Below are 115,343 nucleotides of genomic sequence, written 5' to 3'. Positions count from 1 at the left end.
TGCCTTAACGGCTAACGCCTTGCAAGACCAAAGCGCACAGCAGATCGCCCTGACGATCATGCAGGGCCGTCCCGGAACAGCCATGCCTGCCTGGAACCGCTTCTTGCAGCCAGCGGAAAGCCTCTGGCTGGCTCATTTTCTTCTCCATGAATCGGATGCAGCACCATGAAAGCACTGATGACTCTGAGCCTGCTTGTCGCTTTAAGCGGCTGTGCCAACCCATTACGCGGCACGAATGACCTGGGGCTGGTTGTAGAGCGTGCGACGGGCAGTGTGGCTGTCGTTGAAACCAGTCATCGCAGCCGCTTGGCACGAATTGAAGGTTTGGGTGATCTGTCCCACGCCCATATCACCTACTCACGTGACGGGCGTTATGGCTATGTCTTTGGACGGGACGGCGGCCTGAGCAAAGTGGACCTGCTTCAACAAGTTCTAGTTCATCGCATCATTCAGTCCGGCAATGCCATAGGTGGCGCCATCTCCCAGGATGGCAAGCTGATTGTGGTGCAAAACTACGAACCGGGTGGTATCAAGGTTTTTGATGCGGACACCCTGGCCCTGATCAGTGAAGTCCCGTCTTACTACGCCCCCAACAAACGTGCCAAAGTGGTTGGTCTGGCGGACTTACCCAATCAGCAATTTGCCTACTCCTTGTTCGAGGCAGGTGAAATCTGGCTGACCGATTTATCCGACCCCTTACGCCCCACAACACGGCGTTTTGCAGCGGGTCGTCAGCCTTACGATGCCATGGTCACCCCGGATGGGAGGTACTACATTGCCGGACTGTTTGGCGAGGATGCCCTGGCCATGCTGGATTTGTGGAATCCTGAAAATGGAGTCCAAAAAATCTTGCAAGGCTATGGTCGGGGAGAGTCTGCCCTGCCCGTCTACAAAATGCCGCATCTACGGGGTTGGTCCTTGGCTGGTCAGGACTTATTTTTACCGGCCATTGGACGCCATGAGGTTCTGGTCGCCAGCACCGTGAACTGGCAAGAGAAAACTCGCATTCCGGTTCATGGACAACCCGTTTTTGTGATGGCTCAGCCCGATGGCCGTCAGGTCTGGGTGAACTTCGCTTTTCCAGACAACGACAAGGTACAGGTGATTGATGTCGCCACCCTGGAAGTGGTTCAAACCTTGGACGTAGGCAAAGCCGTTCTCCACATGGAATTCACCCCTAGGGGTGAGGCTGTCTGGATTTCAGCGCGAGACGACAACAAAGTCAGTGTGTACGACACCCACAATTTCAAGCGTCTGGACAGCCTGGATATTCAGCACCCGAGTGGAGTGTTTTTTACGCATCGGAGTGGTCGCATTGGTTTCTGATCTTTCCCCTTCTGCCTTTCAACTATTGAACGCCTGGCAACATGGCTTCCCCTTGGAACCCCGACCGTTCCGCACGCTGGGACTGCTCTTGGGGCTTAGCGAACAAGCCGTGATGGACTACCTGCAACGCTGGCAAGACCAAGGCATCATCAGCCGTATCGGGCCAGTACTGAACCCTGCCTGTATGAGCAGCACTTTGGTGGGCATGCATGTGCCCGCCAAGGATCTGAACACGGTTGCAGACTGGATCAGTGCCCTGCCCGCCGTGAACCACAACTACGAGCGCGAACACGCCATCAATCTCTGGTTTGTGCTGACCTGTGCGAATGAACAAGAACGGCAGGCGGCCTTGGAGCACATCGCTGAACATACCGGCTTGTTGCCCTTGTCCTTGCCCATGATCCGGGCCTATCACATTGACCTGGGGTTTAGCCTTGTTCCACATACCAAGAGCACCAGCCCCTTGTCGCCAAGCAAGGGGCTGCCCGCATTAGGCAGTACTGAACGCAAACTGCTGGAGTGTTCTTTGCAAGGTTTGAAGATTCAAGCCGACCCCTTCAAGCCTTGGGCAGAGCAAGTACAGATCAGCGAGAAACAAGTGCTGCAACAGCTACGCGGCTTTCTGGAACAAGGCATATTCCGGCGATTTGGCGTGGTCCTGCGCCATCGAAAACTGGGCTACCAAGCCAATGCCATGTGTGTCTGGACGGTAGACAAGCATCGCATTGATGCCCTAGGCGAGGAGCTGGCCAGGCAAGACGACATCACGCTGTGCTATCAGCGTCAGCCCTGCCCGCCACATTGGAATCACAATCTGTTTTGCATGATTCACGGCAAAAACCGTCAGGACGTACTGACAAACCATGCGGAGTTGAATAATCGTTTTGACTTGGGTCAGCTCCCGCAGGAAGTGTTGTTCTCCACTCGCTGCTTCAAACAACGAGGCGCACTGCTTAGCCCGGCTCATCATGACTGATCATCACACCCCACCATTGCATGCGCCGGTTGAACTGGACAAGACCGATCGCCACATTCTGAATCGCCTGCAAGATGGTTTCCCCATCTGCTCCCGCCCCTTTGCACAGTTGGCACCTGATTTTTCCTTGAGCGAGTCTGCCTTGATTGCACGTGTCCAGCACTTGCGGCAATCCGGGATATTGACCCGCTTTGGGCCCCTCTTCCAGATCGAGGCTTTAGGCGGTGCTTACTGCCTGGTCGCTATGGCCGTACCCGAAAAACGCTGGGACAGTACCGTCATAGCCGTCAACCGCCATCCTGAAGTCGCTCACAACTACCGGCGCGCCCATGCCTTGAATATGTGGTTTGTACTGGCTACGGCGACACCGCAAGACATCGAATCCTGCCTGCAGACAATTGAAGCTGAAACCGGCCTACCCGTCTTTGCCTTTCCCAAAGAGCAGGAATACGCCCTAAGCCTGAAACTGGAGCTTTGATATGGTGCATTTGAATCCCGCCTATACCGCACTGATCCATGCCTCGCAGCGGGGTTTGGCGATAGAGCCACAGCCCTACCTAAAACTGGCGCAAGAGTTGGGTGTATCCGAAGCTTATGTCATGAAGCAGTTTCAAACCATGCTGGACCAAGGCTTGATACGGCGCATTGCAGCCATCCCCAATCACTATGCTCTGGGCTACGTGGCCAATGGCATGTGCGTCTGGAATATCACGGACGACAAGCTGGACCTAGTCGGTACATGGCTAGGCTCGCAAGCCGGAGTCAGCCACTGCTATCGTCGTCCGCGTCGTCTACCCCAATGGCCATACAACCTGTTCGCCATGCTGCATGGCAAGGACCATGACACGGTACGTGCCCAGGCACAGAGCATCAGCCTGCAAATATCGCAGCGCTTTCCTGGCGTCCTGCACGATCACGATATTTTGTTTTCCACGGCCATTCTTAAAAAGACCGGCCTGCGTCTACGGAGGCCTTGAGCATGTTCCGGATATCCCGTTTTGTCGCTGCCCTGCACGCTCCTGTTGCGCCGACACGCGCCAGCAAGGCCCCTGTGGTGATCTGGAATCTGATACGTCGTTGCAATCTGCATTGCAGCCACTGCTACTCTGCCTCTACCAACAAGGACTTCCCTGGCGAGCTGAGCTACGAACAAGTCTGCACTGTCATGGATGACCTGCATCAATTCGGTGTACGCGCCCTGATCCTGTCCGGCGGCGAACCTTTGCTACGCCCAGATATTTACGACTTGGGCCGACGTGCGAAAACACTGGGCATGTACGTAGGACTATCGTCCAACGGCACCTTGATAACCGAGCAAAATATTGATCAGATTGCCGACTGCGGCTTTGACTACGTAGGCATCTCCCTGGACGGTTTGCAGGCCCGCCATGACCGAATTCGTGGAGAGGACGGAGCCTACGCGGCCTCCTTGCACGGCTTGAGACTATGCCGTGAAAAACAGTTGAAAGTAGGCCTGCGCTTTACCCTGACTCAAGAAAATGCAGTTGATCTAAATGGCCTGCTGGCTGTGATGGAGCAGGAACAAATCGACCGCTTTTATCTCTCTCATTTGAACTATGCAGGTCGGGGTTTGGGCAACCGCGCCCTGGCCAGTCACCACGCCGTCACCCGGCAGGCTATGGAGCAGCTTTTCACAACCTGCATGACCTATCAAAAAGCCGGCAAACCCAAAGAGTTCACCTCGGGCAACAACGATGCTGACGGTGTTTTCTTTCTGCACTGGGTGCGACGGCATTACCCCGAGCAAGCTCCCAAAATTCTGACTATGTTGTGCCAATGGGGAGGCAATTCCTCCGGCCAAGGAATTGCGAACATCGATAACCGTGGCAATGTTCATCCCGACACCATGTGGTGGCATTACAGCCTTGGAAACGTGTTGCAACGGCCTTTCTCGGAGATTTGGTCCAACGATCAAGATCCCTTGCTGACAGGCCTGCGGCAACGACCCAGGCCTGTACAGGGGCGCTGTGCTGGCTGTGCCTACCTGGATATCTGCAATGGCAATACGCGCACTCGAGCTGAAAAAAGCACAGGAAATGTGTGGGCAGAAGATCCGGGATGCTATCTCAACGATCAGGAAATCACTGTCTGAACGCCCTCCAGGCAATTAACCAGAACCATTTTTACTCAGCCACAGTTCTGGAGCCTCTGCCCTGCCCCCTGACTTCTGAAGCCTCAAATAGTACCCAGCACTCCCAATAAAATCAGGTGAGCTGCTGGGAAAAAGAGTGCGGAATCAAAACACAGCCAGCTTCAAGTGCCAGCCTGGACAGGCCTAAATTGAAGGGCCAAAAAAAGTGAGGCAAGCGATCTTGCCTCACTCAAACTCAACAACAACAACAACAACAACAACAACAACAACAACAACAACAACAACAACAACAACAACAACAACAACAACAACAACAACAACAACAACAACAACAACAACAACACTTCACTTAGTTCTTCATCACACAGTTCACCTAAGCAAGCTGATAGCGCACCTAGGCCAGCTCACAGATCAAGCCTTGCTGCTGCAACAGCTCAACCAAAGGCTGTACATCCCACGATGACTTCCAGGCGATCACGATGCGCTCGCCTGGCACCCAGGACTGGCACAGGGGTGCCCAGAAATCACGATTCAACAAGGTGTCTTGCAAGACCACCCCCGCCTGATCCAAGGCCATCAAACGGGCATCACGACGTGCCTTCTCCAAAATCGCAGGCAAAATCAGTGGCAGGTACAAGACCCAATCTGCCTGGTTCAATTTGCGCAAGGCGCGCAGCGTCAGCAAGTCCACAGCTTCCAAATCAGCGATAGGCAAAATGGTGACCTGAATATGCTGCTGAGGAGTTTCTGTCCTCAAGGCAGCATCAAAGGCTGCCAGCGCTTCCGTAGCCTTGCCTTGCGCCAGGAGATCGGGGATAGGACTATCCAGTACGTAATCAAAGAAATGACGACGGGTATGTACCTCGGGGAAAGCCTGTTTGATATCGGCTCGGCGGCGAGCCAGCAAACCGGCCAAGTCCCCTACCGACTCAGGCAGCTCGCTTTCTATCCACTCCCGAACACGCCGCGCCAGTACAGGAGCTGAACCTGCAGAGGAGACCGCAATCATCAAGGGCGAACGGTCGACCATGGCAGGGACTTGTACGGTAGACAGATGCCCATCGTCGACCACATTACAGGGCAGACGCAAGGCGTCGGCTGCCTGAGCCACGATGCGATTTATCTCGCGCCGTCCAGTTGCTGCAACAACCAGCCAGGCCTCGTGGATATGCTCGGCAACAAAGGAGGTAAACAAGCTGCTTAAAGCACCCGCCTGAGCACTGGCCCTCAACCAGGAGGTTTGCTCCGGTGCGACGACGGTGACTCGCGCGCCAGCACGCAGCAAGAGCCGAACTTTACGCTCCGCAACCGTCCCGCCACCTACGACGACAACCGCCTTACCGGTCAGATTGAAGAACAAGGGAAACACATTCATTGCACGACATCCTTAAGGCGCCAGCAGACACTGGCGCCCGGTTCACACTTACTTCAGGCTGGAAAAGTAGGCAGCCAGTTCATTCACCATTTCCGGGCTGAGAGGCTCGGCCATGGGGCTCATGATGGGATCGTTGCGCTCTCGCGATTTGAACTGCTGTAGCTGCTTGACCAGATACTCCACCTTCTGCCCTGCCAGGTTGGGATACATACCTTCCGTGCTGACACCTTCCAGCCCATGGCAGGACGCGCACAAAGGCAGCATGGACGATGCCTGGGCCGATAGTTGCGACTGCCCATGCGAGCCTTGTAAACCCACTGCTTTGTCCGCTGCCAATGCGACACTGGAACCCAAGAGGCCCACAAGAGCCATACCCATAAAAAGCTTTTTCATGACGTTCCTTTGCTTAGAATTTTTGGGTTTCAGGCTGACCAATGGTGAGCCAACGGGTACGGGCACGCGAGAAAATGCCCGATGGGCTTTCCATCTTGTGTTCAGCTACCAGCTCCAGACTGCGGCTGTCGTAGATCTTCAAGCGATCCCCCCAGTAACCCGAACTGACGTAGAGGTAATCGCCCGTGCGGTTGTAGTTGGGGAAGAAGGCATGACCACCCACCTCCAAAGTCTTCACCACGGACAAGGTGTTTTTATCGATCAGCTGAATCCAGGAAGCGCGCTTGTCCTTGTCGATAATGTCCACCGCCACATACGGGGCATTAGGATGGGCGGCGGGGGATTCGGTGGCTCCGGCAACGGGAATCTGCTTCACCACAGAGAAGTCTTTGACATCCCAGGCAGTAACCACGGAGCCTAACTTGCAGGTGCCCATATTGGTGCCGAAGGCCAGCATGCGGCCGTTCACTTCCGTGACAGCACCCGAGCCTGCGTGGGGCTGACAGCCAGCCGGAATGTCACGTACCACCTTGTCGTCCTTCAGGTCGATGGCCACGTACTTGTTGTCGTCGTAAGAAGCCACCATGGAATAGCGACCATCCGGCGTCAGGAAGGTGTCGTGCAACATGCGGCCGACCTTGGCCAGTTTGGTGACCGGCATATCCGGCTTGTCTGGATCAATAATCCAGATCTGCCCGGCTTGGCGCAGTGTCAATGCAAACTTGTTATTGATACGACTACCAATAATCGGGCCACCGGCGGATTTGATGAAATTGCCGTCCGGGTCCTCGCCCTCCAGAGCGATATATTTCACTGGTTCCAGGGTGTCGGCCTTCAGGATAACCATGCTGTTGGGTACGAAGGAACTCAGTGCCAGCCACTTGCCATCTTTGGATAAGGCAATACCCGTACCAGTCAGCCCCACCTTGGCCTGACGAACAATCTGCAAGGTGTACAAGTCGATTTTGTAGACGTGCCCATCATCACTTTTCAGGTATCCCCAGCGCTCGTGGCTGGGGCTGAATTCCATGATGTGTGGCGCGCCAACCGTGGCAATTTCACCCACCTTCTGGTTGTTCTTGCCATTGATGAAAACAGCACGAGCCTGATTGGAACCATCGCCCCGCCCATAACGCCCACGGGCCATGATGACCATCAAGTCGTAGACGGAATCGATCTCGTAATTGGGTTTGCCGGGCAAGGTGGATTCGTCTACCAGCACTTTCACGCTGGCACGTATCTGATCCATATCCCAAGTGCGTTCCACCACGGGTTCGTTCTTGATCATCTTGGCCAATGCGCGAATATCCTCGTCGGGCAAGCGTCCGACAAAAGGTGGCATCAAGGTATCCGGAATCCCGGTCATGATGGTGCCGCGCAAGGCAATCTCACTTTGAACCAGGCGATCACTGTGCAGGCCCGGAGCGATATACCCTCCCCGGTCGGCTGCGTGACACACCGCACAGTTTTGCTGAAACAAGTTGTCTACCCGAACTTGCTCTTCCGTCGGGGCCGCCAAAGCCGCGCTGACGGTGGTAGACAGGAAGGCCAGGGTCATCATTTTTCTATACATTCCATTACCTCCAACAATTGCCTTGCTAAAGGGCAAGACCAAACAAACTATAACGATTGTTATTTTTTACTGAGAAGGTATGGATACGGATTAAATAATGGGGATGGTTTTTTTATATCGTAATTACGAGATATTAAATACTCTTACCTAGATAAAAACATCCATGACAAGGAGCCAGTTGGCAGATCAAGAAGCCGGATAAATTTATCACGAACGAATATTCATTTTGACCTAACTCAAGTTAAAACTAGAGGCTGCTGCCTATAGTGGCCCGGCCTGGCTCGCCCTTGATGGTTTTGATTATTTTTCCGGTCCCGCCATGTTTTCTTTACCGATTACGCTTTCCCATACTCATAGCCCACCGTATAAACGACAAATTGCACGTCAAATCGAAACCCTGATCTGTTCGGGACGTTTGCAAGAAGGCAATCGCCTGCCTTCAATCAACCGAATGGCGTCTCTGCTGCAGGTTTCCAAAAATACGATCATGGGTGCCTATGACTTGCTGATCGACTCCAATCTGATTCATAGCGAACCTAGCCGGGGATTCTTTGTGGCTACACCTACCCGCAATGGTCGCAGTCGCCTGGCACCGGATTTTGTGCTGGAGACGGCCCACTGTTCACGCAGCCCACGTACCAGCACGGCACAGGCCAGCGGCGTGCATGTGCCTGCTGCCAGCGTGCCCGTTCGTTTTGATTTCAAGATTGGACGCCCCTCGGTCCATGCTTTTCCGCTGCGACAGTTCATTTATTTGTCCAACCAGTTGCTGCGTTACGCAGGCTCTGCCATGGCAGACTATCCACCGCCTGAAGGTCTATGGGGTTTGCGGCTGCAAATTGCGGATTATCTGGCGGCCAGCAAGGGCATATTGGCTGACCCGGAGCACATCATCATCACTGCAGGAACACAGGAGTCCTTAAGTCTGATCGCAGCTCATTTCCTGGACGAAAAAAGCTGTGCGGTGCATGAGTCGCCCGGCTACAACGGCTTCAGACATTTGCTGGCGCGGCACCGTGCACAAAGTATTCCCGTGCCTGTGGACCAGCACGGTTTGCGCACGGATCAATTGCCTGACAAGGCTGTTCAGTTGGCTTTCGTCACGCCCTCCCATCAGTACCCTTTGGGGCACACCTTGACGGTAAGTCGCAGGCAGGAGCTGCTGGCTTGGGCCGGCAGCAGTGGCGCTTTGATTATTGAGGACGATTATGACGGGGACTTCTGTTATGGCCCGGCCCTACCCGCGCCACTGAAGGCCATGAGCCCCGGACAGGTAATTTACCTGGGTTCGTTTTCCAAAACCTTGGGCCCTGGTTTGCGCTTGGGCTATATGGTCTGTCCTCCCCACCTGAGCCAGGATTTTATTGCTCGCAAGGCCTTGCTCAACAACGGGTCACCCTGGCTAACACAAGCCGTGTTGGCACGTTTTTTTGATGAGTATGACTATCCACGGCACCTGCAATACTTGCGCCGCCGTTATCTGGAGCAACGCAATACGCTGTTGCAGGGACTGAAAAAAGTGTGGGGAAATACGGGCGTGGTCAGCGGACACAATGCTGGCATGCATCTGGCTTTTCGCCTGCCACAACAAAGCCCAAATGCCCACCACGTTGCCGCTGCGGCACTGCGCCATGGCATACGGCTCTACCCTTTAGCACAGGCCGCCAGCCAGGAAACAGACAGCACGAATCCACGCCATCTGCTGTTTGGCTATGCGAATCTGGAATGCAGGGAATTGCAGCAAGCAATGCAGCATCTAGCCCTGATACAGCCCAGGCTGAACCATGGCTAGATGTGCGAAGAGCTTAGGACTGGGCCAGCGCCTGATCAAAGTCCGAGGTCAGGTCGATAATCTCTTCGATACCTACGGAGATACGCAGCTGATTGTCGGCAATGCCCATCAGAGCGCGCTGCTCAGGGCCCATCTCGTAGTAGATGGTGTGGGCCACGGGCAGCACCAGACTGCGGTTGTCGCCCAAGTGCGTAGCCAGTACAAAGACCTTCAGGCGATTCAGGAAGTCAAAGATTTCGATGCCCTCTTCCAGCACTACGCTCATCAGGCCACCGAAGCGATTGCCGAACAATTGAGCCGTACGCTCGTGCTGCGGGTGATCTTCCAGGCCGGGATACTGCACGTGCTTGACCTTGGGATGCGCCTTCAAATGGCGCGCCAAGGCCAGGGCGTTGGAACAGATACGCTCCATACGCAAAGGCAAGGTTTCCGAACCGACAGCCAGGCGGTGGGCCACGTCAGACGACAAGGTGCCGCCCATATCGCGCAAGCCCTTTTTCCGAATCTGTACCAAACCCCAATTCTGCGTATTGCCCGTGCGGTAGACCTCGGCAATATTGGGGTAGGTCGTCCAGTCAAACAGGCCGGTATCCGTCACCATGCCACCCAGGGCATTACCGTGACCACCAATGTGTTTGGACAGGGAATTGACCACCAGAGAGGCCTGGAATTCACGGCCGGGCGACAGGTAAGGCGAGGACAAGGTGGCATCGACCACATACAACAGCCCCTCGTCCTGACACCATTGCCCCACCCCTTGCAGATCAGCTACCTGTGTACCGGGATTGGCAATGGTCTCAACAAAGACCATGCGGGTATTGGGCTGCCGTGCGGCTTGCACCTGGGCCAGATCGGTTGCATCCACCAGCGTGGTTTGTACACCCAGGTCGCGCAAAGTCCCCAGCAAGCTATTGGTATTACCGAACAGGAATTTGCTGGCAATCAGGTGATCGCCCTGGCGCAGCAAGGTAAACAAGGTTGCTGTCAGCGCCGCCATACCTGTGGCAAAACTGACGCTGCCTATGCCTTTTTCCATGCGTGTAATCTTGGCTTCCAACGCCGCCGTGGTGGGCGTGCCTTGACGAGAATAGGTAAAGCCGGACTTGCCCTGAAAGACCGCAGCCAGCTCACGCGCATCCTGAAAACCGAACTCGGTCGATGGGTGCAATGGCTGATGGATAGCGCCATGCTGCGTGCCCAAGCGACGGTCAGAGTGCAAGGTAGAGGTAATAAAGCCGTTTTCTTCCATGATCGTTTCCAAGCCCATAATGCGTGTACACACCGTCAGCGCCGATTGGGTTTTGCCCGGCTGACGGCCAATTACCTATTATCTGGTGAAGCGGCGGATGAAACCCGCCGTTTTTTATACAAATAAGTAATTAAGCAAGTAACAAGACTTAAAGGAAATTAAGACTGGCTACGTTGGCGCAAGGTTTCGTACAAGCAAACCGCACTGGCGACGCTAACATTCAGGCTTTCTACTGCGCCCATCATGGGGATGGAAACCAGCTCGTCGCAGGTTTCACGAGTCAGACGGCGCATGCCCTCGCCCTCGGCACCCATTACCCAGGCCATGGGACGGCGGGCATCGACCTGGTGAAAGGTATGCGTGGCCTGGTCGCTGGTGCCAACCAACCAGACATCACGCTCGCGCAGCATACGCATGGTACGGGCCAGGTTCGTTACCGTAATGTAAGGCGTAGACTCTGCACCGCCGCAAGCCACGCGTGATACGGTGGCATTCAGACCCACAGCGCGGTCACGAGGCGCAATTACGGCGTGGGCACCTGCCGCATTGGCGCTACGCAAGCAGGCCCCCAGATTGTGGGGGTCTGTCACTCCATCCAGAATCAACAGAAAAGGAACCTGACCGGCCTCTTCCAGATCGTCCAGCAATTCATTGACATCGACAGCCAGTTCTTGCTCCAGAGCCAATGCCACCACGCCCTGATGGCGCGTGCCTTTGGCCAGACCATCCAGACGCTCGACCGGCACAGCCATGACTTTCAAGCCAGCCTGTTCTACCTGTTCGATAAAAGCCAGCATCCGTTTATCGCGCCGGGTCTGATCCACATAGACCTCGCGCACCGAAGCGGCGCTAAAACGAACTCGGGCAATAACGGCATGAAAACCGGCCAAAACCTGCTGAGGCATAACAATCCTTGGGGGAAATAAGAGCAAATAAAGAAAGCCGGGCAAAAAGCCCGGCTTGGCATTGTACGCCTATCGACGGCGTCCTCTAGGGCTACGCGTGGATTTCGCAGACTTGGCTGCCTTCTCCGCACTGCGCTTTTCATCCCGCTCGGCCTGCTTTTGCGATGCACGCCGTTGGGATGCCGTGGTGCCCTTCAAGGCCAGCGGTTTGGTTGGGGCCGCTTTCTTGATGGGACGCTCGGATGGATCAACCCCTTCAGCTGCCGCCTTCACCGCCTTGTAGCCCACACCCTTGACCAGACGGAACTCGATACGGCGCGCTTCCAGATCAACACGAGCGACCTGGACTTGCACCGCGTCGGTCAGGCGATAACGCAGACCGGTGCGCTCACCACGCAGCTCGTTCGAGGTTTCGTTGTACTGGAAGTAATCCGCACCCAGCTCGGAGACATGGACCAGACCTTCCACATACAAGGTATCCAGCGTCACAAACAGACCGAAGCTGGTCACGCCGCTGATCTTGCCGGAGTATTCCTCCCCCACGTGCTCTTTAACAAACCAGCACTTGAGCCAGGCTTCCACATCTTTGGAAGCCTCATCAGCACGACGCTCGCGCGCCGACAACAAGGCACCCAATTTTTCCCAACGTGCAAAGTCGCGCTTGCTGGCTGGCAAGGCGGCATCGCCCGGATCTTCATCGATAGCCGGAATGTAGCGCTCGCCCTTCAAAATACCCTTGATGACACGGTGCACCAGCAAGTCCGGGTAACGCCTGATCGGCGAGGTGAAGTGCGCGTATTGCGAATAGGCCAGACCGAAGTGACCCGTTTTTTCCGGACTGTAAATAGCCTGCTGCATGGACCGCAAACACATGGTCTGAATGACGGCAAAGTCAGAACGGCCACGAGCCGCAGCCACGACTTTGGCGTAATCCGCAGAAGTAGGCTCATCGCCTCCTTCCAGCGTCAAACCTAAACTGCGCAGATACTCACGCAAGGCTTCCAGCTTGGGCGGCGTCGGGCCTTCGTGTACACGGTACAAACCGTTGCGACGGCTGCGGGCAATAAAGTCTGCAGCACAGGTATTGGCTGCCAACATGCACTCTTCAATCAGCTTGTGCGCATCGTTACGGACCAAGGGTTCGATACGTTCAATACGACCCAAGGGGTTGCACACAATCTTGGTTTCAACCGTATCGAAGTCAATCGCACCACGTGCAGCACGGCGCTCGGCCAGCAGGCGGTACAAGGAGTACAGGTTCTGCACAGGCTCCAGCACGTGCTGAATCTGGGTGGCCGCCGGGCCAGTGGGCTGCTGCAAGGCGCTCCAGATATCGGAATACGTGGTGCGTGCATGTGAATGAATGACCGCTTCATAAAACTGGTAGGCCGACACGGTGCCGGATTTGGCACCATCGGCCAACACGACCATATCGCATACCATGACCAGACGGTCTACCGACGGATTCAGAGAACAAATCCCGTTGGACAGGCTTTCTGGCAGCATGGGGATCACGCGGCGCGGGAAATACACACTGGTGCCACGCTCCAGAGCGTCTTCATCCAGGGCATCGCCAGAGCGCACGTAATGGCTGACGTCGGCAATCGCAACCAGCAAACGCCATGCCCAGCGCGAGCGCTTGCCCGTGCCGATATCAACGCGTTCGCAGTACACCGCGTCATCAAAGTCTCGTGCGTCTTCACCGTCAATCGTGATGAAAGGCACATCGCGCAAATCTACGCGGCCTTTGTATTCCGATGGCTTGACCTTGGCGGGAATGCGCGCAGCCTGCTTGAGCGCCTTCTCGGAAAAATCGACCGGCACTTCAAACTTGCGCACGGCAATTTCAATTTCCATGCCGGGATCGTCAATTTCCCCCAGCACTTCAATCACACGCCCCAAAGGCTGACGATGGCGCTCGGGCTGCTGAGTAATCTCTACCGTCACAACCTGACCGGGCTCGGCCTCGCCCTGGTCTCCGTTGGGAATCAGGATGTCGTGCTTGATACGTTGATCTTCGGGCACCACGATAAACGAGCCACGCTCCCGCAGAAAACGGCCCACCAGCTTGCTGGTGTGGCGCGCAGTAACTTCCACAATCGAGGCATCTGGCTTGCCGCGGTATTCACCGACGATACGCACCATAACGTGGTCGCCGTGCAACACTTTGGCCATTTCTCGTGGCGACAAGAACAGATCGGGCTGCCCATCGTCGCGCTGCAAGAAACCAAAGCCGTCGCGATGGCCCAACACTTTGCCGGCGATAAAACCAGTTTGGTTATTTTTGCGAATTTTGCCTTCGGGGGAAATCAGCAACTGACCATCGCGCTCCATTGCGCGCACACGCCGCTCGAAACCCACCGTAATTTCTTTGCCCAGGCCCAGCTTTTTCGCCAGAGCCTGCATGGTCAGGCCGTCTGCATCTTCGCGCAGCCCCGCCAGGATCACTTCCCGAGTCGGGGTATCCGGGTCGAAGTCAGGCGGCAACTCATAACGGCCCGTTGATTGAATACGGTCCTCAGTACTGTCTTGATGTTTTTTATTCAAAAGGACACTTCCATTATTAATAAAGTATGCCTATAATCCTTTTTCTTTGCTGCTCACGCAGTAAAGTCGTTCAAGGCTTTTGGCACAGCCATAAGCATACAACGATATGCCCAGGTGGCGGAATTGGTAGACGCGCATGGTTCAGGTCCATGTGCCTTCGGGTGTGGAGGTTCGAGTCCTCTTCTGGGCACCAAATTCCAAAAAAGCCGATCATCGCAAGATGGTCGGCTTTTTGCTTTCCAGCCCAGAAAGTCAGGTGCTTGAGCACCTGACGTGGGGGCGAGAAAGGTCGGGCATGCAAGCCCGACCGGGGTCGCGCCCGTGTGACCGAGTCCTCTTCTGGGCACCAAAATTCCGAAAGGCCGCTCATTTCTCAATGGTCGGCCTTTCTTATTTGGTTGCTCCATGAATTTATTATCCTTCAGCATCAATCCGATTACGTCTGACTGTGGCAGAAAACAAGCAGCAATACGACCCCCTTCTTTTGTACACACAGCCATTTCCACACAAAAAATCACCACCGCATGATCGGCTGCTTTCTTTACAGGCCTGTGAATACCCCTTGAAGCAAGCACCTGGGGAGCCAAGGCAACACACTCAAAGCAAAACACCGCCTGCCCTGCTTTGTACAACCATAAAAAAACCGACTGTGTTTCTACAGTCGGTTTTCAGTCTCAGGATGCAGTAGGTTTAACCGCCGCAGCCACCGCAACATGCACCATCTTCACCATGCGCAGGTTTGGCGATTTGATAGCCGGCCCGCTCGACGGCAGCATGCAGATCTTCCAGCGAGACCTGGGTTTCATCAAAACGAACCGACGCCTTTGCGTTTTCGAACGAGGCATCTGCCGCTTGTACGCCTTCAATAGCCGCCAAGGCAATAGCCACTTTATCGGCGCATTCAGGGTGTCGCAAACCCGCCAGTTTCAGCATTCCAACTTGCATTTTTTATCCCTTTAACATGAGGTGAGGCAGTTGATGAAATCGCCACCGCCCATAAAGATATATATTAAATACATCTTATAGATACGGCAAGGTGCCAGGACAAGAACGATGCGCCAGCCTGGAGGCAGACACAAAAAAACCGGCTTGCCCGCTGACCACAGGCAAACCGGTCTGAAAACTGTTTTCTGAACACGCTCCTTAGCTTGTTAGCAGTGCCCGCCCTCCCTTGAACGACCCTGACTTACCTCATACCCAGCTTGCGACTGGCTGCCAGCAAGGCCACGATACTCAACGCCGCGGCCAGAATCAGGTAGTAACTGGGCGCCACCGAGAGCCGGTCAGTGAAATCAGACCCGTGGCAATCACAGGTGCAAAACCACCAAAGACAGTGACGCCGATGTTGTAGCTCAAGGACATGCCTGTAACACGGGTACGCACCGGAAAAACATCAGCCATCAATCCGGCCAAGGGGGCGAAGTACACGGCTTTGAGCAAAGCCATCAAACCTACAACCAGAATCAGCGCCGTTTGGGTCGCCTCGCGGTTCAACCACATGAAAGACGGGAAGATCGCAATCGCATACAGCACGGCAGCGGTGAGCATGATCTTGATCCGACCAACTTTACCTGCGACATAACCTACCAACGGCGTAGCAATAGTCAGAATCAAGCCTGCTGTTAAGGTTGCCAAGAATCCGGCGGATTGTGGAACATGCAATGTGGTCGCCGCATAGGACGGCATATAAGTAATCAGGTAGTTGGAGGCGGTAGACAAGATCAAGGTGCCTAAAGCAATCAACAGCAAAGCCTTTTGTGAACTCAGTACTTCTCGCACTGGCTGACCGCCCGGCTCACTTTCTTTGAAATCCGGAGACTCATCCACCGTTTTGCGGATCCAGTATCCTACCGGCCCCAGCAACAAGCCGAAGAAAAAAGGAACACGCCACCCCCAATCCAGCATCTGCTGTTCGCTTAAGGTAGAAGTCAACACATAACCGAACAAAGAAGCCAGCACGACACCAAAGCCCTGACTGGCAAACTGCAGACTGGCCACAAATGCGCGAGAGCGTTCTGGAGCATGCTCCATCATAAATGCGGTAGAACTGCCAAATTCGCCCCCCGCCGAAAAACCCTGAATAAAACGCGCAATCAAAATACCGATAGGCGCAATGAGCCCGAGCGTTTCATAACCAGGCATGACCGCAATCATGAACGTGCCCAATAACATCAAGAGGATGGACAGGGACAAGGCTTTCTTGCGTCCGTGTCTGTCCGCATAGGAGCCAATAACCGCGGCTCCAATGGGCCGAATCAGAAATGAAATCCCGAATGTGGCAAAAGCCAGAACCAAAGAGACAGTAGGGTCTGAGCTCGGAAAAAAAACACGACCAATGGTCAGTGCAAAGTAGGCATATACAGCAAGATCAAACCACTCCAAGGTATTCCCCACCACGGACGCGGCGACCGGCTTCCAGAACGAACGCGGTAAAGGCCCCACCGCTTTTTTGGTCTGCTCCATCTTTTATCTCCTCCTGCCCCCGGTGTTTCCGAAGGCAATGCGCCGTTACTTCTGAACGGCGTCTGTTTTTTTAAGTGTTCTTGTTCAATTCGCCCAGTTCCCAGAAAACGCTGGTCATGATGTCCAGTCCCTCTTGGATAATGGGAGTCAGCATGTGCTCATTGGGAGCGTGCTGAGAGCAGCCGGGGTAGGAGTGTGGCACCCAGATCGTGGGCAGACCCAGTACATCGGCAAAAATATCGTTGGGTACAGTTCCTGCCAAATTCGGGATCACGGCAATTTTCTGATCCGTCACTTTGCTGATCGCATCCTTGATCAAGGCGATCCACTTATTGCCCAGATCCAGCCTGGTGGCAGGCATGATCTGGCCCATATGAATACGCACCTGCTCGAAGCCACGCGCATCAAGGTGCTGGCGCAAGGTGCTTTCCAAGTCCTCTGTCTGCGTTCCCAGCACAAAACGCAAATTGCAAAAAGCCTGAGCACGAGGCGGGATAGCATTGATTGGTTTTTGCGGATTCCCGGCATCCAGTGCCAGCACTTCCAAGGTGTTCCAGCCGAACAGACGTTCGCCGTAACTAAGGCCCGGTTCGCCCCAATGCGCATTTAAGGCCAGCCCCAAGGTATGCTGACCAATCTCCAAATCTGCAATGGCAGCCAGCACGTCCTCCGGTATGGGGCCTGGCGTCAGTTCGCGACACAACAGCTGTCCTTGAGGCCCCACCAGGCAGGCCAGAGCATTGGCCAGCACCACCGCGGGGTTTTCCATCACCCCGCCCCAATTGCCCGAGTGCAGCCCCCCTTCACGCGAAATCACCTCCAGCGAGAACAACGCAGTGCCACGCGAGCCCAAGAACAAGGTCGGCTGATTGGCGTTCAAGCGCGGGCCGTCCGAGGCCAGAAACAGATCAGCCGACAAGCTCTGTACATGTTGTTCGCAAAACTCGCGCAAACCGATCGAGCCTCGCTCTTCACCCGTCTCAAAGATGGCTTTGAGGTTGAAACCCAAACGCCCATCGCGAGCTTGAATGACCTGTTCCAGCGCGGCCAGATTGATGCTGTGTTGGCCTTTATTGTCCGCCGTCCCCCGGCCGTACCAACGCTCCCCTTCGATCTTCAATTCCCAAGGCGCCAAGCCTTCACGCCATTGATGGTCATGTCCGGGCACCACGTCGCCATGCCCATAGGTCAGAATCGTGGGTAGCTCATCGGATTCATGTCGGTGAGCCAGAAGGATGGGGCCTGCCCCTTTGGGATTGGCCAGGATACGGACCTCAAACCCCAGTTTCACCAAGGAAGGGCCCAGCTCCTGATCCAGGTAGAGCTGCAATTGATCCACTTTCTCCGCAGTCTGGCTGTCACTTTGAATCGCCACACGACGGCGCAAGTCCTGCTCGAAACCGCCCTCCTCAAAATAGGCGCGCACCCTGGACAAGGCTTTACTTTTTCCCATTTTTGTCTCGTTGTCTTATTGATAGGAAAGAGGACTATAGAATTCGTTTTACCTTCTGTATATTTCTATCTTTAGAATAGAATGAACTAATTTTTAGAATTCTTAAGTTAAGTCCTAAACTATCGGTACAGACGGGATTAGCTGAGCAAAATCATGGACTACAAGTACTTTCTGGCGGTGATGGAAACAGGATCACTGGCAGCAGCCAGTGCACGACTGCACATTGCCTCCAGCGCAATCAGCCGGCAAATCACCCTGTTGGAGGAATCCATAGGCGTTACGCTGTTCGAACGCAGACGGCGGGGAATGGTACTGACGGCAGCAGGTCAGGCCCTAGCCGAACATGCCCTGCGTGTGCGATTGGAGGAAGAAGCAATCTTGCAAAGCCTGCGGCAGAACGACTATGCCCAGGCACACTTGATACGAGTGGCGGCCACAGAGGGCCTGTCCCGCTATTTTCTACCCATGGTCATGGCTGAGTTTTCCAACCGAACCCCTTTGGCGCGGTTCGTCTTGAAGGTCAGCTCGCCCGATGACTGTGTGGAAATGGTCAGAAGCGGAGAGGTCGATCTCGGGGTCATTTTCAGCACGGCCCCGGTACCCGACATTGAAGTGAACTACTCCTGCCTTTCACCTATTTTTGCCATCATGCAACCTGAGCACCCCCTGAATGCGGCACGCAGTTTATCCTTGACCCAACTGCAGCCCTACCCCATTGTGATGCCCGGAGAGGAGCTAACTCAAAAGCAGTTGTTTAATCATGTCTGCCAGATGGAGAAGCTGGTCTTCAACGAGGTATTTACCTGCAATTATTCGGGAGTACTGCACGAGTTCGTCCGTCGTACCAACGCGATTGCCTTGGGGGCGTCGATCAGCCATCGCAGCAGCATGGACCACGGTCTGAAAATCGTTCCCATACTGGACCCCCGCCTGGACAGGGATCTACAGGTTTTAAGTATGGCAAAGCGGGCACTACCTCAAAGCGTCAACACTTTTCTGCAAGCCTTGATCCGGGAACTGAAGGAAGTTTGAATAACTCGATGACTGAGCTTTCCTTTAGGTTGGCTGTAACAATGCTCTGCAGCTAGTTGCTCACGCCTCTTTTTGTGAACACACAAAACAAAAAGCCGACCATCTTGCGATGATCGGCTTTTTGAGGAATTTTGGTGCCCAGGAGAGGACTCGAACCTCCACACCCGAAGGCACATGGACCTGAACCATGCGCGTCTACCAATTCCGCCACCTGGGCTCTGACTGCTGGATTTGTTTTTCAACTCGTCTCTGCAAGACAGAAGAGAACTATAACATGGTTTTGAAAGAATGCAAACTATTTCTGCTTTTTTTCATGTCTGACAGAAATAAGCGCAGCCCTTGCACTTCATAAGAATCGCTTTTATGCTTATTGCTATATCAAGAGTTGGGACAACCCATGCCAACCTGTGTACCCGCACAAGGTGGATTCAAGATATGGCCATCTGGCAATCAATGGGATCATCAAGAAACGAACCCGCTGCCAGCGGGTTTTTTTTATGCTTGGTCGTTTCCAGGCAAAGGGTCCTTTAATCCAACTTGCTCACCCGGAAGCCCCTTCCAAGAGCTAAACAGGAGTGTTTCATGTCTGCACCGTTTTGCTACCACCTGACTTTAGAGCAGCACCACTACCGCATTGTCCTGCACCCCGGTTGTTCCCGGCTGGGTGTAGTGTGCGAAGTACATGCTGACAAGGTCGGAGATTACGAGCCGCGCTGGCTGGGTTCCAGTTGTCGCGGTGGCTATTGGGCCCGCTTCCAGCACGATATTGACAGCACCTTGTTGCTGAACATGGATGCCATTGCCCGCCTGATTGACGAACACCGTCTGGCTCATCCCAATACGGTGCTGGATACAGATTTACAACCCGTGTTGAACGTGGGCGGACGCTTGCGCGCCCAGCCCTACCCTCAGCAAAAAGCCGCTTAGTCCAAGCGTGGGGCGTCGTCGCCCTGATCGCCTTGACGCCAGTAGCTGCTGGCCCGAATCGCGCCTTTATCCAGGCCGCGATCTTGCACCCAGTACTCACGCAAGCTTTGAGCGATGGAATATTCTGCTGCGACCCACACATAGCCGGTGCCGCTCAACTCGGGTGCGGCACGCAATGCGTCCAGAATGCCATTCAAACCGGCCAGCGAAGGAATCCAGTTCACCGTGACATGGTCCGGTGCCTCCATCGCACCGACTGTCAGCAGATTACGTGCCAATACGTAAACCTGCACCTTCACATTGGAAGGCAGTTCTTTCACTCGTCGCGCCATGGCAGGCACAGCGGTTTCGTCGCCAATCAGGATTTGCCAATCCAGGTCCTTGCTGACCAGGAAGGAGCCACGCGGGCCGGCCACACCGAGCTTGTCGCCCTCTTTAGCTTGCATGGCCCATTGGCATGCAGGGCCTTCACCGTGGACCACAAAATCAATATCCATCTCCTTTTCCTGCTCGCGGAACTCGCGAGGAGTGTAGTCGCGGATAGGTGGCTTTTCCTGACCGGCGGCAAAGACCATGCCACGCTCGCCCATTTGAGGCAGTCGCAATTCTTTAGTGACAGGGTCCGGGAAAATCAGTTTGACGTGGTCATCAAAGCCAGGGGTATAAAAACCTTCCAGATCCGAGCCTTCCAGGGTGATGCGCACCATATCAGGCCCCAGTTCGCGCCGCTTTTTTACGGTCAGCAAACGCAACTTCAAGGTATGAGCAACTTTCTGCGTTAATTGTTCAGACTGCATTCTTAAGACTCCTTGGGCAAGTTCCGTATGTCAGCGATGGCTTTTTCCAAAATGGCCACCACCTCTGCCTGTCGTTCCAGACTGGCTGTCGATTGTTCAAACATGGCCTGCTTCAGGCTGTGGCGTACCTGGACAAACTCCGGCAACCAACCTGTTTGTTCCTGCGCGGCCTTCAAATCCTCGTCGCTATTGTGTTCGGCCAGCATCTGCCGTATCCACACCAGCTTGCGCCCGCGATAGGTCAGGGACTGCATCAGGTAATCGCACTTTTCTTTTTGCTCTTCCAGATACGTGTGCCCTTCCTTGGTCAGGCTGTACATCTTGCGACGGCCTTCTTCTTCAATCAGCACCCAGCCTTGCGTGGCGCAATACGCCAGGGCGGGATAGACCGCACCAGCGCTGGGTACATAGCTGTTCTGGCTAAGCTGCGCGAAACGGCGTATCAACTGATAACCGTGAGTACTGCCCTCTTTGAGCAGGGCCATCAGCATGAGCTGCATGGCCCGAGCAGAGTATTTTCGGCCTTGGCCCATATCCAGCAGCATCCGCTCGACATCCATTGTGTTGAATTTCATGTCCATACTCTTATGCTATATCACATGACACACTATAATGATAATGAGAATGCCAATCAACTAGAAATAGAAATTAAATTTATTGAGTGAAAAATGCTTGCTTTCCCAAGGAAACTCACTCTATAATTGAACGCTTGAGACGGGCAGCAGCCTTGATCAAAAGCCCAGGTGGCGGAATTGGTAGACGCGCATGGTTCAGGTCCATGTGCCTTCGGGTGTGGAGGTTCGAGTCCTCTCCTGGGCACCACAAATTCCTCAAAAAGCCGATCATCGCAAGATGGTCGGCTTTTTGTTTTTTCCGTCTCTGAAAGCAAGCAGCTTGAACCCCTGTTTGAAGACGAGGAAGTCAGATACGTAGATCCAATCAGTGTTGATATGACCGGGGCTCTCTTCCAGCGGTACGACCTTCCGAAAAATCAAACTCCTTTTGGACTGAAGGCAGACGTATTCAAAACACCTCCCTGACTTACCGAAGAACAATCAGCCATAAAAAAAGCCGAAACAGCATGAGCACTGTCTCGGCTTTTTTGATTCTGGCGGTCTTACAGCAAGCTATTTCGTTGTCCCGCCCTCTTTACCATCACTCCAAGGCGCGATGACGACGCTGCCAGAAAGGCTGCGCCGCGTAGCGTTGCTCCATGCCATACAAAGCATGCTGCGAATTCAGGTGGCGCACCAAACCTAACAAATAGTCCTTTTCGTAAGCACGCGCCGGCTCGGGATTGCCTTTTGTCAGAGCTACAGCAGCCTGTGCCGATTGTGATCCGCTCCACAAGGCCGTTGCCAGGCCATTGGCGGCCAGGGGGTCCATGGCCGCGCCTGCATCACCGGCACGCAAGATGCGGCCTTCCACGAAGTAAGACACGGTGCAGCTAGCGGCAGCGCTGACTTTAGGAGTGTGAGCAGCCATCTGATTATCCAAGCCCAGGCTTTCCATACGCACTCGTGCCGCGTCGGCACAGCCCAGCAAACCGGCCCAGACCGAACCATCTCGACTCAAACCATCGGGCAAAAGATCCGAGTCCGAAAACAAGGCCACCATCAAGCGATGACCCGGCATGGGGGACAGGTACCACCACCCCAACTCGACGGCTTCTACCAGGGAAGCAGCCAAGGGTTCTGCCCCTTCAGACAGGTCAAAGACGTGCCACGCAGCGACCAGTCTATCCAGACGATGGCGCTGGGCGGCCGCACCAGCGGACAAGGCTGCACGACCAGTACAGTCGATTAAAGCAGCGGCTTGCAGGCTAGTACCCTCTGCCAGCCTGGCAATAACACCTTCAGGCTGATGTTCCAGACCCAAGACACGCGTCTGGCGAATACTGACCTTCGCTTCTTTTTGTACACGCTCAAGCAGCGCCTGTTCCAGACGGGCCTTGTCCAGCAGGTAGCCCTGCCCGTCTTCATCCTGGACGGTGCGCAGTCCTGCGCTACCCCATACCGAAAAACGCCCTTGTGAACGCAAGGCCACCGTCTCATCCAGACAGCCTGCCCAGCCCAGGCTGGTCAAGACTACGGCCCCGCGTTCGGACAAGGTCTCACCAAACGAGGGCTGGGGCTCCTGAGGAGCCACCAGCGTTACTTCCTGACCTTGCATACTCAGGCGACGCGCCGCCGCTAAGCCCGCCACACCGGCGCCAACAACAATAATCATGCCTTCATCCTCAGGTTCCCGTCTGCTTTGTCAGCGGGACAATGTCCATGGAACCGCGTTGTACTTCCACATACAGCTCGGGCGGAACTCCCGCCAGCCCGACTGGCCCCGGACGTTTTACCACGACTCCCATACGGGTCCAAACTTTTGCTGTGGCAGCGCGAAAAAGGCCTGCACAGCCTGTTTAATTGTGGAAAAAACGAATCATGTTTTACAAAATGCGCGGCAGGGAAAACAGCATGACCCAGCCTCCCAGGACCAGATACGGACCAAAGTGAATGGCCTGCCCGGCTTGCAAACGCCCACCAAGGCGCAAGACCAGAGCCGCCAGCAAGCCCAATACCGATGCCGCCAGAAGAATTCCCGGCAAGGCGGTGGCCCCCAGCCAAGCGCCCAAAGCAGCCAGCAACTTGAAGTCGCCATAGCCCATGCCTGCACGCCCGGTCAGCAACAAGAACACATGGTTTAACAGCCACAGCAGGCTGTAGCCCAATGCCGCGCCAATCACCGCCAAGGGCAAGCTGCTAAAGGTGTGATCCAGATTGACCAGCAAGCCCAGCCACAGCAAGGGCAAGGTGAGACGATCAGGTAGATAGCCGGTTTCCGCGTCAATCCAGGCCAAGAGAGCAGTACCAGCGATAAACACACAGGCCGCCACTGCTGCAGGCGTCAACTGCCAGCGCCAACCGGCCCACAACATCAGGACCAGGGCCAGACTCTGGCATACCCATCCCCATTGAAGATGAGCACGCGGCGAACGCCCGTCCAACTCAGGCTCCAGCTCTACAGGCAGGCTCCAGGACAGGTGTCGGGCTGGCCAGAAAAAACAGACCGCCAAGATCAGAGCAACTCCCATCCCCGCCCAGGCATTGCCCCACGACGTCCACATCATATTGATCCTTCACCAGATTGATAAACGCGCGCTGGCACAAGCTACGCTGCCCAAATCCTAGCAGAGCCTTGCGCGCTTTTGATGACGTAAGTATTTTTTGCCCCAGGTAGAGAAAGCCGGACGGTGGCATTTTTTTGTTACCCGAATGACAGACAGAGCCCCACAAGGCTAGGCATAATGCGCTTCAACCCTTTGTTTCGCTTACGGATGAATAAGGAAGCGCTATGAACCACTTTGTGCCCCACGCTGCGCGTACGCCTCGCCTGCGCTTTTTGACCGGCGCCTTGCTCCTGGTCTGGATGGGCTCGGCAGCCAGCACCGCCTGGGCCCAGCAGATCGAGTCCATTACCTTATCCAGTGCCGGTATGGCCGAGATCGAGCGACAAATCCCCGTCTCTGACACCGGTACCGCTCAGTTGCGTGTGCCCCTGACCCAGGTCGATGACATTCTGAAAACCCTGATGGCCGTCGATGGCAAGAACCGCATCGACTCCCTGACCTTGTCGGGTCTGGCCCCACTGAAAGAAAGCTTTGACAGCCTGCCCTTCTCGGCCAAAGACCTGCGCTCGCCCGCCACCCTGGCACAAGCGTTGCGCGGCCAGCAAGTCAGCGCCAGCTCGCAAGGCCGCCTGGTACGGGGTGCCGTCCTGGGGGTGCAAGCTACTGCGGCCACCAAGGAACATCCCGCCCAGGCCATCTTGAGCGTGCTGACAGAGCAGGGCCAGATCCAGACCCTGGAATTGGGCCCCGACACCAGCCTGGAAGTACTGGACAAGACCTTGCAACAGCAATTGCAGCAGGCCACCGAAGTGCTGGCCGGTCAAAGCAATCAGCAGTCGCGTGATATTCAACTGGTCTTGAACAAGACCGACACCAAGACAGCCCGCCTGTCCTACCTGATTCCTGCACCGGTATGGAAAAGCTCCTATCGCCTGATGATGCAGGACGGCAAAGCCCGCCTGCAGGCCTGGGCCATTTTTGAGAACACCAGCGGTGAGGACTGGAAAGATGTGAAGGTCACGCTAAGCTCGGGCTCGCCTGTGATGCTGCGCCAGCGTCTGCTGGAGCGTTACTGGAACGAGCGCCCTGAACTGCCGGTGGCTGTAGGCAGCTCCATCGCGCCGCAAGCTGACACCCAGGCTACTGTCAGCGCAAATCACGCCCGCAAAGCAGCAGGTGAGGCCATGCGTGCTCGCATGGCTCCAGCCGCACCCGCTCCCATCATGATGGAAAGCGCCGCCTATGCGGCCGATGGCAACATGGCCAAACAGTGGGCTTCGGGCGGCGCTGGCGCCAGCACCCAGGCACAGGAAGGTCAGACTCAAGTGCGCTTTAGCCTGCCACAAACGCTAAGCGTACCCACCGGCCAGACGGTTTCGGTGCCCTTTATCGACACATCGCTGCAGGCCGAGTCCCTCTCGGTTTACCGCAGCGGCCAAGCTGGCGACTATCCCACAGCCGCCATTTGGGTGAAGAACGAGCAGGCCAATAGCCTGCCGCCCGGCATTATTACCGTCTTTAATGAACAGGACGGTCACGTGGGTGATGCAGAGCTGGCCGGTCTGCCTGCTGGCGAGCAGCGTTTGATCTACTTTGCCCAAGACAGCAAAGTTCAAATCCGCGAAGAGCAAACGGATGAATACCGCCTGAGCAAAACCCGTGTGACTGATGGCGTTGCCCGTTCGGAATGGACGCGCTTGCAGAACTTCCGCTACGAGATCAAGGCTCCGGCCGATGAAGATCGCACGGTGCTGATCCAGTTGCCTCGTCAGGATGGCTGGTCCTTCAAGTCCGACGCCCATGATAGCGATACCGTCCAGGAGCACCGCCTGAAAGTGAAAGTTGCCAAGGGCAAGACGGTCACCGTCACGGCCCAGCTGAGCCTGCAAGACCATATGGAATTGCGCCTGGAAGAAATCGACGAGAACATGCTGCTGCAGTGGCGTGGAAACGGCCAGGACAGCGCGCAACAAGCCAGGATGGACAAGCTGATCGAGCTGCGTCGTCAGCTGAGTCAGGCCCAGCAAGCGCAGAATCAGGCCGTTGAGGCCCTGAACGAAACCGTGGCTGAACAGGAACGCATCCGCGCCAACCTGGCTGCCGTCAGTGCACAAAGCACCTTGGGTCAGCGTTTCAGCGAGCAACTGGCCCAGCAGGAAGACCAGATTGCCAGCCAGCGCAAAGCCGTTAAGGAACAGCGCGACGCTGTACAGAAGGCCCGTCAGGCTTTTGAGAAAGGTCTGGCCGAACTGGCTTGATCCTGGCCTTATGCAGGTGCAGGCAGCTCGGCCTGCACCTGCTCCAGAAACGCGCGTATGGCATGGCCCTGCGCGCGTTCTTTCAAGCAATACACAAACTCGCTCAAATGAGCCGAGACATCACTGAGTGGCACACTGATAATGTCCGGATGCGCAGGCACTTCACGCAAGGGCAGCAAACTGGCCCCCATGCCGCACACCACTCCCCACCCTATCGCCTCCCGGCTCCCTATCTCCAGCAACTGCGTCGGCTCCTGCCCCGCCTGCCGGAACACTTGATAGCATAGCTCCCGTGTCATGGACCCGGGCTCACGCATCAGAATGGGATGGCGGCACAGGTCCACAATACGCACACGCTGCCGGTTAGCCAAAGGATGATCCACTCGCAGCACGGCCACCAAGGGATCAGAAGCCAGCAGCAGACGCACCAGACGCGGATCATCAACCAGCGCCGAGGACGCGATCACATCAAGTTGATAGTCATGCAAGGCACTCAAGACCCGTTGCGAATTATCAATGCTCAAACGCATCTTCACGCCGGGATAAGCCTGATGGAAATTCCGTAATACAGCCATGATGTAATACGGCCCGGTCGCGCCCACTCGCAACATGCCACTTTTCAGATCGCGCAGATCGCGCAAACTGAAATCGATCTGGGCAGCTTGCTGCATCAGTTGCTCGACTTGGGGCAAGAGGCGTTCCCCTTGCTGGCTTAAGTACACCCCCTTGCCTTGCCTATAGAACAGCTCCACGCCATAGCGGGCTTCCAGCTGTCGCAGATGCGAGGTCACGGTGGGCTGGCTGATCCCCAATTGCTGGGCAGCCTTGGTAATGGAGCCACAATGAGCCGTGGCGTGAAAGGACTTCAGTTCCAGAGCCAGCATGCTGCCGCTCTCCTCGGGGAAGAATCAAAGCCCAAATTATCCAATGCTCGTATTACAGAAATTAGTTGTACTGTCATAGTGCCGCCATATCCGACTCCCATACTGACGTTCATGACATTCATGACAAGTCGGAACCCAGGATGAGCGCCAAGCCCGCATTTTTAACCATACAAGGACTGCACAAGCAGTTCGGCTCCTTTACCGCCCTGGACCAGGTCAGCCTGGATATACAAGCCGGTGAACTGGTGTGTTTGCTGGGCCCCTCGGGCTGTGGCAAAACCACTTTGCTGCGATGCATTGCCGGGCTGCAACAAGCCGATCAAGGCATCATCGTGATGGCGGGCCGTGACATTACTCACTTGCCCCCTCAACAGCGTGATTACGGCATCCTGTTTCAGTCCTACGCCCTGTTTCCCAACCTGACCGTAGCCCAGAATATTGCCTACGGCCTGTCGCCCCGCAAGAACCTGGCCACCCAAGTGCGTCAACGCGTCTCCGAGATGCTGGATCTGGTCGGCCTGTCCGGTTCGGAAAACAAGTACCCGGCACAACTGTCGGGCGGTCAGCAGCAGCGTGTAGCCCTGGCTCGTGCACTGGCCCCCTCACCCTCCTTGCTCTTGCTGGACGAACCCATGTCGGCGTTGGATGCCCAGGTGCGCGAGCGTCTGCGTATCGAGCTGCGTGCGCTGCAAAAGCAACTGTCCATCACCACCTTGATGGTGACGCACGATCAGGAAGAAGCCATGGTCATGGCCGACCGTATCGCCGTGATGGAAAAGGGCCGACTGGTGCAATTTGATCGTCCCCAGGCTTTGTACCGAGCCCCCTCTGATCCCTTTGTGGCGGGCTTTATCGGTGAAGCCAACTGGCTGCCCTTTACGCCCTTGCACGATTGCTCGGTGCTGGTCGAGCGCGTTCGTCTGGACTTGGGCCAGGAAGCGCCTACTGCAGCAGGACGTCTTTTCATCCGCCCTGAAAACATTCGGGTACTGGATAACAACAGCCCGGCCACCACGACCAATACCTTTTTGGCCGACATCGTGGACGGCGTGTTTTTAGGCCGTCACTACAAGCTGATTCTGCGCCCCGAAGGCATGGACGGGCTGACTGTCCAGGCCATCGTCAACCCCGAACAAGGGGATCGCTTGCTTGACCCCTTGGCCGCACGTCGCTGCCGCATTCAGCTTCCCAGCGAGGCGCTGCATGCCCACCATTGATTCCACACCACAGCCTGGCGCGGCGTCCCTGCGCTCCACCAGCCTGTATGGCCTGCCCGTTGCTGAAACTAGCGTGAAGAACCATCCCCTGACCCGTCCCGTTTTGCCTGTCTGGATAGGCTCGGCGGCACGACGCGCCTTATTGATTGCCCTGTTTGCCCTGCTGGTCCTGTTCCTGGCCCTGCCCATGCTGTTCATCTTGCTGCGCGCCATTCAAGACGGCGACGGGCAACTGGTGGGTTTGGGTCAGTTCTGGTCGGTGATCAGCGCCCCGGGCTTCATGCCCATGGTGGGCCGCAGCATTCTGGTGGGCGTGACCACCTTGCTGATCGTGATCCCCGTTGCCTACGCGTTCGCCTTTGCCCTGCAACGCTGCTGCATACGCGGTGCCGGACTATTTCGTGCGCTGGGCCTTTTGCCCTTGCTGGCCCCATCGCTGATGCCGGGCCTGTCCCTGATCTACTTGTTTGGTAATCAAGGTTTGCTGCGTAACTGGTTGGGCGGTGAAACGATTTATGGTTTCTGGGGCATTGTGCTGGGCGAAGCCTTCTACACCTTCCCCCACGCCCTGATGATTCTCAGTACCGGTCTGGCCCTGGCCGATGCTCGTCTGTATGACGCTGCCCGCGCCATGGGTGCCAACTCCTGGCGTCGCTTCCTGACGGTAACCCTGCCCGCCAGCCGCTATGCCGTTTTTTCCGCCGCATGCCTGGTCTTTACTCTGACCGTCACTGACTTTGGCGTGCCCAAAGTGGTGGGCGGTTCCTACAACGTGCTGGCCATGGAAGCCTATAAAGCCGTGGTCGGTCAGTTGCAGTTTTCCAAAGGCGCGGCCATTGGCGTGCTGCTGCTGATTCCCGCTGTGCTGACCTTCTTTCTGGACCGTCATCTGCGTGCTCGTGCCAGCGGTCAGGCTCAAGGCTCGCTCAGTGCCTACTCGCCTCTGCCACACCGTCAGCGCGACCGTTACTTCACTCTCGTTCTGGTACTGGTATCCCTGGCCATTCTGAGCATTGTGGGCATGGCGGTCTGGGCGTCCCTGATCAAGTTCTGGCCTTACAACCTGAGCCTGTCCCTGAAGTCCTACGATTTCAACAATATGGACGGTGGCGGCTGGCTGGCCTGGCGCAACAGCCTGACCATGGCCTTGTTTACCGCCATTCTGGGTTCGGCCCTGATCTTTCTGGGCGCCTGGGTGCTGGAGAAACTGCCTGCCCGTGGCCAGTCCGAAAAAGGCTTGTACGGCGTGCTGCAAATGCTGGCGCTGGCCCCCATGGCCATTCCCGGTCTGGTGCTGGGCCTGGGCTACATCTTCTTTTTCAACCACCCCAACAATCCCTTGTCCGGTCTGTACGGCTCCATGAGCTTGCTGGTCCTATGTACGGTGATTCACCTGTACACCAGTGCCCATCTGAACTTTGTGACGGCCCTGAAAGCCATTCCTGGCGAGCTGGAAGCCGCTGCCGCCTCCCTGAAGGCTCCGCGTCTGTCCACCTTGATGGGTGTCACCGTGCCGCTGTGCCTGCCTGCCTTGCTGTCGGTGGCGCGCTACCTGTTCGTCTCGGCCATGACCACCGTGTCTGCCGTCGTGTTTCTGTACAGCCCGCAAACCGTGCTGGCCTCGGTAGCGGTCATGAATATGGACGACGCCGGCTTTATCGGCCCGGCCGCCGCCATGTGCACGGTCATCATGCTCAGCTCCGGCTTTGTCTGCGTCCTGGTTCATGTTCTGAGCCGCGCTTCCTTGCGCCGCAGCCAGGCCTGGCGCTCTCCTACTTCTCTTTCCTCAACCTGATAGGACCGCAATGTCATCCCCAACTTGCGCGAATACATCGCTTGATATGCCAAGTCACCAGACTCCACGCCTTGAAGCCCTGATTTTTGACTGGGCCGGCACACTGGTGGATTTTGGATCCTTTGCTCCCACCCAGATTCTGGTTGAAGCCTTCAAGTGCTTTGATCTGAATTTGAACCTGGACCAGGCCCGCAGCGCGATGGGCATCGGTAAATGGGATCACATCAAGGCCATGCTGGAGTTGCCTGAAGTGCGCGCCCAGTTTGTGGCCCTGCATGAGCGCGAACCCGATGACAGCGATGTAGACCGTATCTACAACACCTTCCTGCCCATGCAGAACGAACGCGTGGGCGAGTTCTCCGCCGCCATTCCCGGTGCCCGCGAAACCTTGTCCTGGGCACGCCGCCAAGGTCTGAAAATCGGCTCCTGCTCCGGCTACCCGCGTCTGGTTCTGGACAACCTGCTGCAACACGCCCACCGCCAACAAGTACTGGTGGACTACCACGTCGCCTTTGACGAAGTCCCGCAAGCACGCCCCTGGCCTGCCATGGCCCTGGAAAACGTCATTCGTCTGGAAATCAAGAATGTCGGTGCCTGCGTGAAGATTGACGACACCCCGGTCGGCATTGAAGAAGGCCGCAATGCCGGTATGTGGACGGTAGGTTTGCTGCTGTCAGGCAATGCCGCCGGACTGACCGAACTGGAATTTCTGGCTCTGGACGAAGAAAGCCGCCAAACCCTGCGTGATCGCGCCGCGGCCACCTTCGCCAATGCCCAACCGCATTACCTGATCGACACCGTTGCCCAACTGCCTGCCGTGGTTGAACAAATCACCGAGCGGATGGCCCAGGGCGAATGCCCTGGCGACTCTCTCTAACCCCACCCCCCTTTTGCTGTCACAAGGACACTTCTCCATGAAAACCATTGTTCTGAGCTCCTTGGCTGCCGCTTTGATGGGCGCCGCTTCCCTGGCTCAAGCCGCTACGACCCTGACCGTCTACACCGCGCTGGAAGCCGATCAGCTCAAGGCTTACCAGGCTGCTTTCGAGAAAAAGAACCCCGATATCAAGATCCAGTGGGTGCGTGACTCCACTGGCATCATTACCGCCAAACTGCTGGCTGAAAAGAACAACCCCAAGGCTGACGCTGTCTGGGGTCTGGCCGGCTCCTCGCTGGGCTTGATGGCCAGCCAGAACATGCTGCAGCCTTACGCCCCGCAGGGTCTGGACAAGATCGACGCCAAAATGCGCGATCAAAACAACCCACCCAGCTGGGTTGGCATGGACGGTTTTGCCGCCGCCCTGTGCGTGAACACCGTTGAGCTGGAAAAGAACAAGCTGCCCATGCCCACATCCTGGGAAGATCTGACCAAGCCCGAGTACGCTGGCAAGATCGTCATGCCAAATCCCGCTTCTTCGGGCACCGGCTTTCTGGACGTGAGCGCCTGGCTGCAACTGTTTGGTGAAGAAAAAGGCTGGACCTTCATGGATGGTCTGCACAAGAACATCGGTGCCTACACCCACTCCGGCTCCAAGCCTTGCAATATGGCTGCCGCTGGCGAATACACGATTGGCGTGTCCTTTGACTACCGTGGCGCTCGTCTGAAAGAAGAAGGCGCTCCGCTGGAACTGGTGTTCCCCAAAGAAGGCCTGGGCTGGGAAATTGAAGCCGCTGCCATCATGAAAGGCACCAAGAACCTGGAAGCCGCGCAGAAACTGGCTGACTTCTCCGCCAGCGAAGAAGCCAACCACTTGTACAAGACCAACTTTGCCGTGCTGGCCATCCCTTCTATCGCCACGGCTAACCCGCACCTGCCAGCAGACCTGAACCAGCGTCTGATTGACAACAACTTCGTCTGGGCCGCTGAAAACCGCGAGCGCATCATCGAAGAGTGGACCAAACGTTACGACGGTAAATCGGAAGCCAAGAAGTAATGAGCACACAACACTACGATGTCATCGTGGTGGGGGGCGGCATCCTGGGCATGGCACATGCCTGGGCGGCTGCCCGCCGCAAGCTTAGCGTGGCTGTGCTCGAGCGCAGCCACCAGGCCCAAGGCGCCACCATACGTAATTTTGGTCAGGTACTGGTGACCGGTCAGGCGCCGGGCATCATGATGGAACTGGCACGCCAAAGCCGAGGTCTGTGGCTGGATCTGGCGGCACAAGCGGGCTTTCATGTGCGCAGCAATGGCTCGCTGGTCCTGGCACGCAATCACCTGGAACTGGAACTGCTGGAAGACTTTGCCCAAGGCCGTGCCAAGGACGAAGGCGTGGCCTGCCAGATGCTCAGCGGCAAGGAACTGGCGACACTCTTTGAAGGCCGTCTGGGGCATCACCACGGCGCGCTGCAAGGTCTGGATGATTTGCAGATCTACTCGCGCGACGCCCTGCCCGCCATTACCAGCAGCCTGCAAGCCATGGGCGTGGATGTGTATACCCAAGCGCATGTGCACTATGCCCAAGAGGGGCAGGTACACAGCAGCGTGGGCAACTTCACCGCCAACAGCATTTTTGTGTGCCCCGGTCACGACTACAGCAGTCTGCATCGCGAACTGCTCGATACCGTCAAACCGTCGGTGACACGTCTGCAAATGCTGAAAGTGCGTGCACAGGACGCAGGCTGGGCATTGGACCGACCTTTGCTGACAGGTTTGTCCTGCCTGCACTATGGTGCCTTTAGCGATCTGCCTTTGGCAGACACACTGCGCGAGCAAGTACAGCAACGTCATGGCGTCCTGCTGGATCAAGGCATTCATTTGCTGATTAGCCCCACCCCGGACGGGGATCTGATTATTGGTGACTCGCACGACTACGGCCAGCAAGCCAGCCCCTTCAACCAGGAAGAAACAGACCAGTACTTGCTGGCTCTGGCAGAAACCGTGCTGGGTTGCCCGGTGCAGGTGCTGCAACGCTGGCAAGGGGTATACGGTGCAAAGGGCCCGGCTCCATTTTCTGTCTTGCAGGCCGATGGCAGTACGCAAGTGACGGTTATGCACACGGGCTTGGGGATGACCACGGGTCTGGCCATTGGTGAACGCAATATCGCCGCTCGCTACGATTGATTGCTGGACATGGGTGCGTAGGCAAGCAGATCAGCCTTGACCTAGGCAGCAAGAGTGCAAAAAACGCGCAGCCCAGGCTGCGCGTTTTTCTTTTCCTGAGGCGTAGGTCTGGATGCCAGAATCCAGGGCTTCAAACCAGGGGAAATCACGGCATTTTCTTAATGGGAATTTCCCATGAGAAACCCAATAGAGTGGAATAAAATACGCCACACGATAGGCCAGAGCGAGCGCTCTTGAGCTGTAGCCATCCATACACCCGGACCGCCAAGTACCTCGTCGCGATTGGCGACGAAGCCCTGGTCTTCCCCCTGACAGGAAAGGATCAATGAAAGACAGCGAAAGCGGCTTGCGTTTTATAGACTGCAATGAAGAGCAGCATGCAGCCGCTATTTTGGCGATCCTGAACGACGCCATCGTGAACTCCACCGCGCTATACGACTATGTGCCACGCCCGCCCGAAGCCATGGTGAGCTGGTTTGCCACCAAACGCGCCAACGGCTTTCCCGTGGTCGGCGTCATTGACGATGCAGGAACCTTGATGGGCTTTGCCAGTTGGGGCACCTTCCGCGCCTTTCCCGCCTACAAATACACCATGGAACACAGTGTCTATGTGCACCCGGAGCACCGCGGCAAAGGGCTGGGCAAGATTCTGATGCAAGAGCTGATCACGCGTGCCCGTCTGGCCAATGTGCATACCCTGGTAGGCTGTATTGATGCCAGCAATGCGGGCAGTATCCATCTGCATCAAAGCCTGGGCTTCACCCATGCGGGCACCTTCAAGGAAGTGGGGTTCAAATTTGGCCGCTGGCTGGATGTCGCCTTTTACTTGCTGACGCTGGATACGCCTGCCGAGCCAGTCGACGGCTGAAGCCCCCCTCCACGCTACGCCTTGGGGCGGCCCGGCGACAAAAAAAACCATCGCAGGCAGCACGCCGCGATGGTTTTTCATCAAACCGTTCGCCCCTGACTCAGGCGCTGGCTTTCGGCTTTTCGTAGCACACGGCAAAGGCGATCAGGCCCAGCACGATGCTGAAAATGCCCACACCGACTGCCACCCCAGCCACTAGACCCAAACCTACTGCAATAAACACGCCGGGAAAGGCGTAGTTTCGCAACCAGGAAGGTTTCTTGGGAACAAGAAATAGCCCTAAAAACAAGAACCAGGGCATCACAATCGTCCAGAACAGACTGTCCATTAGCACGTCACGCATCATTATTCCATTGAAGTAGGAGGGGCTTGGGCGAGAGCCAGACACCCCCGCCGTTCTGGGTGGATTGTAACCGTCCTGAGGCTGGCCTCCCAGTACGGGCGACTGTTATAAGAGAGAATTATTGTTTTACAGCTAAAGGACACGCCATGAGTACGCTTAGCTTGACCAGCGCAGACCAGCACCGTTTCGAAGCCTATGTCGCAGGCGATGAACAGGCCGAACGCGGCTTGATCGTGTTGCAGGAAATTTTTGGTGTCAATCAACACATGCGCAACACCTGCGAACGCTTTGCCGAGCAAGGCTACCGTGTCCTGTCTCCCGCCCTGTTCGACCGGCAAGAGAAAAATGTAGAGCTGGGCTATACCGCCGAGGACGTGCAAGCAGGTCTGGCACTGCGCAACGGCATTGCGCTTGATAAGACCCTGCTGGATATTCAGGCCTGCGTGGACGCCTTGGGTTCGCGCAAGATTGGTATTGTCGGCTATTGCTGGGGTGGCTCCTTGAGCTGGCTGGCCGCCTGCCGCTTGCAAGGCCTGAAAGCCGCCAGTTGCTGGTATGGTTCGCAAATTGCCCAGAACGCCCAGGAACAGCCCAGGATTCCAGTTCAAATGCATTTTGGTGCCCAGGATCACTCCATCCCTGCCAGCGCCATTCAGACCATTAAAGACGCGCAAAAGGATGTGGCCATTTACGTGTACGAACCTGCCGGGCATGGTTTTGGCTGCGATCATCGCCCCGATTTTCACGAAGCGTCCTACAAACTGGCTCAGGAACGTACACTAGCTTTCTTTGCCGACCATCTGCGTTAAGCCCCCATGCTTGAATCCAGCGACGACCTGCTTGCCCTGTTAAATACCACCATGCCTTACGGCAAATACAAAGGTCGCTTGCTGGCCGACCTGCCGGGACATTATCTGAACTGGTTTGCCCGTGAAGGCTTTCCTTCCGGGCGGCTAGGGCAGCTACTGGCCCTGATGCACGAGCTGGATCACAATGGCCTGAAATCCTTGCTGGACCCCTTGCGCCCGCGCAGCCGCTAAGAGGAACAAATACCTTACTGGGGAGCGGGCTGCGACGGTACGTCTCCGTACAGCTTGCTACTATCAAGAATTCCTCTACACCCCATTGTGAAGGACGTCATGACAATCGATCTCTCCGCATTCCCCATCACCGGCAAATGGCCGGCCCAGCACCCCGAACGCCTGCAACTGTATTCCTTGCCCACTCCAAATGGGGTCAAGGTATCCATCATGCTGGAAGAAATTGGCCTGCCTTACGAGCCACATCTGGTCAGCTTTGAGCGCAACGATCAGCTCAGCCCGGAATTTATTTCGCTCAGCAGCAACAACAAGATCCCGGCAATTCTGGACCCCAATGGCCCCGGCAATAAACCGCTGGCCTTGTTCGAGTCCGGTGCCATCCTGATCTACCTGGCAGAAAAAACCGGCCAGTTGCTCTCTGCAGACCCGGCCCAACGCTATGAAACCCTGCAATGGCTGATGTTCCAGATGGGTGGCGTAGGCCCCATGTTTGGTCAGCTGGGCTTCTTCCACAAATTTGCTGGCAAGGACTTTGAAGACAAGCGCCCCCGCGACCGCTATGTCAACGAATCCAAGCGCCTGCTGGGCGTGATCGACAAGCATCTGGATGGCAAGGACTGGATGGTGGGCAACAGCTACTCCATCGCCGATATTGCCCTGTTCCCCTGGATTGCCAACCTGATCGGTTTTTACGGCGCAGGCGAGCTTGTGGAGTACGAGCAGTTCAAGAATGTGGCCCGTGTTCTGGCCCAGTTTCAGGCCCGCCCGGCAGTACAACGCGGCTTGAACATTCCTGCCCGTGATTGATGGATAAGCAGCGCCAATCAATGCTTATAAGCCAATTTGAAATAGCCCTGCTATCAAACTGGTCTTTTTTGTTTCGCTTGACGCCAGTCCGTACAATTGGCCTCCTAAACATTCTGCGCAAGCGGTACTATTCCGTTTGCCCGGCTTGCTCATCAATCAAAAAACCAGTCTGCTCATAGAGCGGATACAGGCAAATCCACCAGCCTGATGAGCAAGCCTTCAAAGCCCTGGATTCTTTCCAGGGCTTTTTTTTGTATGTACGATTGCCCCCCGCTGCTACTCTTGTGGCTCCTTGCCACTTTGCCTGAGCAGAGCTATGAAAACGCACCACTATGAACTGTTGATCAGTTGGACCGGCAACACCGGAAGCGGCACCCGCACCCTTCGCTCCTACTCACGTAACCACGACGTGATGGCAGTTGGCCTGGAGACCATTGCTGCCTCCTCAGACCCTGCCTTTCGAGGCGACCCAGCCCGCTGGAACCCAGAGCAGCTTTTCCTGGCATCGATTGCTCAGTGTCATATGCTTTGGTACCTGGGAATAGCGGCAGAAGCCGGCATTGTGGTCACGGCCTATGAAGACCACCCTACCGGCATCATGATTGAAGAGGCCAACGGGGCTGGGCAATTCGAGAGTGTTACCTTGCGCCCCTTCGTCACGATCACACCGGACAGTGACCTTGCCTTGTCCAAATCGCTTCACGATCGCGTAGGTGAATACTGCTTTATTGCCCGCTCCATCAACACTCCGATTCACCATGAGGTCACGGTCCACGTACAAGGTCAAACACCTCCACCATCGACGTAAAGAGCATTACACCGCAGGTAAAGGGATGAACTGCTCATCGTCCAGTGGGGGCAGGCTGATGCGACCATTGAGCCAATCGTCCTTGGCCTGCTCGATACGGTCCTTGCGCGAGGACACAAAGTTCCACCAGATATGGCGTGGTCCCAGGGGCTCGCCGCCCAGCAGCATCAAATGGCTGTTTTGCTCGGCCAGGATGCGAGGGCTGTCGCCTTTGGCAAAGACCAGCATCTGACCGGCGCAATAGCGTTGAGCGCCTACCTCCAGCGCGCCCGTACAGATATAAATGGCGCGCTCTTCATGGCCGGTTGGCAAGGGGACAGACTGGCCCGCTTGTACTCGTAGTTCCATATAGAACAAGGGTGAGGCCACACTGGCAGGGCTGCACAGGCCCAACGCCGATCCGGCTATCAGGCGACCTTCCAGGCCCGTGTCCTGAATCAAAGGCAGTTGTTCGGCCTCGTAATGCACAAAATCGGGGTTTTGCTCTTCTTTATGTTCCGGCAAAGCCACCCAGGCCTGAATGCCATCCATACGGCCACCTTGGGTACGCATGGGCTCAAAGCGCTCGGAATGGCTGATGCCTGAACCAGCGGTCATCCAGTTCAAGGCGCCGGGCGTAATCTCTTGTTCCACGCCCAGGCTATCACGGTGTGTCATGGCACCTTCAAATAAATAGGTGACGGTAGACAGGCCAATATGCGGGTGTGGCAGCACATCGTTTTCTGTCCCTACAGGTGCCGTCAGCTCTTGTGGCCCCATACGATCAAAGAAGATAAAAGGCCCCACCATACGCCGTTGGCGAAAGGGCAGAACGCGCCCCACTTCAAATGCACCAATGCTGTGTTGACGTTGTGGAATCAGCAGCTCGACCATAGACACCTCTACTGGGAAGTCGCAAAAATACAATCCCGATTACTATACTCTGGTCACTGCTTTATTCGCCCTATCGCGCATGTCCACGCTCTCCCTGTTTGATCCCGTTCCCGGCAAGGTCCTGACTCTGGATACCGGCCTGATCGCCCTTCCGGGGCTGGCCCTGCCCTATGCCGCCAGCTTGGCACAGGCGGTTCAAGAACTGGTGCACAGCGTTCCTTGGCGGCATATGCAGGTTCCCTCAGGGCATCGTATGTCGGCCGCACAAAGCAGTTGTGGCGACCTGGGATGGATATCGGACGAACACGGCTACCGTTACAGCCCCACGGACCCGCAAAGCGGTTTGGCCTGGCCCGCCATGCCTGCCATATTCAAGGAACTATTAACGCACATTGCCCAGGAGTCGGGCCAGGGCCCTTTTCAACCCGATACCTGTCTGATCAATTACTACGACGAGCAGGCGCATATGTCCTTGCATCAGGATAGAAACGAGCGCGACTTGCAGCACCCGATTGTCTCGGTCTCCCTGGGACGTGAGGCCTTGTTTTTATGGGGCGGCGCAAAACGCAGCGACCCGGTGCGTACCCTGCGACTGCGCGATGGTGATGTGCTGGTCTGGTGGGGGCCATCCAGATTGAATTTCCATGGGGTACGCAGACTGGAGGGCCCGGCCCATCCGGTATGGGGCACAGGCCGGGTCAATCTGACATTCAGAAAAGCAGGCTGAACCCCACTAGTTCAGCCCAGTTCGGGCGGAGCAAAGCGACGGTTTTCCAGTACGGGCAAAATGCGACGGGCATAAGCCAAACGCTCCCGATCCAGATCAACCAAAAGCAATGTGGGAGTTTCTGCCGCCTGGGCCACGATCACACCCAAGGGATCCACCACCAGACTTTGGCCAATATTGCGTTCACCACACTCACCGACGGCCACCATATAGGCCGTATTTTCCAAAGCGCGAGCCGTCGTCAGCACACGCCAGTGGTGTTCCTTCAAGGGACCTTTCAGCCAGGCCGACGGCGCCAGCAAGACTTGCGCCCCGTCCACGCACAAGCGTCGGGCCAGCTCAGGAAAGCGCAGGTCGTAGCAAGTCATCAAACCTACTTTGAAACCGGCCACATCAATCAAGGCGGGGATTTCTGTACCTGGCTGTACATAGCGTGATTCTTGTACCGAGAAGGCATCGTACAAATGAAGCTTGTTGTAATGCGCCAGTACCTGGCCATCGCGCAGCACCACCAAGGTGTTCCAAACCTTGCCTTCTCCGGCCGGGGTATGAATGCAGAACACCACAGTTAAATCAGTATCACGGGTGGCAGCGCTCAGTCGGCTGACAAACTCCCCATCCAGGGCTTGTGCGGATTTCAGGACCACTTCAGGGTCGGCCACATTTCTGGCCAGCACACCTTCAGGCAAAACCAGTAACTGCGCGCCGGAGCGCAAGGCTTGTTCGATCAAACCCAGGCAAGCGCTCAGGTTTTCCTGCGAATCTTTGGATACGGCCATCTGGCCCAATGCAACTTTCATGACCACCTCCTTTACGGTGCTGCCTAAGTGATTCTAACGCAGCCGCCCGCCCAGACCAGCCAGCGAACAAGGGAGAAAAACTGAACACCAGATGGTCAAATGTCAAACCATCCCCGTCGTTCAGCCCCAACAGATCAGCGTCATATTTTTCCACTTCCCATCATGTAAAAATTCGGACACAAACTGCAATTAAAAATAAATTTTTATCAGGTCAATACCCTGAATGCGTTTAACCACACTAAACATTCGGGTCATATCAAAGAATATTTCTACTCAGCTAGCAGGTCAATTAAGCGATCAGGCCCTGAAACAAAGTGTCGTGCGCATAGTGACAAACCCAAACATCAACACGATCAATTTGAACGCTCTATTTCGTCCGTACAGTTCAATTCCATTTATCTTCATAAGCGTGAAACTCAATTGAGCTCAGTTCTCAAGATCGGCTTTAATCAGCAGATATATGATAATGAGATATAAATAACTCTTATATTTGCAATACCATAAACATTATGTAAATCGGCAAAATTGATTCTTTTATTAAGCCGGACAAAATCTCATAGACGGCACAAAAAGACGTTCTTAACTCTGGCAAGCATCTCTGCACCCATCCAGAATTTTCGAGGGCAAATCTCCAATCCAAATATGACCGGACATAATTAGAATCGATAAAACGCGATTAAATAAAAATGAATCAAATCTGGATAAAATCGAGCTAAAAATAATGGGCCAAGTGCAAACCAGCACTGGCCCATTCATGAATTATCCTTGCGACGCCACTTCGTCCGACATGCCCGCCTGTCAAGCTGACAAGCCGCTTTGGCATTGGACTTTCAATGCACTAATGATTGAAATCCAAAATAATCAGAATAAAAAAAACCCCCGATTTCTTGCAAAATCAGGGGAAAGCTACCACAGGAAAATGATTGGATACAAAACACCCAATACCGTGATTCTATATAAAAAACTAAAAAAAATCTGCATACGTTGTTTAGGGCTGACGCTATAGCTTGATAAATTAATTTGTGCTAGGACGTAATAAGAATTAAAAACTTAAAAAGATCTTCAATTCCCTACAGTTACATGACCCTATTCCGTCCTTAGAAATCTTGAGCCTTGCCCCATGACTGCGCGACAATAAGGCCTCTTACGGGTTGGACACACTGCCCTTCTTGATTCTCAGGCGTTTATCTTGTCTTCTTCGCACTCTTCCTTATCCCCCCGCCAGGTTTTACTGGCCATTCTGGCCTTGGCTGTGGGCGGTTTTTCCATCGGCACCGGCGAATTTGTCATCATGGGTTTGCTACCCGATGTGGCCCAGGATCTGGGTATCGATATTCCCACCGCAGGCCACTTGATCAGCGCTTACGCTTTAGGCGTGGTGATCGGCGCTCCGGTACTGGCCGTACTGGGCGCACGCTGGCCCTGGCGTCGTCTGTTAATAGCCTTGATGGGCGCTTATGCCGTAGGCAATTTCCTGACCGTGATTGCCCCCAGCTATGAAACCGTATTGATCACCCGCTTTCTGGCCGGCTTTCCGCATGGCACCTACTTTGGTGTTGCCGCCTTGGTAGCCGCTCGTCTGGTGCCCCCGCATCGCCGTGCACAGGCCGTGGCCTACGTCATGCTGGGTCTGACAGTCGCTACCTTACTGGGCGTACCCATTGCTACCACCTTGGGACAATGGCTGAGCTGGCAGGCGGCCTTTACTTTCGTCAGCCTGATCGCCTTGCTGACCATGGGACTGGTACTGCGCTTTGTGCCCTTCATCCCCGCCAATACGCTGGCCAGCCCCTTGCGCGAACTGGGGGCCCTGAAGCGCAAGCAAGTCTGGTTGACGCTGGGCATAGGCGCAATTGGTTTTGGTGGCATGTTCTCGGTGTTCAGCTACGTAAAATCCACCTTGATGGAACTGGCGGGCCTGTCGGTCAGCGCCATCCCTGTCGTGCTGGCCTTGTTTGGCGTTGGCATGGTGCTGGGCAATTTACTGGGCGCCCGTTATGCGGACCGCTACCTGGATCGCAGCATTCGCCTGGTTCTGATCTGGGCTACCGGCGTGCTCTTGCTGTTCATGATCACGGCCCACCATCCAATCCTTGGCCCCTTGAACATCATGCTGATTGGCACCCTGGTGGCCTTGGGCCCCGCTTTGCAGATTCGCCTGATGGACGTGGCAGGTGATGCCCAAACACTGGCGGCTGCGCTGAATCACTCGGCTTTCAATATGGCCAATGCGCTAGGTGCATGGTTGGGTGGTTTGACGATTGCCGCTGGCTGGGGCTGGACTTCGACCGCCTGGGTAGGTGCCTTGCTGGCCTTGGGTGGCCTGGCCTTGCACACCATTTCGCTGCGCATTAAAGAATAGTCAGACCTCAGAACGGGTGACTCGGAGCAGGCAATTTTGTCGTAGGCGACAGAAACTGAACACAGGAATAGCCTTTGCAAAACTGAACTCTAGTAACCCAAAAAACAAAACGGCCTGTAATTGGATGCCCCTAAGGGTATTTCAATTACAGGCCGCTTTCGTTTGGCCCTCTCTCGAAGGTCCGACTACCTGGCTTTCAGCAATTCAGCTCAGGCTTTGCTTGCTGCTGCGGGGCGAGCCGCCAACCAACCGGCGTAGCCCATTCCAAAGCTGACCAGAATGCACAAGCCCAAGGCCCAGCCCCAGCTATTGAACAGGTCATGCAAACCGCCCATGGCGGGAGGCCCAAACGCGGCCAGCAAATAGCCCATGCACTGCGCCATACCCGACAGGGACGCCGCCTGCGAAGTAGACGTAGAACGTACCCCAATCAAGGCCAAGGCAATCAGGAAAACACTGCCACTACCAAAGCCAAACAGCACCGCCCACAGCAAGGACCAGGACGGCAAGACCAGAAAGCCCACAAAGGTCAGGGTCTGCAACAAGGCACCCGCCAAGGCCACCCCACGCTGGTCGTGCACACGGCTCAACACGGGCATCAGCAGCAAGGCCGGTACGGCGGTAGCCAACTGCATCAAACCATGAATCTGGCCCGCATGATCCGGCTCAAAGCCATAGTTCACCAGCATCACAGGCAACCAGCTGGCAATCATGTAGTAAGCCACCGAGTTCAAACCCATGTACAGGGTGATATGCCAGGCCAGGGGTAAACGCCACACCGAAGAACTGGTTGCCGCGCCAGTGGGCGTATTTTGTGCCGCACGTCGATCCGCTCCCAACTGGGTAGCCCATACAACTACGCTAGCCAATGCCATCACACCGACCACCATCAGGGACGACCAGCGCCAGCTTTGGCCTGTCCACTCCGCCATCGGGACCGCCATCGCGGAGTTGAACGCCGCGACCAGACCCATGAACAAAACGTACAGCGACGTCACAAAACTGATACGCATGGGGAAATGGCGTTTCACCAGAGAAGGCAACAGTACATTACCCAAGGCAATCCCGATAGCCAGCAAACCGATACCGGCAAACAGCTCTATCGTGCCGCCCAGGATACGTACCACCACACCTACCGCAATCAGTACGGAAGCAATAAACAAGGAACGGGACAAGCCCACCACCCGCGCCATGGAGGCGGCCAGCAGGGAGATCACCGCAAAAATGAACAAGGGCATGGCGGTCAGCAAGCCAGCCTGCGTGGACGACAGAGACAGATCTGCCTGGATCAGCTCCAGCAAGGGGGCGATACCCGTGATCGGGGCTCGCAGATTGCCGGCAATCAGCAAGACGCCAATCAACACCAGTAAGGGGTGGGAGAGCCAGGAGAGTCGAGAGAGGGACATGAAGTGTAGCCAGTAGGTGAAAACCCTACTCTATCCTGTTTCGATGCCGACGCAAACAGGATATTATGACAACTTATACCTCAAACCAGACAAAGCATGAGTTTTAGCTCCAATCCGCAGGGCGGGCCTATTTTCAGCATCAAGATGGCGATGGGCAGCAATACTGAAAATCCATTGCATACCCATCCCAATGGACAGCTGATCATGACGCAATATGGCTCCGTCACCCTGCAAACCGACCAGGGCTACTGGATGGTGCCGCCGCTGTGCGCCGTCTGGGTGCCGGTGGGTATCCGTCACCGTGCCCGCGCCGACGATCAGGCCCTGATTCATTTCCTGTACATACAGCCCGGCCTGGATGAACTGCCCGATCACTGCAGCACCCTGGACCTGAGCCCCATGGTGCGCGAGATGATCATTCATTTAAGTGATCTGAATCCCCATTACGAGCCGGGCAGCCAGACGCACCGTCTGGCACTGGTGCTGCTGGAAACCTTGAATCAAATGCCCACCCGGCAGCTGCATGTACCGGTGCCCGAGGACAAAGTTTTGCAGACGATTGCGCAACATATGCTGCAACAGCCCGACTCGCGCCCTACAATGGCCGACTGGGCAAAAGAACTGGCCATGAGTGAGCGCACCCTGGCCCGACATATGCTAAAACACACAGGGATGAGCTTCGGGCGCTGGCGGCAACAATTCATGATTATGCTGGCCCTGCAAAAACTGGGTTCGGGAATGTCCGTAAAGAGCACGGCCAGGGAATTGGGTTACACCTCGATCAGTGCCTTTATTACCGTTTTCAAATCTATTTTGGGCGAAACCCCCAGCCGTTACTTGAGCCAAACCCATTCTTCTTAAGTCCCTACTACCCTCACCACACGCATCCATGTCTTCCACACACCTGTCCCGCCCCGGATATCTGCAGCGCTTGTTGAGTTGGTTCCAGATTTCTCACATGTCGGCGGGGCTGATTGCCGTGCTGGTGGGCTACACAAGTTCTGCTGCCATTGTTTTTCAGGCCGCTCAAGCGGCCGGTGCCAACACCGCCGAGCTGGGCTCCTGGATGTGGTCTTTGGGTATTGGTCTGGGCCTGCTGTCGGCAGGTCTGTCGCTGCGCTACAAGATTCCAATTCTGACTGCCTGGTCCACACCTGGCGCAGCGCTGCTGGCCACGGGTCTGGTGGGCCTGCCCATGTCCCAGGCCGTGGGCATTTTCCTGTTTTCGTCCCTGCTGACCACCATTTGCGGTCTTAGCGGCAGCTTTCAGAAGTTGATGCAGTACATGCCGCGCAGCATTGCCGGTGCCATGCTGGGCGGCATCTTGCTGCGCTTTGGCCTGGACCTGTTTGGTGCCATGCAAACCCAATGGCTGCTGTGCCTGAGCATGTTCATTGTGTTTCTGGTGGTGCGCCAATGGTCGCCTCGCTACGCCGTGCCGCTGGCACTGGTGGCCGGTGTCACGATTGCTGCCCTGCAAGGTTTGCTGAAAATGGAAATTCTGAGCTGGACTCCCGCCACGCCGGTGCTGGTCTGGCCCGAGTTTTCCTGGACGGCACTCATTGGTGTGGGCATTCCCTTTTTCATCGTCACCATGAGCTCGCAGAACATTCCGGGCGTGGCTGTATTGAAGGCGCATAACTACGATGCGCCCAACTCCACCGTCATTAGCTGGACCGGGATTGTGGGCCTGATCTTTGGCCCCTTCGGTGGCTACGCCTACAATCTGGCCGCCATTAGCGCCGCCCTGTGCATGACTCCCGAAGTGGATGCGGACCCGCGTCAGCGTTATCGCGCCAGTGTCTGGGCCGGGATTTTCTATTTTGCCGCCGGTATCTTTGGTGCCACCGTGGTCAGCCTGTTTGCCGCCTTCCCAACCGAACTGATTGCGGCCATTGCCGGTCTGGCCTTGCTGGGTACCATAGGCAATAGCATCCACATGGCGCTGGAAGCCCCAGACACCCGTGACGCCGCCCTGGTCACCTTTCTGACCACTGCGTCAGGCATGAGTCTGCTCAATATCGGCAGCGCCTTCTGGGGTCTGGTTTTTGGTATGGCTATGTATCTGATTCAGAAACGAAAAGTATCCTGATCCGGTCATCCCCCCGGCGTCTGTTCAAGACGGCAAACAAGCCTCACATTTGCTTGCTTTGCCGTCTTTTTCATTTGGCACACTAAAGGCGTGACCACTTTTCTTTAACGGAGGTGCTTCATGCCTGCTTTATCTCAAGCCCAACAAAAAGCTGCCGGTGCAGCCTTGTCCGCCAAACGCGGAGAAACTCCGGTAGCCAGTCTGAAAGGGGCATCGCTGGAAATGTACAACACCATGAGTACCAAGGAGCTGGAAGAACTGGCCAGCACCGATACCGCGCGCCGCAACCTGCCTGAACACAAGGAGTAATCAGACAGCCTGAACGCGCACGCCGCTTTGCTCGAAGGCTTGATGCAAACGCTGCGCAAATTCGGCCGCCCCCGCCTGATCCCCATGCAGGCACAAGGTATCAGCAGACAAAGGCACCGTTTTACCCGACAGACTGGTAACGGTGCCTTGCTCTATCATCTGCATCACTTGCTGTACGGACTGATCGGCATTGGTAATCATGGCGCCAGCTTGCTGACGAGGGGTCAGGCTGCCATCGTCCTGATAGCTGCGATCGGCAAACACCTCTTGAGCCACCGTCAAACCCGCATCACGACCGGCCTGCACTTGCACACTGCCTGCCAGCGCATACAGAATCAGGCTGCGATCAATATCGGCCACAGCTTGGGCAATGGCTTTTGCCAAGGCCCCATCACGGGCGGCCATATTGTAAAGAGCACCATGTGCCTTGACGTGATGCAAAGCAGCACCTTGGGTGCGTGCAACGGCAGCCAGGGCTCCCACCTGCACCACCACCATGTCATACACCTGCTCGGGGGTAACCGCCATCACCCGGCGACCAAAACCAGCCAGATCCGGCAGGCCGGGATGTGCGCCCAGCTTCACACCATGCTTTAGGGCCAGGGCCACCGTCTGACGCATGGTGCCCGGATCTCCGGCATGAAAGCCACAGGCGATATTTACCGACGTCACCCACGGAATCACCTGCTCGTCATGGCCCATGCCCCAGGGGCCAAAGCTCTCGCCCATGTCGCAATTCAAATCAATACTCAAGCTCATGGAGTTCCCTCTGATAATCCATCCAACCTGCCTGCGGCCTGGGCAATGCAACGCCGGAACCACAGCAGTTCTGCCGCATTATGCGTGCGCGGATGCCACAGCTGGTAAAAACGCATCAGTGGAAAATGAACCGGACAAGGCAACACGGTAATTGGCAGAATGCGGGCATAGTACTCGGCAAACTGGCGGTTCGTGGTGAACACCATGTCCGTGCGACTCAAAATCCCCGGAACCAGGCCGAAATACGGCACGACCATCTGTACGTGACGGCTGATGCCCTGCTCGGCCAGGCAACCGTCAATAAAGCCGCGCTTGTCCGTCACGTGGGCCGAAGGGGCCAGATGCGGCATGTCCAGATAGTGCTGCAAGGACAGACCACGCTGCGCCAAGGGATGATGGCGGCCCAGCATACAGACCACCTCGTCATCAAACAGACGCGCCAGGTGCAGCTTTTCAGGGGGCTCGAGCCAGTTGCCGATCACCACGTCCAGCTCGCCCTCTTCCAGGGCCTGCACGTAATCCAGATCCGGGTTGATGGTATGGACCACCAGCCGGGCCTGCGGCGCCTGACGACGCACCCGCTCCGCAATATCCGGGATAAAAGCGCCGTCCAGATAATCCGGCGCGCCCAGATTGAAAACGCGGGTAGACTGACTGGGATCCATAGGCTCTGCCGCGGCAGAAATTCGCTCGATAGCTTGCAGAGCTTCCGTGGCATGTGCCAGCAAAAAGGGGCCGCGCTCGGTAGGCACCATTCCCTTTTTACCGCGCAACAAAATCGGATCGCCCGTGATTTCGCGCAAGCGCCGCAAGGCATTGCTAACGGCTGGCTGGGACATACCCAAGCGGATAGCCGTACGCGAGACGCTGTGCTCTTTGAGCAGCGACTGCAATACCCGCAGCAAATGCAGGTCTAGTTGTTCTCGTAATTTTGGCATGGTTTAAATAATACAAGCGCTGGCCCGCCTCGTTGATCGGTGTAGACACTCATACGCCTATATAGTGAACATCATTCCAAGCAAATGTTCGCATCCTAAGCAAATGCTATCTTCGATCCGTAAAAAACCAGTCGAGTGAGATCATGGAGACAAGACCAATTCGTTTTATTTATCGCGGCGAAGTACAGGAAGTGGCTCAGGCCCCGACCACGCGAACCGTTTTACAGTATATCCGTGAGGATCTGCACTGCACCGGCACCAAAGAAGGCTGTGCCGAGGGTGATTGCGGCGCCTGCACGGTCATGATTGGCGAACTGGACCAGAACAATCAACTGCAATTGCGTGCCGTAAACGCCTGTATCCAGCTGCTGCCTACGCTGGACGGCAAGGTGCTCTACACTATTGAGGATCTGCGCCAGGACGATGGCACCCTGCACCCCGTGCAACAAGCCATGGTGGACTGGCACGGTGCCCAGTGCGGCTTTTGTACGCCCGGCTTCATCATGTCGCTGTGGGGCCTGTACATGACGCACTCGCCCGAAGACGGCCCGGTTTCCCGGGAACAGATCGACGATGTGCTCTCGGGCAATCTGTGCCGCTGTACCGGCTACCGCCCCATTATTGATGCGGCCAAGGCCATGCACAGCTATCCGGCTGTCAGCATGGATCGCCAATCCATTGAAGACAAGCTGCGTGCCATTCGTCAGGACGGCATGCTGGCCTATGAATACCAGGGCCAGACCTTCCACGCCCCCCGCACGCTGGACCAGTTGGCCCAGCTGCGCGAGCAATATCCGCAAGCCCGCATTCTGGCTGGCAGCACCGATATCGGCCTATGGGTGACCAAGCAATTCCGCGATTTGCCGCATCTGATCTATATCGGTCAGGTGGCCGAGCTGCGCGAACTGAAAACCACCGAGGACGATCTGTATATCGGTGCAGGCGTGCTGTTGAACGACGCTTTTGACGCCCTGATCAAAGACCACCCCGAATTGACAGAACTGCGCCAACGCTTTGCCTCCTTCCCTATCCGCAACGCCGGTACCCTGGGCGGCAACGTGGCCAACGGCTCGCCCATTGGCGACTCCATGCCCGCCCTGATTGCCATGCGTACCCGTGTGGTGCTGCGCAAAGGCGCAGTCGAGCGCGTGCTGCCTTTGGAAGATCTGTATCTGGCCTACCAGAAAACCGCCATGGAACCGGGCGAGTTCGTGCAAGGCCTGCTGGTCCCACGCAACAAGGGACAATGGCAATTCCGTACCTACAAGCTGTCCAAGCGTTTCGACCAGGACATTTCTGCCGTGTGCGGCGCCTTTGCGGTGGAACTGGATGGCAAGATCGTCAAACAGGCTCGCATCGCCTTTGGTGGTATGGCTGCCACTCCAAAACGTGCCAGCCATGCCGAACAAGTGCTGCAAGGCCAGGAATGGAACGAAGAAAACGTACAAGCTGCCATGCAGGCGCTGCAACAGGACTATCAGGCCCTGAGCGATATGCGTGCCAGCAGCGAATACCGCAATCAAAGTGCGGCCAATTTGCTGTACCGCTTCTTCCTGGAAACCCACCCTGAAAACGCTTTGAGTCCCGCCCAGCTGAATGTCTTTCACCGAGCTCAAGCCAGCCTGGAGACTTTGTGATGAAAATTGACAATATCAACCACCTGAACACCGCCACGGCTCAACGAGTCGGCGTGTCCTTTCTGCACGAGTCGGCAGACCTGCACGTGAGCGGCACGGCCACATATACCGATGATTTGCCTGAATTGCAGGGCACGGCCCATATTGCGCTGGGCCTGTCGGAAAAAGCCCATGCCCGTTTGCTGGACGTGGATCTGGAAGCTGTGCGTCAAGCGCCCGGTGTCATTGCCGTCCTGACGGTTGCCGACATTCCCGCCGCAAATAATTGTGGCCCTATTCTGCATGACGACCCCATTCTGGCCGATGGCGTGGTGCATTACTTTGGCCAGCCCATTTTTGCGGTTATTGCGAAATCCCACGACCAGGCACGCCGTGCCGCGCGCCTGGGCAAGATCACCTACGAAGAGCTGCCTGCCATCTTGACTCCACAAGAAGCCAAGGCCGCGAACGCCGGTGTTCTGCCCCTGATGAGCCTGAAACAAGGCGACGCCAAAAAAGCATTGGAATCGGCTCCACACCGCCTGCAAGGCACCTTCCAGTGCAATGGTCAGGAACAGTTTTACCTGGAAGGCCAGATTTCCTACGCCGTGCCCAAGGAATACGGCGCCGTGCATATCTGGTGCTCCACCCAGCATCCTTCGGAAATGCAGCAGCTGGTTGCCCACTGTCTGGGCGTTGGCGCGCACAAGGTACACGTGGAATGCCGTCGCATGGGCGGTGGTTTCGGTGGCAAGGAATCTCAATCGGCTCTGTACGCCTGCGTGGCCAGTGTGGCTGCCGTCAAGCTGCAGCGCCCGATCAAGCTGCGCCTGGACCGCGACGACGACTTCATGATTACCGGCAAGCGTCACGGTTTCTACTATGAATACGATATTGGTTACGACGACGAAGGCCGCCTGCTGGGTGCCCGTCTGGACATGACCGCCAACTCGGGCTTTTCCGCCGACTTGTCCGGCCCCGTGGCAACCCGCGCCATCTGCCACTTTGACAATGCCTACTACCTGTCTGATGTAGACATGAGCGCGCTGTGCGGTCGCACCAATACCCAATCCAACACAGCCTTCCGAGGCTTTGGTGGCCCGCAAGGGGCCTTGGTGATGGAAGTGGCCCTGGACACCATTGCCCGCCGCCTGGGCAAAGATCCGCTGGATGTACGCCGCATCAACTTCTACGGTAAAAAAGACCGTAATGTGACGCCTTACGACCAGACCGTGGTCGATAACGTCATTCACGAACTGGTGGCCGAGCTGGAGGAAACCAGCGAATACCGTCAGCGCCGTGAACAAATCCGTGAATTCAATGCCAGCAGCCCGGTACTGAAAAAGGGTCTGGCACTGACCCCGGTGAAATTTGGTATTTCCTTTAACGTACCCGCCTTCAACCAGGCTGGTGCTCTGGTCCACGTCTACCGTGACGGCACGGTTTTGGTGAACCACGGTGGCACGGAAATGGGTCAGGGCCTGAACACCAAGGTGGCCCAGGTGGTAGCCCATGAACTGGGCCTGAATCTGGAGCACATCCGGGTCACGGCCACCGATACCACCAAAGTGGCCAATACCTCGGCCACGGCGGCATCCACAGGTACGGACTTGAACGGTAAAGCCGCCCAGGATGCGGCCTACCAGATTCGCCAGCGTCTGACGACGGTAGCTGCCCAGCTCTTCTCGGTGGAAGAGTCCAGCGTGAAATTCGAGCGGGGTCAGGTCCAGATCGGCGGCCAGACCATGCCCTTCTTTCAACTGGTTGAGCACGCCTACCAGGCCCGCGTCCAGCTGTGGTCCGACGGCTTTTACGCCACCCCCGGCCTGCACTGGGACTCCAAAGTCATGAAGGGCAACCCCTTCTACTACTTCTCTTATGGGGCTGCCGTCGCTGAAGTGCTGATCGACACGCTGACCGGGGAATCTCGTCTTCTGCGTGCTGACGTGCTGCACGATGTGGGCAAATCCATCAATCCGGCCCTGGATATTGGCCAGGTTGAAGGCGCCTTTATTCAAGGTATGGGCTGGCTGACAACAGAAGAGCTGGTTTGGAACGCTCAAGGCAAGCTCACCACGCATGCACCGTCGACCTACAAGATCCCGGCCATCAGCGACTGCCCCATGGACTTCCGCGTCAATCTGTTCGATGGCCGCAACGCCATGGATTCGATTCACCGCTCCAAAGCCGTGGGCGAACCGCCTTTGCTGCTACCGTTCTGCGTCTTTAACGCGATCCGTGATGCGGTTGCCAGTGTAGGCAACTACCAGATTGAGCCCGTGCTGAACGCACCTGCGACTGCGGAAGCCGTCATGCGGGCTGTTGCGGCTATTCGCAAAGCGAAATGAGTAGCTGGCCCTCTCTTGCCCTCGCCCGTGTGAAAGCGGGCGAGCGGCTGGTTTTGTGCTCGGTGGCGCTTGCCAAAGGCTCCACCCCGCGCACCACGGGCACGGCCATGCTGTTCAGCCAAACTGAGCAGTGGTTAACCATTGGTGGCGGGCACCTGGAATGGGTAGCGGCAGAACAGGCACGTGTCATGCTCAGTCAGTCCTCCGGACCCGGCTGGAGCATGAGCCGCCTGCCGCTGGGCCCCAGTCTGGGCCAATGTTGCGGCGGGGTCGTTACCTTGCTGTACGAAACCCTGGGTGCCGAGGATCTGGGCTGGCTGGAAGAGCTGGATAGCGCCGTGCGGGCCGGTCAGGCGACCAGCCGCCGTTCACAATTGCTCTCAGACGGCAATAAGCAGGTTGATATACACAGCCCTTCAATTGTGGATGAGTCCCGGCTGGACTACGACGGCTCGCAAGGCGTCTGGATGGAGGAGCTGCCGCCCCCGCCCCTGACTATTTTGCTGTTTGGGGCCGGTCATGTGGGCGAGGCACTGGTGCAGATTCTGGGCACCCTGCCATGCCGGGTTCTGTGGATTGACGAACGCCCTGAACTGTTTCCCGCTCAGGTACCCAGCAATGTCAGCCTGGAAATTACCGACATCCCCGATGCGCTGATCGAACAAGCCCCGACCAATAGCTATTTTCTGGTGATGACGCATAATCACGGCCTCGATCTGGCTCTGTGCCAAAAGATCTTGCGCCGGCCCGATACGGCCTATGTGGGCCTGATCGGCTCCATGACCAAACGTCGTCAATTCGAGCGCCGCTTGCAGCAACGCGGCATGCCCGAATCCCGTATTCAGGAACTGGTCTGCCCCATTGGCGTGCCAGGTATCAAGGGCAAGGCCCCCTCGATTATTGCCGTGGCTGTCGCCGCCGAATTGCTGACCCACGCCTATGAAATGGGCCAGCTCAGTCGCTGATGCGACCTCGACTTCAAGGACACTATGACTACCTCTTTACACTCCGCCTGCGCCTACCGTGCCCAACTGCTGTACTTTGTCGCGGACCCTGCCACATTGGAAGATCCTTCCGAAGCCGTGCGCTATCACAGTGACGGCCTGCTGCTGGTCAACGAACAGGGCCAGATTCAGGCCTGTGGCGACTGGGCCGAACTGTCGCGCAGCCTGCCTGCCGATACAAAGACCGTGGATTTGAGCGGGCAAATCATCATGCCAGGCATGATCGACACCCACCTGCACTTTCCGCAAACCGACATTATTGCCTCTCCCTCCAGCGGCCTGCTGCCCTGGCTGGAAACCTATACCTTCCCAACTGAAGGCCGTTTTGGCGATAGTGAACATGCACGCGAAGTGGCTGGCGTGTTTCTGGACGAACTGCTGCGCAACGGCACGACCACCGCCCTGGTCTATGGCAGTGTGCACCGCCAATCCGTGGATGCCTTCTTTGAAGAAAGCCACGAGCGCAATCTGCGCATGATTGCAGGCAAGGTGATGATGGATCGCAACTGCCCGGACTATCTGCAAGATACCGCCGAGTCAGGCGCACGCGATTCGGAAGACCTCATCAAGCGCTGGCACGGCAAGGGCCGCCAACTGTACGCTCTGACACCCCGTTTTGCGCCCACCTCCACCCCGGAGCAATTGGCCGCCTGTGGTGAACTGGCCCGCGCCTACCCCGATGTGTTTCTGCAAACCCATGTGGCAGAAAACAAGGACGAAATCAAATGGGTAAGCGAGCTGTTCCCCAAGAACCGCAGCTATCTGGACGTGTACGACAGCTTTGGTCTGCTGCGCCCCCGCGCCATCTACGGCCACAGTATCTGGCTGGACGAGCAGGATCGCGCCCGCATGCACGATACCGGCAGTATTGCGGCGCACTGCCCCACATCCAACCTGTTCCTGGCCTCTGGTTTGTTCGATTTCCAGTCCATTCGCCAAAGCAAGGTGCTGCACACCCTGGCCACCGATGTGGGCGGCGGGACGTCGTTCTCCATGCTGCGCACCATGAACGAAGCCCACAAAGTGGCCCGTCTGAACAACTACCATCTGACCGCCGCATCCATGTTCTACATGGCCACCGAAGGGGCCGCGCGGGCACTGGACATGCAGGGTCAAATCGGCACGCTGGCTCCTGGTGCCGAGGCGGACTTTATTGTGATGGACCCCAAGGCCACTCCCTTGATGGCCCGCCGCAGCACCATGCTGAACTCGCTGGAAGAGCAATTGTTCATGCTGGCCCTGCTGGGTGACGATCGCTGCATTCAAGCCAGCTACAGCGCAGGCCGCTGCGTGCATCAGCGCGATCACTAAACACAACTGAAGCCGGGTCCTGGCGGGCAACTCCAATCATTACAACCGCCGCCAGGGACTCTTTTCCGTCTACCCAAAAAAATATCTGCACGCGTTTTTCGATTTAACGCGGATTTTACGGTGCCAACGATACATTGATCCCGTCAGTAGGGAGCCAGCCCCGGCTCCCCCCTCTTCTTGGCGAGATTTGATTATGTCCGGCACATCAACACTGGTGCAACGCAACTCCCTGTTCTACCTGCTGACGCAGGTTGTGGGAGTGACCTTTTTGTTTCTCTGGCTGGCCAGCCTGACCCAGGACTGGTCCCCGCTCAATCCCTTGCTGGCATCCAGCCAGCAACCTGGCCATATGGCCCATGAAATGAAAGAGGCTCAAGGTCTGCTGACCGGCCTGATTGCCGCCGCTGGTTTGTTCCTGGCTGCCTGGAAGCTGCGCCAGCTGCGCGGACAAGAGGCCTTGCCAGGCAAACGCATCCTGTTGCTGGGCACCAGCCTGTTCCTGGCCGTGCCTTTGCTGATGCTGCTTCTGCAGTACTCCGCCGCCTCCCCAAGCCTGGAATCGCTGTATCACCAGATACCCGAGATCAAACCCTTGCTGGAAGTGGGTGCCATCGTCGCCGTGGGCGCTGGCTTGCTACACCTGTACTTTGCCGGTTGGGCCTTGAACCAGGCCCGCCTGCGCTGGGGGGGCCTGCTGGCCGGTTTGATCTGCGCCTTTTTGTTGGGCTTGCTGGAAGCGGATCAAGAGCGTATCAATCTGACTCAAGTGTTTGCCTCACTGGCGCTTGTCTGGCTGCTGGGCAGCATCGCCTTCTACCCCTTGATCGTGAATCCCGAACGCTGGTCAGCCTCCCATGGCGAACGCGCCACGGTTGCAGAGGCCTGGGAACATCTGGCCAGCATTCAGGTACAACGTCGCCGCAGCCTGGGGATGTTTGGTGGCCTGATGGTCGTGATTCTGCCTTTCTTCGCCTCCACATGGGCGGTCGACTCGCTGGTCTTTCAATTCACCCGAATGGCCGGTCTGGGGCTGGTCCTGATTGCCGTCCTGGGCCGCTGCTGGTGCATGTTGTACCTGGGTGGTCATAAAGGCTCCAGCCTGATCAGCCAAGGCCCCTACTCCATCAGCCGCAACCCGCTGTATCTGTTTTCCCTGTGTGCCGTCACCGGCATGGGTGCACTGTCCGGCAGCCTGCTGCTTGGCCCCATACTCGCCTTGTTTGTCTACGCCGTCTTCAACAATGTGATCGACGAAGAACAGGTTCTGCTGCACAAAGTCTTTGGTCAGGATTATCAGGACTACTGCCAGCGCGTGCCCCGCCTGATCCCACGCCTGAGCCTCTGGAACAGCCCGAACGAACTGCAAGTGTCCCTGACAGGATTGGCCCGCACCTTGCGCGATGCCTTGCCCTACTTCCTGATCTGGCCCGTCTTTGCCCTGGCACAGTGGTTGCAAATCAATGGCTGGGTACCCGTACTTCTGCGTCTACCCTGATCGTCCCCAAGTGCAGTAAGCTGCACAAGAACTGTCCCAACCCTGTGGAACAAGCTGTCATGCGTGTCCTGATTGTTGAAAACGATACGACCATTGCCGAAAATCTTTATACCTATCTGGAACTGAAAGGCTTTGCTGTGGATGCCGCCTACGACGGCAATGGTGCACTGACACTGCTGCAAGAACAGGACTTTGATGCGCTGGTGCTGGATCTGGGCCTGCCCGGTCTGGATGGTTTTGGTGTACTCCAGGCCCTGCGCCAGTCCAGTCAAACACCCATCCCGACCTTGGTACTGACAGCCCGCAGCCAGTTGGAGAGCAAGCTCACGGCCTTTGATCTGGGGGCGGACGACTATCTGATCAAACCTTTTGCCCTGGCTGAAGTCGAGGCCCGGCTACGCGCTCTGATGCGTCGTGGCCCACCACAAGTACAGCACGGCTCACTGCATTGGGGCAGTCTGGAATACAACCTGGATACGGCGCTGGTCAGCGTAAACGGTCAGGAACTGCACCTAAGTTTCAAAGCCCGCCAGTTGCTGGAAGCTCTGTTACGCGACCCGCAAGCCATTCTGACACGTCGCTCCCTGGAGAAAACCCTGTGGCCACAGGGTGCACCGTCCCCAGAAGCCTTGCGCAGTCAAATCCATATCTTGCGCCGCGCCTTGTCCGAGGCTGGCGCAGGCACCATTGAAACCTTGCCCGGCATGGGCTGGCGTTTGCAACAGGAGAGCTAAGGGATGGCCATAGCCCCGCGCCGCAGCCGCTTCATGAGCACCCTTACCCAGCGTGTATCCTGGGCCCTGACCCTGATAGCCGCCTTGCTGGTCATCATTATGGGGGGACTGGCCTATGTAGCCTTTGCGCGCATGGAAGACGAGATGGTCAACGCCATGCTGGTCTCTTACGCTCGCAACCCCACTCTTTTACCCGACAGCGCCTACGACCGCAGTGAAGCCCTGGGCGCAGAGCTGGACAGCTATTGGTTTTTGCCGGGCCAAACTCTGGACAATTTGCCCGAATTTGCCCGTGTTTCCGAACCGGGCATTTACGAATTTCATCTGGGTAGTGACACCTGGCACGTGCTGCGCCAGGACAAAGAGCAAGGCCAGCTGTATCTGGTGTATCGCGCCACCCCTCACGAAGACCGAGTACGCGAGTTTGGCCTGATTCTGCTCCTGATCGGTTCGGCCACGATTTTGCTGGTGTTTTTACTCGGGCGTCGAGTAGCCCGCCACGCTGTGGCTCCCATGCTGACCCTGTCCCGCCATCTGGAAAACTGGGCACCCGGCCGCTCCGGCCTGCCCGAACACCAGGATGATGAAGCTGGCCGGCTGATCCGAGCCTTTAATCGCATGCAGGAGCAAGTTGAGGAACTACTGACGCATGAACGCGAGTTCGCCGCCAATCTGGGCCACGAGCTGCGTACAGGGCTGACTGCCATACGCAGCGATTGCGAGCTTTTGCTGCTGCAACTGCCCGAAGGCCCTCAACAACAGCGCCTGCAACGCATGATGGTCCACGCCGATGCCGTCACCGCCAGCCTGGATGCCGCAGAAAGCCTGGCTTACACCGCAGAGCGCCATGTGCGCGAAGTCGAGGTCCACGAGCTGGCTCAACAGACCTGGCAGGCCGTCGCCCTGCTGGATGCGGATAGCCAGCAAGTACGTTGGAGCAATTTGGTGCCTGACCACTTGCACTACACCTTGGACCCCTATGCCCTGTCCATGTTGCTGCGCATCCTGATGCGCAATGCCATCGACCACGCCGCCCCCTGCAAGCTGCAACTGAGCTGGATTGCCCCCTCAGTCCTGGCTTTGCAAGACGACGGCCCCGGCATTGCCAAACAAGATCAAATCCTGATCTTTGAGCGCCACTTCAGCCAGGGCAAACAACTGACGACAGGACTGCGCGAAGAAGGCCACAGAGGCATAGGCCTGGCACTGGCACGCCAACTGGCGTTGGCGCAAGGCTGGAGTTTAAGTGTACAAAGCGGGCCGAATGGCAAAGGCTGTGTATTCAAGCTGGATCTGGATCCGTCCTGATATCCTGAAACGGCAAACTTATCTGCACGAACGGTGTCGCCAAGAGCATCAAAAACTCATTGCGACAGGCAAGACCAAAGACCTAGTAAGCTTTTCTCAACTGCAGCGCCTAACCCTTGAAAAGAGATTTTAAAAGGCTGGGCAATGAGCACAAAAAAAACCCGGTCTTATTCAGACCGGGTTTTTTATCTTGCTCAAGCAGACCTGCTAAAGACTTACTGGCTTTCCAGGAAGCTCTTCAGTTTGTCGGCACGGCTAGGATGACGCAGCTTGCGCAAAGCCTTGGCTTCTATTTGACGAATACGCTCACGCGTGACGTCAAACTGCTTGCCCACCTCTTCCAGAGTCTGGTCAGTGCTCATCTCGATACCAAAACGCATGCGCAGCACTTTGGCTTCGCGTGGCGTCAAGGAATCCAGGACATCTTTCACCACATCGCGCATGGAGCCGTGCAAAGCGGAATCCGATGGCGAAACGGTGTTGTTGTCCTCGATGAAATCGCCCAGGTGGGAATCGTCATCGTCACCGATAGGCGTTTCCATGGAGATAGGCTCTTTGGCGATCTTCAAGATCTTGCGAACCTTGTCTTCGGGCATATCCATCTTCTGGGCCAGGGTTGCGGGATCGGGCTCAACGCCGGTTTCCTGCAGGATCTGACGATTGATACGGTTCATCTTGTTGATCGTCTCGATCATGTGAACCGGAATACGAATCGTGCGGGCCTGGTCAGCGATCGAACGCGTAATGGCCTGACGAATCCACCACGTAGCGTACGTGGAGAATTTGTAGCCACGACGGTATTCGAACTTGTCCACTGCCTTCATCAAACCGATATTGCCTTCCTGAATCAGGTCCAGGAACTGCAAGCCACGGTTGGTGTACTTCTTGGCGATGGAGATCACCAGACGCAAGTTGGCCTCGGTCATTTCGCGCTTGGCTTTACGTGCCTTGGCTTCGCCCGTGGTCATGCGTTTGTTGACTTCTTTCAGGTCCTTCAAAGGCAGCACAACGCTGGTTTGCAGGTCGATCAGCTTTTGCTGAACTTCCTGAATGGCAGGGATGTGGCGCTCCAGAATGGAGCTGTAAGGATGACCTGCTGCCACCTCCTGCACCACCCAATCCAGATTGGTTTCGTTGCCGGGGAAAGCCTTGATGAAGTGTGCACGTGGCATATCAGCACGATCCACACAGATGTTCAGGATTTCGCGCTCGTGCTGACGCACGATGGCAACCTGCTCGCGCATGGTATCGGCCAGCTTTTCCACCATCTTGGCGGTAAAGCGGATGCCCATGAATTCGTTCAGGATGGTTTCCTGGGCTTGCACATAGCCTGCGCTCTTGTAACCTTCGGACTCGAAGGACACGCGCATCTTGTCAAACCATTCGCCAATGATGTCGAATTTCTTGAGCGACTTGTTGCGCAGGTATTCAATCTGCTTGCTGCTCATGCCGCCGGCTGGACCTTCGTCTTCGTCGTCAGCGGTTACACCGGAACCGGCGTATTCTTCGCCATCATCGTCCACCAGACCGTCAACCACTTCGTCGATCTGCATGACGCCTTCGCGTACACGCTGAACGTAGGCCAGGATCTCGTTAACCGTGGTTGGGCAGGCGGCAATCGCCATCACCATGTGCTTCAAGCCATCTTCGATGCGCTTGGCGATTTCAATTTCGCCTTCGCGGGTCAGCAGTTCCACCGAACCCATTTCGCGCATGTACATACGCACAGGGTCAGTCGTGCGACCGAAGTCAGAGTCCACCGTGGTCAGAGCAGCTTCAGCTTCGTCCTCGACGTCGTCGTCGCTGGATGCCATGGGCGCGTTATCGCTCATGAGCAAGGTGTCAGCGTCGGGAGCCTGGTCGTAAACCGAGATACCCATGTCACTGAAGGTGCCGATAATGCCATCAATGGCTTCGACATCCACCAGATCATCGGGCAGGTGATCGTTGATTTCACTGTAGGTCAGGTAACCGCGGTCCTTACCCAGCTTGATCAGGGCTTTGAGGCGATTGCGACGGGCTTCCTGTTCTTCAGGGCTCAGTTGGCCACGGACACCGAATACATCTTTTTCGGCTTTAGCGCGCTTGGCACCACGCTTGGCCACCGGCTTGAGATCAGGAATGACCTCTTCTTCGCCCATTTCGTCGTCATCGACAAAGTCGATACCGTCGTTATTGGCATTCTTTGCAGGACGTCCACGGCGACCGCCGGTAGCGGCTTTAGCCGCTGTTTTCTTGGCAGCCGCTTTTTTGGCTACCGTTTTTTTAGCAGCCGCCTTTTTAGCTGCCTTTTTGGCAGGCGCTGCGCCTGGCTCTCCACTTTCGTGAAGCTCATCGAGCTCTACCGAGCTTGATGCCCCTGATTTTGCTGTCGCGGCCAAAGTTTTCTTAGCAGACCGAGAGACCGTCGTCGAGGTTTTACCAGTCGTTTGAGTCATATTTTCTTCCATAGACGCCATTTACCCCTGTGGCACTAAATATGTAGCCACCGAGTCGTACAGGCAAGAGCCTGATAATGAGCGTGTTCACAACCGGCTTGCTCCTGGGCGTGTTGCGCGAGCGAACCCTAAGTCATTTAATCCCTGGCTCATGGGCTCAAGGCATAAGGTGGTTCACAATCCGCTAACCCGCCGCATTTGCTCGCGTACCAGTTTTAACCCCCTGGCCGGCCACAAACACAACACATAACCCAATATTTTACTTCACTTGCCGAGTATAAGCAGCATTCAACAAAGCAATACGGCGTGTCAATTCTTGATAACGCTGACGCTGTTCGGGCTCTTGCAAACCCGTGGCCACCAATGCCGACTGCTCTGCCTTGATCGCATCCAGTTCGATGCGATGCAGCGCATCACGCCATTCACCCTGCGGGTCAGGCAATTCTTCTTCGCCCAAGAGCTCCGTGGCCAGCGCTTCGAGTACAGGGGCCAGGTCGGACTCGGGGTCCACGGCCTCCAGCAACGCACCTGCGTGACGCGCCGAGCTGATATTGCTTAAGGCAATCAGCTCTTGCACTAAACGTAAATGGGGACTTTGCGCCAAAATTTCAAGTTGTTGATCGCCCAGCTCGCCCACCAGAGTCGGATGCCCAATAAGCAAGCGCAGCAATCGCTTGGCCATGGGCGTCACCGCACGGCTGCCACCCACGACAGCGCGCTCGGTCCGTTGACGGTTGTTCTTGCCCTTGCCACGAGCAGTCACTGGCCGCTCCTGATACTGGGGTTGAGGCTGCCAATCAGAGTCGTCCTGCCAGCCATCCATAGGCAGACTGTCAGCAAACGAACCATCAAAACCGTCCTCAAACAGCTCCATGCCATCTGAAGATGGTGCTGGCTGCGCCGGAACCGGTGGTCTGGCTACCAGACCATCCTGAGCAGGCGGCGTATCCACAGCAGGCCGACGAACCGGCTCTACGGTACTCAGGCGCTGCGCCAGCTCGTCCGGCGTCAGCAGCACCATGCGGGCAAATTCGTGCTGAATCTGCACTTTCAAGGTACTGTCAGCCAGTTCCAGCAGCAAAGGCAAGGCCTCGTGCACGCAAGCCGCGCGGCCTTCGGCCTCGTCCATGCGATGGCGGGCTGCCAGCTCGTCCAGGAAGAAGCGCGACAAAGCTGCTGCTTCCTGGGCCTGCTCGCGAAACGCGGCAGCGCCGTGCTCACGAACAAAAGAATCGGGGTCGTGGTTATCCGCCAGGAACATGAAGCGGATGGACACATCGTCACGTACCAGCGGCAAGCAGGTATTCAAAGCACGCCAGGCGGCCTTGCGCCCTGCCCCGTCACCATCAAAGCAAAACACCAGCCTGTCGCTGGCGCGCATCAATTTGGTGATGTGGTATTCGGTTGTCGCGGTGCCCAAGGTCGCTACGGCATTGTGCAAGCCATGTTGCGACAGCGCCACCACGTCCATATAACCTTCAACAATCAGGACAAAGCCTTCTTTGCGTATGCCCTGACGTCCTTCCCACAAGCCGTACAGCTCGTGTCCTTTGGAAAACAGCGTGGTTTCCGGCGAATTCAGGTACTTGGGTTCACCTTTTTCGATCAGACGGCCACCAAAGCCAATGATATGGCCCTTGGTACTGCGGATCGGAAACATGATGCGCGAACGGAAACGGTCGTAGCGACGACCATCTTCGGACTCGATCACCAGGCCGGACTCAACCAGCTGCTTGTCTTCGTACTGCGGAAATACAGCCGATAAGCCGCGTCGCTCCGTACCTGTCCAGCCCAAACCGAAACGGGCAGCCGTCTCCCCATCCAGGCCACGACGTTTTAGATAGTCGATAGCAATGGGTGACTGTTTTAGCTGACGTAGGTAGTGCCCCTGTGCCGTTTCAAGAATATGATGCTGACGCGACAACTCGTCTTTACGACGCGCATCGGCAGCACGTTGGCGTGGGGTGCGATCTGCTTCGGGCACAGTCATTCCGACGGAACCAGCTAAGCTGCGTACCGCCTCGGGGAATGAAGCCCCGGTATGTTCCATCAGGAACGAGATAGCCGATCCGTGAGCGCCACAACCGAAGCAATGGTAAAACTGCTTGGTGGGACTGACTGTAAATGAAGGGGATTTTTCGTTGTGAAAAGGGCACAGGCCAAGCAAGTTGGCCCCGCCTTTACGCAACTGCACGTACCGCCCGACGACATCTACGACATCGACACGGGCGAGCAGTTCCTGAACAAAAGATTCAGGGATCAATACAAGCGTGGAGGCAGTTGCTGGCTGCGGATGCGTTTGTAGTGACGCTTCACGGCGGCAGCGTGCTTGCGCTTGCGCTCAGCCGTTGGCTTTTCGTAGAATTCGCGCGAACGCAGCTCGGTCAACAGACCGGTTTTTTCAATAGTGCGTTTGAAGCGGCGCAGAGCAACTTCAAAGGGTTCGTTTTCTTTCAGGCGAACAATGGACATGTAATCCCTGACCTTTGTAAAAAGAGTTAGCGTAACAGATAGCCCAATATGGTAGCACGATTGCTGGCATACACCAAGCAAGGCGCAATTAGGCTATCCACCAATTATCTGAATGCCAGCGATCAAGCCTGGCCGGTACCCTTACGGATCCAGGCGTCCAGCTGATGAGGGCGAATGCTATCGTAGTCCTCAAAAGGCTGATGAATCCAGGGATTTGTGGGCAACTTGGACACGTAGTAGTCCGGGTCGACCTGGGCGTGGCCTTTCCACCACAAAACGGCGGTTTTCAGCTCGGTGATCGCGGGAAACTGTGCACGCAGGTGATCACGTACACGCATAAAAGTCTTGCCCGTATCGACCATATCATCGACCAGCAGCACATTCCCATCCAGGGTGCCACGGGTAATGGTGATGTATTGCGCAATATCCAGATCACCCTGTTCGGTACCGGCGGCTTCGCGATAGCTGCTGGTGGCCAAAATACCCAGGGGTACATCATAGATGCGCGAAATAACGTCTCCCACTCTCATGCCGCCTCGGGCCAGGCAAACAATTTTGTCGAATTTCCAGCCTGATTCGTGAATACTCAGGGCCAATTGTTCAATCAGGCGATTGTATTGTTCCCAGGAAACCCATTCATCAGTATCGCTATTTGGGGGCAGACTCATATGTATTCCAGATATAAATGCACTAGCTGCGCTTTGGTACCTGCAAAACAAGAGTCTGGTAGGCCAACGCAGCGTCCAGAACGACAAAGCGGCCCTTCAGGCCGCTCTGTACGCACCGTACAACGGTGCAAGGCATTATACCGCGATAAATCGCTTATTTGGTAAACGGATCGCGCAATACGATGGTTTCGTTGCGATCTGGCCCTGTGGAAACCATGTCGATAGGTACATCGCACAGTTCAGCAATGCGTTCCAGGTAACGACGAGCGTTGATAGGCAACTTGTCGTAGTCAGTCACGCCCACGGTGGACTCGGTCCAGCCGGGCATTTCTTCCAGAACGGGCTCGGCTTCGGCAACCGCGTGTGCGCCGTAGGGCAGGACGTCCAGGAATTCGCCCTTGTAGCGGTAACCCACACCAATCTTGATTTGCTCAACGCCGTCCAGCACGTCCAGCTTGGTAATGCACAGACCGGAAATACCGTTAATCATGACCGAACGCTTCATGGCCGCCGCATCAAACCAGCCGCAACGACGTGGACGACCGGTAACGGAACCGAATTCCTTGCCAACCGTAGCCAGACGCATGCCGGTGTCATCCAGCAACTCGGTCGGGAATGGACCCGAACCCACGCGAGTGGTGTAGGACTTGGCGATACCGAGCACGTAGCTCAATTCCTGAGGACCCACACCCGAACCTGCGGAAGCGGCACCGGACAAGCAGTTGCTGCTGGTCACGAAGGGGTATGTACCGTGGTCAATATCCAACAATGCACCCTGGGCACCTTCAAACAGGAGTTTCTGCCCTGCTTTCTTGGCCTGGTACAGGTTGTTGGATACATCAGCGACCATAGGAGCCAGCTGTTCAGCGTGCTTCATGGCCAGGTCGCGAACCTGTTCAGCGGAAACAGCTTCAGCGCCCAGGTACTGGGTCAGCACGAAGTTGTGGTAATCCAGCGCTTCGGACAATTTTTCGTCAAAGATTTCGGGATCGTACAGGTCCTGAACACGCAGGGCACGGCGTGCCACCTTGTCTTCGTAGGCAGGGCCGATACCGCGACCGGTCGTACCGATCTTGCCGTCGCCTTTACGCTTTTCACGAGCCTGGTCCACGGCGATGTGGTAGGGCAAAATCAGCGGGCAAGCGGGCGAGATCTGCAGGCGCGAACGCACGTCCAGACCGGCAGCTTCCAGCTCGGCGATTTCAGTCAAGAGGGCCTCAGGCGACAGCACCACGCCATTGCCAATGTAGCAAGTGACGTGCTCGTGCATGATGCCCGACGGAATCAAGCGCAGAATGGTCTTCTTGCCATTAATCCACAATGTATGGCCAGCGTTATGCCCACCCTGGAAACGAACCACGCCATGCGCGGACTCGGCCAGCCAGTCGACGATCTTGCCTTTGCCTTCGTCACCCCACTGGGTGCCAATCACCACAAGGTTTTTGCTCATGTCTAGTATCAGAATAAAGGAGGCCGGCACGGTGCCGGACCAATAACAATCACCAACGCTACAAGCCGCCTGGCTTACAGCGCCCTAACTTGCCACTGACCGTCCAGCGAGACCAGCTCGCGATCGATCACGAATTCATCCAGATTCAGCTCCTGACCGGGCAGCATCTGAATCACAATTTCACCGTTTTGACGCAGCTGCTTGACCGCTGCAGTCAGGGCCGCATCACTCCCCCAGGGAGCGCGTACTGCACGGGCTGCCTGAGCCGGTGCCAAGCCAGCCGAGAGCTTGCGCAAATCCAGGCTGAAGCCGGTTGCAGGACGAGCACGACCATACATGCGGCCAATACCGTCAAAGCGTCCGCCCTTGACCAAGGCATCGTGCCATCCTTCGGCGTAAACCGAAAAGATCAGGCCCGAATGGTAGGCATAACCGCTGCCGATGTCGGCCAGGTCCACCGTAATTTCGTGGCCAGGCAAAGCATCAATGAAGCTGCGCAGGCTACCCAGAGCTTCGCGCACTTCCGGTTCGTCCGGCAGAACACTGCGGGCACGCTCCAGTACGCTGCCATCGCCATACAGCGAGGTCAAAGCCAGCAGATAGCGGGTGGTTTCAGGCAGACAGCCCGACTCACGACCCAGGGCGCGCAGGCCCGACACATCTTTGGCGTTCAGAAGCTCACACACTTCTGCCACGCGGGTTTTCAAAATAGGATCGCGCTCGATCAGGAAGCGTCCCAGATCGGGGTAGTTCAAGTCCAGGCGAGGATGATGCACCCCTGCCCGACCCACGCTTTCCAGCGCCAGTTGCACCACTTCCAGATCGGACTCAATACCGGCATGGCCGAAAATTTCCGCGCCAATCTGCAACAATTCACGGTCCGACAACAAACCAGCCGGACGGGCATGCAAGACCGAACCACAGTAGCAAAGCCGAGTGACGCCTTCGCGGTTAAGCAAGTGAGCGTCGATACGTGCCACCTGGGGGGTCATGTCGGCGCGTACGCCCATGGTGCGACCCGAGATTTGATCGACGACTTTGCTGGTACGCAGATTCAGATCTGTGCCAGAAACCGCTTGCAGGGATTCCAGATACTCCACCAGAGGTGGAGCTACCAGTTCGAACCCGTAAGTACGATACAAGTCTAGCAAATCGCGGCGCAGTTCTTCGATGCGGCGCGCCTCTGCAGGCAAGATATCAGCCAGGCTCTCTGGCAACAACCAATTGGACATACTCGTGCCTCGGACTACTTATAAACGAAAGTTCCAGCCAAACAAAAAGCGACTTGGGGCCTGTAAGCCGCCCAAGTCGCATGCGAAGTGGTGTTAGTAACTTACACGCTAGTATAAACGATCAGGGCCGCGGGTGGAACACCCAGCGGCCCTAAGTTCTCTAGCGGGGATCAGTTCGCAGGTGCTGCGGGTGATCCTTGCTTGCCCCAATACTTGAAGAAATCAGAGTCAGGGCTGATGACCAGTGTGTCGGTCTGTTTGCTGAAAGCACTGCGGTAGGCTTCCAGGCTGCGGTAGAAACGATAGAACTCGGGGTTCTTGCCATAACTATCGGAGTAAATGGCAGCGGCTTCACCATCACCCTGACCACGGATGGCCTGAGCTTGGGCATACGCGTCGGCCAGCAACTCTTCACGCTGACGTTCGGCCTCGGCACGGATACGCTCACTTTCAGCCGCACCAGTTGCACGCAAACGGTTGGCTTCTTGTGTACGCTCGGCTTCCATACGACGGTATACCGATTCCGAAATCTCGGGAGCGAAGTCAATACGACGCAAACGCACGTCAATCACTTCCACACCCAAAGGACGGGCACGGGCCTCAACGGCCGTCAGCACTTCACGCATGATGGCATCACGCTCGGTGGAAACCACTTCTTTCACCGTGCGCACGTTCACCGAAGCGTTCAGGGCGTCACGAATCTGGGCTTGCAAACGCTCGACAGCACCACGATCCGTTGCGCCAAAGGTCACGTAAAACAGGCGTGGATCGGAAATGCGCCATTTGACGTACGAGTCGATCAGCAGGTTTTTCTTTTCAGCCGTCTGAATACGCTCAGGGTCCTTGGTTTCAATCGTCTGCAGACGCTTGTCCAGGAACACCACGTTTTCAAACGGTGGCGGCAGCTTGAAATACAAACCGGGAGTCGTGATGGTGCCACGCACCTCACCCAGGGCAAAAACCAGAGCCGCATCGCGCTCACGCACGATGAAAACGGAAGACAGCAGCAGACCGACAATTACCGCCAGGGCCACCAGAGCAGGAAATAAACGTTGCATCAAGCTCTCCTAGCGTGCGTATGGGGAATAAGGACTGACCAAAGAGCCCAGCGAGGTATCCAGACCGGCTGGATTGGCTGGCGCAGGCGCTTTGGGTGCCGCAGCGGGAGCTGGACGGCTGACCTGTCCTTGCGAAGCGGCCGAAGCGACAGGAGCGGACGGCTCCATATCCGTACGGCTACCCACCTGACGCACGATCTTGTCCAAAGGCAGATAGATCATGTTGTTATCACTACGGGTATCAACCAGTACCTTGCTGGTGCTCTCCAGGATTTCCTGAATTGTGGACAGGTACAGACGATCCCGCGTTACACCCGGAGCCTTCACGTACTCGGCCTCGACGCTACCAAAACGGGCAGTATCACCCTTGGCATCACCGATCACACGAGCCTTGTAACCCTCAGACTCCTGCATCATGCGAGCCACTTGACCAGCGGCTTCGGGCAACACCTTGTTGGCATAGGCCTGACCTTCGTTGATCTGACGCTCGCGGTCCTGACCGGCCTTGACGGCATCGTCAAAGGCGGCCTGAACCTGCTCGGGCGGCTGCACGTTCTGGATAGCTACGGTGCTGATCTGAATGCCGGTACGGTAGCGGTCCAGAATGGACTGGGCCAGCTGCTGCACGTCCGATGCAATCTGGGTACGGCCGGAGTACAGCACGGAGTCCATGGGCTGCTTGCCCACGACTTCACGCATGGCGGTTTCAGCCGCCTGACGTACCGACTCGTCCGGATTATTGGTGTTGAACAGGTAGTCCGGTGCGCCTGTAGGCAGCAAACGGTACTGAACCACATACTGCATGTCGACGATGTTCTCGTCGGTTGTCAGCATCAACGATTCAGGCAGGACTTTATTGCGTGCACTGCCGCGGTAGCCCACTTCAAAGGTACGCAACTGCGAAATATTCACAGTCTGGTGATCTTCGATGGGAGCGGGCCAACGCCACTGCAAACCGGGATTCAGAGTTTTCGTGTACGCGCCAAAACGGGTAACCACGGCAACCTGACCTTCCTGCACGATGGTAAAGCCACTGGCCATCCACAGACCGACCGCGACCACACCGCCGATGATCAGCAGCTTGGGCGAGCCTTTGGGGATGGATGGGCCATTACCGCTACCCGGAGGCATGCCACCGGGAGGGGAGCGACGTCCCTTTTTGCCGAATAAAGATCCCAAGCGACTGTTGAAGTCACGCCATACCTCGTCGAGGTCAGGCGGGCCATCTTGTTTCTCGGGGCGGCGAGGTGGCTCGGAACCGTTTTTGCCACTGTCTCGTCCCCAACCGGGATCATTGAGATTGAATATTTTATTGTTCAGACGCATTGTTTTCCGCGAAATGACCTGATTCGACGATTGCTGTACGCAAGCCATCCAATCCGATGCGCTCTAAAGCGCTAACAAAGACTCGGGCAATAGTACCATGTTCATCCCGCTCTACCCGTGGCTCATAGCCGGCTTGGTCAATTTTGTTATAGACCAGAATGCGAGGTATTTCATGGGCCCCGATGTCCTCCAGAACCTTATGAACTTCAGCGATTTGTTCATCGCGTTGAGGGTTGGCCGCATCGACCACATGCAGCAATACGTCTGCATGGACGGTCTCTTCCAAAGTGGCCCGGAAAGCGGCAATCAAGGTCGGTGGCAATTCACGAATGAAGCCCACCGTATCCGAAATTACGACCTGCCCTGCCCCTTCAATCCAGATACGACGCGTGGTGGTATCCAAGGTAGCAAATAACTGGTCAGCTGCGTAGGCGTCCGCACGGGTCAAGGCGTTAAATAGCGTGGATTTTCCCGTGTTGGTGTAGCCCACCAGAGACACCGACAAGGTGCCGCTACGAGAACGGGCACGACGTTGGGTGCTGCGCTGGCGTTGCACCTTGGCCAGACGCTCACGCAAGGTACGGACTTTGTCGCCAATCATCCGGCGGTCCATTTCCAGCTGCGATTCACCTGGACCACGCATACCGATACCACCCTTTTGGCGCTCCAAGTGCGTCCACATCCGGGTCAATCGGGAAGTCAGGTGTTGCAGCTGGGCCAGTTCCACCTGCAATTTACCTTCGTGACTTTGCGCACGCAGGGCAAAAATATCCAGAATCAGGGCCACCCGGTCAACCACACGCAGCTCCAGCTTGCGCTCCAGATTACGCTGCTGGGCCGGGCTCAAGGCATGATCAAACAGCACGACTTCGGCGCCAGTTGCCTTGGCCAGGGCGACCGCCTCTTCCAGCTTGCCCGTACCGATGTAGTAGGCAGAATCTGGACGGGACCGACGCACGACCATCAATTCCATAATCTGGGCGCCCGCCCCTTCAGCCAGCATGACGAATTCTTCAGCATGGGCCTTGTAGTCCAGCTCGCCCATATCCACACTAATTACCAGTGCCTTCAACGTTTGCTCCAGAAACAAAGACCCGCCCGCGGGCACCGCGAGACGGGTCTTTCAGAGTACAAAGAACTGGGTGAGGATTTATTCAGCCTGCTCATCCGCAGCCAAAGTAACGGGGCGTGCAGGAACGACGGTAGAGATCGCGTGCTTATACACCATTTGAGTGACTGTATTGCGCAGCAGTACGACATACTGATCGAAGGACTCGATCTGACCTTGCAGCTTGATGCCGTTTACCAGGTAGATCGACACAGGGATATGCTCCTTGCGCAGCGCGTTCAAAAACGGGTCTTGTAGAATTTGCCCTTTATTGCTCATTGGTGAGGCTCCGGTTATGTTGTTTTTCCAGAAATGGAAGCGAATCCCACTACTTTACCGGGTTTTCCCTGAATTCGCACGTTCCAAACTGGAGATTTTTATCTAATAGGTGTATATCAGGCGCCTTGCCCTAAAATCTGCCGCAAACTGTTGCACAGTCGGGCACATTGCTCGGGCGATCCTACCGTAATACGTAAATACTGCTCAATGCGTGGCTGACGGAAATGGCGAACCAAAATCCCCTGTTCACGCAAGGCCTGCTGAATACCAGCTGCCGAATGCTTAGGGTGAGTTGCCATCAAAAAGTTCGCTTTCGAAGGCAAAATCTCGAAACCCAGCTGCTCCAGATCAGCGCGCAACTGCTCGCGTGCATCAATCACAGCCTGGCATTGGCGGGCAAAATACTCCGTATCCTTCAAGGAAGCCACGGCACCCACCTGGGCAATCGTGTCCATGGGGTAGGAGTTGAAACTGTCTTTCACCCGCTCCAGAGCCTGGATGATATCGGCGCTGGCCAGGGCATAACCCACACGCAAGCCAGCCAGAGCGCGCGACTTGGACATGGTCTGGATGACCACCAGATTGTCGTATTTTTCCAGCAAACCAACCGAAGATGTACCGCCGAAATCGACGTACGCCTCGTCCACCACCACAGTGGTGTCCGGGTTGGCAGCCAGAATGGCTTCAATATCCGTCAAGGACAAAGGAATGCCAGTAGGCGCATTGGGGTTGGCAAAAATGATGCCGGCAGGTGGCAGACTGCGCTTGCGCACATAGTCCTGCACATTCAGCGTGAAGTCCTCGCGCAGCGGCACGATATCAGCAGGCACACCGAAGTACGAACAGTAAGTGGTGTAGAAGCTGTAAGTGATATCGGGCAGCAGGACCGGGCGCACGCCACGCAGGAACAAGGCGCTGAACACATGGGCCAGCACTTCGTCCGAGCCATTGCCCAAAAAGACGTTGTTAGCTTTCACGCCGTGGTTGTGCGCCACGGCGTCACGCAATTCCTGCGCGCTGTAGGAGGGGTAAAGACGCAAATCATCGGTCGCCGCCTGGCGGATCGCTTCCAGCGCTTTGGGCGACGGACCGAAAGGATGTTCGTTTGTGTTCAGCTTCAAGAGGTTATCCAGCTTGACCTGCTCACCCGGTACATAGGGTGAAAGCCCCGCTACATGATCACTCCACAAACGGCTCATTACGCGTCCTTCAGATAAGGGTTTTTAGATGATTTGAATTCGATGCGCAAAGGCGTGCCTTCCAGCTTGAAGGCCTCGCGAAAACGCGTCTCCAGATAACGGCGGTAACTGTCCGAAATGGCATCCAGGGCGTTGCCGTGAATCACCACGATCGGCGGGTTCATGCCACCTTGGTGAGCATACCGCAACTTGGGACGGAAAATGCCCTTGCGCGGTGGCTGTTGCTGTTCCACCGCTTCTTGCATGACGCGAGTGAGCTTGGGCGTGGACAGCTTGGAGAAGGCAGCCGCATGCGCGGCATTGACCGACTTGAGCAAGGGATTGATCCCCTGCCCTTTCAGCGCCGACAAGGTGTGCATCTTGGCAAAGTTCAGGAAGCGCAATTTGCGATCGAACTCGCGCTTGATCCACTCGCGCTGGTACTCGTCCAGGCCATCCCACTTGTTGATGCCCACCACCAGTGCACGACCGGTTTCTACCACGAAGCCCGCAATGCTGGCGTCCTGGTCGGAAATTTCGGTGTGAGCGTCAATCATCAACAAGACCACGTTACACGCTTCAATCGCCTGCAAGGTCTTGATAACGGAGAACTTTTCAACCGCCTCAAACACCTTGCCGCGCTTGCGCAAACCGGCCGTGTCGATCAGGGTGTATTCCACCCCATTGCGCTCGAACTCGATTTCAATGGCATCACGCGTCGTACCGGGCTGGTCAAACGCAATCACGCGATCCTCACCCACCAGGGTATTGATCAGGGTGGATTTGCCCACGTTGGGGCGGCCCACAATCGCCAGCTTGATACGGTGCTGAAACTCATCGTCATCCTGGCCATCCTCTTCAGGCTCAGGATTGGGCACTTGCTCCAGTGCCAGGTTGATCAGCTCCTCCACGCCATCGCCGTGGGAAGCGGAGATCAGGTAAGGCTGACCCAGGCCCAGTTCGTGGAATTCCACGCCACCGGCCTCGTAACGCATGCCTTCGGCCTTGTTGACGGCCAGCAGCACTTTCTGCCCCAGCTTGCGCAGCAACTGCGCAATTTCCAGATCCAGTGCGTTGACGCCCTCACGGGCATCGACCAGAAAGACGACCACGTCAGCTTCGGCAATCGCCTGCTGGGTCTGACGAGCCATCTCCAGCAACATGCCGGTTTTGGCCACAGGCTCGAAACCACCCGTATCGACCACGATATAGGGGCGGCTGCCAACCCGGCCTTCGCCGTAATGACGGTCGCGGGTCAGACCAGGGAAGTTCGCCACCAGAGCCGCGCGCGAGCGCGTCAGGCGGTTGAACAAAGTGGACTTGCCGACGTTGGCCCGACCGACCAAAGCCACTACGGGCTTAAAAGAAACGCTTTTCAATTGATTCCAACCAAGACCAAATTACCATTGCCGGTCTGGACCAGGACCCCACGCGGGGTTCCGATCAAAGGCGACACAATGGCACCACCGCCGACACTGACCCGGCCCAACAAGGTGCCGTCCAGTCGCGATAGAAAGTGAACATAGCCTTCCATGTCACCGGCGGCGAGCGCCTGGGGCATGACGGCCAAAGGAGCCAGACCACGGTTACGCAAAGCATTCTGCTTCCAGATGGTTTGCCCGTCTGTCATGGCAAACGCTTCAATCTGGTCGCGGCTATTGGCGGCATACAACATATGGTTGTCCGCTGCGATACCGGTACCGGCCGAAAATTCCCTATCCCACACCAGTCGTCCACCTTGGGAGACGTCAAAGCAGGCAACACGACCTTGGTAGGTTGCACCGCACAGCAGGGGATCGACGACCTGGGGAGCACCCACGACGTCATTAATGCGCTCCAGGTCCGTCGCGCCGCGGGAGACAGAAATACTGCCTTCCCACACCAGATGACCTTGAGCTGCGTCAATGGCCATCAAACGGCCGTTGGGCATTCCTGCCAACAACAAACCATCAATAATGCGCATTTGCATGCTGGTTTTCAGCGACAAGGCGGGGCCAGGACGCTGCAGACTCCAGCGCAGATCACCTGTGCTGGCATCAAATGCCTGCAAGCGGTAGTCGCTGGTACGCACCACAACCACACCAGCACCCACAGCAGGCGGCACATTCACAGCGCTGCTGCTACGACTGCGCCACAACTCCTTGCCCGAGTCGTCAAACGCAATGACGTTGCCGTCCACCGAAGCGACCGCAGTCACCACACCGTCCGAACCGGCACCGGCGGTCAACTTCTTGCCAGCATTGGCCGACCACTGAACGCGACCCGTATCCAGATCCACCTTGCTGACCTGACCCGAGACCGTTGCGGCGTAGACCGAGGAGCCACTGACTTGCGGTGCAAAGCCGGAGTCTGCGCCGCTACCAATCGAGGTACTCCAGCTGACCTTGGCGGCCACACCAGGGGTGTATTCCGTCAGAGGCGTAGGCTCGAAACGAGGATCCTTGCTGGAGAACATGGAGCAACCGGCCAAAGCGGTCAGGCTCAGGGCCAACGCGCTCAAGCGCAGGACACGCATGGCAGAGGATGGCGATTTGCGAATAGTAGGAAGAGACATGAATTAAGCTCCTGCCAGGGCATCAAGTTTGATCTGTACCAACTGCGAAATAGGGTCTTGCTTGAGCAACTCCACGGCCTGCGTCCAGGCTTCGCGTGCTGCATCGTTCTGCCCTTGAGCGGCCAGAATATCGCCTTTGCGATCCGCAAACAGACCGGCAAAGCTGGCAGGAGGATTTGTCAGCTGAGCCAGGGCATCATCGTAATTCTTCTGTTCCAGCAAGATACCAGCCAGACGCAAACGCGCCAGCGGAGTCAGCGCCGGGTCGTGATTGGTTTTAACCATCCACTCCAATTGCTCACGAGCAGGCGTCAGATTGCCGCGTTGCTGCAAAGCCTGGGCAGCCAGCAAGACACCGCGGGAGGTGTAGCCCGACTTGGGGAAATCGTTACGCAAGGTCGTGCTGGCAGCCAGCACGCGGGCATCGGCCTCTTCGCCGGTCTGGGCAGCCGCACTTTCCAGCGCCTCAAAGTAACCCATGGCCTGACCGGCCTGATGCCCCTGGTACCACTGCCAACCGCGCCAGCCGGCCACCGCCGCCAAGGCAGCAAAAGCCAGCACGATGCACAAGGTGCCCCAGCGGTCCCACCATGCTCGCATGGCATCTAGTTTTTCCTGTTCTTCAAGATCGTAGGCCATGCTCAAATCCTTGCTGACAAAACACTGGCGAGTTCAGAAAATTCAACAGACTGTTGCTGCTCGGCGCCATCCGCAGCACGCAACCATTTCACACTGGCCTGTTCTTTTTGGAGCTCGTCGTCACCCAAAATAACGGCGGCCTGCGCACCACTGGCATCAGCCCGTTTGAACTGGGACTTGAAGCCGCTGGAGCCTGCATGGACTATCACCTGCAAACCGGCATCACGCAATTGCTCGGCCAACAGCGAGGCCTTGCGCTGGGCTGCCTCACCCTGGTGAACCATATACACCTGACATTCAGGAATGGCGGGCTGCTCGCCATCTTGCGAGCACAGGTCCAGCAAGCGCTCCACACCAATAGCAAAACCCACGGCGGGCGAAGGCTTGCCACCCATCAATTCGATCAGGCCGTCGTAACGGCCACCGCCGCACACCGTCCCTTGAGCACCCAGGCGATCCGTTACCCACTCGAACACGGTCAGATTGTAATAATCCAGACCACGCACCAAGCGCGGGTTCAATGTGTAGGCAATACCGGCATCATCCAGACGATCGCAGACGCCCTGGAAGTGAGCACGAGACTCTTCACCCAGAAAGTCGAACAAACGTGGGGCCGCATTGGCCATTTCCTGCATGGCCGGATTTTTGGTATCCAGCACGCGCAAGGGGTTGGTATACATGCGACGCTGGGCTTCTTCGTCCAGCACATCCTTGTGCGCTTCCAGGTGCTCGATCAAGGCCGCACGGTGGGCGGCACGCTCTTCAGCCTGACCCAGGGAGTTCAGTTCCAGACGGATGTCCGTCAGACCCAGCTTCTTCCACAAACGGGCCAGCATGACGATCAGCTCGGCATCAACGTCTGGCCCTGGCAGACCCAACGCTTCCACGTCGATCTGGTGGAACTGACGGTAGCGGCCACGCTGCGGGCGCTCGTGACGGAACACCGGCCCCATCGCATAAACGCGATGAGGGCGATCGTACAAGAGATTATGTTCGATAGTGGCGCGCACCATGCCCGCCGTAAATTCGGGACGCATGGTGAGCTTGTCGCCGTTGAGCGAATCGGTAAAGGAATACATTTCCTTTTCGACAATGTCGGTGACTTCGCCAATACCACGAGCAAACAGCTGGGTATGTTCCAGCACGGGGGTACGCATATTGCGATAGCCATAGCTGGCCAACCATTCCCGCACCAGAGCCTCCAGGGCTTCCCACTGTGCGCTTTCACCCGGTAAGGTGTCTTTCATGCCCGTCAGGGCGCGGAGCTTTTGAAACTGCTGCGTCATAATTCTAATGGTTTGCTCGCCATAGACTGACAAGCGTGTTGATCAAACCGTTGATGTTTTGCCGTAGCGGCGCTCAACGTAATTCTGGACAATGGTCTGAAATTCCTGAGCGATAGTATCACCCTTCAGGGTCACCACCCGCTCGCCATCCACATAGACGGGTGCCGAAGGAACTTCCCCGGTTCCCGGCAAGCTGATGCCAATATCGGCGTGGCGGCTTTCCCCCGGACCATTGACCACACAGCCCATCACCGCGACGTTCATGGTTTCCACGCCGGGATACAGATCCTTCCAGACGGGCATCTGGTCACGCAAATAGCTTTGAATATCGTTGGCCAGCTCCTGGAACACCGTACTGCTGGTGCGACCACAACCCGGACACGCCACCACCATAGGGGTGAAAGCACGCAAACCCATGGTCTGCAAGATCTCCTGAGCCACCACCACTTCACGAGCACGATCGCCACCGGGTTCAGGAGTCAGGGAAATACGAATGGTGTCACCAATGCCTTGCTGCAACAAGACAGCCAAGGCGGCGGTGGAAGCCACAATCCCCTTGCTGCCCATCCCCGCTTCGGTCAGACCCAGGTGCAAGGCGTAGTCACAACGTGCCGACAAATCCTGGTAGACGGTGATCAGGTCCTGCACGTGGCTGACCTTGCAGGACAGAACGATACGATTGCCCGACAGCCCCAGTTCCTCGGCACGCTGGGCGTTGCTGATGGCAGAGATAACCAGAGCATCGCGCATCACCGCCTGAGCCGTCCAGGGATGAGCACGCTCGTTATTTTCATCCATCATGCGGGCCATCAGCTCGTGATCCAGGCTGCCCCAGTTCACGCCAATTCGCACGGCCTTGTCGTAACGGCACGCGATTTCAATCATCTTGGCGAAATTATCGTCCCGGCGCTTGCCACCGCCCATATTGCCCGGATTGATCCGGTACTTGGACAGGGCCTGAGCACACTCGGGGTAATCTGCCAGCAATTTATGGCCGTTGTAATGGAAGTCCCCCACCAAGGGGACATTTACGCCCATGCGGTCCAGCTGCTCGCGAATGGCGGGCACTTCACGGGCCGCTTCGGGGGTATTGACCGTAATACGCACCATTTCAGAACCGGCACGCGCCAGTTCCTTGACCTGGATAGCCGTTGCAATAGCATCGACGGTATCCGTATTGGTCATGGACTGCACCACGACCGGGGCCGAGCCACCTAATTTCACAACATGATCGCCCCAGCGCACATCAACTGCGCGGGTTACCCGTTTGGGTTGGGCGCCCACCGGCAGAGGTTGGCAAGCAGAGGAAGTTTCGGGACCCTGCGTCATTTCTTCAAGTCCTTGAGCCAATCGAACACCAGCCACTCTTCGGGAACCCAGCCCCGATCAATGGCGTAAAAACCGGCTACCAGCAGCAAAACAATAATGATAAGAATCCAGATCCAGCCAAACCCGCCGCGCGAGTCGGCATACAGGCTCAAGTCCGCACTGGACAAGCCCGCACCCGAATGATTGCGCGGTACGGGCTTGGGCGCAGCGGTATCACTGACCTGAGCTTCCAGCATGACCAGCACGGCTGATACGTCAGCCTCCAGAAAGCGCGCGTAATTACGCACCATGCCCCGCAAAGGCTGCCCACCGGGCAACTGGTCCCACTCCTGAGCTTCCAGGGCCTCTAGCTGGCGAACCGAAAACTTCAGGCGGGTGGAGGCTTCGTTCAGCGTACAGGATCGCGCCAGGCGCAACTCACGCAATGTCGGGCCTACACCTGAGCCCGCTTCCGGAGCCGATTGGTTGGAGGGGACCAGAGTCTCGCTCATGCACGTTCCTGTTTGATTTGAATGACAGCACGATCAGGCAAACGTTGTTCGATACGGGTGCGATCACGGATATCGCCCGCCAACTGTCCACAAGCGGCAGCAATATCATCGCCGCGCGTCTTGCGCACTGTGGTTACCACCCCACCATCCATCAGCCGTTGGGCAAACTGTTTGACCCGTGCAGCTGAAGAGCGTTTCAGACCGGACTGCGGAAAAGGATTGAAAGGAATCAAATTAAATTTACAGCGCACAATGCGTGCGATATCCAACAGTTCCTGCGCATGCTGGTCGGTATCGTTGATGCCGTCCAGCATGATGTATTCAAACGTGATGAAGTCACGCGGGGCGTGCTCCAGATAGCGATTACAGGCATCCAGAAGCTCGGCCAGCGGATACTTCTTGTTCAGTGGCACCAGGCGATCGCGCAACGCATCATTGGGCGCGTGCAGCGATACGGCCAGTGCGACCGGGCAATCTTTGGCCAGACGATCCATCATGGGCACCACCCCGGAGGTGGAGACCGTCACGCGGCGGCGCGACAGACCGTAGGCATTATCGTCCAGCATCAGGCGCAAGGCACCAAGCACCTGATCGTAATTGAGCAGGGGTTCGCCCATGCCCATCATGACCACATTGCTGATGACACGCGTGCTGGTTTGCTCGGCATCGCCAATACGGGCGGTTTCCGGCGCATTCAGCAAAGCACGGCGAGCAAACCACAACTGACCAATGATTTCAGAGGTCGTCAGGTTGCGGTTGAAGCCTTGATAGCCCGTGGAACAGAATGGACAGGCCACCGTGCAGCCAGCCTGGCTGGAAATACACAGGGTGCCCCGGTCGTCCTCGGGAATGAAAACCGCTTCGACGGCGTTATTGCTGCCTACATCAAACAGCCATTTACGAGTGCCGTCGGTAGAAATATGTTCGTGCGACATGCTGGGCGCGGTGACAACGCAATTAGCGGTCAGCTGCTCGCGGAACTCGCGCGCCAGATCCGTCATCTGCCCAAAATCGTCTTGTTGACGCTGGTGTATCCAGCGCTGCAATTGGCGCGCGCGGAAAGGCTTGCCACCCCATTGGGCGACCAGTTCAACAAGTTGCTCCGGGCCCAGGCCCAGAAGGTTAGTAGGTTCGAGCGATGACATAAAAAAATAATACCTTCACGCGTTCTGGCTATTACTTTCTTGCAGGAGTGCAAAAAAGCCCCTTTTTGCGGATTTGCCCGGCAAACCGATTCCGGTGAGCCGGGCAAGTCTTGCTCAGAGTGCCGCCAGTACTGCGCGGTTTAACGAATTAACGGCTGTAAACGTTGCACTCTGGGAAGAAGAAAGCGATTTCGACAGCAGCGGTTTCAGGAGCGTCGGAACCGTGAACAGCGTTAGCGTCGATGCTTTCAGCGAAGTCAGCACGGATGGTGCCGGCGTCTGCTTTCTTGGGGTCGGTGGCGCCCATCAGTTCGCGGTTCTTGGCAATGGCGCCTTCGCCTTCCAGAACTTGTACGAATACAGGACCGGAAACCATGAAGTCGACCAGATCCTTGAAGAAAGGACGCTCGGCGTGCACGCCGTAGAAGCGCTCGGCTTCGCCACGGGACAGGTGAACCAGGCGACCAGCGATCACTTTCAGGCCAGCGCCTTCAAAGCGGGAAATAATCTGACCGATCACGTTTTTAGCAACAGCGTCGGGCTTGATAATGGACAGAGTGCGTTCAATAGCCATGTGAAAATCCAAATAAGAACAATATAGTGTAGTCTTTGCTGCGTAAAGCAAAATGCAGATCCGACGGTTCGCGCTAAATTTTTTAATGAAAACAAGCACTTTCATCAGATTTACGGCAACCCGGCATTTTACCACGCCAAAGACGCACGGCCACATCTTAAAATAGTGCATCTTAAATTCGTTTTTTACCCAGGATTAGTCCCGCCCTATCTGGCACTGAACGTGCAATAAGGGGCAGGCAGACCGCATCACCATGACCAACTCATCCGCTACGACCTCCGACGAGCAATTATCCAAGAGCTTTGAACCCCAGGAAATCGAAACGCGCTGGTACGCGCGCTGGGAGCAAGCCGACCTTTTCAAGGGTGGCCAACATGTCCAGCCCTTGGGTGATCATCAGTCCGAACCCTTTGTGATCCAGTCCCCACCACCAAACGTCACCGGGACTTTGCACATGGGCCACGCCTTTAATCAGACCATCATGGATGGCCTGACGCGCTACCACCGCATGAAAGGCGACGATACGGTCTATATTCCCGGTACCGACCACGCCGGGATTGCGACCCAGATCATCGTGGAACGCCAGCTTGATGCCCAGAACATCAGCCGCCACGACCTGGGCCGCGAGAAATTCCTGGAAAAAGTCTGGGAGTGGAAAGAGAAGTCGGGCAATACCATTACCGGCCAGTTCCGCCGCCTGGGCGCGTCCTGTGACTGGAGCCGCGAATACTTCACCATGGACGACAATCTGTCCCGTGGCGTGCTGGAAACTTTTGTCCGTCTGTACGAGCAAGGCCTGATTTACCGCGGCAAGCGCCTGGTGAACTGGGACCCCGTGCTGGGCACCGCCGTGTCTGATCTGGAAGTGGTCAGCGAGGAAGAAGACGGCCATCTGTGGGAAATCAGCTACCCGCTGACTACCCCCCAAGGCGGCCTGACCCACCTGACGGTGGCCACCACCCGTCCGGAAACCATGCTGGGCGACGTTGCCCTGATGGTGCATCCTGAAGACGAGCGCTATATCGGCCTGATCGGTCAAACCGTTACCCTGCCCCTGGTTGGCCGCTCCATCCCGATCATTGCAGACGACTACGTAGACCCGGCCTTTGGTACCGGCGTGGTGAAGGTTACTCCTGCCCACGACTTCAATGACTACGCCGTTGGCCAGCGCCACGGCCTGGAAATGATCAGCATCCTGACGCTGGATGCCCATATTGCCGACACCGCTCCCGAAGCCTACCAAGGCCTGGAGCGCTTTGCTGCACGCAAGCAAATCGTGGCCGACCTGGAAGCCCAGGGCCTGCTCAAGGCCATCAAGCCACACAAGCTGATGGTGCCACGCGGCGACCGTACCAATACGGTTATCGAACCCATGCTGACTGACCAGTGGTTTGTCGCCATGAGCAAGCCTGCGCCAGAAGACTCCCTGCACCCCGGCAAGAGCATCACCCAGGTTGCCCTGGATGTGGTGGCCGATGGCCGTGTACGCTTCTACCCCGACAACTGGTCCAACACCTACAACCAATGGCTGAACAATATTCAGGACTGGTGTATTTCCCGTCAGCTGTGGTGGGGTCACCAGATCCCCGCCTGGTACGCCGAAGACGGCAGCCTGTTTGTCGCCCGCTCCGAAGAAGACGCTCTGGAACAAGCCCGCGCTGCTGGCGTGACCGGCCCACTGCGCCGCGACGAGGACGTGCTGGACACCTGGTTCTCCTCCGCCCTGGTGCCCTTCACCGATCTGGGCTGGCCTGAAGAAACCCCGGATCTGGCCCGTTACCTGCCCTCCAGCGTGCTGGTAACTGGCTTCGATATTATTTTCTTCTGGGTAGCCCGCATGGTCATGATGAGCATGCACCTGACTGGCCGCGTTCCGTTCAACACCGTCTACGTTCACGGACTGGTGTGCGATATGGAAGGCAAGAAGATGAGCAAATCCAAGGGCAACACGATTGACCCGGTGGACTTGATCGACGGTATCGACCTGGAAAGCCTGATACACAAGCGCACCTTTGGCTTGATGAATCCCAAGCAGGCTCAAAGCATTAGCAAGCGCACCAAGAAGGACTATCCCGATGGCATCCCCGCCTTCGGTACGGACGCGCTGCGCTTTACCATGGCCGCTTACGCCACCTTGGGTCGCAACATCAACTTCGACATGAAGCGCTGTGAAGGCTATCGCAACTTCTGCAACAAGCTGTGGAACGCCACCCGCTTTGTGCTGATGAACACCGAAGGCCATGAACTGCACACCGACGCTGCTGCCGAACTGAGCTTTGCAGACCGCTGGATCATCAGCCTGCTGCAAGGCCTGGAGCAGGACGCCGAACGCGGTTTTGCCGACTACCGTTTCGACAACGTCGCTAACGCCATCTACCACTTTGTCTGGGACGAGTACTGCGACTGGTACCTGGAACTGGCCAAGACCCAGATCCAGAACGGCACGCCCGAGCAGCAACTGGGCACCCGTCGCACGCTGATCCGTGTACTGGAAGTAGTACTGCGCGTGGCACACCCCATCATCCCGTTCATTACGGAAGAGCTGTGGCAGAAAGTCTCGGTGGTAGCTGGCAAACGCGCTGCCAATGAAACCACCAGCATTTCGGTCCAGCCCTACCCTATCGCCAATCCGGCCGCCATTGATGAACAGGCCATGGCACAGGTTGCAGAACTGAAAGCCCAAGTGGATGCGATTCGCGCCTTGCGCGGCGAGATGAACCTCTCGCCCGCTCAGCGCGTGCCACTGGTTGCCCAAGGTGATGCTGCAATCCTGAGCGCCAATAGCCCCTATCTGGCCAGCTTGTGCAAACTGGAAAGCGTGGAGATTGTGGACCAACTGCCCACCGACGCCGGCGCCCCAGTACAAGTGGTCGACACCACTCAGCTGATGCTGCACGTAGAGATTGACGTGGAAGCGGAGCGTATCCGCCTGTCCAAGGAAATCGAACGTCTGCAAGGTGAGATCAACAAGGCCGAAGCCAAACTGGGCAACGCCAGCTTTGTAGAACGTGCGCCCGCCGCCGTGGTTGAACAGGAGCGCCTGCGCGTGGCTCAATTCGGTGAGACACTGGCCAAGGTGAAACAGCAGTTTGATCGTCTGGGCTAATTGCCTGAATCAGGTCTCGGTGACGAGAGAAGGCCCTGCACTAGTGCAGGGCCTTTTTGCATCTATGGTCCTTCGATCCCGCTGCACTATTCCGATTACTCGCAACACACCCTCCCTGTTCATACGAAACAGAAGAACACAGGAGCATCACACCAGCGCAGACCGGTCGCGCACAGAAGCTATCCCGCACTGAGACAACAAGAAAAAGCGAAGCCATCCTGAGCGCATCACCTCTTGTGATGTATTTTCCGGGCTATCCGCAAAAACGCCTGAGCAGCAGGAGAAAGCCGCTCGAAATTCAGAGCCGCCAGAGCAATTTCACGAGGCCTACACGGCTCCAGGCTGCGATAAATCACCCCTTCTGGCGGCTCCGGCAAGGCCAGCCTGCCCGCAATGGTCACAGCCACTCCTTGCGCGACAAAGCCCAACATGGAGGACAACTGCTCGAAACGGAACAAGGTCCTGGGGACCGCCCCTGCCGCCGCCAGAAACCGATCTACATGCGGGCCAGAGCCTGCCGCAGTCCGAATAAACGGCAAGTCATGAAAGTCACTGGCAGAAACACGGGCGCAAACGGCCAAATGATGCTCTGCCGGCAGCACGGCCACCAGCTCATCCTGGGCCAAGGGCAAGCAGTCAAAGCGATCATCCGGCAAGATCACAAAGCCCAGCTCCACACGCCGCTCCAGCAGCCACTGCGCCACTTCACTATCAACACCCTCATCAATCTGCACCTCCACTTCGGGATGCGTCTGCCTGTAGCAAGCCAATAAATGTGGCAGCAAATGCAAGGACGAGGAAGCCCCAAAAGAAGCAATACGCAAGGTGCCACGGGCAATTCCCTGCTCGTAGCAGGCCTCCTGATGCAAGGCCTCTTTCTGCTGCAGGATGTCGTTGGCACGTTGCAGCAATTTCGCCCCTACTTCCGTCAACTCCACTGAGGTCGGGCCACGAGAAAACAGGCAAACACCCAAATCAGTCTCCAGCTGCTTGAGCGCATGACTGACCGCACTTTGCGTAATCCCCAAGGCACTGGCTGCCCGAGAGAAGCTGCCTATCCTGGCCAGCACGGAAAAGATTTCAAGTTGGGTGAAGGTCATGAGCGTTTACTCATTCGACTATGAAGCAATAAAAGTAAATAGTACCCCTGCTGAAATCTTCTCCATAGTGGCTTGAATGAAATCTCCCAACTACTCCGTACACCTAAGTCTGATTGGCATGGCCGCTCTGTGGGGGGCCTCCTGGCCCTGGGGCCGAGTCGTGGCGCAAGCCATGCCGCCTTTGGCGGCAGCCAGTCTGCGCTTCCTGATTGCCAGCGTCGCACTGCTGCTTTGGATGAACTGGAGCGGCCGACTGAAAGCCCTATGCACACTTGACTCCCGAGAATGGCTAGGTCTGCTTAACGCGTCGGCTTTTGGAGTGTTTGGCTATTCAATTTTCTTTCTTCTGGCCCTGAAACTGGTGCCAGCAGGCAAGGCCAGCATGGTCGTTGCCCTGAACCCGGTCCTGATCCTAATACTGGCTTCTTTGTTGTTTCGCGAGCCAGTCAACAAAAAGATGAGCCTGGGAGTAATCCTGGCCGTATCAGGGGCTCTCTATGCCCTGAGTGCCGGCTCTATTAGCAGCCTCATGCCGGGCCAGAGTGGAATAGGCGAATGGCTATTACTGGGCTGTGCACTGTGCTGGGTCAGCTACACCTTGATTGGCCGCACCGTACTGACCACCGTAGATTCTCTGACCGCCACCAGCATGACCACATTGATTGGCGCAGTGCTGCTGTCCATCAGCAGCTTGGGGGTGGAGGGTCTTTCGGTCTGGGGCAGCCTGATCCATGCGCCAAGCCAAGCCTGGTACAGCGTGTTGGCCTTGGGCCTTGGCTCAACAGCTCTGGCCTTCGCCTGGTATATGCACGGCGTGAAAAGCCTGGGCGCAACATCCGCAGGCGCCTATCTGGCCCTGGTACCACTGTTTGGCGTTTTACTGTCCAGCCTGTGGCTTAAGGAGGCCCTGAACCCTTCCTTGATCGGCGGAGGTTTGCTGGCGATTAGCGGGATGGCCCTGATGAGCTGGGGACGGCAGACACTGAATGCCAAGGGCGATGCCCCTGCAGAAAATTCGGAACTGCAACTTGGTCAGTACGACTAACAAAGTGACCCAGATACAAAACGGCCCGCATAAAAACGGGCCGTTAAGGTTTGGCGAACTCTTTAAACAAGGCTATTCGCCCAAGGAAGCCAAAGATGCCAAAAAGCGCTCGTCTGCCTTGCTAAGTTCGCCACGCTGACGGGCCTGCTCAATCAACTCGGGCCGCCGCAAGGCTGTCAAACGCAGGGATTGCTCACGTCGCCATGCCTGAATACGGCCATGATGACCAGACATCAAGACTTCGGGCACAGCCTGATCACGATATACCTCGGGTCGCGTGTAATGAGGACTATCCAGCAAGCCGCTATTGTCAGCATGGAAAGAGTCCTGGCGAGCCGAATCAGCATCATTCAGCACACCGGGCAAGAGCCGAATCACGCTATCAATAATCGCCAGTGATGCTATTTCACCGCCAGACAGCACAAAGTCACCCAAAGACAGTTCCTGGGTGATACGCGCATCAATAAAACGTTGATCTATCCCTTCATAGCGACCACACACCAGAACCGCGCCAGGGCCCTGAGCCAGCTCCTGAGCCACTGTCTGATCAAAGCGTCGCCCTGTAGGGCTCAGCAAAATCACTTCCGGGCTATCACCACGATCAGCCAAAGCCTGATCCAGGGCGTCATTCAGAGGATCAGCCAGCATTACCATGCCTGGGCCACCGCCGTAAGGACGATCGTCTACAGTACGGTGCACATCGGTGGTGTAGTCGCGCGGGTTCCAGGTCCGCATCTGCCAGATACCCTGCTTGTGCGCACGGCCGGTGACACCAGCCTCGCTGACCACATCAAACATGTCCGGGAACAGGGTCAGGGCATCAAATCGCATGAGGACTCGGCAAGAGAAAAAAGCGGATACGCTTTACAAGACTCGACCAGTCAGGCCAGAGCCATGCAGGTGCGCAGGATTGAAACGATCAAATCGCCCAGTGGCTGTGCAGTTCGCGGGCGGACATATCCACCGTATGCACAATGGCTTGCACAAAGGGAACCAGCTCTTCCAGCGGCTTGCCCTGTTCGTCCTTTGCAGGCGTAAAGACGCCTTCAGCATCCCAGGAGCCACGATGCACAACCAAAATGGAGTGCGCGCCGTTATCCAGCACTTCCACCACCTCGCCCAGGCTTTCAGCCTGGCCGTCCTGCTCGCCAAAGAAGCGGCAGCCGATCAGATCGACCCAATAAAATTCGTCTTCGTCCGCTTTGGGGAAAGCGGCACGGGATACCCAAACGGTATGCCCCTTGAGAGCTTGAGCCAGCTCTCGATTATCCAGACCCTCAAACTGCGCCACGATGGTTGCACCATGCTGCTTTGCGGTTTGTATCTGTCTGGGTGACACAGACGCAAAAACGCCCGCCTGAGATTCAGGCCGGGGCGTTTTTAACCACCATGTCTTTGCATTCAGCAGCGCCTTGGTTTGCATGGAATGCGGCTGGATCTTGACCCAACCACGCACACCATAAGCGGAAACAATACGACCGAGCTCAACAAGGTCAGCAGGAATCGCAGATTGCTTCACACTAAACGCTACTAAAAAAACAGGTGAATCAACTTAGGCAGCCGAAGCAACCTTAGCCGAGTATTCTTTCAACAGGCGAGCCACAGCAGGCGAAACCTGAGCACCGTTGTCGGTGAAGTGCTTAACGCGGTCCATTTGCAGACGCAGGTTTTCATGACCTTCGCCAGCAACGGGGTTGTAGAAACCCAGACGTTCGATGAAGCGACCATCACGGCGTTGGCTCGCCTCGGCGGCTACTACGTTGTAAAAAGGACGCTTTTTGGAGCCACCACGGGCCAAGCGAATTACCACCATTGATAATCCCTTTATTGTGTAAGGTAAACAAAAAATTCTAGCACTATTCTGGCAAGCATGCCAAAAGTAACACGCTAAGATAGCAGATTCAGTGCTAGATACGCAACAGACAAAGCAGTATTCTACCGCCGTCGGCTCAACGACGGCGTAAAAAATGCAGAGTTTTTTCGGCTTGCTGGTCTTGAGCCAACAATTCGTTGCCAGTTTGGCGACAAAAAGCCTGAAAATCTTGAATGGCGTGCTGATCGGTCGTGATGACCTGCAACACTTGCCCGGATTCCAGCTGTGCCAAGGCTTTCTTGGCACGCAAGATAGGCAAGGGGCATTTCAGCCCACTTGCATCAACCTGCAGATCGCTGTTGGGCAATGCGCCGGTCTCGGACATCGTCATTACGCACCCAATTTACTTTGAACCCAGGCCTGCACCGAGGCATTGGCCTGCGGCAGAACGCTGGCATCGGTACCGCCGCCCATGGCCATGTCAGGACGACCACCGCCCTTCCCGCCCATTTGCGAGGCCACAAAGCCCACCAGATCACCCGCCTTGACCTTGGAGGTCAGGTCAGGCGTCACGCCAGCCACCAGGCTGACTTTGCCGTCTGCCACGATAGACAGCAGGATCACGGCAGACTGCAGCTTGTTCTTCAACTGATCCGCCATTTCGCGCAAGGCTTTGGCTTCCACGCCTTGCAACGTGGCAACCAGCAAGCGGCTGCTGTCATTCAACGGGACAGCCTGAGCCAGCAGATCCTGGCCTGCCGAAGCAGCCAGCTTGGATTGCATTTGTTCGCGCTCGCGCTCCAGATCCTTGATCTGACCTTGCAAGGCGCTGATACGGGCAACCAGACCCTCCGGCTGCGTACGCAGACTGGCAGAAGCGTCGTTCAACAAGCGTTCCTGCGCTTGTACCCAATGCAGGCTGTTGGTGCCGGTGATGGCCTCGACACGGCGCACGCCAGCGGCTACACCGCCTTCCGAGACAATCTTGAACAGGCCAATATCGCCCGTACGTTGAACGTGAGTACCGCCGCACAGCTCGCGCGAGAAGCCGATATCCAGTACGCGCACTTCATCGCCGTACTTTTCGCCAAACAAAGCCATGGCACCACCGCTAACAGCGTCATCAAAGGACATCAGCTGAGCTTGCACGGCCTGGTTAGCCAGAACCTGCTCATTCACAATGGCTTCGACCTGAGCGATTTGCTCGGCCGTCATGGCGGCATCGTGAGCAAAGTCAAAACGGGTCTTTTCGGCGTCCACCAGGGAACCACGTTGCTGCACGTGTCCGCCCAGCACCTGGCGCAAGGCCTTGTGCATCAAGTGCGTGGCCGAGTGATTACGGATCACGCGCTCACGACGCTCGGTATCCACCTGGGCTTGAACAGTCTGGCCCACTGTCAGCGTGCCTGCGTTCAGCACCCCTTGGTGGCCGAAAACCTGATTGGAAATCTTTTGAGTATCTTGCACTTCAAAGGACAGGCCCTTGGCATCGCTCAAGATACCGGCATCCCCCACCTGACCACCGGATTCGGCGTAGAAAGGGGTGGCATCCAGAACCACCACCGCTTGCTGGCCTTGGGCCACGGACTGCACAGAGGTGCCATCCACATACAAGGCGGTAACCGTGCCGCTGCCTTCCAGGGTGGTGTAACCATCAAAGCGGGTTTGCACGCCGGAGTAGCTCAGGCCTTCGGCTGTTTTGAACTTGCCCGAAGCGCGTGCCATCTGACGCTGGTTTTCCATGGCAACTTCAAAACCGTCCAGATCGACCTCAATGCCACGTTCGCGGCAGATGTCGGCAGTCAAGTCCACAGGGAAACCGTAGGTGTCATACAAGGTGAACAGCGTCTGGCCATCCAGCTTGGCGTTCTCTGGCAAGTTGGCCAAAGCGCCTTCCAGAATACGCATGCCGTTTTCCAGCGTTTCGCTGAAACGCTCTTCTTCCTGGCGCAGCACTTGTTCGATACGCTCGCGCTGGCTAATCAGCTCGGGGTAGGCCTCGCCCATGGTCAGACCCAGGTCCTGTACCAAACGGTAGAAGAACAAGCCCTTCTGACCCAGTTTGTGACCGTGACGCAAGGCACGGCGAATAATACGGCGCAGCACATAGCCACGGCCTTCATTGCTGGGGATCACCCCGTCAATAATCAGAAAGCTGCAAGCACGGATGTGGTCAGCAATCACCTTGAGCGAGTTATTGCTCAAGTCGCTGGTCTTGGTTTCGCGTGCGGCGGCCTGAATCAGAGACTGGAACAGGTCGATTTCGTAGTTGGAATGCACGTGCTGCAGCACAGCCGAAATACGCTCCAGGCCCATGCCGGTGTCCACACAAGGCTTGGGCAGCGGCGTCATGGTGCCGTCGGCGGAACGCTCGAACTGCATGAACACCAGATTCCATACTTCGATATAGCGGTCGCCGTCTTCTTCAGGCGATCCGGGAGGGCCACCCCAAACGTCAGCGCCGTGATCGTAGAAGATTTCCGAACAAGGACCACAGGGGCCGGTATCGGCCATCTGCCAGAAGTTGTCCGAGTTGTAGCGTACGCCACCCTTATCGCCGATGCGGATGATGCGCTCTTTGGGCACACCAATTTCCGAAGCCCAGATATCGTAGGCCTCATCGTCTTCTTGATAGACGGTGACCCAGAGTTTCTCTGCAGGCAGCTTGTAAACCGTCGTCAGCAGCTCCCAGGCATAGCGAATGGCGTCTTGCTTGAAGTAGTCGCCAAAGCTGAAGTTGCCCAGCATTTCAAAAAAGGTGTGGTGGCGGGCGGTGTAGCCCACGTTTTCCAGGTCATTATGCTTGCCACCGGCACGAACACAGCGCTGAGAGCTGGTGGCACGGTTGTAGGGTCGGGTTTCCTTGCCCGTGAACACATCTTTGAACTGCACCATCCCTGCGTTAGTGAACAGCAAGGTAGGGTCATTGCCTGGTACCAGCGAAGCCGAGGAGACGATGTGATGTCCCTTGGATTCAAAAAAAGAAAGAAACTTCTGACGAATTTCTGAGGTTTTCATTACATGCAACGCGATGGAAAATTTAACTGCCTATTATAAGACGATCAGCCTTGCAGCCCATGCGCGCGCTGCGCTGGCACAACACCTGCCGCCCCGGCAAAGCAGTGAGAAGCCAGGACGCCACACTCCCTGTACGAGCGGCTGCGTAAGCGTCAAATAGTACTGTTTTCAGCGGGCAGAAACAACAATTCCGACCCTGGCGAGTCGGAATGTGAAGGCACCCTGCTCATATTCAGGATGTCGTCCTGACGGGCCAGGAGGCATGAACCCAGGCCCTGCCTCGATCAGGCCTTGGGCTGATAGGGATGATGCTCGGCCCAATGACGGGCAATATCCACACGACGGCAAACCCAGACACGCTCGTGCGATTGCACGTAATCCAGGAAGCGCTGCAAGGCACGGAAGCGGCCAGGACGGCCAATCAGACGGCAATGCAAACCGATGGACAACATCTTGGGGGCTTCTTCACCTTCTTCGTAGAGCACGTCAAACGCGTCTTTCAGGTAGGAGAAGAAATGGTCGCCGGTGTTAAAGCCCTGAGGAGCCGCAAAGCGCATGTCATTGCTATCCAGGGTGTAAGGCACGATCAATTGCGGCTTGACCGTATTGTCACTGAGTTGAACCTCGGTCCAGAACGGCAGATCATCACCATAGTAATCGGAGCTGTACAGAAACTGGCCTTCTTCTGCCACCAGACGCAAGGTGTTGGGGCTGTCACGGCCGGTGTACCAGCCTTCGGGATGGTGGCCCAGCAAGTCCGTCAGCACTTTCACGCACTGGCGCATATGCTCGCGCTCCACCTCTTCGGACACGTTCTGGTAGTGAATCCAGCGGTAGCCATGGCAAGCAATTTCGTGACCCAGGCGCACGAATTCCTGTGCCAGCTCGGGGTGACGCTCCAACGCCATACCCACACCGAAAATGGTCATGGGCAAACCGCGTTTCTCAAACTCTTTCAGAATCCGCCAGACACCGGCACGCGAGCCGTATTCGTAAATGGATTCCATGGACAGGTGGCGGTCCGGGTAAGCCGCCGCACCAATGATTTCGGACAGAAACTGTTCAGAGCCCGGATCACCGTGCAAAACGCAGTTCTCGCCGCCTTCTTCATAGTTCAAGACAAACTGCACCGCAATGCGCGCCCGATCAGGCCATTGTGCATGAGGCACGTTTTTACCGTAACCAACCAGGTCACGAGGGTACTTACTCAAGGACATACCGTCTCCGTTTAGCGTTTTACGCTGAGGGCCAGCCAAGGATCAGCAGCACTGCCATCACCCGCTTCGCTCATGCGATGTTCACAATCACTTAAGTGATGATGCATAGCCAGATGCGCGCCGTCGGCGTCGCCCTGACTAAGCTTGTCCAAAATCTCTTTGTGCTCGTAAAACGAGCAAGCCTGTTCGCCCGGTGTGTCGTGATAGGCAATGATGAGCGTGGTGCGGGCGCACAAGGTATGCATCAGCTCGGTCAACTCATCGTTGCCAGCGCAGCGCGCCAGCATCACGTGAAACGCGTTGGACAGGCGCAACCAGCTGATGCGGTCGCCGTGTTCAAAAGCGTGCTGTTCACGTTCCACCATTTCATACAGGCCAGCCAGACGCTCCGGCAGATCCGGGTAGCTGATCAATTTTTTCAGAATCAGCGCTTCCAGGTCTCGTCGCAGTTCAAACACATCCCGTGTCTGCTTGGCCGTCGGCTTCCAGATAAAAGCGCCACGATTGGGCTCGATAACCACAATCTTGTCGTGTTCGAGGGCAGCCAGCGCCGCACGAACGGTCGCCCGCGAGCACTCGAAAATCGTGCACAGCGTGGCTTCCGTCAGTTTGGTTCCAGGCAAAAGACGACGGTCAACGACCGCATCAAAGATCTGGCTATAAACACGCCCGACCTCGCTATCTGCCATGCCTCCCTCTAGCAGCGAGGAGGCGCTGGGCGCTTGGGATTCACTGCTCATCCCCTCTTGCCGCCGTATCTGAAGCATAGAATTTCTCGTTATTGACTATTGACAATTATTCGGTACCCCGACAAAATCGTCAACATAAATTGTCGACAATCTGATTCCTCAAACAGAGCGACAGTTTCGGGGCCTCAACCCAGCGCACTGATCCTTGCACCGTTGGCCCCCGGCCGGTTCTCAAAACTGGGCTCGCTGGACCTTTTTTGATCACCATAAACCGGAGACATTTATGGGAAAGCTATCAACCCATGTCCTTGACACGACTCAAGGACGCCCAGCCAGCGGCGTGCGCGTCGATCTTTATTCCATCGAAAACGATCAACGCACTCTGATCAAAACCACTCACACCAATAGCGACGGTCGCTGTGATGAGCCCCTGCTGCAAGGCGAGGCCATGCACACGGGCGTTTTTGAACTGGTGTTCCATGCAGGTGACTACTTTGCCGCCAGCGGTGTGGCTCTGCCCGAGCCACGCTTTGTGGATCAGGTCGGCATTCGCTTTGGTATCGCTGATGCCAATGCCAATTACCACGTACCTCTGGTCGTGACCCCCTGGTCCTGGTCTACCTATCGCGGCAGCTGATCGCGTATCCAAGTCGACTTTTCGCTTCTATACGAAACCACTCTGATACGAGATCTTTATGTACGCTTACCTACTTGAGTACGGCAACCTGCTGTTGCGCTGGTTGCACGTGATTGCGGCTGTCGCCTGGATCGGCGAGTCCATCTACTTTGTGATGCTGGACAATGGCCTGAAACCGCCCAAAGGCGAAGAAAGCAAGAAACGCGGTGTGTTTGGCGAGATGTGGGCTGTCCACGGCGGCGGCTTCTATCACAACCAGAAATACCTGACCAACCCGGCTGAACTGCCTGATGACCTGCACTGGTCTTTCTGGAAGTCCTACACCACCTGGTTGTCCGGCTTCTTCCTGTTCGCCCTGCTCTACCTGACCAAGCCCGAGTTCTATCTGGTCAACCCCAACAGTCCCTGGGAATGGGCGGCCCAAATGACAGGCACTCAGGCCAACGTCATGGCCATTGCCTTCCTGGTACTGGGCTGGGTGGTCTATAACGGCCTGTGCCGCCTGATCAGCCCCAACATGAACCGCGACGGCCTGCTAAGCGTGGCAGTAGCCATCATGATGGTGGTCGTGGCTTACCTGAGCGCCCACATCTTCTCGGGTCGTGCTGCGTTCTTGCTGACGGGTGCTGTCATGGCCACCAGCATGTCGGCCAACGTGTTCTTCTGGATCATTCCCGGTCAGCGCCGCATGGTCAAGGCACTGAAAGCCGGTCAGGCGCCCAACCCTCTGGATGGCAAGCGCGGCAAACAGCGTTCGGTACACAATACCTACTTCACGCTGCCTGTCCTGCTGCTGATGCTGAGCAACCACTACTCGTTCACGTATAACAACCCCAATGCGTGGATCATCATGGTGCTGTTCATCTTTGCCGGTGCCCTGATCCGTCAATACTTCGTGCTGATGCACGCTGGCATCAAAAAGCCTGCCTACCCGGCTGCCGGTGTTGTGCTGCTGCTGATCGTGGGTTACCTGGCGGCTCCTGCCAGCTTGAAGGGTGAAGTTGCCAGTGCACCTGAAGCTGCCAACGGTGCGGAAACAATCAGTGTTGCCCGTGTCCAGGAAATCATGGACGCACGATGTGTTCAGTGTCACGCGGTCAAGCCCAATGCCGACTTCGGCTTTACGGCTGCCCCTGCCGGCATGTTGCTCGATACCATCGACAACACGGTACTGCACGCCGAACAGGTCAAGACCGTGGTGCACTCCAAGTACATGCCCTTGGGCAATATGACGCAAATGACCGACGAAGAGCGTGCCGCCATTGCCGCTTGGAGCGGTACCCGCGACTAATGCAGAACAAGGCTCAAGCCTGACGAGCGACAAGCTCCGTAGTAACTTCCAACCCCGATATGATGAAAATCATGTCGGGGTTTTTTCTTGCTTCGGGTCTATGAAGCCGCCTGTCTGGTCTGCTGCTGCACGAACCCACGGCCTTGCTGACTCAAGAACAATCAGGCGTGAAACCTGGAAAGCAGTAGGCCTGGACTCCTGCGAATCGCAGAAGTCCTGTCACACTTAACCCTGCCTGGAAGGCAAACATAGTTTGATGGATTGCAGTTCAGGTTGCGGTTGCGGTTGCGGTTGCGGTTGCGGTTGCGGTTGCGGTTGCGGTTGCGCAGCTTGAGCCTGGGTTTGCCTGATTTCAAGCTCAATACAGCGACTACTCAAAGACAAGAGGCGCATGGACCTATCTCGCTCACGCCCTATCGGCCAAAGCTGTCCTTGCTGAAACAGGAGCAGACGCTGCTCATGCTGCACTTCGGCTAGCAACTGGGTGTCTTTTCCATAGATCGCTTTCAACTTCAATGCAGGGGTGGGCTTACTGGATTTGATCTTGGCCACATCAGGCTGACTCGCCCCCTCTTGCTCCTGTGGTGTCCTCAAGCAGGACGACATGTTCTGCCGCGCCTGTTCGGCTTCCAGCAACAGCATCTCCCTTACTATCGTCGCCATGGTTTCCATCGCCCAAGCCGGTGCACTAAACATCAGCGTCAGACCAAACAGAATGCTCAAAAGGGGTCTGCATGTAATCGGCCAGATCCTGATCAGCCAGATCCCGCTGCGCAGATTCATAAACATAGCCTTCCAGCTCCACGATAAAAGCGCTGCCCAGCAGCGAGGGGTAGGACCGCGAGTTCAATGACAAGCTCATACGCTCCCAGTGCAGTTCAGGAAGCTGGGCCGCCAGTAAATACACCGAACGCAGGGGTGATTGACTGAGCCAGGAGCGGCGCCACACGCCTGCCCTTGTTTGCTCATTTTCGTCGGAGGATTCACCCCACTGAGCGGGGCTCAATGACAAGCGCATAAAAGCAGGCTGCACGGCCGCCAGCTTGGCATGCAAACCTGGAGATGCCGCAGTTGGCATTCGCGTCTGATCTTTCGTTTCCAAGAGCTGAGGAATCCATGTCTGATACCCGCGCCGGATACTCAAAGCCCCCTGCCCCAAGCCGGTGAACTCCAGCACATTCGGCTCACGAATCTGGCTATTCATGGCCGCACTAAAACTTTGCACATCCTCAAACCCGTAATGTGCCCTGCACTCCCACAAGCCGGCCTGACGGCGACAATCCACCTGCTGCAATTGCCAGTCTGCCCCCTGGGCAGGAAGCTCCTCAATCAAGCCCAACACAGATTGAATACTCGTCAAACCATGCTCTTCCTGTGATGGACTTTGCTCCCAATCAGACGCCATGGCAGCCAAGCGAGCCCGAAGATCAAGGGAGAACACGCTTCCAAGCGTAGCCAACACCAGCAAAGAAAGAACCGCCAGACGAAGCGGGATCTTTTCACACCCACCAACACGCCTGACAGGCTGGCGCAGCATACGGCCCTGCGGTCTTCTGCCCTGTTCCAGACAGACCCATAAATCAGCAGGTTGCCGCAGTTCACGTATAGAGGGATAACGCGCCTGCATGGCCCGCCGCAAGGTCTGCACTTGCCCGATCTGAGCCAGGAGGCAATCGCTACCTTCCATCACCTGACCATGTTCAAGCACCAGAAACCACAAACGGCCAGGAGCCACCGTCCATAAAAGAAAAACTGCGTCCTGAGGGTGGTGGGCAGCCATACAGGCAGCCGCAGAATAGGCCTGAACTCGCGTTAGTCTGGCTCTTGAAGGCCCATTCTGGGCCAAGCGCAAGACAGATTGGGTCCTCCGGCTGTTCAGCCAACAACTTGGAACCCAAGCCATTGCCTGCCCTGCCATTTGCCCTGCTCGTTGTCCTGCTACATCCTCATCAGTCTTTTCCTGTACTTGTTGTAGTTCTTCTATTTGCCTTTCCGTTTGCTTACGTACCTGTTCTCTCAGCCCCGCTTTCACTCCCATCAAGCAAGTCCAATACGATCTCTTCATCCGACGATTTTGAGTCCGCCGCATACCGTCCCCGGCATCCACCCACTGCAACCCAAACCAGTACTCCCGCTCAGGCAAGACAGAACTCATTTCACACCCCGACCAATTAAGTTCCCTGCCCCTGACCCGTCCACTTGTCGCAATCCAGACGGCTGCTCCAAAGCCAGAGAACTCTCATCGCGATACAGCTCAATACGACCTGCCTGATACCGCCACTTCAGGCCATATACCGCTGCAATCTGATCCAACAAGGCTGACAAACGCAGTTGTTCAAAAATCAGACCTCCCTGCCGATTCGATTCCGCCCCCTCCTGCCCAACAGTTCGTGACGGGAAGTGCGTTAAAGGCAAACGAGCCTGCGGGCTAATGAAAACGCTCAGATCAGACAATAAAGACAAACGACGCGCCAGCTCATCCAGATCGGGCAAAGGCGCTTCCAAAGAAAAACTGAAGGTTTGTCTGGAGCGCAATGCCGCTGGCAAGGCAGCCGGTTTTCGTAAAGGCACGGCCGCCCCCAGCAACCAGGGCTTGTCGACAGACTGAGCATGGGCCACGGAGGATGGACTGTTGCCATCCAACACCACGGCATCATCCAGCCATGCCTGATCAACATGCTGCCCTGCTGTTTGCAAGCTGCAAGCCGCAATCAGTGGCAAAAGCAAGAGACAGAGATAATTCATGACTGTCCCTCGGGCGAAGCGCTGGGATCGCAGGCTTGCGGCCAAGCCAGAATCCTGAGCACCTGATTTGAGTAAAAACAGGCCTGCAAAGGATGAGCATTCAGTTGGGCAGCCGCCAACAACTGAGCCACAGCAGTCTCAAAGTCCCCCTCAAAGCGAGCCGCCGCCTTGATAGGGAAATCAACCTCCAAAGTCCAATGCTCAGGTGCAAAAACCCATTGCGCTTGCTTAGCCCATCGGACTAATGCCTGCCTCAAGGTTCTATCCTTGATTCGCAGTTCAAAAACAGGCTCTGCAATGGACTGTGCATCCACACCAGGAGCTGAGACTGGCAGCAACTCTGAACGGGCTTGAAAGGCTTGTGTCTGCAACACGTTCCCGAGAGCAGCCTCGCCCTCCTTCACTTGAGCCGCCATCCGATCTGGCGCAGGCTTTCCAGAAAACAGACCACTTTGCTCGGGAGAGCGGATATCGGAACGACTTGATGGGAAATGGCTTGGTAAAGAATCACCACGCTGGGAGAGACTGGCCCGGGCTTGCAGCTGATCCTTCTGTTGGCTACGGTCCTGTGGCAAGGCATCCGATGCCTCTACGTCAAATGCTGCAGCACCCTCAGCATGGGCACTCTTGCGCCCTAAACTAGCCTGCGCCTGTGCTCGTCCGGCCCGAAATATCAACTCCGTCCACAAGCCTTCAATCACTTGAAACTGCCCCAAGGGCTTCAAAGACAGCAGCGTTTCCTGTCCATTCCTGCGCCCCAACACCGCTGGCAGCATCTGCTCCGGTGCAAAATGCAGCCAGATACGCCTGCCGTTATCAAACACCTGCATAGGGCCGACTTGAGGGTCGCCAGACAAGCGCCAATCGAAGTTAAAGACGCGTGTTCCCGGATCAGCCAACAGGCCATCAGGCCCCTGACTGGTCTGACAGGCAGACAACCCCAGGCCACACATCAGCAAGACGCAGAAACGGACAAGAAAACGCATTGCGAGCACCCAAAGAAAAAACCCCATGTCCCGTCAAGGGCATGGGGTTTATCTTCAAGGATGCTCGCTCAAGCCGCCAGATCGGCTTGTACGCACAGATAAATCAGCGTCCTTTCTGAGCCACCAGTCGGTTGGCTTCCGTGGCGGCGGTACGCAAGGCCGTCATGGCAGGTTGCTGACCGTCCAGCGCGCTTTCCAGGCTCTGGTTGAACACGGCGCGAATCTGGCGGTAGTTCCGGAAGTTGCCCTTGGCTGTACCCGATGTACCGCTGCTGTAGGCGCCCACCAGGTGCATCCAGTCGCCCTTGTCCTTGTAGTAGTCGCTACCCGTGGCATTAAAGGCTTCGCGGCTGACGGGCAAAAAGCCTGTTTTCTGATACCAGCGAGCGGCGTTCTCTGGCTGAGCCAACCAGCTGATGAAGCGGGCCGAAGCCTGGTTCTGTTCAGCGTTATGGCCCTTCACCGCCCACAGCGCCGAGCCGGTCACAAAAGGCTTGCCGGGGGTTTGGGTGACTTCAGGGTAGTAAGGCAGACCAGTCACAGCGTACTTCAGGCCGCGCGTGTCGCTGTACTCACCGATATGGCCGGAGTTGGAGAACATGACTGCACATTCACCCTTGGCAAAACGCTGGGGCGACTCGGGCAAGGTGCCGGGTTTGACCATCAGCTCGGATTTCACCCAACTGATCATCATGGACAAGTGACGGATATACATCACGTCAAAATCAAAGCCCACTTTGCCTTTAACCTTGGGTCCGGGTGCCAGACCGTAAATCTGGTTATTAACCGCTGCCAGGTTCTCCAGGTTGATGGAGACAGACTGGTCGGAGGTCAAAGGACAACGGCGCGAGCCTTTATTGGCCAGATCAACCAGTTGAGCTTGCAAGTCCAGCCAGACACGGCTGGGCACGGGAGGCTCGATCTTGGCTTTATCAAACGCTTCCAGGTTGTAGTACATGACCGGAATTTCGGCCATGTAGGGGAAGCCTTGCAATTGGCCACGGCCATTGCGCACAAAGGAATTCGAGGCCAGGAACCAGGACACATTGTCCATTTTTTCCCGAGCCAGCAAGGTGTGCATGGGCATGATGTAGGAGCGGTCGGCGACCTCGTCCAGGCCGGACATCTCGCCTAACTGCACCAGATTGGGCAAATCCTTGCCCGCTTGCATGACCTGCTCCAAAGAGGCTTCTGTGTCATGCGCCTTGACCGACACCTTGACGTCGCTCTGGCTACGATTGAAATCCCGAACCAAGCGTTCGAACTCGTCCTGATTGTGCGAGTTCAAAGCGGTCCAGACCTGAATATCAACGGCTGCCAGGGCGGTCGACCCGAACAGCAAAGCGGCTGAGCCACCCGCTGCCATCGCCAAAGCCATAACACCACGTTTCAACAGTAATCCGCGTAGATTTTTCATACATCCTTCAAGATAAAAAAGGAAATTCAGGTTCGGGTTTGTGCCCCATGACCAGGTCCGCCAAGGCTCGGCCAGAGCCTATGCCCATGGTCCACCCCAAGGTGCCATGCCCGGTATTCAGGTACAGGTTGGGAATGGAGGATCGGCCTATCAGTGGGACATTTGATGCTGTGGCAGGACGCAGTCCTGACCAGAAATGAACATTATCAAAATCCAATGCGCTTGGGAACAGATCAGCCACATGCGTTAACAAAGCCTGACAGCGGGCGGGGTTCAAGCTACGCGTATAGCCCGACAATTCGGCCGTTCCAGCAACCCGCAGGCTATCGCCCAGGCGGGAAAAAACCAGTTTGTGATCTTTATCTGTCAGGCTGACAGTAGGCGCGCCCTCGGGGACCAGCACCGGGAAGGTGGCCGAATAGCCTTTGGCCGGATAAACGGGGCAGGAAATTCCCAGCGGCTGCAGGACGGTAGGGCTGAAACTACCCATGGCCACCACGAAGGCGTCTGCCTGTATGGAGTCGTACGCACCATCCGCGCCTATGACCTCGACCCCCACCACTCGGCCCTTGGCCGTCAGCAAACGGGTGATTTGAGTAGAAAAGCGAAATTCCACTCCGGCTCGCCTGGCCATGGCCGCCAAACCGCAGGTGAATTGATTGGCATCGCCCGACTCATCATCTTTGGTGTAGTCGCCACCCACGATCTGGCCGCGCGCCGATGCCAGGGCAGGCTCCAGCTGCACCAGTTCGTCCACGCTCATGATGCGGCGGTCCACTCCCATATCTCGCATGACATCGGCCATTTGCTGGGAGTCGTCCAGGCTTTGGGCATCCCGGTAAAACGTAATGATGCCTTTTTCCTGATGGCGATAATCAAAATCCAGGCTGGGACGCAATTGCTTGAGCGTGCTGCGGCTGTATTCCGCCATGGCCACCAGCGCGCGCACATTGGGCGTAACCCGCCCCGGCAGGCACTCTCGCAAGAAAGACAGGCACCAGCGCCACTGGCGCAGGTCCAGACGCGGACGGAACAACAAGGGAGCATCGTCCTGCAACAACCATTTCAGCAGTTTGAGCGGCATTTTCGGGTTGGCCCAGGGCTCGGCATACGAGACCGAGATTTGCCCGCCATTGGCACGCGAGGTTTCCTGCGCGGGACCGGTTCCCCGATCCACGACCACCACCTCACAACCTTGCTGGCTGAGCCACCAGGCAGTTGATACCCCAATAATGCCGCTGCCCAGAACTGCTACTTTCATGTGTACTGTCCGCTTGTTGAGCTATTGATCAAGACGCTTACTTGACGTCTGCCAGCGACGTAAAGGCATCTGCAAAATAATTGTCCGGATTCAGTTGAGCCTGCTCCACAAAGTCCTTGCGAGCTGCTTCAACCATACCCGGCGCGCCACAGGCGTACACCTGCCAGGCCGACAAATCCGGCAAATCAGCCAGTACCGCCTGGTGCACAAAGCCCGTACGACCTGTCCAGCCATCTTCAGGCTGAGCGTCGGAAATCACCGGAATGAAACGCAAGTTAGGCAGTTCGCTGGCCCATTTCTCGGCCAGTTCGGACTGGTACAGATCCTTGGGTCGACGCCCGCCCCAATACAAAGCCACTTCGCGCTGGCTGCCGGTTTGAATCAGACGCTCGATCAAGGCCTTGATCGGAGCAAAACCCGTACCGCTGGCCAGGAACACCATAGGTGCAGCGCTGTCTTCACGCAGGAAGAAAGAACCCAAAGGCGCTTCCACACGCAGAATTTCGCGCTCTTTCATGGCGGTAGCACCAGCACCAAAGACGTGATCGGTAAACACGCCACCGGGCATGTGACGGATATGCAATTCAACCTGATTGTCTTCCCGTGGCGGTGTCGCCATGGAATAACTACGACGGCTGCCATCTTTCAGGATGAATTCCAGGTACTGACCCGGGTAGTAACGGAATGGCTCGGACGATGGCATTTGCAAACGCACCACCATCACATCATCACGTACTTTTTCCAGACCCACCACGCGCGACGGCATTTTACGAATCTGGATATCAGTCGCCATGCGAATTTCGTGCGATTCGATCAACATGTCGCTGCTGGGCTTGGCCTGACAGAACAGGGTGTAACCTGCAGCGCGGTCCTCTTCGCTCAGCAATTGCTCGGGCGCACGGCCTGCATCGTATTCGCCTTCAATGACCTTGCCACGGCAAGACGAACAGGTGCCATTGCGGCAGCTGTAGGGCAAGACAATACCGGCATTGAGCGCGCCATCCAGCACAGACTGTCCGGGCTGTACGTCAAAACTGTGCCCGCTGGGCTGAACCGTGACTTTGAAACTCATATCCAACACTCAAAAAGAAATCTATCAGGCGGAGGGCCAGCCTCCGGCGGCTATACAAATTCAGGACTCTTCAGGCCGATGCAGCACAGGGTCGTTCATTTTAAGCGACAGGGCCTTGCCTTTGCCTGCCCGCTTGCCCAGATAATTGGCCAGCATGTCCAGATCCATCACAATGGTCGACAGACGCTTGCGGTTCACTCCACTGACGGCCAGACCCGCCTCACCAAAGGCAACCCATTGACTGAGCGTATCGCCCTCGTTCAGTTTGATCAGCACCGTGCCACGCCCCCCTTTGGACAGCACTTTCAACTCCTTGATGTCCACCACCAGGAAACGTCCCTGCTCGCTGAGCAGGCCCACGTACTGATCATCCGGGCGCAAGGCCAAGGGCTTGAGCAGCTTTTTGCCATCCTCGACGGTGACAAACTGCTTGCCCGCTTTCTGCCGTGTATTCATATCGCCCTGAGAAGCCACAAAACCGTAGCCGTCGCAGGCAGCCAGCAAGTAGTTCTGGTCCAAAGGCGCCCCCAGAATATGCTCAATGGGCGCACTGGGGCTGACTTCAATCATGGAGGTAATGGGCTGACCATCGCCACGCGCTGAAGGCAAACTGGAGACCGGAACAGTATAGACCCGGCCATCGGTGCCGATGGCGACCAGGTCCGTGGTACTGCGACACTCCAGCGCATCGCGCAAGCCATCGCCGGTCTTGAAGCTGAATTGCGAGGCGTCATGGCCATGGCCCTGGCGTGAACGCAGCCAGCCTTTGCGCGACACAATCACGGTAACCGGCTCGTCAACCACCTTGGTTTCCAGCACAGCGCGCTCGGCCGCTTCAATCAGGGTACGACGGTCATCACCATAGGTTTTAACGTCTGCTTCAATCTCACGAATCATTAGACGCTTCAAGGCTTTGGGGTCGTCCAGCAGCTTTTGCAAAGACTCCTGCTCGTCCAGACGCTCTTTCAGCTCTTTCTCGATCTTGAAGCCCTCCAGACGCGCCAACTGACGCAAGCGCATTTCCAGAATATCGTCAGCCTGACGCTCGCTCAGATCAAAGCGCTCCATCAGGGCTGCACGCGGCTCGTCGGATTCGCGGATAGTTTGGATGACTTCATCCACATTCAGGTACACCACCATGCGCCCTTGCAGCACATGAATACGGTCGGTGACCTTATCCAGACGGTAGCGAGTACGACGCTCCATCGTGTGACGGCGGAATTCCAGCCAGTTCAGCAAGACCTGGCGCAAGGAACGCTGACCGGGACGGCCATCCGTATCAATACACACCAGGTTGATGGAAACGTTGCGCTCCAGGCTGGTCTGCGCCAGCAAGGTGGTCACGAACTCGTCCCGATCAATGGCGCGGGATTTGGGTTCAAAGACCAGGCGAACCGCAGCCTGCTTGCCCGACTCGTCACGCACGGCATCAAGCATGTTCAGCATCAAGGCTTTGGTTTGCTGCTGCTCGGTGCTCAGCGATTTCTTGCCAGCCTTGACCTTGGGATTGGTGCGCTCTTCAATCTCTTCCAGAATCTGCTGGGAGGAGCTGCCGGGCGGCAATTCTGTGACGACCAATTGCCATTGGCCACGGGCCATTTCCTCGAATACCCAACGGGCACGAGCCTTGATGGAACCACGGCCTTGGGCGTACACCGCCGCAATATCGTCTGCGGCGGAAATAATCTGACCACCACCCGCAAAGTCCGGGCCGGGAACGATCTCGTGTATGTCCTGATCGCTCAAATTCGGGTTGCGCAACAGGCTGACGCAGGCTTGGGCGACTTCACGCAGGTTGTGGGAAGGTATCTCTGTCGCCATCCCGACGGCAATCCCCGATGCGCCGTTAAGCAGCATGATGGGCAGGCGTGCAGGCAAAGTCACCGGCTCTTTCTGGCTGCCATCGTAGTTGGGGATGAAGTCCACTGTGCCTTCGTCCAGCTCGTCCAGCAGCAGACGCGAGAACGGTGTCAGACGTGCTTCCGTGTAACGCATGGCGGCGGCATTGTCACCGTCGCGCGAGCCAAAGTTACCCTGCCCGTCTACCAGCGGATAACGCAGCACAAAATCCTGTGCCATACGCACCATGGCGTCATAGGCGGCCTGGTCACCGTGCGGGTGATATTTACCCAGCACATCCCCCACCACACGGGCCGATTTCACAGGCTTGGCCGTCGGACCCAGACCCATGGCATCCATCGCGTACAAAATGCGGCGCTGCACCGGTTTCTGGCCATCGGTCAGATCGGGCAAGGCACGTCCACGTACCACTGAAACGGCGTAATCCAGATAAGCCTGTTCCGCGTAAGTCGCCAGCGTGATGCTATCGTCCGAACCCGCCGGTTCAAAATCCAATTGATTGCTATCCATAAATAACTCTTAAGTCGGGCTCAGACGTCCAGATCGGCCAAATTGCCTTTTTCTTCCAACCAGGCTCGGCGGGCCGAGGCCTCACCCTTGCCCATCAGCATGGTGAACATGGCTTGTGTATCGCTCAGGCCATCCTCCCCCCAATGCACAGGCAGCAAACGGCGGGTGTCCGGATTCATGGTGGTATCCCACAGCTGCTCCGCACTCATTTCACCCAGACCTTTAAAACGGCTGATGCTCCAGGATTCATTGCGTATGCCTTCGTTGCGCAGTTTTTCCAGAATGGCGTCCAGCTCCCCCTGATCCAGACAGTAGATCTTGCGGGCCGGGCGTTTGCCAGCGGCAGGCACGTCTACACGGAACAAGGGGGGACGCGCCACATACACGTGGCCCGCCTCGATCAGTTTGGGGAAATGACGGAAGAACAGCGTCAACAACAGCACCTGAATGTGCGAGCCGTCCACGTCCGCATCAGACAGGATACAGATACGGCCATAACGCAAACCGGACAGATCCGGCTCGGACTGGGCGTCGTGCGGGTCCACGCCGATCGCCACGGAAATATCGTGAATTTCCTGGTTAGCGAACAAGCGGTCCTTATCGACCTCCCAAGCGTTCAGAACCTTGCCGCGCAGGGGCAAGATAGCCTGAAATTCCTTGTCACGGCCCATCTTGGCCGAACCGCCAGCCGAGTCACCCTCGACCAGAAACAGTTCCGAACTTTCCAGATCGTGCGACTCGCAATCCGTCAGCTTGCCGGGCAACACGGCCACGCCCGAGCTCTTGCGTTTCTCCACCTTCTGCGCCGAACGGGTACGGGCCTGAGCCTGACGCACCGCCACTTCAGCCAATTTGCGACCCTGATCCACATTGGCATGCAGATGCAGTTCCAGCGCATTGCGCACATAGCCACTGACCAGACGCACGGCGTCACGGCTATTGAGCTTTTCCTTGATCTGCCCTTGAAACTGCGGGTCCAGCACTTTGGCCGAGAGCACGAAGCTGGCCCGGGCAAATACGTCCTCGGCCTGCAGCTTGACGCCTTTGGGAATCAGGCTATGCAGTTCGGCAAAACTGCGCACGGCTTGATACAAGCCATCGCGCAAGCCCGATTCATGTGTTCCCCCAGCTGGGGTTGGGATCAGATTGACATAGGACTCACGCACAATATTGGAGTCCAGCGCCCAGGCCACCACCCAGTGCGCACCTTCGCCGGCGGAGAAATTATCGTCATCTTGCGGGGCGTACTGGCGGCCCTCAAAGAGAGGAACCAGCAGCTCCACCCCTTCCATTTCCTCCTGCAGGTAGCCGCGCAAACCGTCCTCGTAGCGCCACTGCTGGCGCTGGCCGGTTTTTTGCTGCACCAGTTCCACCGTCACGCCTTCCAGCAGGACGGCCTTGCTATGCAGGATATGAGTCAGTTGGGCCAGGGGAATCTGGGCGGAATCAAAATATTTGGCATCGGGCCAGACCCGCACACGGGTACCCGTCTTGCGCTTGGCCACCGTGCCCGTTTGGGTCAGGGGCTGCTCCAGCTCCCCGTCGGCAAACACAATCTCGTTGGCCTGGCCATCGCGCCAGACCAGCACTTCCAGGCGACGAGACAAGGCGTTGGTCACCGACACACCCACCCCGTGCAAACCGCCGGAAAAGGCGTAGGCACCGCCATTGAGCTTGTCGAACTTGCCCCCGGCATGCAGTCGCGTGAACACCAGTTCCACCACCGGCGCATTTTCTTCAGGGTGCAAGCCAACAGGAATACCGCGCCCGTCATCCTCAACCTGTATGCCGCCGTCCTCCAGCAAGGTGACAGTCAGTGTGCGGGCAAAACCAGCCAGGGCTTCGTCGGCCGCGTTATCGATGACCTCCTGCACAATATGCAGGGGATTATCCGTGCGGGTATACATGGCCGGGCGCTGACGGACCGGTTCCAGCCCTTTGAGCACCCGTATAGAAGATTCGTCGTAACGTGTAGTAGACAACTTGATTCCCGGTAGATCGTACAGAAAAACGCTATTTTACGAGTGGTTAGGCGCCAGTGGGGAAACGCTTTATTGGCGCGCGTTGCGCAGCGAATGCACATTATCAACCAGACCCAATGGTATCCTGTCAAAAATTGGCAACAAGACCGTCGCAATTGGCCGTAGAATACATTGTGCTCAGGTCACGCCACACGTATAGTTTTTCGTTATTCTCACTTTTTTTGTATCTAGCCATGAGCGACTCCATTAAACACATCACGGACGCCTCCTTTGAGTCTGACGTCCTTAACGCCGACCTTCCCGTTCTGGTCGATTACTGGGCTGCCTGGTGCGGTCCTTGTAAAATGATTGCCCCTTTGCTTGATGAGGCAGCCGAACTGTACCAAGGTCGTGTTATCATCGCTAAGCTCAACGTCGATGAAAATCCCGACACCCCAGCTCAATATGGTGTTCGCGGTATTCCAACGCTCATGCTGTTTAAAGACGGCAAAGTGGCCGAAACTAAAGTCGGTGCACTTTCCAAGTCCCAACTTAGCGCGTTTCTCGACAGCTCCCTGTAATCTCTGATTAACCGCACGCAGGCCCTTCGCTGGCCTGCGGTCTGCTGCTGAAAGCCCTTCCCCACTCCCATGCACCTGAACGAATTAAAAGCTCTGCACGTCTCGCAGCTGCTAGAAATGGCTGCCACTCTGGAAATCGACAACGCGAACCGCTTGCGCAAGCAAGAGCTGATGTTCGCCATCATGAAAAAGCACGCCAAAAAGGGCGAGCAGATTTTCGGCGACGGGGTGCTTGAAGTCCTGCCTGATGGTTTTGGCTTTCTGCGTTCGCCAGAAACCTCTTACCTGGCCAGCACAGACGATATCTATATCTCCCCTTCGCAGATACGTCGTTTCAATCTGCACACGGGTGACTCCATTGAAGGTGAAGTGCGCACCCCTAAAGACGGCGAGCGCTACTTTGCCCTGGTAAAAGTTGATAAGGTTAACGGCATGCAACCCGAGGCCATCAAACATCGCATCATGTTTGAGAACCTGACGCCGCTGCACCCGGACCAGCCCATGCGCCTGGAGCGCGACATCAAAAGCGAAGAGAACATCACAGGCCGTATCCTGGATATCTTCTCGCCTATCGGTAAAGGCCAGCGCGCCCTGATCGTGGCCAGCCCCAAATCCGGTAAAACCGTGATGATGCAGCACATGGCTCACGCCATCACGACCAATTACCCCGAGGCCATCATGATCGTCCTGCTAGTGGACGAGCGCCCCGAGGAAGTAACCGAAATGCAGCGCACCGTGCGCGGCGAAGTGGTGGCCTCCACCTTTGACGAACCCGCCACACGTCACGTGCAAGTGGCCGAGATGGTCATTGAAAAGGCCAAACGCCTGGTTGAATTGAAAAAAGACGTGGTGATCCTGCTGGACTCCATTACCCGTCTGGCACGCGCCTACAACACCGTGGTCCCTGCTTCGGGCAAGGTTTTGACCGGTGGTGTGGACGCCAACGCCCTGCAGCGCCCCAAACGCTTTTTTGGCGCTGCCCGTAATCTGGAAGAAGGTGGCTCCTTGACCATCATCGGTACAGCCCTGATTGAAACCGGCAGCCGCATGGACGAAGTCATCTATGAAGAATTTAAAGGTACCGGCAACTCCGAAATCCATCTGGAGCGCCGTCTGGCCGAGAAACGTATTTACCCAGCCATCAACCTGAACAAATCAGGCACACGTCGTGAAGAGTTGCTGATCAAGCCCGACCTTCTACAAAAGGTCTGGGTTCTGCGCAAGTTCATCCATGGGATGGATGAAATTGAAGCCATGGAGTTTATCCTGGACAAAATCCGGGCCACAAAGACCAACTCCGAATTCTTCGACATGATGAAGAAGTAAATCGAACATCCTGCGCAAGCCTCTCTATACGAGAGGCTTGCTTGCGATGGGCGTATGATCGGGTGCATTCCCGTGCATCCATTCTTTCAATCTGCTGAGTTCTACTCGAAATCTCAGTATTGCAAACAGAGTTCGCTTGCAATGAAATCTATCTCTCTAGAACAGTTCCTAGCCAGAGTGCAGTCCCGCGACCCCAACCAGCCTGAATTCATGCAGGCCGTTCGGGAAGTCATGACCAGCTTGTGGCCCTTCATCGAGAAAAACCCCCAGTACGCCGATCATGGTCTGCTCGAGCGTCTGGTCGAACCCGAACGTGCTATCCAGTTTCGTATTTCCTGGGTAGATGATCGTGGCCAGGTTCAGGTCAATCGCGGCTTCCGTATTCAACACAGCAATGCCATCGGTCCTTTCAAGGGCGGCATGCGTTTTCACCCCTCGGTGAACCTGTCCATTTTGAAGTTTCTGGCATTTGAACAGACCTTCAAGAATGCCTTGACCACTCTGCCCATGGGCGGCGGCAAAGGCGGCTCGGACTTTGATCCCAAAGGCAAGTCGGATGGCGAAGTGATGCGCTTTTGCCAGGCCCTGATCGTTGAGCTGTACCGTCACTTGGGCCCCGATACCGACGTTCCTGCTGGTGATATCGGCGTGGGCGCGCGTGAAGTGGGCTTTATGGCCGGCATGATGAAAAAACTCTCCAACAGCGCAGCCAGTGTGTTCACCGGCAAGGATTTGTGCTTTGGCGGCAGTTTGATTCGTCCTGAGGCCACTGGTTATGGCACCGTATATTTCGTACAGGAAATGTTGGCACGTAAAGGGCTGTCCTTGGACGGCATGACAGTGTCCGTTTCCGGCTCGGGCAATGTGGCTCAGTACGCCATTGAAAAATGCCTGGATCTGGGTGCCAAAGTCGTTACCGTTTCCGACTCGCAAGGTTGCGTGGTGGACATGGACGGCTTTACACGTGAAAAACTGGCTTCCCTGATGCACGTTAAAAATGTACAGCGTGGCAGTCTGGTCGATTACGCCCAGCAACATCACCTGCTGTACGAACAAGGCAAACGTCCTTGGCATATCCCTGTGGATGTCGCCCTGCCTTGCGCCACCCAGAACGAACTGGACGGCAAGGATGCTGAAATCCTGATCAAGAACGGTGTACGTTGCGTTGCCGAAGGTGCCAATATGCCCAGCACGCTGGATGCAGTCGATGCCTTTATCCACGCCAAGATCCTGTATGCCCCAGGCAAAGCCAGCAATGCGGGCGGTGTTGCCGTATCCGGTCTGGAAATGAGCCAAAACGCCCAGCGCTTGAGCTGGACACGCGAACAAGTTGACGCAAAGCTGCACTCCATCATGCGTGACATCCACGAAAATTGTGTGAACTATGGTCAAGAAAGCAACTTCATCAACTACGTTAACGGCGCCAATATTGCCGGCTTTGTCAAAGTCGCCAATGCCATGCGTCATCAAGGCGTTTATTAAGTTTTGCGCCTTGCTCAGTAGTCAAAAAAACCGCCCACAAGGCGGTTTTTTTATGCTGCAAATCCCAAGCTTCAATACAGGCATCCAAGCACACTTTCTTAACGTGCCCCTCGCCTTCCCCACACCAGCTACGGCGAAGCTTTTTGATCCACAGCCGCTGCAATTGCCTTGCCAATCGTTGCGATGGCCGCATTGCGCTCTTCCATGGAGGCCTTTGTTTCCGTGATGTAGACGGCAGCCACCAGCGGCGCACGCTCAGGGGGCCACATCACCGCCACAACACCGCGAGTGCCGTAAGCCGCTGCCCCAGTCCGGTCTGCCACGGTCCAGCTCTCAGGAACACCGGCCCGCAGCAAAGGCCCACCCACTTCGTTATGCGTCATCCAGTCAATCAGCCGATCTCGGTCTGGGGCTTTCAGCGCATCGCCCAGCACCAGACTCTGCAAGGTATGCACCATGGCTTGCGGGCTAGTGGTGTCACGCGGGTCACCTGGCCTGGCCTCATTCAAGCTGGGTTCGTTGCGATCCAGGCGTGTCACCATGTCGCCTACACTGCGTAGAAAGGACGTGATCGCTTCGGGCCCGCCCAGCATCTCCAGAACCCCATTGGCCGCAGTATTGTCGCTGTTGCGCATCGTGATCGCACACAATTGCGACGCTGGCACATACTGCCCTATCAGGTTTTCTGTCGTCGGTGCGTAAGATTGAATGGCCTCTTCCTTGACCAGCCAGGCGGTCTTCATGGCACCCGGCCCTCGGGCCAACAACGCCGCGCAGATCAAGGCCTTGCTGGTACTGGCCATAGGGAAGCGTTCATCGGCACGGTATTGCCACAACTGCCCATCTGTCGTATCCAGTACAGCCAGTCCGACACGGGCCTGCAAGGATTGTTCGACCGCTTGTGCGGCCTGAGCCACAGGATGCGTTTGCGCTCCAAGCGCATGGAAAGGCAGGCTCGCCACGAGCAAGGTCGCTGCCAGTTGTTTCAGTCTCTGTGCGCTCATCGGCCTATCCTTTGCATAAGGGTTAAAACACGGAAAAGCCTGGCTGCGACCCTGACAACAAGCGAGGCGAATCGTTTGGGTGAGGCGCTTGCCATCAAGGCTCGATCCGAGGCTGTTTCTCTTGTTTCGCGCTACCAACAGCAGGGACCGCCAACTCTTTGAGCTGGGGATCATCCATCTTGCCTGTTACCGCATACGTGACAGACAGGTGACTGCTCATCGGAATCTGCATCAGCCACTGTGTCAGCAAGGCCCCAACTCCCACCATCGGGTTGACAGTAAAGTACGCTGCAATCGCCGCACCGCTCATATCCAGATTCGGGTCTACCACCGCAATCAAATCCAGCGTCTCATCCCGGATATCAATCCAGCCTTTCAGGCTGATCGCCCCTGCCGGCCCCTTGATCTGATAATTATCCAGCTCCAGCTTGCCCTGCGACAGATTCATGCGCCCGGTCAGGCTATCGAACGCAAAGCCTTGTTTCACCGCCCCAAACAAATCCAGATCCAGACGGCTCAAGCGCGAGATGGACTGCAAGCTAAGCAGCTCCAGCAGTTTGGCCGAGCGCGACTTCAGGCTGATAAAGCGCCCTTTGCGCAAATCCACATTGAACTGGCCACGGATGTTGCGCTTGTCAAAAGACCAGGGGAAGTCGCTCCAGAACAAGGCCGCCTGTACCGTGCCGTCACCATCCTTGATGGACTCGGTCAGCAAGCCACTGACATCCACAAACTGTCCCAAATTGCTTACCCGGCTGTTTGCCACCAACTCCAGGCCACGCTGCGACCCACTCAATGCCAAAGAGCCGTAACCATTCAGCTGCATACCCTGGGCATTCAGAGAAATGTTTTCCAACGTCCACTTTTGTCCCTTTCCAGCGGGCTTGCCCTTGGCTTCCAGCTTGCCAAAGCGAACACCCTGAATCTGCAAATCATCCACCTTGAACGAGATCGCGGGCAAACGCAGGTCGTCATTCATGGGCAAGTCGGCGTCGGGCCAAGCCCAATCAGGCCTGCCACTGTCAATGTACAGATGGGAGAAGTTGGCATTGAACATGCCGGTGTAGCGGCCATCTTGATGCTGCGCCTGCAAACGCCCTTCGGCCTGCTTGGCCTTCATGCTTAGAAACAGTCTGCCAGCGGCATCTTCCGTGCTTTCCATTTCCAGCTGGTCCAGCAGTTGCCCTCTGAAAAACGCCTGATCCGCTTTCAGACGCACCCGCTCCAGCAAAGGCAGCAAGGGGCGGGCCGAAGGGGGCAAAGGACTGCCATCCAGATTCTGGCCAAACTCCCCCACCACCATTTCCCAGGCATCCAGGTCCATACGGTCATAGCGACTATGTAATTCAAAACCGCGTTGGGGCCAGTTCACCAATCCCGGTGTTCCCATGCTGCCACTTTGAAAGTAGCTGCCATCACGGGAACCTTGAGCATGCAGCAGGTTCAGCAAAAAGCTCTGTCTGTCCTCCAGGCTGATTTGCAGCCGATCCATCTTGGCGGCGGAATCGCTACTCCAATCCGCCTTCAGTTTGGCCGCACGCTCGGCAGGCTTGTGGAAAGGTTCAGGCAAATTCAGTGCCAAACCTGTCAGGTTCGACTCGGCCCCAAACGAAAAAGATCCCTTGGCGTCCAGCTTCATCAACACGCTATAAGGTGTCTGACCCTGCAAACGCTGCAAGCCCTTCAATTCCAGGTATTGCTCCAGACCTTTGGCTGTCAGCACACCATTCAGGCGTAAACCGGGTTTGCCGGGCTCCAGCACACCACTGATCCGGGTATCACCGCCCAGCATCTTGCCCGTCAAGGTTTGGGCACTGACGCCTTTTTCACTAAAGGTCAGCTCGCCTTTCAACGCTGTAAACGAAGGGGCTTCAGGCATGTACTGAAACTCGCCATTGTTCATCTGGATTTGGCCCTGTACCTGGGCATCATCAGCATTATCCAAAGGAATCTGCAACTTGACCGGTACGGTCCAATCCCCTTTGACACGGCTGTCGGCCAGCAAGCCATCTAGCAAGGCATTCAAGGGGGATTGATGCACCAGGGCCAGATAACTGGTCGCCGGTGCCTGGGACAGACCTTCCAGCTTCAGAAAGCTGTTTTGCTCCAAGGAGGTAATGTGAGTCTGAATATCGCGCAGCACGATATCCTGCTGCTTGGCAATCGGCATGCGCGCCTGCTGAGCCACAATATCCAGATTGTCGTTATGCATGCGTATGCTGCCCTGCACGCCTTCCAGACGCGGCCAGGCCAACCGCTTGGGACGGGCGGGCTGGTAATCCACAATTCCCTGATCCAAAGCCCCCGCCACTTCAAAGCTGCCATCCTCCGGACTCAAGCCATACGGGAAGGTATCCAGGCCGCCTTGCAGACGGATTGTCCCGTCTCGTACCGCCCCCTGCACCAGTCCGGCCTGCATCCATTCACGCGCCAGAGGATTGACCGTCAAAGGCAGGTAATTCACCAAAGCCGCCAGATTCAGGTGCTTGAACTGCCCCTGCCAGTCAGCCACACCGGCCTCGAACGTGGCATCCTCGCGCCAGCTACCTGTTAACTGTGCATCCAGATCAGGATTACGCAAAGCCAGATTCATTTTGCTGACGCTCAGTCTGGCCTGCTCATCCCGGTGGACGGTGCCTTGAGCATTGAGCTGATCCACAGCCAAATACTGGGCAAACAAATCCGGCACACGCAGACCAAAACTGTTCATCGACAAGGCCCACTGCACATCGCCACTTTGCTTGCCTTGGGCCAGCGCCTGCATATCATTCAGCCCCCCCGCCAGTTCCAGATTGGCTTGCTGCAGTTGCAGGCGATCATCGCTATCGGTAAGCACGGCCACATCACGCAACTGGGCGGCAAGCTGCATCTGTACGGTCTGGGCCGCTTTAGGCTGAGTGGCTTGAGCGCGCACATCGACCCAGCCCTTGTCCAGGGCCACAGGCACATCCAGCCACGGGCGCAGCGCAGGAGCATCCACCCCTTTAGCCTGAACCGTCAGTTCCCAGGGCAGGTCCATCACATCCACACTCTCGGGCAGACGACGCTTGCCCTGCACACGCAAGGCCAAAGCCAGGGACTCGCCCAAATTGGCGGGCAAGGCTGTCGCCAGATTGACCTCGTGCCAGCCCTGCCTGTAACCGATCTGCAATTCAATCGACGGCAGACTCAAGACAGGCGCGCCACGCAGATCATCCTGCCATTGCAAGGACGTACCTTGAATGCGAATGCCGCGCTGCTCCAGCAACCAGCGAACCGGTCCTTGCCAGGCTTCGGGTTCGGACGGGGCATTGTCATCATTCAGATCCAGCACCTGCCCCATTACCAGAATCTGACCCTGGGGGTCGCGCCGCACCGGGATCGTCAAACCTTGCACATCCAGCTGGCGCAATTGCAGCGAGCCGCTGAACAAGGACTTCCAGCTGATATCGGCTTGCAGTTTGGGCAGCTGCAACATGGGCTCCTGCCCAGGTTCTGCCAGCGACAGGTTTGTCACGGAAAGATGGGGATTCCAGCCCTTCCAGTCGCCTTTTAATTCTTGGATCTGGACTTGCAGGCCGGTTTGCTCACTGATTTTCTGCACCAGATAGGGACGCAGATTATCCAGTTGCGGCACGAGCAAGTAACGTAGCCCGACAAGGCCTAGCATCAGCGCAAAATAGAGCACTAGCGCCAGTCGCACAAGCCCTCGAACTACCATGCAATCAATTCCCGAGTATAGTTAGATGCGGTCATTTCCGGCCTAGTCAGACAAGTCATTTCACTTGTCGTTCCCCCTTATCCGAAAAGCCTCTTATCGTATGAGCCAGTCCATTATATTGAAGCCCGTGATGCAATGGTCCGGCCCCTTGCGTCGAAAAGTAAACGCTCAGCCACAATTTGGAGCGTGGCTGGAAGAGCAAGCCCAACACCCTGTCACCCCCGCATTGATTACGCAATGGTATAGGACTTTGCTGCCCGAGCCCGATAATGATCGTCTGGCACAAGTGCGCCAGGCCTTGCGCCAACTGCGCGAACGGGTCTTTCTGGTGCTGATGATCCGCGATATCAATGGCTTGGCTCCACTGGAAGAAGTCATGCAGGCCATGAGCAGCCTGGCTGATCTGGCCGTGGCACAAGCCTATGAAACCGTGGCCCGGCAACTGGCTGACGTACACGGTATTCCTAAAAACTCGGAAACCGGCCTGCCCCAAGAGATGATTATTTTGGGTATGGGCAAGCTGGGCGGGGGAGAATTAAACGTTTCCTCGGACATTGACCTGATCATGCTCTACGACGAGGACGGCGAAACCGATGGTCGCCGCCCCCTGAGCTATCACGAGTTTTACGGCAAAGTAACCCAGCGCATGATGCCCGTGTTGTCCGATACGGATGCCTTCGGCCAGGTGTTTCGCACCGACTTGCGTCTGCGTCCGGACGGTGATTCGGGGCCGCTGGCCTGGAGCATGCAGGCCCTGGAAAACTATCTGGTCAATCAAGGCCGGGAGTGGGAACGCTATGCCTGGATCAAGGCGCGCCCCATCAAGGCCCAGGCCTTTGAAGGCAGCCGTAGCGCTGGCGATATACATCACTTCGAAGCGCTGCGTACCCCTTTTGTGTACCGCAAATATTTTGACTTTGATGCCCTGTCCGCCCTGCGCGGCCTGCGCGAGCGCATCCGTCAGGACTGGACACGCCGCGCCCTGAACCGCAATGGCGTGGAGACCTGGCACAACATCAAGCTGGGGGATGGCGGGATTCGAGAAATTGAATTTGTAGTCCAGCTCAATCAACTGATACGTGGTGGACGACAGCCTTCCCTGCAAACAACCAGCCTGCACAAGGCTCTGCGCGGTCAATGCGCAGCCGGTCTGCTGGACCAGGAGGTCTGCGACAAGCTACTGGCCGCCTATACCTTCTTGCGACGTGTCGAACACCGTCTGCAGTATCGCGAAGACGAACAAACCCATTTGCTGCCCCAGGACGAGGAGCTGCGCACCGAGCTGGCCGCCACCTTGGGCCTGAGCCTGGCCGATTTCGACGAGCAGCTAGGCCAGCACAGAAAGTTTGTGTCGCATACCTTCCGCAATGCCTTCCGTCTAGCGGGTATGGGGGAAGAAGCCAGTGCCGAGCCTCCTGTAGCGGCAGCCCCCACCCTCGAAGTCAACAGCGCCGAGCAAGATCAGGCTTTGCGGGAACGCATCGAACAATTGCGTCAGGCACTTTTGAACAGCCATCGCCTGCGCAGCCTGCCCAATGCCAGCCTGGATCGCGTACAACGCTTGATCCCCTTGGCTGAGGACTACGCCTACCGCTCCGAAAACCCGGAAATGACAGCGACACGGCTCTTCAACCTGATCGAGCTGATCGCCCAACGCAGTGCTTATCTGGCTTTGCTGGCTGAATACCCCGATACGCTGGCCCGCGTCGCCCGTATTGTCTCAGCCAGCCCTTGGGCCGCCCAGTATCTGGCTCAATACCCGCTCCTGCTGGACAGCCTGATCGAATGGCATTCGCTAATGGAAATTCCGGACTTTGCGGCCCTGTCCGAGCAAATGTGCCGCGACCTGGACGCCTGCCGTCTGCCCGATGGCCAGGCCGATGTCGAACAGCAAATGAACATGATGCGCGACTGGCAGCACCAGATCACCTTCCAATTACTGGCTCAGGACCTGGAAGGCGTGCTGACGGTGGAGGCCTTGGCCGACCAGCTCTCGGCCCTGGCCGACATGATGCTGGCCGAGACGCTGGAGCGTACCTGGCCTCTGACGCGCCCCCGCAGCCTGGGCCCTGAACACGACACCCCGCCCCGCTTTGCCGTCATCGCCTACGGCAAGCTGGGCGGCAAGGAAATTGGCTACGCCTCGGACCTGGATCTGGTGTTTCTCTATGACGACCCCAGCCAGGACAATGTGGAGCGCTACATCAAACTGGCTCGCCGCATGACCAGTTGGTTGTCGGCCATGACCTCCTCCGGTCGTCTCTACGATATTGACCTGCGTTTGCGCCCGGATGGCGATGCCGGTTTACTGGCCGTCAGTGTGGATGCCTTCGAGCAGTATCAAACCCGTAGCGCCTGGTCCTGGGAGCATCAAGCCATTACCCGTGCCCGTTTTGTGACCGGGGATGCCCAGATCAAGGAACGCTTCGATGAAATCCGCCGCTCCATCTTGTTGATGGAACGTGACCGTCGCAAACTGCGCGCAGACATTCTGGACATGCGAGACAAGATCAGTGCCGGGCACCCCAACCGCAGCGAGCTGTTTGATTTGAAGCACGACCGTGGCGGCATGGTGGATGTGGAGTTCATCACCCAATATCTGGTGCTGTGCCATAGCCGAGAGCATCCCAAGCTGCTGGAGAACCTGGGCAACATCGCCTTGCTGGGCATTGCCGCGCAAGCGGGCCTGATTGCGGTTGACCATGCTCAGGAAGTTGCCGATGCCTACCGTGCCCTGCGCCGTCGTCAGCACGCATTACGTCTGGAAGGGGCGGAAAAAGCCCGTGTCCCGCAGACCGAACTAACTCAGGAACGGCAGGCCGTGACGCGACTATGGGACGAGGTCCTGGGGTACTAAGGCAACAGATTGATTTCACTAAACTTTGCCAAGAATCTACAATAGTCGCATTGATTTATTGTGCGACCGACTCGGGACGCCTTTTTTCTCGGATTCAGATTCATGTCCACTCAGCTCAATCGTCCAGTTTTAACCATGCCGGAAAAGCGCGAGAAATTGCTGCTGCACTCCTGCTGCGCCCCCTGTTCGGGCGAGGTGATGGAGGCCTTGCACGCCTCGGGGATTGAATA

The 115,343-nt window shown here is 56.5% G+C and carries 99 protein-coding genes, 3 tRNA genes and 1 riboswitch (2 of these 103 cut by a window edge); of the genes, 43 read left to right on the top strand and 59 right to left on the bottom strand.

The genetic code is table 11. The features are described 5' to 3' along the window. The 6 genes in view from ACU6HM_RS03145 to nirJ are tightly spaced (at most 2 nt apart) and all read left to right on the top strand, a layout consistent with a single transcriptional unit that may run on beyond the window. On the top strand, nucleotides 1–169 hold the 3' portion of the coding sequence (locus ACU6HM_RS03145; RefSeq protein WP_035272739.1) for a c-type cytochrome. It extends 155 nt beyond the left edge of the window; the window shows 169 of its 324 coding nt (coding positions 156–324); the start codon falls outside the window, past its left edge; its stop codon occupies nucleotides 167–169. Then, entirely contained in the window at nucleotides 166–1,326 is a 1,161-nt protein-coding gene (locus tag ACU6HM_RS03140) for a cytochrome D1 domain-containing protein (RefSeq protein ID WP_009461551.1), read from the top strand. Before ACU6HM_RS03145 ends, ACU6HM_RS03140 begins: the two co-directional genes overlap by 4 nt. Further along, entirely contained in the window at nucleotides 1,283–2,302 is a 1,020-nt protein-coding gene (ahbB, locus tag ACU6HM_RS03135; RefSeq protein WP_446763336.1) for a siroheme decarboxylase subunit beta, read from the top strand. Before ACU6HM_RS03140 ends, ahbB (ACU6HM_RS03135) begins: the two co-directional genes overlap by 44 nt. Next, nucleotides 2,295–2,780 carry an Lrp/AsnC family transcriptional regulator gene (locus ACU6HM_RS03130; RefSeq protein ID WP_254499051.1) on the top strand — a complete coding sequence of 162 codons (486 nt, stop codon included), beginning with the start codon at nucleotides 2,295–2,297 and terminating at the stop codon, nucleotides 2,778–2,780. The genes ahbB (ACU6HM_RS03135) and ACU6HM_RS03130 overlap by 8 nt, the downstream gene beginning before the upstream one ends. 1 nt (nucleotide 2,781) lies before the next feature. Then, nucleotides 2,782–3,279 carry a siroheme decarboxylase subunit beta gene (gene ahbB, locus ACU6HM_RS03125; RefSeq protein WP_009461545.1) on the top strand — a complete coding sequence of 166 codons (498 nt, stop codon included), beginning with the start codon at nucleotides 2,782–2,784 and terminating at the stop codon, nucleotides 3,277–3,279. A 2-nt stretch (nucleotides 3,280–3,281) separates the two neighbouring features. Next, nucleotides 3,282–4,415: a heme d1 biosynthesis radical SAM protein NirJ gene (nirJ, locus tag ACU6HM_RS03120; RefSeq protein ID WP_009461543.1), complete on the top strand. Its 1,134-nt coding sequence runs from the start codon at nucleotides 3,282–3,284 to the stop codon at nucleotides 4,413–4,415. Nucleotides 4,416–4,809: 394 nt separating this feature from the next. Here the strand turns inward: nirJ and ACU6HM_RS03115 are convergent, their stop codons facing one another. The 3 genes from ACU6HM_RS03115 to ACU6HM_RS03105 are packed head-to-tail and all read right to left on the bottom strand — an operon-like array spanning nucleotide 4,810 to nucleotide 7,756. After that, nucleotides 4,810–5,790 (bottom strand): precorrin-2 dehydrogenase/sirohydrochlorin ferrochelatase family protein, encoded by a 981-nt coding sequence (locus ACU6HM_RS03115; RefSeq protein ID WP_009461227.1) that lies wholly within the window; start codon nucleotides 5,788–5,790, stop codon nucleotides 4,810–4,812. 48 nt (nucleotides 5,791–5,838) lie between these two features. After that, nucleotides 5,839–6,183: a c-type cytochrome gene (locus tag ACU6HM_RS03110; RefSeq protein WP_009461228.1), complete on the bottom strand. Its 345-nt coding sequence runs from the start codon at nucleotides 6,181–6,183 to the stop codon at nucleotides 5,839–5,841. 13 nt (nucleotides 6,184–6,196) lie between these two features. After that, nucleotides 6,197–7,756 carry a nitrite reductase gene (locus ACU6HM_RS03105; RefSeq protein WP_235484215.1) on the bottom strand — a complete coding sequence of 520 codons (1,560 nt, stop codon included), beginning with the start codon at nucleotides 7,754–7,756 and terminating at the stop codon, nucleotides 6,197–6,199. Between the two features lie 319 nt (nucleotides 7,757–8,075). On the opposite strand from ACU6HM_RS03105, the gene pdxR reads away from it, so the two are divergent. After that, nucleotides 8,076–9,548 (top strand): MocR-like pyridoxine biosynthesis transcription factor PdxR, encoded by a 1,473-nt coding sequence (pdxR, locus tag ACU6HM_RS03100; protein ID WP_446763335.1) that lies wholly within the window; start codon nucleotides 8,076–8,078, stop codon nucleotides 9,546–9,548. A 13-nt stretch (nucleotides 9,549–9,561) separates the two neighbouring features. Here pdxR and ACU6HM_RS03095 read toward each other — a convergent pair whose 3' ends face one another. From ACU6HM_RS03095 to rnr, 3 genes are all read right to left on the bottom strand, one after another. Next, nucleotides 9,562–10,797 (bottom strand): cystathionine gamma-synthase family protein, encoded by a 1,236-nt coding sequence (locus tag ACU6HM_RS03095; RefSeq protein WP_446763334.1) that lies wholly within the window; start codon nucleotides 10,795–10,797, stop codon nucleotides 9,562–9,564. A 158-nt stretch (nucleotides 10,798–10,955) separates the two neighbouring features. Further along, nucleotides 10,956–11,702, bottom strand: a complete 747-nt coding sequence (gene rlmB, locus ACU6HM_RS03090) for a 23S rRNA (guanosine(2251)-2'-O)-methyltransferase RlmB (RefSeq protein ID WP_035272375.1) — start codon at nucleotides 11,700–11,702, stop codon at nucleotides 10,956–10,958. Nucleotides 11,703–11,771: 69 nt separating this feature from the next. After that, nucleotides 11,772–14,249 (bottom strand): ribonuclease R, encoded by a 2,478-nt coding sequence (rnr, locus tag ACU6HM_RS03085; protein ID WP_446763333.1) that lies wholly within the window; start codon nucleotides 14,247–14,249, stop codon nucleotides 11,772–11,774. A 108-nt stretch (nucleotides 14,250–14,357) separates the two neighbouring features. Between rnr and ACU6HM_RS03080 the strand changes: the two genes are divergently transcribed. After that, a tRNA-Leu gene (locus ACU6HM_RS03080) sits at nucleotides 14,358–14,442 on the top strand. A 497-nt stretch (nucleotides 14,443–14,939) separates the two neighbouring features. On the opposite strand, the gene ACU6HM_RS03075 is transcribed toward ACU6HM_RS03080, so the two are convergent. The 3 genes from ACU6HM_RS03075 to ACU6HM_RS03065 form a co-directional block, all read right to left on the bottom strand. After that, nucleotides 14,940–15,194: a heavy-metal-associated domain-containing protein gene (locus tag ACU6HM_RS03075; protein WP_031231948.1), complete on the bottom strand. Its 255-nt coding sequence runs from the start codon at nucleotides 15,192–15,194 to the stop codon at nucleotides 14,940–14,942. Nucleotides 15,195–15,500: 306 nt separating this feature from the next. After that, a complete protein-coding gene (locus ACU6HM_RS03070) occupies nucleotides 15,501–16,712 on the bottom strand; it encodes an MFS transporter (RefSeq protein ID WP_446763332.1) in 1,212 nt (403 codons plus the stop codon). Between the two features lie 70 nt (nucleotides 16,713–16,782). Beyond that, nucleotides 16,783–18,165 carry a M20 family metallopeptidase gene (locus tag ACU6HM_RS03065; protein WP_446763331.1) on the bottom strand — a complete coding sequence of 461 codons (1,383 nt, stop codon included), beginning with the start codon at nucleotides 18,163–18,165 and terminating at the stop codon, nucleotides 16,783–16,785. A 153-nt stretch (nucleotides 18,166–18,318) separates the two neighbouring features. On the opposite strand from ACU6HM_RS03065, the gene ACU6HM_RS03060 reads away from it, so the two are divergent. Next, nucleotides 18,319–19,197, top strand: a complete 879-nt coding sequence (locus ACU6HM_RS03060) for a LysR family transcriptional regulator (protein WP_009458923.1) — start codon at nucleotides 18,319–18,321, stop codon at nucleotides 19,195–19,197. Between the two features lie 132 nt (nucleotides 19,198–19,329). On the opposite strand, the gene ACU6HM_RS03055 is transcribed toward ACU6HM_RS03060, so the two are convergent. Continuing rightward, a tRNA-Leu gene (locus ACU6HM_RS03055) sits at nucleotides 19,330–19,414 on the bottom strand. 153 nt (nucleotides 19,415–19,567) lie between these two features. Beyond that, nucleotides 19,568–19,661, top strand: a riboswitch (SAM-I-IV-variant riboswitch). Nucleotides 19,662–19,779: 118 nt separating this feature from the next. Here ACU6HM_RS03055 and ACU6HM_RS03050 point away from each other — a divergent pair. Next, entirely contained in the window at nucleotides 19,780–20,124 is a 345-nt protein-coding gene (locus ACU6HM_RS03050; RefSeq protein WP_446763330.1) for a hypothetical protein, read from the top strand. On the opposite strand, the gene ACU6HM_RS03045 is transcribed toward ACU6HM_RS03050, so the two are convergent. Both ACU6HM_RS03045 and ACU6HM_RS03040 read right to left on the bottom strand, forming a co-directional pair. Beyond that, the gene (locus ACU6HM_RS03045; protein WP_446763329.1) at nucleotides 20,121–20,921 is read right to left on the bottom strand and encodes a siderophore-interacting protein; all 801 of its coding nucleotides are present in this window, start codon (nucleotides 20,919–20,921) and stop codon (nucleotides 20,121–20,123) included. The two genes, ACU6HM_RS03050 and ACU6HM_RS03045, sit on opposite strands and share 4 nt — an antisense overlap. Nucleotides 20,922–20,923: 2 nt before the next feature. Continuing rightward, on the bottom strand, nucleotides 20,924–21,496 hold the full coding sequence (locus ACU6HM_RS03040) for a PadR family transcriptional regulator (protein WP_022983141.1): 573 nt from the start codon (nucleotides 21,494–21,496) through the stop codon (nucleotides 20,924–20,926). Nucleotides 21,497–21,658: 162 nt separating this feature from the next. On the opposite strand from ACU6HM_RS03040, the gene ACU6HM_RS03035 reads away from it, so the two are divergent. Then, nucleotides 21,659–21,743: transfer RNA gene (locus tag ACU6HM_RS03035), tRNA-Leu, on the top strand. A 333-nt stretch (nucleotides 21,744–22,076) separates the two neighbouring features. On the opposite strand, the gene ACU6HM_RS03030 is transcribed toward ACU6HM_RS03035, so the two are convergent. Then, nucleotides 22,077–23,150 (bottom strand): NAD(P)/FAD-dependent oxidoreductase, encoded by a 1,074-nt coding sequence (locus tag ACU6HM_RS03030; RefSeq protein ID WP_446763328.1) that lies wholly within the window; start codon nucleotides 23,148–23,150, stop codon nucleotides 22,077–22,079. 211 nt (nucleotides 23,151–23,361) lie between these two features. Then, nucleotides 23,362–24,042, bottom strand: a complete 681-nt coding sequence (locus ACU6HM_RS03025; RefSeq protein ID WP_446763327.1) for a prepilin peptidase — start codon at nucleotides 24,040–24,042, stop codon at nucleotides 23,362–23,364. 224 nt (nucleotides 24,043–24,266) lie between these two features. On the opposite strand from ACU6HM_RS03025, the gene ACU6HM_RS03020 reads away from it, so the two are divergent. After that, nucleotides 24,267–26,300: a DUF4139 domain-containing protein gene (locus ACU6HM_RS03020; protein WP_446763326.1), complete on the top strand. Its 2,034-nt coding sequence runs from the start codon at nucleotides 24,267–24,269 to the stop codon at nucleotides 26,298–26,300. Nucleotides 26,301–26,308: 8 nt separating this feature from the next. On the opposite strand, the gene ACU6HM_RS03015 is transcribed toward ACU6HM_RS03020, so the two are convergent. Then, the gene (locus ACU6HM_RS03015) at nucleotides 26,309–27,184 is read right to left on the bottom strand and encodes a LysR substrate-binding domain-containing protein (protein ID WP_009458907.1); all 876 of its coding nucleotides are present in this window, start codon (nucleotides 27,182–27,184) and stop codon (nucleotides 26,309–26,311) included. A gap of 140 nt (nucleotides 27,185–27,324) precedes the next feature. Between ACU6HM_RS03015 and ACU6HM_RS03010 the strand changes: the two genes are divergently transcribed. From ACU6HM_RS03010 to ACU6HM_RS02985, 6 genes are all read left to right on the top strand, one after another. After that, nucleotides 27,325–28,401, top strand: coding sequence for a putative 2-aminoethylphosphonate ABC transporter ATP-binding protein (locus tag ACU6HM_RS03010; protein ID WP_009458905.1), 1,077 nt, complete (start codon nucleotides 27,325–27,327; stop codon nucleotides 28,399–28,401). Then, on the top strand, nucleotides 28,388–30,196 hold the full coding sequence (locus tag ACU6HM_RS03005; protein ID WP_446763325.1) for a putative 2-aminoethylphosphonate ABC transporter permease subunit: 1,809 nt from the start codon (nucleotides 28,388–28,390) through the stop codon (nucleotides 30,194–30,196). The genes ACU6HM_RS03010 and ACU6HM_RS03005 overlap by 14 nt, the downstream gene beginning before the upstream one ends. A 46-nt stretch (nucleotides 30,197–30,242) precedes the next feature. Then, nucleotides 30,243–31,073 (top strand): phosphonoacetaldehyde hydrolase, encoded by an 831-nt coding sequence (phnX, locus tag ACU6HM_RS03000; protein ID WP_009458900.1) that lies wholly within the window; start codon nucleotides 30,243–30,245, stop codon nucleotides 31,071–31,073. Nucleotides 31,074–31,110: 37 nt separating this feature from the next. Further along, entirely contained in the window at nucleotides 31,111–32,130 is a 1,020-nt protein-coding gene (locus ACU6HM_RS02995; RefSeq protein WP_035272329.1) for a putative 2-aminoethylphosphonate ABC transporter substrate-binding protein, read from the top strand. After that, a complete protein-coding gene (locus tag ACU6HM_RS02990; protein WP_021446490.1) occupies nucleotides 32,130–33,260 on the top strand; it encodes a TIGR03364 family FAD-dependent oxidoreductase in 1,131 nt (376 codons plus the stop codon). The genes ACU6HM_RS02995 and ACU6HM_RS02990 overlap by 1 nt, the downstream gene beginning before the upstream one ends. A 325-nt stretch (nucleotides 33,261–33,585) precedes the next feature. Further along, nucleotides 33,586–34,128: a GNAT family N-acetyltransferase gene (locus ACU6HM_RS02985; RefSeq protein WP_060185230.1), complete on the top strand. Its 543-nt coding sequence runs from the start codon at nucleotides 33,586–33,588 to the stop codon at nucleotides 34,126–34,128. Between the two features lie 100 nt (nucleotides 34,129–34,228). On the opposite strand, the gene ACU6HM_RS02980 is transcribed toward ACU6HM_RS02985, so the two are convergent. After that, nucleotides 34,229–34,471: a hypothetical protein gene (locus ACU6HM_RS02980; RefSeq protein WP_223254053.1), complete on the bottom strand. Its 243-nt coding sequence runs from the start codon at nucleotides 34,469–34,471 to the stop codon at nucleotides 34,229–34,231. A 146-nt stretch (nucleotides 34,472–34,617) separates the two neighbouring features. Here ACU6HM_RS02980 and ACU6HM_RS02975 point away from each other — a divergent pair, with 146 nt between their 5' ends. The 4 genes from ACU6HM_RS02975 (at nucleotide 34,618) to ACU6HM_RS02960 (ending at nucleotide 37,126) form a co-directional block, all read left to right on the top strand. After that, entirely contained in the window at nucleotides 34,618–35,280 is a 663-nt protein-coding gene (locus ACU6HM_RS02975; RefSeq protein ID WP_446763324.1) for a dienelactone hydrolase family protein, read from the top strand. A gap of 6 nt (nucleotides 35,281–35,286) precedes the next feature. Beyond that, nucleotides 35,287–35,511, top strand: coding sequence for a DUF3820 family protein (locus ACU6HM_RS02970; RefSeq protein ID WP_003799391.1), 225 nt, complete (start codon nucleotides 35,287–35,289; stop codon nucleotides 35,509–35,511). A 99-nt stretch (nucleotides 35,512–35,610) separates the two neighbouring features. Next, nucleotides 35,611–36,318, top strand: coding sequence for a glutathione binding-like protein (locus ACU6HM_RS02965; RefSeq protein WP_009458889.1), 708 nt, complete (start codon nucleotides 35,611–35,613; stop codon nucleotides 36,316–36,318). Between the two features lie 316 nt (nucleotides 36,319–36,634). Further along, nucleotides 36,635–37,126, top strand: a complete 492-nt coding sequence (locus ACU6HM_RS02960; protein ID WP_247966698.1) for an OsmC family protein — start codon at nucleotides 36,635–36,637, stop codon at nucleotides 37,124–37,126. Nucleotides 37,127–37,132: 6 nt separating this feature from the next. On the opposite strand, the gene ACU6HM_RS02955 is transcribed toward ACU6HM_RS02960, so the two are convergent. Continuing rightward, complete coding sequence (locus ACU6HM_RS02955; RefSeq protein ID WP_060185233.1) at nucleotides 37,133–37,999, bottom strand: pirin family protein; 867 nt, start codon at nucleotides 37,997–37,999, stop codon at nucleotides 37,133–37,135. A gap of 79 nt (nucleotides 38,000–38,078) precedes the next feature. Here ACU6HM_RS02955 and ACU6HM_RS02950 point away from each other — a divergent pair, with 79 nt between their 5' ends. Beyond that, nucleotides 38,079–38,726, top strand: a complete 648-nt coding sequence (locus ACU6HM_RS02950; protein ID WP_446763323.1) for an alpha-ketoglutarate-dependent dioxygenase AlkB — start codon at nucleotides 38,079–38,081, stop codon at nucleotides 38,724–38,726. An 11-nt stretch (nucleotides 38,727–38,737) separates the two neighbouring features. On the opposite strand, the gene ACU6HM_RS02945 is transcribed toward ACU6HM_RS02950, so the two are convergent. Then, complete coding sequence (locus tag ACU6HM_RS02945; protein ID WP_026483468.1) at nucleotides 38,738–39,526, bottom strand: deaminated glutathione amidase; 789 nt, start codon at nucleotides 39,524–39,526, stop codon at nucleotides 38,738–38,740. 1,189 nt (nucleotides 39,527–40,715) lie between these two features. On the opposite strand from ACU6HM_RS02945, the gene ACU6HM_RS02940 reads away from it, so the two are divergent. Then, nucleotides 40,716–41,888: an MFS transporter gene (locus ACU6HM_RS02940; RefSeq protein ID WP_009458878.1), complete on the top strand. Its 1,173-nt coding sequence runs from the start codon at nucleotides 40,716–40,718 to the stop codon at nucleotides 41,886–41,888. A gap of 209 nt (nucleotides 41,889–42,097) precedes the next feature. Here ACU6HM_RS02940 and ACU6HM_RS02935 read toward each other — a convergent pair whose 3' ends face one another. Beyond that, on the bottom strand, nucleotides 42,098–43,294 hold the full coding sequence (locus ACU6HM_RS02935; RefSeq protein ID WP_031231938.1) for an MFS transporter: 1,197 nt from the start codon (nucleotides 43,292–43,294) through the stop codon (nucleotides 42,098–42,100). Between the two features lie 96 nt (nucleotides 43,295–43,390). Between ACU6HM_RS02935 and ACU6HM_RS02930 the strand changes: the two genes are divergently transcribed. The 3 genes from ACU6HM_RS02930 (at nucleotide 43,391) to ACU6HM_RS02920 (ending at nucleotide 45,695) form a co-directional block, all read left to right on the top strand. After that, nucleotides 43,391–44,155, top strand: coding sequence for an AraC family transcriptional regulator (locus ACU6HM_RS02930; protein WP_009458871.1), 765 nt, complete (start codon nucleotides 43,391–43,393; stop codon nucleotides 44,153–44,155). A 28-nt stretch (nucleotides 44,156–44,183) separates the two neighbouring features. Further along, on the top strand, nucleotides 44,184–45,386 hold the full coding sequence (locus tag ACU6HM_RS02925; RefSeq protein ID WP_051359096.1) for a benzoate/H(+) symporter BenE family transporter: 1,203 nt from the start codon (nucleotides 44,184–44,186) through the stop codon (nucleotides 45,384–45,386). Nucleotides 45,387–45,506: 120 nt separating this feature from the next. After that, nucleotides 45,507–45,695, top strand: a complete 189-nt coding sequence (locus ACU6HM_RS02920; protein WP_009458869.1) for a DUF3008 family protein — start codon at nucleotides 45,507–45,509, stop codon at nucleotides 45,693–45,695. Here ACU6HM_RS02920 and ACU6HM_RS02915 read toward each other — a convergent pair whose 3' ends face one another. Then, on the bottom strand, nucleotides 45,696–46,454 hold the full coding sequence (locus ACU6HM_RS02915; RefSeq protein ID WP_250755838.1) for a LamB/YcsF family protein: 759 nt from the start codon (nucleotides 46,452–46,454) through the stop codon (nucleotides 45,696–45,698). It lies immediately after the preceding gene. Further along, nucleotides 46,451–47,392: a LysR family transcriptional regulator gene (locus tag ACU6HM_RS02910; protein ID WP_021446486.1), complete on the bottom strand. Its 942-nt coding sequence runs from the start codon at nucleotides 47,390–47,392 to the stop codon at nucleotides 46,451–46,453. Before ACU6HM_RS02910 ends, ACU6HM_RS02915 begins: the two co-directional genes overlap by 4 nt. A 143-nt stretch (nucleotides 47,393–47,535) precedes the next feature. On the opposite strand from ACU6HM_RS02910, the gene xdhA reads away from it, so the two are divergent. The 7 genes from xdhA (at nucleotide 47,536) to ACU6HM_RS02875 (ending at nucleotide 57,208) form a co-directional block, all read left to right on the top strand. Then, nucleotides 47,536–49,029, top strand: coding sequence for a xanthine dehydrogenase small subunit (gene xdhA / locus ACU6HM_RS02905; protein ID WP_446763322.1), 1,494 nt, complete (start codon nucleotides 47,536–47,538; stop codon nucleotides 49,027–49,029). Next, entirely contained in the window at nucleotides 49,029–51,356 is a 2,328-nt protein-coding gene (gene xdhB, locus ACU6HM_RS02900; RefSeq protein WP_446763321.1) for a xanthine dehydrogenase molybdopterin binding subunit, read from the top strand. Before xdhA ends, xdhB begins: the two co-directional genes overlap by 1 nt. Then, nucleotides 51,353–52,321: a xanthine dehydrogenase accessory protein XdhC gene (gene xdhC, locus ACU6HM_RS02895; RefSeq protein ID WP_324575768.1), complete on the top strand. Its 969-nt coding sequence runs from the start codon at nucleotides 51,353–51,355 to the stop codon at nucleotides 52,319–52,321. The genes xdhB and xdhC overlap by 4 nt, the downstream gene beginning before the upstream one ends. Nucleotides 52,322–52,345: 24 nt before the next feature. Then, entirely contained in the window at nucleotides 52,346–53,671 is a 1,326-nt protein-coding gene (gene guaD, locus ACU6HM_RS02890; protein WP_324575766.1) for a guanine deaminase, read from the top strand. A gap of 193 nt (nucleotides 53,672–53,864) precedes the next feature. After that, a complete protein-coding gene (locus ACU6HM_RS02885) occupies nucleotides 53,865–55,166 on the top strand; it encodes a methyltransferase family protein (protein WP_009455852.1) in 1,302 nt (433 codons plus the stop codon). Between the two features lie 59 nt (nucleotides 55,167–55,225). Further along, a complete protein-coding gene (locus ACU6HM_RS02880) occupies nucleotides 55,226–55,900 on the top strand; it encodes a response regulator transcription factor (protein ID WP_009455854.1) in 675 nt (224 codons plus the stop codon). Nucleotides 55,901–55,933: 33 nt separating this feature from the next. After that, the gene (locus ACU6HM_RS02875; protein ID WP_031231909.1) at nucleotides 55,934–57,208 is read left to right on the top strand and encodes a sensor histidine kinase; all 1,275 of its coding nucleotides are present in this window, start codon (nucleotides 55,934–55,936) and stop codon (nucleotides 57,206–57,208) included. A 215-nt stretch (nucleotides 57,209–57,423) separates the two neighbouring features. On the opposite strand, the gene rpoD is transcribed toward ACU6HM_RS02875, so the two are convergent. The 19 genes from rpoD to ndk all read right to left on the bottom strand — a co-directional run bounded on the left by rpoD (nucleotide 57,424) and on the right by ndk (nucleotide 78,435). Next, nucleotides 57,424–59,646 (bottom strand): RNA polymerase sigma factor RpoD, encoded by a 2,223-nt coding sequence (gene rpoD / locus ACU6HM_RS02870; RefSeq protein WP_021446482.1) that lies wholly within the window; start codon nucleotides 59,644–59,646, stop codon nucleotides 57,424–57,426. Between the two features lie 259 nt (nucleotides 59,647–59,905). Continuing rightward, nucleotides 59,906–61,909, bottom strand: a complete 2,004-nt coding sequence (dnaG, locus tag ACU6HM_RS02865) for a DNA primase (RefSeq protein WP_009455860.1) — start codon at nucleotides 61,907–61,909, stop codon at nucleotides 59,906–59,908. Next, on the bottom strand, nucleotides 61,906–62,118 hold the full coding sequence (gene rpsU, locus ACU6HM_RS02860) for a 30S ribosomal protein S21 (protein ID WP_003799344.1): 213 nt from the start codon (nucleotides 62,116–62,118) through the stop codon (nucleotides 61,906–61,908). Before rpsU ends, dnaG begins: the two co-directional genes overlap by 4 nt. A 122-nt stretch (nucleotides 62,119–62,240) precedes the next feature. Then, nucleotides 62,241–62,786 carry a phosphoribosyltransferase gene (locus tag ACU6HM_RS02855; RefSeq protein WP_021446480.1) on the bottom strand — a complete coding sequence of 182 codons (546 nt, stop codon included), beginning with the start codon at nucleotides 62,784–62,786 and terminating at the stop codon, nucleotides 62,241–62,243. 154 nt (nucleotides 62,787–62,940) lie between these two features. Next, the gene (locus ACU6HM_RS02850) at nucleotides 62,941–64,236 is read right to left on the bottom strand and encodes an adenylosuccinate synthase (RefSeq protein WP_009455867.1); all 1,296 of its coding nucleotides are present in this window, start codon (nucleotides 64,234–64,236) and stop codon (nucleotides 62,941–62,943) included. Between the two features lie 74 nt (nucleotides 64,237–64,310). Then, on the bottom strand, nucleotides 64,311–65,468 hold the full coding sequence (locus tag ACU6HM_RS02845; protein ID WP_009455869.1) for an ATP phosphoribosyltransferase regulatory subunit: 1,158 nt from the start codon (nucleotides 65,466–65,468) through the stop codon (nucleotides 64,311–64,313). A 170-nt stretch (nucleotides 65,469–65,638) separates the two neighbouring features. Continuing rightward, nucleotides 65,639–66,526, bottom strand: a complete 888-nt coding sequence (gene hflC, locus ACU6HM_RS02840) for a protease modulator HflC (RefSeq protein ID WP_021446479.1) — start codon at nucleotides 66,524–66,526, stop codon at nucleotides 65,639–65,641. Between the two features lie 9 nt (nucleotides 66,527–66,535). Continuing rightward, nucleotides 66,536–67,852 (bottom strand): FtsH protease activity modulator HflK, encoded by a 1,317-nt coding sequence (gene hflK, locus ACU6HM_RS02835; protein ID WP_250755845.1) that lies wholly within the window; start codon nucleotides 67,850–67,852, stop codon nucleotides 66,536–66,538. Then, nucleotides 67,836–68,924, bottom strand: coding sequence for a GTPase HflX (gene hflX / locus ACU6HM_RS02830; protein ID WP_009455872.1), 1,089 nt, complete (start codon nucleotides 68,922–68,924; stop codon nucleotides 67,836–67,838). The genes hflK and hflX overlap by 17 nt, the downstream gene beginning before the upstream one ends. Nucleotides 68,925–69,002: 78 nt before the next feature. After that, nucleotides 69,003–69,239, bottom strand: coding sequence for an RNA chaperone Hfq (gene hfq, locus ACU6HM_RS02825; RefSeq protein WP_003799329.1), 237 nt, complete (start codon nucleotides 69,237–69,239; stop codon nucleotides 69,003–69,005). A 116-nt stretch (nucleotides 69,240–69,355) separates the two neighbouring features. Beyond that, nucleotides 69,356–70,438, bottom strand: a complete 1,083-nt coding sequence (hisC, locus tag ACU6HM_RS02820) for a histidinol-phosphate transaminase (protein ID WP_009455874.1) — start codon at nucleotides 70,436–70,438, stop codon at nucleotides 69,356–69,358. Beyond that, nucleotides 70,438–71,796, bottom strand: a complete 1,359-nt coding sequence (gene der / locus ACU6HM_RS02815) for a ribosome biogenesis GTPase Der (RefSeq protein ID WP_009455876.1) — start codon at nucleotides 71,794–71,796, stop codon at nucleotides 70,438–70,440. Before der ends, hisC begins: the two co-directional genes overlap by 1 nt. Further along, a complete protein-coding gene (bamB, locus tag ACU6HM_RS02810) occupies nucleotides 71,793–72,971 on the bottom strand; it encodes an outer membrane protein assembly factor BamB (protein WP_446763320.1) in 1,179 nt (392 codons plus the stop codon). Before bamB ends, der begins: the two co-directional genes overlap by 4 nt. A 3-nt stretch (nucleotides 72,972–72,974) precedes the next feature. Next, nucleotides 72,975–73,610, bottom strand: coding sequence for a YfgM family protein (locus ACU6HM_RS02805; protein ID WP_009455880.1), 636 nt, complete (start codon nucleotides 73,608–73,610; stop codon nucleotides 72,975–72,977). A gap of 2 nt (nucleotides 73,611–73,612) precedes the next feature. After that, complete coding sequence (hisS, locus tag ACU6HM_RS02800; RefSeq protein ID WP_060185243.1) at nucleotides 73,613–74,896, bottom strand: histidine--tRNA ligase; 1,284 nt, start codon at nucleotides 74,894–74,896, stop codon at nucleotides 73,613–73,615. Nucleotides 74,897–74,938: 42 nt separating this feature from the next. Next, on the bottom strand, nucleotides 74,939–76,225 hold the full coding sequence (ispG, locus tag ACU6HM_RS02795) for a flavodoxin-dependent (E)-4-hydroxy-3-methylbut-2-enyl-diphosphate synthase (protein WP_026483489.1): 1,287 nt from the start codon (nucleotides 76,223–76,225) through the stop codon (nucleotides 74,939–74,941). Beyond that, nucleotides 76,222–76,716: a helix-turn-helix domain-containing protein gene (locus tag ACU6HM_RS02790; protein ID WP_009455883.1), complete on the bottom strand. Its 495-nt coding sequence runs from the start codon at nucleotides 76,714–76,716 to the stop codon at nucleotides 76,222–76,224. The genes ispG and ACU6HM_RS02790 overlap by 4 nt, the downstream gene beginning before the upstream one ends. Beyond that, nucleotides 76,713–77,861, bottom strand: a complete 1,149-nt coding sequence (gene rlmN, locus ACU6HM_RS02785; RefSeq protein WP_009455884.1) for a 23S rRNA (adenine(2503)-C(2))-methyltransferase RlmN — start codon at nucleotides 77,859–77,861, stop codon at nucleotides 76,713–76,715. The genes ACU6HM_RS02790 and rlmN overlap by 4 nt, the downstream gene beginning before the upstream one ends. Nucleotides 77,862–78,009: 148 nt before the next feature. Next, complete coding sequence (ndk, locus tag ACU6HM_RS02780; RefSeq protein ID WP_009455885.1) at nucleotides 78,010–78,435, bottom strand: nucleoside-diphosphate kinase; 426 nt, start codon at nucleotides 78,433–78,435, stop codon at nucleotides 78,010–78,012. A 253-nt stretch (nucleotides 78,436–78,688) separates the two neighbouring features. Between ndk and ACU6HM_RS02775 the strand changes: the two genes are divergently transcribed. Continuing rightward, nucleotides 78,689–81,541, top strand: a complete 2,853-nt coding sequence (locus ACU6HM_RS02775; protein WP_446763319.1) for a valine--tRNA ligase — start codon at nucleotides 78,689–78,691, stop codon at nucleotides 81,539–81,541. Nucleotides 81,542–81,768: 227 nt separating this feature from the next. On the opposite strand, the gene ACU6HM_RS02770 is transcribed toward ACU6HM_RS02775, so the two are convergent. Next, the gene (locus ACU6HM_RS02770) at nucleotides 81,769–82,641 is read right to left on the bottom strand and encodes a LysR family transcriptional regulator (protein WP_254499035.1); all 873 of its coding nucleotides are present in this window, start codon (nucleotides 82,639–82,641) and stop codon (nucleotides 81,769–81,771) included. Nucleotides 82,642–82,717: 76 nt separating this feature from the next. Between ACU6HM_RS02770 and ACU6HM_RS02765 the strand changes: the two genes are divergently transcribed. Further along, nucleotides 82,718–83,686 carry a DMT family transporter gene (locus ACU6HM_RS02765; protein ID WP_446763318.1) on the top strand — a complete coding sequence of 323 codons (969 nt, stop codon included), beginning with the start codon at nucleotides 82,718–82,720 and terminating at the stop codon, nucleotides 83,684–83,686. A 72-nt stretch (nucleotides 83,687–83,758) separates the two neighbouring features. Here ACU6HM_RS02765 and trmD read toward each other — a convergent pair whose 3' ends face one another. The 7 genes from trmD to ACU6HM_RS02730 form a co-directional block, all read right to left on the bottom strand. Further along, on the bottom strand, nucleotides 83,759–84,517 hold the full coding sequence (gene trmD, locus ACU6HM_RS02760) for a tRNA (guanosine(37)-N1)-methyltransferase TrmD (protein WP_203145685.1): 759 nt from the start codon (nucleotides 84,515–84,517) through the stop codon (nucleotides 83,759–83,761). 88 nt (nucleotides 84,518–84,605) lie between these two features. Next, the gene (rimM, locus tag ACU6HM_RS02755; RefSeq protein ID WP_035272255.1) at nucleotides 84,606–85,205 is read right to left on the bottom strand and encodes a ribosome maturation factor RimM; all 600 of its coding nucleotides are present in this window, start codon (nucleotides 85,203–85,205) and stop codon (nucleotides 84,606–84,608) included. Nucleotides 85,206–85,238: 33 nt separating this feature from the next. Then, the gene (gene rpsP / locus ACU6HM_RS02750; protein ID WP_009455906.1) at nucleotides 85,239–85,499 is read right to left on the bottom strand and encodes a 30S ribosomal protein S16; all 261 of its coding nucleotides are present in this window, start codon (nucleotides 85,497–85,499) and stop codon (nucleotides 85,239–85,241) included. Between the two features lie 136 nt (nucleotides 85,500–85,635). Further along, complete coding sequence (locus tag ACU6HM_RS02745) at nucleotides 85,636–85,890, bottom strand: sulfurtransferase TusA family protein (RefSeq protein ID WP_009455909.1); 255 nt, start codon at nucleotides 85,888–85,890, stop codon at nucleotides 85,636–85,638. Continuing rightward, nucleotides 85,890–88,517 carry an alanine--tRNA ligase gene (alaS, locus tag ACU6HM_RS02740; RefSeq protein ID WP_035272252.1) on the bottom strand — a complete coding sequence of 876 codons (2,628 nt, stop codon included), beginning with the start codon at nucleotides 88,515–88,517 and terminating at the stop codon, nucleotides 85,890–85,892. The genes ACU6HM_RS02745 and alaS overlap by 1 nt, the downstream gene beginning before the upstream one ends. A gap of 284 nt (nucleotides 88,518–88,801) precedes the next feature. Then, nucleotides 88,802–89,734: an allantoinase PuuE gene (gene puuE, locus ACU6HM_RS02735; protein ID WP_021446474.1), complete on the bottom strand. Its 933-nt coding sequence runs from the start codon at nucleotides 89,732–89,734 to the stop codon at nucleotides 88,802–88,804. An 11-nt stretch (nucleotides 89,735–89,745) separates the two neighbouring features. Further along, nucleotides 89,746–90,474: a GntR family transcriptional regulator gene (locus tag ACU6HM_RS02730; RefSeq protein WP_035272249.1), complete on the bottom strand. Its 729-nt coding sequence runs from the start codon at nucleotides 90,472–90,474 to the stop codon at nucleotides 89,746–89,748. 232 nt (nucleotides 90,475–90,706) lie between these two features. Here ACU6HM_RS02730 and uraH point away from each other — a divergent pair, with 232 nt between their 5' ends. Both uraH and ACU6HM_RS02720 read left to right on the top strand, forming a co-directional pair. Next, nucleotides 90,707–91,060: a hydroxyisourate hydrolase gene (gene uraH / locus ACU6HM_RS02725; protein WP_009455919.1), complete on the top strand. Its 354-nt coding sequence runs from the start codon at nucleotides 90,707–90,709 to the stop codon at nucleotides 91,058–91,060. Nucleotides 91,061–91,118: 58 nt separating this feature from the next. After that, nucleotides 91,119–92,351, top strand: a complete 1,233-nt coding sequence (locus ACU6HM_RS02720; protein ID WP_009455921.1) for a urate hydroxylase PuuD — start codon at nucleotides 91,119–91,121, stop codon at nucleotides 92,349–92,351. Between the two features lie 225 nt (nucleotides 92,352–92,576). On the opposite strand, the gene ACU6HM_RS02715 is transcribed toward ACU6HM_RS02720, so the two are convergent. From ACU6HM_RS02715 to ACU6HM_RS02675, 9 genes are all read right to left on the bottom strand, one after another. Then, complete coding sequence (locus tag ACU6HM_RS02715) at nucleotides 92,577–93,074, bottom strand: hypothetical protein (RefSeq protein ID WP_446763317.1); 498 nt, start codon at nucleotides 93,072–93,074, stop codon at nucleotides 92,577–92,579. Then, on the bottom strand, nucleotides 93,040–94,131 hold the full coding sequence (locus ACU6HM_RS02710; protein ID WP_446763316.1) for a hypothetical protein: 1,092 nt from the start codon (nucleotides 94,129–94,131) through the stop codon (nucleotides 93,040–93,042). Before ACU6HM_RS02710 ends, ACU6HM_RS02715 begins: the two co-directional genes overlap by 35 nt. Nucleotides 94,132–94,502: 371 nt before the next feature. Then, a complete protein-coding gene (locus ACU6HM_RS02705; RefSeq protein ID WP_446763315.1) occupies nucleotides 94,503–95,096 on the bottom strand; it encodes a hypothetical protein in 594 nt (197 codons plus the stop codon). Next, nucleotides 95,093–96,082 (bottom strand): TcpQ domain-containing protein, encoded by a 990-nt coding sequence (locus tag ACU6HM_RS02700; protein ID WP_446763314.1) that lies wholly within the window; start codon nucleotides 96,080–96,082, stop codon nucleotides 95,093–95,095. Before ACU6HM_RS02700 ends, ACU6HM_RS02705 begins: the two co-directional genes overlap by 4 nt. A gap of 103 nt (nucleotides 96,083–96,185) precedes the next feature. Further along, nucleotides 96,186–97,499: an extracellular solute-binding protein gene (locus ACU6HM_RS02695; protein ID WP_009455926.1), complete on the bottom strand. Its 1,314-nt coding sequence runs from the start codon at nucleotides 97,497–97,499 to the stop codon at nucleotides 96,186–96,188. Between the two features lie 7 nt (nucleotides 97,500–97,506). Further along, on the bottom strand, nucleotides 97,507–98,760 hold the full coding sequence (locus ACU6HM_RS02690; RefSeq protein ID WP_226348393.1) for a D-amino acid dehydrogenase: 1,254 nt from the start codon (nucleotides 98,758–98,760) through the stop codon (nucleotides 97,507–97,509). Between the two features lie 37 nt (nucleotides 98,761–98,797). Then, entirely contained in the window at nucleotides 98,798–99,832 is a 1,035-nt protein-coding gene (locus ACU6HM_RS02685) for a CDP-6-deoxy-delta-3,4-glucoseen reductase (protein WP_009455928.1), read from the bottom strand. A gap of 60 nt (nucleotides 99,833–99,892) precedes the next feature. Then, on the bottom strand, nucleotides 99,893–102,202 hold the full coding sequence (parC, locus tag ACU6HM_RS02680; RefSeq protein WP_446763313.1) for a DNA topoisomerase IV subunit A: 2,310 nt from the start codon (nucleotides 102,200–102,202) through the stop codon (nucleotides 99,893–99,895). Between the two features lie 20 nt (nucleotides 102,203–102,222). Then, the gene (locus ACU6HM_RS02675) at nucleotides 102,223–104,184 is read right to left on the bottom strand and encodes a DNA topoisomerase IV subunit B (protein ID WP_031231877.1); all 1,962 of its coding nucleotides are present in this window, start codon (nucleotides 104,182–104,184) and stop codon (nucleotides 102,223–102,225) included. Nucleotides 104,185–104,417: 233 nt separating this feature from the next. Here ACU6HM_RS02675 and trxA point away from each other — a divergent pair, with 233 nt between their 5' ends. From trxA to gdhA, 3 genes are all read left to right on the top strand, one after another. Beyond that, nucleotides 104,418–104,744 (top strand): thioredoxin TrxA, encoded by a 327-nt coding sequence (gene trxA, locus ACU6HM_RS02670; RefSeq protein WP_009455930.1) that lies wholly within the window; start codon nucleotides 104,418–104,420, stop codon nucleotides 104,742–104,744. A 69-nt stretch (nucleotides 104,745–104,813) separates the two neighbouring features. Beyond that, a complete protein-coding gene (gene rho / locus ACU6HM_RS02665) occupies nucleotides 104,814–106,070 on the top strand; it encodes a transcription termination factor Rho (RefSeq protein WP_009455931.1) in 1,257 nt (418 codons plus the stop codon). A 141-nt stretch (nucleotides 106,071–106,211) separates the two neighbouring features. Next, nucleotides 106,212–107,552, top strand: a complete 1,341-nt coding sequence (gene gdhA, locus ACU6HM_RS02660; RefSeq protein WP_009455932.1) for an NADP-specific glutamate dehydrogenase — start codon at nucleotides 106,212–106,214, stop codon at nucleotides 107,550–107,552. Nucleotides 107,553–107,680: 128 nt separating this feature from the next. Here gdhA and bla read toward each other — a convergent pair whose 3' ends face one another. Continuing rightward, a complete protein-coding gene (gene bla / locus ACU6HM_RS02655) occupies nucleotides 107,681–108,556 on the bottom strand; it encodes a class A beta-lactamase (RefSeq protein WP_009455933.1) in 876 nt (291 codons plus the stop codon). Between the two features lie 94 nt (nucleotides 108,557–108,650). After that, nucleotides 108,651–112,238, bottom strand: a complete 3,588-nt coding sequence (locus ACU6HM_RS02650; RefSeq protein WP_446763312.1) for a YhdP family protein — start codon at nucleotides 112,236–112,238, stop codon at nucleotides 108,651–108,653. A 118-nt stretch (nucleotides 112,239–112,356) separates the two neighbouring features. Here ACU6HM_RS02650 and glnE point away from each other — a divergent pair, with 118 nt between their 5' ends. After that, nucleotides 112,357–115,113 (top strand): bifunctional [glutamate--ammonia ligase]-adenylyl-L-tyrosine phosphorylase/[glutamate--ammonia-ligase] adenylyltransferase, encoded by a 2,757-nt coding sequence (glnE, locus tag ACU6HM_RS02645; RefSeq protein WP_446763311.1) that lies wholly within the window; start codon nucleotides 112,357–112,359, stop codon nucleotides 115,111–115,113. Nucleotides 115,114–115,215: 102 nt separating this feature from the next. Continuing rightward, nucleotides 115,216–115,343 carry the beginning of an epoxyqueuosine reductase QueH gene (locus tag ACU6HM_RS02640; RefSeq protein ID WP_009455936.1) on the top strand. Its footprint extends 571 nt past the window's final position, so only the first 128 of its 699 coding nucleotides appear in the window; its start codon is at nucleotides 115,216–115,218; its stop codon lies off the right edge, out of view.

It is taken from the genome of Alcaligenes sp. RM2 (genome assembly GCF_052931795.1).
This window is presented reverse-complemented; position numbering and strand designations above follow the sequence as displayed.

Bases quoted from the DNA above. Each gene is read 5' to 3' on its own strand.
- hisS (WP_060185243.1), bottom strand. From the start codon at position 74,896: ATGACGCAGCAGTTTCAAAAGCTCCGCGCCCTGACGGGCATGAAAGAC.
- ACU6HM_RS03030 (WP_446763328.1), bottom strand. From the start codon at position 23,150: ATGATTATTGTTGTTGGCGCCGGTGTGGCGGGCTTAGCGGCGGCGCGT.
- rlmN (WP_009455884.1), bottom strand. From the start codon at position 77,861: ATGTCATCGCTCGAACCTACTAACCTTCTGGGCCTGGGCCCGGAGCAA.
- ACU6HM_RS03015 (WP_009458907.1), bottom strand. From the start codon at position 27,184: ATGCTGGCTCTGGAACTGAAGTCCTTTCACGCCACGGCTCATTGTGGC.
- alaS (WP_035272252.1), bottom strand. From the start codon at position 88,517: ATGAAAACCTCAGAAATTCGTCAGAAGTTTCTTTCTTTTTTTGAATCC.
- ACU6HM_RS03140 (WP_009461551.1), top strand. From the start codon at position 166: ATGAAAGCACTGATGACTCTGAGCCTGCTTGTCGCTTTAAGCGGCTGT.
- pdxR (WP_446763335.1), top strand. From the start codon at position 8,076: ATGTTTTCTTTACCGATTACGCTTTCCCATACTCATAGCCCACCGTAT.
- ACU6HM_RS03005 (WP_446763325.1), top strand. From the start codon at position 28,388: ATGCCCACCATTGATTCCACACCACAGCCTGGCGCGGCGTCCCTGCGC.
- ACU6HM_RS02985 (WP_060185230.1), top strand. From the start codon at position 33,586: ATGAAAGACAGCGAAAGCGGCTTGCGTTTTATAGACTGCAATGAAGAG.
- ACU6HM_RS02700 (WP_446763314.1), bottom strand. From the start codon at position 96,082: ATGCGTTTTCTTGTCCGTTTCTGCGTCTTGCTGATGTGTGGCCTGGGG.
- ACU6HM_RS02765 (WP_446763318.1), top strand. From the start codon at position 82,718: ATGAAATCTCCCAACTACTCCGTACACCTAAGTCTGATTGGCATGGCC.
- ACU6HM_RS03130 (WP_254499051.1), top strand. From the start codon at position 2,295: ATGACTGATCATCACACCCCACCATTGCATGCGCCGGTTGAACTGGAC.
- ACU6HM_RS03020 (WP_446763326.1), top strand. From the start codon at position 24,267: ATGAACCACTTTGTGCCCCACGCTGCGCGTACGCCTCGCCTGCGCTTT.
- ACU6HM_RS03025 (WP_446763327.1), bottom strand. From the start codon at position 24,042: ATGATGTGGACGTCGTGGGGCAATGCCTGGGCGGGGATGGGAGTTGCT.
- ACU6HM_RS02970 (WP_003799391.1), top strand. From the start codon at position 35,287: ATGCTTGAATCCAGCGACGACCTGCTTGCCCTGTTAAATACCACCATG.
- xdhB (WP_446763321.1), top strand. From the start codon at position 49,029: ATGAAAATTGACAATATCAACCACCTGAACACCGCCACGGCTCAACGA.
- rho (WP_009455931.1), top strand. From the start codon at position 104,814: ATGCACCTGAACGAATTAAAAGCTCTGCACGTCTCGCAGCTGCTAGAA.
- nirJ (WP_009461543.1), top strand. From the start codon at position 3,282: ATGTTCCGGATATCCCGTTTTGTCGCTGCCCTGCACGCTCCTGTTGCG.
- ACU6HM_RS02845 (WP_009455869.1), bottom strand. From the start codon at position 65,468: ATGTCCAATTGGTTGTTGCCAGAGAGCCTGGCTGATATCTTGCCTGCA.
- ACU6HM_RS03040 (WP_022983141.1), bottom strand. From the start codon at position 21,496: ATGAAATTCAACACAATGGATGTCGAGCGGATGCTGCTGGATATGGGC.
- ACU6HM_RS03105 (WP_235484215.1), bottom strand. From the start codon at position 7,756: ATGTATAGAAAAATGATGACCCTGGCCTTCCTGTCTACCACCGTCAGC.
- phnX (WP_009458900.1), top strand. From the start codon at position 30,243: ATGCCAAGTCACCAGACTCCACGCCTTGAAGCCCTGATTTTTGACTGG.
- xdhA (WP_446763322.1), top strand. From the start codon at position 47,536: ATGGAGACAAGACCAATTCGTTTTATTTATCGCGGCGAAGTACAGGAA.
- trmD (WP_203145685.1), bottom strand. From the start codon at position 84,517: ATGCGATTTGATGCCCTGACCCTGTTCCCGGACATGTTTGATGTGGTC.
- ACU6HM_RS02790 (WP_009455883.1), bottom strand. From the start codon at position 76,716: ATGAGCGAGACTCTGGTCCCCTCCAACCAATCGGCTCCGGAAGCGGGC.
- rpsP (WP_009455906.1), bottom strand. From the start codon at position 85,499: ATGGTGGTAATTCGCTTGGCCCGTGGTGGCTCCAAAAAGCGTCCTTTT.
- ACU6HM_RS02915 (WP_250755838.1), bottom strand. From the start codon at position 46,454: ATGAGCTTGAGTATTGATTTGAATTGCGACATGGGCGAGAGCTTTGGC.
- ACU6HM_RS03045 (WP_446763329.1), bottom strand. From the start codon at position 20,921: ATGCAGTCTGAACAATTAACGCAGAAAGTTGCTCATACCTTGAAGTTG.
- ACU6HM_RS02910 (WP_021446486.1), bottom strand. From the start codon at position 47,392: ATGCCAAAATTACGAGAACAACTAGACCTGCATTTGCTGCGGGTATTG.
- ACU6HM_RS02775 (WP_446763319.1), top strand. From the start codon at position 78,689: ATGACCAACTCATCCGCTACGACCTCCGACGAGCAATTATCCAAGAGC.
- ACU6HM_RS02960 (WP_247966698.1), top strand. From the start codon at position 36,635: ATGAAAACGCACCACTATGAACTGTTGATCAGTTGGACCGGCAACACC.
- ACU6HM_RS02920 (WP_009458869.1), top strand. From the start codon at position 45,507: ATGCCTGCTTTATCTCAAGCCCAACAAAAAGCTGCCGGTGCAGCCTTG.
- ACU6HM_RS02975 (WP_446763324.1), top strand. From the start codon at position 34,618: ATGAGTACGCTTAGCTTGACCAGCGCAGACCAGCACCGTTTCGAAGCC.
- ACU6HM_RS02685 (WP_009455928.1), bottom strand. From the start codon at position 99,832: ATGAGTTTCAAAGTCACGGTTCAGCCCAGCGGGCACAGTTTTGACGTA.
- ACU6HM_RS03075 (WP_031231948.1), bottom strand. From the start codon at position 15,194: ATGCAAGTTGGAATGCTGAAACTGGCGGGTTTGCGACACCCTGAATGC.
- ACU6HM_RS02955 (WP_060185233.1), bottom strand. From the start codon at position 37,999: ATGGTCGAGCTGCTGATTCCACAACGTCAACACAGCATTGGTGCATTT.
- guaD (WP_324575766.1), top strand. From the start codon at position 52,346: ATGACTACCTCTTTACACTCCGCCTGCGCCTACCGTGCCCAACTGCTG.
- bamB (WP_446763320.1), bottom strand. From the start codon at position 72,971: ATGTCTCTTCCTACTATTCGCAAATCGCCATCCTCTGCCATGCGTGTC.
- ACU6HM_RS02850 (WP_009455867.1), bottom strand. From the start codon at position 64,236: ATGAGCAAAAACCTTGTGGTGATTGGCACCCAGTGGGGTGACGAAGGC.
- ACU6HM_RS02880 (WP_009455854.1), top strand. From the start codon at position 55,226: ATGCGTGTCCTGATTGTTGAAAACGATACGACCATTGCCGAAAATCTT.
- ACU6HM_RS03115 (WP_009461227.1), bottom strand. From the start codon at position 5,790: ATGAATGTGTTTCCCTTGTTCTTCAATCTGACCGGTAAGGCGGTTGTC.
- xdhC (WP_324575768.1), top strand. From the start codon at position 51,353: ATGAGTAGCTGGCCCTCTCTTGCCCTCGCCCGTGTGAAAGCGGGCGAG.
- ACU6HM_RS03070 (WP_446763332.1), bottom strand. From the start codon at position 16,712: ATGGAGCAGACCAAAAAAGCGGTGGGGCCTTTACCGCGTTCGTTCTGG.
- ACU6HM_RS02855 (WP_021446480.1), bottom strand. From the start codon at position 62,786: ATGAGTCTGCCCCCAAATAGCGATACTGATGAATGGGTTTCCTGGGAA.
- ACU6HM_RS02730 (WP_035272249.1), bottom strand. From the start codon at position 90,474: ATGAGCAGTGAATCCCAAGCGCCCAGCGCCTCCTCGCTGCTAGAGGGA.
- rpsU (WP_003799344.1), bottom strand. From the start codon at position 62,118: ATGTCCATTGTTCGCCTGAAAGAAAACGAACCCTTTGAAGTTGCTCTG.
- gdhA (WP_009455932.1), top strand. From the start codon at position 106,212: ATGAAATCTATCTCTCTAGAACAGTTCCTAGCCAGAGTGCAGTCCCGC.
- ACU6HM_RS02690 (WP_226348393.1), bottom strand. From the start codon at position 98,760: ATGAAAGTAGCAGTTCTGGGCAGCGGCATTATTGGGGTATCAACTGCC.
- trxA (WP_009455930.1), top strand. From the start codon at position 104,418: ATGAGCGACTCCATTAAACACATCACGGACGCCTCCTTTGAGTCTGAC.
- ACU6HM_RS03060 (WP_009458923.1), top strand. From the start codon at position 18,319: ATGGACTACAAGTACTTTCTGGCGGTGATGGAAACAGGATCACTGGCA.
- ACU6HM_RS02695 (WP_009455926.1), bottom strand. From the start codon at position 97,499: ATGAAAAATCTACGCGGATTACTGTTGAAACGTGGTGTTATGGCTTTG.
- ACU6HM_RS03050 (WP_446763330.1), top strand. From the start codon at position 19,780: ATGTCTGCACCGTTTTGCTACCACCTGACTTTAGAGCAGCACCACTAC.
- ACU6HM_RS02745 (WP_009455909.1), bottom strand. From the start codon at position 85,890: ATGACGATGTCCGAGACCGGCGCATTGCCCAACAGCGATCTGCAGGTT.
- ACU6HM_RS02945 (WP_026483468.1), bottom strand. From the start codon at position 39,526: ATGAAAGTTGCATTGGGCCAGATGGCCGTATCCAAAGATTCGCAGGAA.
- ACU6HM_RS02930 (WP_009458871.1), top strand. From the start codon at position 43,391: ATGAGTTTTAGCTCCAATCCGCAGGGCGGGCCTATTTTCAGCATCAAG.
- ACU6HM_RS02935 (WP_031231938.1), bottom strand. From the start codon at position 43,294: ATGTCCCTCTCTCGACTCTCCTGGCTCTCCCACCCCTTACTGGTGTTG.
- ACU6HM_RS02995 (WP_035272329.1), top strand. From the start codon at position 31,111: ATGAAAACCATTGTTCTGAGCTCCTTGGCTGCCGCTTTGATGGGCGCC.
- ACU6HM_RS02885 (WP_009455852.1), top strand. From the start codon at position 53,865: ATGTCCGGCACATCAACACTGGTGCAACGCAACTCCCTGTTCTACCTG.
- ACU6HM_RS02925 (WP_051359096.1), top strand. From the start codon at position 44,184: ATGTCTTCCACACACCTGTCCCGCCCCGGATATCTGCAGCGCTTGTTG.
- ACU6HM_RS02875 (WP_031231909.1), top strand. From the start codon at position 55,934: ATGAGCACCCTTACCCAGCGTGTATCCTGGGCCCTGACCCTGATAGCC.
- hfq (WP_003799329.1), bottom strand. From the start codon at position 69,239: ATGAGCAATAAAGGGCAAATTCTACAAGACCCGTTTTTGAACGCGCTG.
- rlmB (WP_035272375.1), bottom strand. From the start codon at position 11,702: ATGCCTCAGCAGGTTTTGGCCGGTTTTCATGCCGTTATTGCCCGAGTT.
- ACU6HM_RS03065 (WP_446763331.1), bottom strand. From the start codon at position 18,165: ATGGGAAAAAGTAAAGCCTTGTCCAGGGTGCGCGCCTATTTTGAGGAG.
- parC (WP_446763313.1), bottom strand. From the start codon at position 102,202: ATGGATAGCAATCAATTGGATTTTGAACCGGCGGGTTCGGACGATAGC.
- ndk (WP_009455885.1), bottom strand. From the start codon at position 78,435: ATGGCTATTGAACGCACTCTGTCCATTATCAAGCCCGACGCTGTTGCT.
- ahbB (WP_009461545.1), top strand. From the start codon at position 2,782: ATGGTGCATTTGAATCCCGCCTATACCGCACTGATCCATGCCTCGCAG.
- ACU6HM_RS02720 (WP_009455921.1), top strand. From the start codon at position 91,119: ATGTACGCTTACCTACTTGAGTACGGCAACCTGCTGTTGCGCTGGTTG.
- ACU6HM_RS02770 (WP_254499035.1), bottom strand. From the start codon at position 82,641: ATGACCTTCACCCAACTTGAAATCTTTTCCGTGCTGGCCAGGATAGGC.
- ACU6HM_RS02705 (WP_446763315.1), bottom strand. From the start codon at position 95,096: ATGAATTATCTCTGTCTCTTGCTTTTGCCACTGATTGCGGCTTGCAGC.
- glnE (WP_446763311.1), top strand. From the start codon at position 112,357: ATGAGCCAGTCCATTATATTGAAGCCCGTGATGCAATGGTCCGGCCCC.
- rpoD (WP_021446482.1), bottom strand. From the start codon at position 59,646: ATGACTCAAACGACTGGTAAAACCTCGACGACGGTCTCTCGGTCTGCT.
- ACU6HM_RS02980 (WP_223254053.1), bottom strand. From the start codon at position 34,471: ATGCGTGACGTGCTAATGGACAGTCTGTTCTGGACGATTGTGATGCCC.
- ACU6HM_RS03010 (WP_009458905.1), top strand. From the start codon at position 27,325: ATGAGCGCCAAGCCCGCATTTTTAACCATACAAGGACTGCACAAGCAG.
- ACU6HM_RS02990 (WP_021446490.1), top strand. From the start codon at position 32,130: ATGAGCACACAACACTACGATGTCATCGTGGTGGGGGGCGGCATCCTG.
- uraH (WP_009455919.1), top strand. From the start codon at position 90,707: ATGGGAAAGCTATCAACCCATGTCCTTGACACGACTCAAGGACGCCCA.
- ispG (WP_026483489.1), bottom strand. From the start codon at position 76,225: ATGACGCAGGGTCCCGAAACTTCCTCTGCTTGCCAACCTCTGCCGGTG.
- ACU6HM_RS03110 (WP_009461228.1), bottom strand. From the start codon at position 6,183: ATGAAAAAGCTTTTTATGGGTATGGCTCTTGTGGGCCTCTTGGGTTCC.
- ACU6HM_RS03095 (WP_446763334.1), bottom strand. From the start codon at position 10,797: ATGGAAGAAAACGGCTTTATTACCTCTACCTTGCACTCTGACCGTCGC.
- ACU6HM_RS02950 (WP_446763323.1), top strand. From the start codon at position 38,079: ATGTCCACGCTCTCCCTGTTTGATCCCGTTCCCGGCAAGGTCCTGACT.
- ACU6HM_RS02710 (WP_446763316.1), bottom strand. From the start codon at position 94,131: ATGGCTGCCCACCACCCTCAGGACGCAGTTTTTCTTTTATGGACGGTG.
- hisC (WP_009455874.1), bottom strand. From the start codon at position 70,438: ATGAGCCGTTTGTGGAGTGATCATGTAGCGGGGCTTTCACCCTATGTA.
- hflK (WP_250755845.1), bottom strand. From the start codon at position 67,852: ATGCGTCTGAACAATAAAATATTCAATCTCAATGATCCCGGTTGGGGA.
- bla (WP_009455933.1), bottom strand. From the start codon at position 108,556: ATGAGCGCACAGAGACTGAAACAACTGGCAGCGACCTTGCTCGTGGCG.
- ACU6HM_RS02805 (WP_009455880.1), bottom strand. From the start codon at position 73,610: ATGGCCTACGATCTTGAAGAACAGGAAAAACTAGATGCCATGCGAGCA.
- hflC (WP_021446479.1), bottom strand. From the start codon at position 66,526: ATGCAACGTTTATTTCCTGCTCTGGTGGCCCTGGCGGTAATTGTCGGT.
- ACU6HM_RS02965 (WP_009458889.1), top strand. From the start codon at position 35,611: ATGACAATCGATCTCTCCGCATTCCCCATCACCGGCAAATGGCCGGCC.
- puuE (WP_021446474.1), bottom strand. From the start codon at position 89,734: ATGTCCTTGAGTAAGTACCCTCGTGACCTGGTTGGTTACGGTAAAAAC.